This window comes from Ignavibacteriota bacterium (assembly GCA_016708125.1).
In the GTDB taxonomy this organism is placed as follows: Bacteria; Bacteroidota; Ignavibacteria; order Ignavibacteriales; family Melioribacteraceae.
On sequence record JADJGF010000001.1, the window covers coordinates 288,358 to 403,700 of the forward strand.

The window sequence follows — 115,343 nt, forward strand, 5'->3', positions numbered from 1 at the left end:
GCTCTAGATGCACGGGAATTTATTTTGGAAGTTTGATAAGTATAATTTTAATAATCTTTGGATTTGAAAAATCTATTTCGACAAAGCAATTACTTATATTTTCAATCCCATTATTTCTTGATGTAATTTTTACAACATTAAATGCTTATCCTTACATTCATTTGCTTTCTTTAGTTACCGGATTACTTTTAGGTTCAATCGGATTTTCATATATTCATAAACTAATTTTAAATTTACTCATTAAACAGAAAGGTTAATTTTGAAAAAATATTTGCCTGCATTGGTCGCGGGATTTTCAGCCGGAGTTTTACACATTGTGCCAATTGCAAAATCATTAACGTGCTGTTTGATAGTTCCGGTAGCATCTTTTTTTGCGATAACTTTAGCAGCAAAATCAGAAAACATAAATGGAAATTTTAATCTTAAGCGTGGAGCAATTTTAGGATTATTGACCGGTTTATTCGCTGCATTATTCGGAAGTTTCTTTGATCTTTTTATAACATTTTTAACAAGAAACAATGATATTTTAGATTCATTTAACGAACTTAACACAATGGTGGATAGTTTTCCGGTAGCGCAAGAAATAAAAGATGAAGTTTTAAGATTAATGCAAACTGTTGCTGATTCAATAAAAGAAAAAGGATTTTCATCATTATATACAATTTCAATAATTTTTAATAATTTAATTGTTGATTCTATCTTTGGATTAATTGGCGGATTAGTTGGCACTAAATATTATAATTCTAAAAACTCGGGAATAAAATTATGATAATTGTTTTCATTTTTTTATTACATATAATTTTTATTGGATATGTTTTTTTCAAAAAATTAAAGAAGGATTCACTTAGTTCTGCATTAATAAATTTGGCATTTATAATTATTTTCTTCAGTGTGGGTTGGTCGCTTTCCGGTATGCTTGTAAAACTTGTATTTGAGCCGGAAGGTTTAGGAAAATATTTTGATAGAGATACAATTGCATTAACAATTTTAACAATTGCAGAATTTTTCTTTTTTAAAATTTACTATAAAGATATAAATTCTACCTCAGCCTAAAAGGAAATATAATAACCGCAGTTTGTTCAATATTTTTTGCTCTCTCGGGAAGCGGTTCAAATCTCCATTGTCTTAAAGAATTGATTGCCGCTATTTCCAATTTAGAATCAGCTTTAATTAAAGGCATAATTCTTCCTACACTTCCATCCGAAAGAATTGTAAATTTTAATTTTAGATCAATTTCTTTTGAAACTCCTTCAGGATAAGGAGGAAGCGAATAGCTATAAATTTTTCTTTTACCTTTTCCGCCAAAATCTATTTCAAATCCAAAACTTGCATTTCCGTCGCCGGTTTCTTCAGTTCCGTTTCCGGCTTCTTCTTCTTTTGTTTCTATTGGTTCAACAACTTCAGGTTTGGTTTCCTTTTCACTTTGCTTTTTATCTGAGCCAAGGATAACATCGTTTGTTTCATCGGGATGAAGAACTTTTGGCAATTCAACTTCTTTAACAATTTTTTTCTTAACTTCTTTTTGAACTTCTGGTTCTTTTTTCTGAATTTCTTCCGTTGGAGTTTGAGCTAAAACTCCGGCAGAACTTAAATTCCCAATTGATCCAAATCCAATCGTAACAAATTCTTCTTCAACCGGTTCCGAATTAAATTTAATAAAATACAAAATCAACAATAAAATTAAGTGAACTGCAATTGATAATAAATATGGATTTCTTTTGTTTTTCAAAATGATTGTTTCTCTGTTTCGATTGTAAATTTTTCTATTCCAACTGCTTTTGCTGCATCTATAACTTGAATGACTAAATCTATATTAACTGTTTTATCTGCACGAATTACCAAATTGTTTTCTGTTATAGTTTGCATTAAGTCGCCCAATTTTAATGCAACCGAACTTATATCCGTTTTTTCGCTTCCAACATAAACTTCTTTTTCTTCCGTAATAGATACAATAAGTTTGGTCGGCATACTTTGTTCATTCATTTTTGAAGCTGGCAATTTTACTTTAACTCCGGTTTGAATTACAAATTGTGAAGAAAGTAAAAAGAAGATTAAAAGTAAAAAAACTATATCTGTTAAAGATGAAAAGTTAAATGAGCTTAACGGTTTTTCTTTTGTTTCAAATTTCATTTTAGTCCTATAGTTCTATTTCAATATCTTCTTGAATAACTTTATTTCCTCTGCTTGTTTCTTCAATAATATCAAGAACATCATTTGAAACTACTTCCATATCAAGAATTAATTTATTTATTCCGGTTGTTAAATAATTATAAAATGCCAATGCAATAATTCCTATTGCCAAACCAACGGCAGTTGTAATTAGTGCTTCCCAAATTCCGCCGGCTAAATCACTTGGATTAGCAGAACCTTGCAAATCTTGAATTCGCATAAAAGCTTGAATCATTCCGGTTACCGTTCCTAAAAATCCTAAAAGAGGTGCAATACCAGAAATTGTTGCAACGATTGATAATCCTTTTTCTAATTTAGCAACTTCTTGTCTTCCGGCATTTTCAATAGATTCTTTAACTCTTTCGTGACCTAAATGATATTTTTTTAATCCGCTTTTTATAATATTTGCCGCCGGTGATTTTTCTTCGATACAATAACTTATTGCACTGGAAATATCTTCCTTTATCAACATTCCTCTTATCTTAACTAAAAAAGCCGGAACGTTTAATTTTGATTTTTTAATTACAATATATCTTTCAACAATTATAGCCACCGCAATAATTGAACTAATAAACAGCGGAATCATTAACCATCCGCCTTTTGAAAGCATTGATAATATTGACATTTTTATTCCTATGATTCTTTATAATTTTGACTGATTTACTTTTGCTTCATCTATTGTAGAATAAGGACCAATTCTCACTCTGTGCCAAGTCCCATTAAATTTTGGAATGTAAACTTTTGCAACATATGCATCAAATCCTTTATTTTTTAATTTGTTTACTTCTCTTTCGGCAACATTTTTTTGTTTCCATGAAGAAACTTGAACTGAATATTTAGAGCCGGCAAAGTAGATATTATCGGAAACTTCTTTTTCATTGGGATCTGCATCTACAAATTGTGTTTGTGTGGAATTCTTGTTTACTTTTTCTTTATTTACAGATTTAGTTTCTGCTTCTGTAATTTTTTTCTCAATTTTTTGTTCAACTTTTTCCACTGGTTTATTAATGATTTCATCCTTTTTAGCAACTTCTTTAAGAACAGAATCTTGTTTAATTTCTTCCGTATTCATTTTAATAGAATCAACTGGAATTTCCGGGAGTGGTTGTGATTGAGAAATTTTTTCATCAGCATCCAGTTTTGTACTAATTTCTTTCAATTTCTGATTTTGCTCAGATAACGCAACTTCTACTTCATGCTCATCATAAAGCCAAGTTGGATTTGCAAAAAACAAAAAATAAATACCAACTACGGCAATTAACATAAAAAGCGCAATTAAAGAATTAACCAAAGTTTTATTTCTTCTTTTTGGAATTTTTGATCTCATATCTATTTCATTTTTTTCTTCGACATTTATTTTAGTTAAACTTAAATCTTCTTCTTCAAAATTATTTTCAATATTTTCTTCCGATTGAACATCATCTGTAAATTCTTCAATATCATTTACAACTGAATTTTCTAAATTAATGTTTTCATTTTCTATAGGAATTTCCGGTTCACTAATTTCAACTTTAAATTTAGTTTGCGGATTATCTTCAATTATATTTTCTTCAATTGATGGAATTTCTTCCTCTATATTTTCAGTTATATTTTCAAATTCCTCTAAATTAATTTTTGCTGAATTATCTTCAAAAGATTCCTCAATTATTTCTGGTTCAAGATCAGATTTTACATTTAACTCTTTATCTATATCTGAAGTAAGATTATTTAATTCCTCACTGCTCAAATTTCCTTCATTCATAATTTCGTTAAATATCTCATCTTCATTTAGTTCTTCAAAATCATTTTCAAAAAGCTGCTTACTTTTTGAATCTAAATCATCATCAAAATATGAATCTAGTTCATCTTTAATATCTTCATCATCCAAAATACTTTTACTTTCTTTTCCTTCTAAATAATCTTCCCAAATATCATAATTTTGAATTCTTTCAGAAGTTCTAATTAATTCATCAATTTTATTTTCAATTTGGATTGCGCGTTCATCAATTTGTTCATCCGATTGGCTTTCATCCAACTTAATCATTGGTTTGCCGATTCCTAATTGAAAAATTCCTTCGTCAAATTCTACGGCATCGCCAAATTTTTGTTGAATATCTAAAGTAAGAAATAGAGAATCTTCTGAGGAAAGTCCGGCAACCGGCGAAAAAAGAAGTGTTTTTTTTCTAATTTTTGATTTATTTGTTTCTTCACTTAATTGTTCTTTAATTTGAAAAACACCTAAGTTTTTTACTTTAAGAGCTTCGCCAACTAAAAGTTGTTCAACAATTTTTTCTTTAAATTTGTTAAATGCAAAACTGGTTTCGCTTTCATTTATTTTTAATATTTCCGCAAACTTAAGTTCTAATTTTTCTTTATCCATTTTATCCTCTTAGGAATGGTTATTAAAAAGCTACCATCTAAATTCAAAACCTGCAATTAAATCAAAAGGTTTTGCTTTATAATTCCTAAAATAATAATATTTATCATTAAGTAAATTTTGCAACGATAATGTTAAATCAAAATTCTCAAATAATTCGTAGTTAAAATTTGCGTTTAAATTTGCAGCAACGGGAATTTCATTTGTGTTTTCAATATCCGTATATGTTTTCCCGTAATAATTAAGTGTTAAGTTAACTCCAAAATTTGTCCAATTATATGAATAACTTAAATCTAAAATTACAGAAGAATTATACGGCAAATCTTTTGCGTTTGAAGCAGAAATATTTTGAAGAATAAAATTTCCGTAAAACTCGCCTAATGGTCCTTTTCGAAATAAAAAGTTTAAATATGCAAATGCTTTTTCAGTATCATTTTTGTGAATTGTAAAAATTCCATTTAGTGAGTCATCTTCAAAATAAAAATTGTTATCCGAATTTACATAACCAAATCCGCCGCTTATTTCAAAATATTTTTCATATTCATATTTTGCGGCAACTTTAAGATTAAATTTATTTTCGAGAAAAAGATTTACAAAATTGTTTAATTCATAATATCTATTTCCATTTCTAAAATCACTTAGAGTTAAAAATTCTGTAGATGGTGCAAGTTCACCAAAGACAGAAAAATTTTTGTTGAATTTTATACTTGCGTAGGCATTGGGTGCAAAGAAAGTATTTCCTTCACTTTCTGCAAAATAAATTCCGCCTTTAACATATAAGAATGAAAAAGGATTGAAAGCCAAGCTTGCACTTGTGTTAAAGAAAGAGTTATTTCCTTCAGAAAATTCATTAGAATTAATTGACTGATTTTTAAATCCGCCATTAATTAAGAAATCGAAATTTGCTAATTTTAATTTTACATAAGCATTTGTGGAGAAAACATTTTCGCTAATCGCATCATCTTTTTGTTTATAATATTCATTATTAAATGTTAAACCAAATTTTCTATAAGAATCAGTTGCAAAATTAAATGATAAAGAAACAAGTCCATCGTTTGTTATTCTTTCCAAATTTCCATTATCGGAACCATAAAAATTATATGATTCATATAAATATTTTCCGTGCAAATCGATTTCAAGTCCCGGTAAAAAATCTGATTCATGGTCAACAAAATATTTGCTTCCCAAACCAATTCCCGCAAAACTCAATCCCGCATTTTTTACATATTCCAATTCATTCAATCCAAAAAGATGAGCATTATATGATAAATTACCTGACCAATCATTAAAGTAAAATTCACCGGAAGGCCAAGTATGCAAGCCTGCATTAAGTCTGAGCAATGCATTTGTTAATTGCAAATATTTTGGAATGCTAACAATTTGATTTTCAAAATTTGGTAATGCAATACTTGTTTGATCATCACTAATGTTTAACGGCGTGAAAAAATCTTTTGATAATAACGGAATTAAATTTGGCTGAGATTTTTGAATTTTGGGAACTGTAATATTTTCATTTCCGGTTATTACAAAATCCGGCAATTCAATACCTTGCGTATTATCTTCTTGAGCAATTAGTAAAGAAAAACTTAAAATCAAAAGTAATATTATTTTTTTCATAATTGATTTAACTTCTCATTAGCTTCTTGAGCAAATTGATTTTTTCTATGTCGCTTTAAAACTGCTTTATACATTTCTGCTGCATTTGTTTTATCATTATTAATTACATAACAATCACCGAGCAATAACAAGGATTTTGTGTACCACTCGTCATACATTGTGTAAACTGAACGAAGTTTAATGAGTTCTGTGATTGCTTCCGGAATTTTCTTCTGCTGAAAATAATTTAATCCCACATAATACATTGCTTGAGCGGCAATATCATCTTTTCTTCCATCAACAACATCCTTGAATAAACTCAGAGAATATTCATAATTATTTCTTGAAAGCTCTAAAATTCCTAATTCAATTTCTGCCTTGTGATAGAACAAAGATCCGTCTTTGCTATCTACAATTTCCTGCAAAACTTGAAATGCCGAAGGAATTTGCTGATTAGCAATGTAGCTTTGTGCTTTAGCTAATTTAATTTCGGAAATTCTTTTCGAATCACTTATTTTATTTAAAACTTCATCATACAAACTAATTTCATTTCCCAAATTATTTTGAGTTCTATAAATATTCCCAAGTTCTAAAACTGAATTAAATCCTTCTTCAGAATTCAATGAATTATTTTTTACATATTCAAAATATGGAATCGCTTTTTCCGGATCGTTTAACAATCCTGCACTTTTTCCCATCCAGTAATAAGCTTGTGAGACAGATGCACTTTGGGGATAATTATTAACGACTTTTTCATACTCAATAATTGCTAAATCATATTGACTTGAGCTATAAAAAATTTCACCAATTTTCATTTGGATTTTATCAACATAATCAAATCCTTGATGTTCATTAATAAAATTTCTTAAATAGTTTACAGCATCATCTTGTTTATCCTGAACAACATAACAATATTGAATTCCATTTACAGCATCATAAACAAAAGGTGTATTTGGATATTGTGAAATTACTCTATTATAATTAGACACTGCTTGATCATATTCGCCTTTGTTAAAGTAAGCATCGCCAATTGAGTAAAGTGCTATCGGAAGTAAAGTTGATTGCGGATATTTTTCAAACAAAATATTATAATGTTTTATTGCTTCATCAAATTCATTTTGCTGAAAATTAATCCAGCCGATTAAGTATTGCGAATCATCAGCGTAATTTGAAGAAGGAAATTTTAATTGAATTTGATCTAATACTTTTATTGCATTTTGAGAATCACCTGATTTAAATAAACTTTGACCATAATTAAAAAATGCTCTTTCATCATTACTAAATTCAGCTGAGTTAATTAATGCTCTTTGATAATATGTGCTTGCCTTATTAAAATCTTTTTGCGCATAATAACAATCGCCTAATCTTAATTGGCATTCGTTAAATCTTTTATCACTAGAAGCATTTTTAATAAATTCGTTGAAGTAATATGCAGATTTGGAAAAATCTGTTAAATTAAAATACGAATATGCTTTTCCGTAAATAACATCATTTGTAAATTGATCATCCTCAACATTTGTTTTATTGTAATCAGAAATTGATTTTGAAAAATTATCAAGTGTAAAATTTGTTTCGGCTCTATAGAAATACAATTTACTTTTTTCAATTTCAGTATCATTCTCATTTATCGAATTAAAATTCTTAATTGCTTCATTGCTATTTTTAAGATAGAAATTAGAAACTCCCAAACCCAAATGGCATCTATCTTTTAGCTGAACCGGAATTTGTGAAATATTCAATCCATATTGAAAATATTCTTTCGCTTTTGCGTAATCTTTTCTTCTCAAACTAATTTCACCTAAAAGCGTGTAAGATTTTGATCTGGTAAACGGATCGGAATTTTTTAATGATTGAAGTAAAGATTCTTCCGATTCATCAAAACTTTTTTCGCTGAATTTACTTATTCCAATATTTAACTTAACTCTTTGCGCTAAAGGATTATTAGGATATTTTTCCGCAAATTTTTTATGGATTTCAATAGCTTCATTATAATTACCAGCATACCTTTTTGCTTCGCCGCTCCAATAAAAAGATTTTATTGCGATTGAATCGTCTTTACTGTTTGATAACGAATTAAAAAGTTTATATGCACTTTCATAATCGCTCTGCTGAAAATTAATCCATGCTAAACCATATCTTATTTTGTTTAACATATCATCAGAAGGCGTATTATTTAGAATTCTTTTGTATGCATCAGAAGCATTATTATATTCTTTCAATCTGTAAAATGAATTTGCCAAAATATAATCCGAGCTATTTTTATCATCAATATCTAACTCATCAATCAACGGATCTGATAATTCCAAAATTGCATTATCATATTCTTTAAGTTCAAAATAGCAAACTCCTATTCTATATTGAGATTGTGCTGCTAATTCGCTTTTTCGGTGGAATCCCAAAAGTTTATCATAATATTCAACAGCTTTGCGGTATTCACCTTTTTTTTCATAAACATTTGCCAAGGAAAAAATACTATGATCAACAAAGTTATTGTTATATTTAGAATTTACTGCCGAACTAAAAAATTGTTCGGCTTTATTTAAATCATTTTCCTCAATAAATGTTTCACCTATTAAATGATATGCGGATCCGGAATAATCTGATGCTGGATATTTATTAACAAGAATTACCAAATATTCTCTGCTTTTCTCAAATATTTTTTTATCGAAATAAAGATTACCTAATCTGAAAAGTGCTAATTCTCTTAGATTCGATGTAGGATAATTTTCAACAAATTCTTCATATTGCGAAATTGCGCCGTCAAATTGTTCTAATCCTAATAGACTTTCTCCAAGATAAAGTTTTGCACTGGAAAGTAAATTTTCATCAACTTCTGATTGTGAAATAAATTGGTTAAAATTTGAAATAGCTCGCGAAAAATCACCGTTATGAAATTGTTTCATTCCTTCTGAATAAAAAGAAATATCTTTTTGGGCAATTTGGTAATTTGAAAAAATTAATAGTAGGATAAGAATAATGATTGAATTTTTCATAGTTTTTAGAAATCTTAAAATTCTACAATAACTAATTAAACCAAAAATTAAAGAGAAAAGTTTCAGAACTTTTTAATAAATAGATTTCTAAAATATAAGTAATTAGTAGAATAAGTTAAAGATAAATATTATAATATCTTCTTAACTTATTAAATTATTTTATGTTATAAAAAAAACCCAAATAGAAATTTTCTACTTGGGTTTAATAAATAACAATTTGAGATTAGTTCAAATATTTTAATTCGTGATTACAACGGTCTTTGTATTGTTTATCGGCACTTGCAATTTTAAAATTTTCTTTCGCTTTTTCAACTTCATTTAAACCTTTAAAAGCTAAAGCTTTGTAAAAGTATGCGGCACCTTTTGGAACTTCTGATTTTGCTCCTCTATGATTTATTGCATTATCTGCAGCTTTAAGAGCATCATCATATTTTGCAGTTTCGATATATAAGTCAGCTAATTTTAAATAGGCAGCATCATAATTATAATTTGCAACGGCATTTTTCAAATGTTCCGAAGCTTTTTCATAATTTTTATCTTTTAATGCATCCTCGCCTAATTTTGTATAAGCTAAGCCAATGTATTTTGCTGCCTGTTCTTGGTATTTTTTTTCTTTATTCATTTCTTTAAACTTTGAGAAATTTTCTATTGCAAGGTCATATTTTCCCCAAGAATAGTAATTTGTACCCATTGCATTATATGCAGTTGTAAATTTAGAATTTACTCCTAAACATTTTTTTAATGCATCTTCGGCTTTTTCAAAATTTCTTTGTTTTTTGTAAACTGTACTAATTTGATAATAAATTCTATAATCTTTATCAATATCCAAAGCTTTATTATAATTTTCTAAAGCTCCAGCAAAATTACCGGATTTCATTTGTTTGTTGCCTTCATTATAGAGTTTTGCAGCTTCAACATTCATTTCTGCTTCTTGAGCAAAAACTGCTGCAAAAGAGAACAGTAGAGTAATTAGGATTTTAAAAAATTTCTTCATTAATCTCACCTTTCCTTTTTTTAGTTAAACATGTGTGTGCGGAAGACGGGACTTGAACCCGTATGCCCTTACGGGCACTACCCCCTCAAGATAGCGTGTATACCAATTTCACCACTTCCGCAAAATAGGTTTCAAAGATAAAGTTATAATAATAAAAATGCAATATCTTAAATTAACACTATTTTACGAAGTGCGTACGGGTAAACAATCAGTTTTTTTAGTTTGTTCCAATTGAATTGAATAAAATTTTTTCGCTAATTTTCTCTTTCTTTAGAAATTCTTTTTCTGCCTTTATCTAAAAGAATATCTCTTACATCTTTTTTAAACTTTCTATCAAAAAGAATAACTTTTGCTATTTGTTCATCTGTTAAAATATCATCGAGCGATTTTACAAAATTATTTTTCTCTTCAGTAATTTTAATTTCAAAAGTGATACATTTATCTATAAATTCCGAATAATTTTTTTCTTTCTTTTCATTATGTAATATTTTTTCCATTTTATCAAGTTCTGAGTCAAATTCTTTCATTATTTCAAAAACTTTATCTCTGTTTTTGTTTCTTCTTGTGATAAACTTTATTGCTGTATTTTCTTCAAGATTAAGGATTTCCAATAATTTTAATTGTTCAAGTTGTTCAAATTTTTTATGCGGCTGCTCAAACAGAGGTTTATCTATTTCTTGCGCAAAAATATTTCCCACAAAAAATAGTATTGTTAATAAAATAATTGTTGGTTTCATTGTTTTCCTATAGAATTTTTTTATTAATAAGTTCATTATAAACTAAGTTAAATTCATTTTCAGATAATTGATTTACTACACTTTCATTCAATTCAAAAATGTGATTATTTTCTTCAAGATAATTTATTATAATTTTTTCATAATCACTTTCATCATAAAGAACCGAATAAATATTTGATTCATAATTTACATTATTATTTAATTGAATTGATTCTTTCAAAAGTTCATTTGCAATTTCATTGTTTTCGGTAAAATCGGAAATAAAATTGCTAAAATTTATTTCTTTATTTGCGCTGTTTTGGTTATTGATTACCTTAAATATTAATAAGAATGAAATTAAAAAAATCGGAATAAGATACGCAGCATTAGGAATTTTACTAAAATTAAAGAATGAATTTTCTTGTTCAGAAATTCTTTCTCTTACTCTTGGTAAAAGTGTTATAAAATAACTTTCATCAAAATTTAAATCCGGATTTAGACTTTTGTATTTTGATAAAAATTTATTGAACTCTTTTCTTATATTTTCGTTTTCCGAAAGCTCCCTTTCAAATTTTTGCTTTTCTAAAACTGATAATTCATTTTCAACATATTTAGTAAATCGTAATATATTATTCATAATCTTCCAGTTTAGTTAAAATTTTATTTACTGCATGAAAATAATTTGCTTTTAATCCGCCGATACTTTTGCCAGTAATTTCTGAAATTTCCTCATAAGTTAATTCATCAAATTTTCTTAAAACAAAAACTTCTCTCTGTTTAACCGGCAATTTATCCAATGCCGAATTCAGTTTTTCTAATTTTTCCTTATCTTCCAAATTTTTAATAATATCATTTTCACTATTTATATCCATCGACGATTCATTAATGCTAAAAAAATTTTTCACTTTATTTTTTCTAATCAAATTTAAACTTCTAGTAAATGTAATTTTATAAATCCAAGTTTTTAATGATGAATTAAATTTAAACGTTTTTAATTTATTGTAAAGAACAATAATTACCTGCTGAGTAATTTCATCAGCATCGTAATGATTTCCAAGCATTCTTCTGGCGTTCCAATAAATTAATTTTTGATACTCCCTTACAATTTTATTAAAAGATTTTTCATCACCATTAATAAAGTTTGTAACCAGTTCAAATTCTTTTTCATCAACCATAAATTTCCTTTAACAATAATTTAGACAAAAATTTTTAGAGCAAGGTTTAATTTTTTTTTCATTAAACCCGTACTAAAAAACTTGTGTCAAATAAGCAAAACATAAATTCACAAAGGAGGAAAAATGAAAAAGTTATTCATGTTTGTTGTTTTATCGGCATTTGTTTTAATTCAATCACAAAATTTATTTGCACAAAAACAGAAAAATATTAAAGACAATTTTCTGGGAATTAAAAAATTAAATTTGACTGAAGAACAAAAGAAAAAATTTGATCAAATTCAATTTAACCAAGAAGAAAAAATTATTGATCTTCAAGCTAAATTGAAAATGAACAGATTGGAAATTAAAAAACTTTTCAATTCAGAAAATTTTAGCGAAAATGAATTTGTAAGTTTAACTCAAAATGCCGGAAAGTTGAGAAATGATTTATCTGATTTAAGAACAAAAATGTGGCTTGATGTTTACAAAATTCTTGATAAAGCCCAAAAAGAAGATTGGAAAAAACATTTTGCGGAAATGCCGGATGATTTTAGAGAAAAAGCACGAGATTTTAAAAGAATGCATAATTTTGATGGAGAACGCGGGAAAAGAAATTTAATGCCTCCACCTCCACCAATGGAAGAAAATGAAGACGAACCGGAACAAGAAAATTAATTGTAATTTTTAGATAAAAAATAAAAGACCGGAATTTTTTCCGGTTTTTTATTTTTCCTTTGCTTTTAACTTTTCTATATTTCTCATATATCTTTGATAACCTTCCGGAATTTTTGGTCCGGTTAAATTCATTTTTGCCGAAGCTGATTTTTCAACAAACAATGATTCACCGCTTTCCGAAATAAAATAATGAGAAACTATTGAAAAAATTTCGTCGTAACCTTTTACTTTTAAAAGCTGTAATCCGTAAAGTTGATCAAAAAAGTAAATCAAATCTTCTTTAGACCCTTTCCAAACAATTTTTCTTTGTTTCTCTTTCAGTTCTCTAATCGAAGTAGAATTTTCAAATTGATTTAAACTTTCATCCTCAAATCGATTTTGGTTTTCTTCTTCTATTTCATTTTGGCTGTTTTTAATTTCTTCCATTTTTTCTTCTCTTTTATAAAACGAATTTTCCTTCTGATTGTTAAATTTTTCTCTCTGCTCAATCCAGAAATTTATTTCTGCATCAACAAGTTTTTGAAATTTTTTATAATTAATTACTTCTTCGCGAAGATGTCTTTTTAAAATTTCTTCGCTAATAAATCTATTTGAATATAATGGCGAATTATAGTATCCAATTACTGTTTTCAGAAATTCAGTTAATTCACTACATCCGTCATCGGCAAATTTATTTTCAGATACATAATTTCTTAATGGTTGAAATTTAGTTTGAGTAAAACACTGAATAACCTTATTTACTTCAAGTTTAACTCCATAAAGAAAACTTAATTTTTCCTCCGAAGTTTGAAAAGTATCTAATGTAAAAAGGATTTTATGGTAATTAAATCTTCCTGCAACCATTAAACTCTCATAAATAAGCACAATTAGCCTATTATATAATCGTCTTACAAAAATGATTGTTTAGTGATTTAAATCACGTTAAGGATTAGTTGGACGAATTTCCAAATCGCTAATTAGCGCTCTTTGAGGAAGTTTTATTGCGGAATAAGTAATTTCCGCAACATCTTGAGGTTTTAAAAATTGTTTTAAATTTTTGTGAATTGGTGAATTTTGGATCATTTCAGTATCCGTTGAGCCCGGACAAATTGTAATTACTCTAATATTACTTTTTCTTACTTCCAACAATAATGATTTTGAAAATCCCATAACCGCATGTTTTGTAGCTGAATATGTTGTTCCATATTCAAAACCGGTTTTTCCGGCTTGAGAAACAATATTAATTATTGTTCCGTTTTCTTTTTTTATCATATGATGAATAACGGCTTTCGTGAAATTAAAAACTCCAAAAACATTTGTGTTAACCTGAGTCTTAAATTCTTCGAGTGAAATTTCAGCGAATTTTTTAAAAATTGCAATTCCGGCATTGTTTATAAGAACATCAATTTTCTTATATTTTTTTATAATTTGATTTACAGAATCCATAACAAAATTTTCGTCTGCAACATCTCCAATAAAAAAATCACAATTAACTTCAAATTTCAGAATTTCCTTTTTAACGGAAATTAAATTTTTCTCGTCTCTGCCAAAAATAATTACATTAAAATTTTCTTGTGCTAATTTTATTGCAATTGCTTTTCCAATTCCTTTACTAGCACCTGTAACAATTGCGGTTTGACTTTTTTTCAATTACAAATCTCCGGAAATTGGTCTTATTACAATTTCTTCCTGAACTAAACTTTGATCATTTAACAAAAGATTAGAAATTAAATCCGCAAGTTTTTCCGGCTTCATCATTTTTGAAGAGTATTTATTTAAAACATGATTCGGCCAAATATCTGTTGCGGTTGCTCCGGGAAAAACATTAATAATTTTAATATAGTGTTCTCTAACTTCTTCACGTAAAACTTTGGAAAAATAATCTAAGCCTGCTTTGGACGCCGCATAAATGCTGCTTTTTGTAAATACGGTTTTTGCCGCAACAGATAAAATATTAATTATTGTTCCCGATTTGTTTTCAATCATTTCCGGTAAAACTAATTTTGTAGCATATATTGCTCCAAGCAAATTTACATTAATTATTTGCTCAATTTCTTCAATAGAATTTTCAACAAAAGGTTTGAAAGAAGTAATTCCGGCATTATTAATTAAACAATTTATATTATATTTTTTTTTTACTTCGTCCATTTTTTCACTTAAATCTGCAAAATTAGAAATATCATTTTGAAGTGGAATAATTTCAGCGGAAATTTTTTTTTCTGAAATTATATTTTTAATCGGCTCAATTTTTCTTGCAGAAGCAATTATATTAAAATTGGAATCTGATAATTTTTTGGTTAACTCTCTACCAATTCCGGAACTTGCGCCGGTAACCCAAATAGCATTTTTCATTCCCAATATTAAATCCTTTTATGAGAAATCAAATCTAAAAATTCTCCTCGTGTTCTTGCATCATTTTTAAAACCACCAAGCATTGCACTTGTTAATGTGTACGAGTTTTGTTTTTCAACTCCGCGCATCATCATACACATATGATAAGCTTCGGCAACAACACCAACTCCAATTGGTTTAAGATATTCATCAATAGTTTTAGCAATTTCTTGTGTCATTCTTTCTTGAACTTGTAATCTTCGTGCAAATACTTCAACAATTCTCGGAATTTTACTTAACCCGACAATTTTTCCATTTGGAATATAAGCAACGTGAACTTTTCCGTAAAATGGTAATAAATGATGTTCGCACATACTGAAAAAATCTATATCTTTTACAATTACCATTTCATCATATTTTTCTGAAAAAATTGCACCATTTAAAACTTTTTCAATATCTTTTGTATAGCCCGAAGTTAAATACTGGTAAGCCTTTGTAACTCGTTCGGGTGTTCTTTTTAACCCTTCACGTTCCGGATTTTCACCAATTTCCTGCAATAGTGAATATATATTTTTTTCTACTTTTTTCTGATTCAAAATTTTTACTTTCCTTTATATTCTACAAAATTATTTTCTGTTTCATGAAGTTTAATTGAATGCAATTTTCCGGATGGAATTTTATCTACAATTTCATCCCAAATTTTTATTGCAAAATTTTCCGTTGTGGGATTTATTCCTTTCAAAAAATCTACATCATAATTAAGATGTTTGTGATCAACTTTGCTGATTATATTTTCAATAATTATTGTTTTTAGTTTTTTCAAATCAATTACATATCCGGTTTTTTCATCAACTTCCCCGGCAACTACAACTTCTAAAGTGTAATTGTGTCCGTGTCCATTTGGGTTATTACACTTTCCGAATAATTCAAGATTTTCTTTTTCACTTAAATCATTGTTATGTAATCTATGTGATGAACTAAAAACTTCTCTTCTCGTTATGTAAATCATTTTATATTTCTTGTAAATCTTTATAGACTACTTCTACGTGCCCGGGAACTTTTACTTTTTCATAAATTTTTCTAACAATTCCTTTTGCATCAATTAGAAAAGTTGTGCGTTCAACTCCCATATATTTTTTACCGTACATACTTTTTTCTTTCCATACATCATATTTTTCAATAACAGTTTTTTCTTCATCGCTTAAAAGTATGAAAGGTAATTTAAATTCATCAACAAATTTTTTATGACTTTTTACAGAATCCGGGCTAACTCCAATTACAACTGCATCCAAATTTTTATATTCCGAAAATGTATCTCTAAAATCGCAAGCTTCAGTTGTACAACCCGGAGTATTATCTTTTGGATAGAAATATAAAATTATTTTCTTCCCTAAAAATTCCTTTAAAGTTCTTTTGTTACCAAATGAATCTGGTAAAGAAATAGCCGGAGCTTTTTTACCAATTTCAATCATTTTTTCTCCAATCTTTCTATTTTTTTAGATCAATATTTTAATTCAAATTTTTCTTTAACTATTAATTTTTCTTCCAATTTTTAAAGTTACTTGAAATTCAATTTTATCATCACTTGTAACTCTTCCGCGTTGTTCAACAACTTCAAACCAAGAAACTCCGCCGTCACTTTTTGCTTCATTAATTGCAACTTTTACTGCATCGGAAATACTTTCGTTTGATATTCCAACTCTATTTATTATTTCGAATGATTTAGACATTTTTTCCCTTTCTTTATTAGTTTACTACTTATTAAAAATTAGTCAATTTATGAATATAATTAAAGGCAATTTTTATATTTAGTAATATTACAACATTTGATATTAATTATTTATTTTTAAAATAAAATTTTACGGCGAAAAATTGAAAAACGAAACTGCTCACGAAAAATTCACTAAATTCTTAAAAAAAGAACAACACAGAATTACTCCCGAAAGATTTGAAGTATTGGATTATTCCTTAGAATATAAAGGTCATTTTGGTGCCGATGATTTATTTATACAAATGAAAAATAAAAAGTCGAATGTTTCAAGAGCTACGGTTTATAATACTTTAGAACTTTTAGCAAAATGCAATTTGTTGGCAAAAAGAAATTTTGGTGATGGAATTACAAGATATGAATCGAGTTATAATAGAAAGAATCACGATCATCTAATTTGTATAAATTGCGGAAATATTACAGAATTTACATCGCCGAATATTCAAGAAATTGTAAATGATGTCTGCAAAGATTTGGGTTTTGAAAGTGCCGGATATAGTTTTAATATTTTTGGCAAATGTAAAAATGAAAAAAATTGTAAAAATTTAAAGTAATATTCAGAAAGAAATTAATGTCAAAATCATATAAACCAAAATATCCCTTAATTTGGGAAAAGAATAATTTTTATATTAAAATTTATTGCTCCATTCCTAATATTGCAACGGGGATAATTATCACAACAGAAAAAGCAACTTTTATTGTTGATCCGGGAGATGGAATTTTACGAGATTTGAACAAAGATTATTCTGCGAAACAAATTTTAGAAATTTCAGATATATTTATTTCTCACGGGCATCACGATCATGTTGGCGGAGTTTGGTCGTTACTAACTTATCTTTCAGTAATGAAAAAGAAAACACCGCTAAATATTTATTATCCAAAAGGTTGTTTGGAAATAGAAAGTATTTATAAAGCTTTCCATGAAGTTTATTCTCACGAATTGAAATATAAAATTGTTTTAAAACAAATTGATACTAACAAAAGTTTTAGAAGAAAAGATATTTCGATAAAACCATTTAAAGTAAATCATCGTGAACCATCGGAAATAAAAGGTGTTTCAATAGAAGTTCCTTCACTTGGATTCAAATTCAATAATAATGAAAAATCAATTTGTTATGGCGGAGATACGGCTTATTGTGAAACATTAATAAAAATGGCAGCAAATTCCGATTTAGCAATTATTGAAGCCGGCGCAGAAGATGAAAATGATAGTGATTTGCATTTAACAATTGATCAAGCTGTAAAAATTGGGAAAACAGCTAAGGAGTTTTTTCTGGTTCACGTGCCAGAATAATATTTGTATTTATTTCTTTTATTCTATCAATTTTATTTTGAAGACTATCTTTCACAATATTAAACTCTGCTAAATTTTCTTCCATAATTGATTTGGATGAAATAAATTTTTGAGTTAGAAAATTTACAAGCGATCCGTTTTTCCAAAATCTAAAATCTAAATGAGGACCAGTTGATCTTCCGGTGCTTCCAACATAACCAATAATTTGTCCTTGCAAAACTCTTGCACCTTTTCTAATTCCTTTTCCATATTTTGATAAGTGCATATATCCGGATGAATAAATATTGTTATGTTTTATTTTTACATAATTTCCGGCTGCACCATTATACCGAGATTCCAATACAACTCCATCGCCTATTGCTTGAACCGGAGTTCCAACTGATGCGGAATAATCAATTCCTAAATGCGGTTTATAAATTCTTAAAATCGGATGCAATCTATTTCTTGAATAATTTGAACTTATCCTTCTAAATTTTAACGGAGCTTTTAAAAATTCTCTAATTATACTTTTACCATTTTCATCAAAGTATTCATACTTTCCATCTTGATTAAATAAAAATGCATTAAACTCATTTGAATTGTGAATAAATTTTGCGGCTTTAATTTCACCAATATTTATAACTTCATCACCGAGTTTTTCTTCTTCGTAAACAATAAAAAAACTATCATCTTTTTGAATAGTATAAAAATCAATTTGCCATGCAAAAACTTCGGCTAATTTCCCCGCCAGTAACGGCGATAAATTCATATCGATGAAAGTTTGATAAAGTGAATAATTTATTACTCCGGAAATTGTTCTTTCAACTATTTCCGTTTCTCTTTTAACATAATCAACTTTTAACGAATCATTTAGATTTATTATTAAATATTCAATTTGATTTATTTCAAAAACAAATGCAGTTATTGATCCGGATGAATCTTGATTTGTATAAAAACGATATTTGTTTCCGGGTTGGATTTTTCGGAAATCAAAATAAGTTTTTGCCTTATCGTAAATTTCATTAATCTTTTCTAAAGAAATTTTATTTGGGATTAAAATATCAGCAAGGAATTGGTTTCTTTTTACTTCACCTTTTACAACTTTAAATGTATCAACCGGAAAACCGAATCTATCATATTCAATGTTTACATCACTAATATTTTGGGGGGAGTTTTTTTCATCAAGTTCTGAACAGTTTATAAAGAGTATGACTATAAGAAAGTATAATACAGAATTTAATATTTTTACTTTCTTTGTATTGTGCATGAGGTTGAAATTTTAAATTAGCGATTTTCGGTTTAGTAATTTATCAATTATCTCAACTGAAGAAATTCCTTCGGCTTCCGCATTAAAACTTGGAATAATTCTATGGCGCAAAACCGGTAGCAAAGCTCGTTTTACATCGTCAATTTCAGGTGTATATCTTCCATCTAAAATTGAATAAGTTTTTGCAGCTAAAATTAAATATTGAGAAGCTCTTGGTCCGGCACCCCAGCTAATTAATTCTTTCAATTCTTTTTCATTTTCATTCGGTCTGGAGCTTTTCACAACATTAACCGCATATTGAATTACATTATCTGCAACCGGAACTCTTCTAACTAAATTTTGAAAAGCTAAAATTTGTTCGCTATCAATTTTCTTACTTAATTTAATTTCATTGCCGCTTGTAGTTTGCTTAATGATATTTACTTCTTCTTCAAAACTTGGATAATCGAGCCACAAATTAAACATAAATCTATCTAATTGAGCTTCCGGTAAAGGATATGTTCCCTCTTGTTCAATTGGATTTTGTGTTGCCAATACGAAAAACGGATTCGGCAAAATATATTTATGTCCCGCTGCGGTTACACTTTGTTCCTGCATTGCTTCTAATAAAGCAGATTGAGTTTTTGGCGGAGTTCTGTTAATTTCATCTGCAAGAATTATATTTGCAAAAACCGGTCCCTTTATAAATTTAAATTCTCTTTTTTTAGTTGATTGATCTTCTTCGAGAATTTCCGTTCCGGTAATATCACTCGGCATTAAATCCGGAGTAAATTGTATTCGGCTAAATTGAAGATCTAAAACTTGAGCTAAAGTTTTGATAAGTAGTGTTTTTGCTAAACCCGGAACACCAACCAATAAACAATGCCCTTTTGAAAGAAGTGAAGTTAGAAGGTTATCAATTATTTCGTGCTGACCAATAATAACTTTGGATACTTCAGTCTTAATTTCTTTAATTGAGTACTGAAGCTGTTTTACTAATTCAACATCGTCTGAAATTATTTTTGTACTCAAAATTAAATCCTAATTTCCAAATAAACTTTTTCCTTTATTTCATCAATCCATTCTTTATTTAATTTTTCTCTTTTTCTAAACTCAGTAATTTTTTTTATTTCGTTATAATCAGTTTCAAGATTTGGCTTATGTTCAGGAATTCGTTTAATCAATTTAATTATATGAAATCCATATTCATTTCCGCTTACTTCAAGTCTTTTAGGAAAACTAATTTCACCGTCATGAAGTTTGTAAATCTGATCCAATAATGGTTTCTCAAGCTGACCAGCTTCAAAAGTTCCCAAAACTCCGCCAAACTTTGCAGTTTCTTTATCGTTGCTGTATTTAGCAGCATAATAATCAAAATTATTTTTATTGCTTAAAACACTGTCTCTCAAATCAGTAAGTTCTTCAATTGCTTTTAAATCGGCGGCATCATCACTTTTAGGTTTTATTAAAATGTGTCTCGCTCTAATTGATTCGCCTCTTTTTTCAATCAACTCAATAATATGAAATCCAACGGGAGATTCAACAACGTTTGATAGTTCTCCTTCTTTTAACGCAAAAGCTGCCGATTCAAACTCCGGATAAAAAACACCTCTTTTGACAAATCCCAAATCTCCTCCAGCTTTTGCACTTCCGGGATCATCGGAATTTTTCTTAGCAAGTTCTTCGAAATTTGCACCTTTACTAACTGAATCTCTTAATGACTGAGCAAAATCTCTCGCTTTCTTTTTTAGTTTATCGGTTGATTTTGGATTGATAAAAATATGTGCAATTTCAAATTTCTCAGCAATAAAACCTAATGAATCTTGGTAAGTTTGAAAAAATTCTTGTACTTCTCTTCTTGTCACTTCAATTTGAGCAAACTTCTGATTTTTCAGCATTTCTGCCATCAAATTTTTTTTCGTATCATCTTTCATTTCTCTCTTAATTTTTTCAACACTCATTCCGTAAGCTTGTTCAAGTCTTTCTTGAGATCCGTACTGCGAAGTATAATATGCTACAACTTGTTCTAATTGACGATTTACGTCTTCATCCGTAACTTCAATAGAATCCAAAATAGCCTGAGCATATAAAAGTTTGTCTTCCACCAATTTGTTCAATAATGTTTTTTTCAATTCCGGATTTTGCTGATCTATTTTTCTTTGAGCAGCATACATCGCAGTTTGAAATTCCAATTCAGAATTTAAAATAATTTCATCGCCAATTACAGCAATAATTTTATCAACAACTTCTTGCGCGTTAATATTAATCGTTAATAACAAAATGATAATTACAATAAATTTTTTCATTCGAAATCCTTAAAATACTTTTACTTTTCTTTCTAATTTTAAGCTATCCAAGAATTGTTTCAACATTTCTTTTTGGCTGTTAAAAATGTAACTCTCTTTAACTCTGTCTTTCACATAATCGAACTGAGGAATTGTACTTCGATCAACTTTATCAATCATTTGAACAACAACAAAATTGTTTGGTTCCGTTTCTACCACTAAACTTATTTCATCTTGGAACAATTCCATTAAAACCCGTAAAAGTTTGTTTGAATGAATTTGAGAAGAACGATAAACCTTATTTACATAATTATCAATTAATTCTTCACTATTTTCAAAAGCTGTTAAAGCTTCATCCCAATTATTTTCGATTGCATTATTTCTAAAATTTATTGCGTTTTCTTCACTTTTAAATGAAATCAAATTTAGAATAAAAGCATCCGTTCCAAAAATAAAATCTTCTTTATTCGAATTATAAAAATCCACTAAATCATCTTCAGTGTAATTTATTTGATGATTCTCAAGTAAATTATTGATTGCAATAGATGAAGCAAGTTTCTTTTCGGATTCTCTAATAATTCTATAATAATTTTCTTTTGTTACAAGTTTTTCTTCAAATGCTAATTGATAAAGTAATTCGGTCTCAATCCAATCTTTTATATATTCTTCTTTAAATTTTATTGAGCCTTTTTTACTTGCTAAAAAATCATCTAATTCATTTTTAGTAAGTTTACTTTTTCCAACTTGTGCAACAATTTCTTCCTTTTTATTACTTTCTTCTTCGCAGCTTAAAAATGAAAAAATTATTAAAGTTAAACTAATCTTTAAAAGCATTTTGTAATTCATCGTAAAATAATTCTGGTTTATAAGTTGTTCTTAATCTGGAAATATAATCATTTTCAAGCTGTGCACTTTCAATATCTTGATAAGCGCTTGTTACTTCTGCGCGAGCTTCTTCAAAAGATTTAATTTTTGACGGATCTTTTTTTACAAGTTGAAAAATACTTTTTCCTTTTTCATCGCCCAATATTTCAGTGTAATCACCAATGTTCTTTAATTCAAAAACTGCTTTTGCATAATTATTATTTCCCACTTCTTTTAAATCATTTACATAAGCTAAATTTTCTGAGCGACCTTTTAATTTATTTTTAATTAAAAGTGAATCAAAGCTCACTCCGTTTTTCAATTCACTTTGATATACTTTTATAAGCGAATCAGATTTTGAAAATAATTCTTTGAATTGAACTCTATCCGGAAAAATGTAACTATCTTTTGTTTGTTCGTATAAATTTTTAATTGCGGCAGAATCCATTTTCATTTTATTCCAAACTTCATCTTCCTGCAATTTAAATATTATAATACCGTGCTTATAATCTTGCATCAGATTATTAAAATTCTCATCGTTTGCCAATTTTTTAGCGACTTGAATTTCGAAAATTTTATCTTCCTTAAAACTGTTTAAATGATTTTGAATTGATTTTGCATCCAAAATTGTATTAGCATTTTTGGGATCTTGCATTACATAATTTATAACTTTATCAAACTCAAAAGATTGGTTATCAATAATTGAAACTATTTTATCGCCGTAATTTTGATGTAAATTTGAATTCCAATAATCTTCGTTAACCACAGTTGAATCACTGTTTGAAATTATTTCTTTCAGATTGTCTTCATTTGTAACAATTTCTATTTCTTTAGAAAACTGATTTAACATTTTTTGATAATCATCTTTTCTTTTTGATTTTTCATAAATGGTGCGAACATTTTGTTTTTCCAATTCATAACTTGGATATTCTGTTTTACCAAGAACTTTAATAATATGATATCCATATTGAGTTTCAACAATATCAGAAACTTGATTTACATCAAGATTGAAAACAGCTTCATCAAACGGTTGAACCATTTGTCGTCTTTCAAAAAATCCTAATTCGCCGCCTTTTTCTTTTGAACCCGGATCTTCAGAAAATTCTTTTGCTAATGCCGAAAAATCTTCGCCTTTTTTAATTCTTTCAAGAACTTCTTTTGCTTTTGCCAAAGCTGCATTATTTATTGTATCATTATTATTTTGTTTAGCAAATAATATATGACTTGCTCGAATTTGCGGAGTTCTCTTTTTTCTATCCGTTACTTTAATAATATGATAACCATATTGAGTGTGAAGCGGTTCCGGATTTACCGAATCGACTTCAGTAGCATAAGCAATATCTTCCAAAGCCGGCAGAACTGCTCCGGCAGTTATATAATAAATGTCGCCGCCTTTATTTTTTGAAAACTGGTCATCAGAATTTGCCAAAACTTCATCTTCAAATTTTGCACCTTTTTTTATTCTATCTAAAATTTCATAGGCTTTTGCTTTAGCGTCTGCATCAGAAATTTTATCAGATCTAATCAGCAAATGGCTAACTCTGATTTCATCTTTTCTTTTTTCATAAAGATCTTTAATTCCTTTTTCAACAAGTTCTTTTTCAAGGAAATATGAAACACCAATATTTTTTTTGTAAGTATCTAATTCTTCAAGAATCGCCGGATCATTTTCCAAACCTCTTACTTTTGCATCTCGCAATTTCATATTAAAGTTTACGAACAAATCTAAAAATTTATTATAAGCTTCTATTGTATCTTTTTTTGCTTGTTCAATTCCACCAACATTTTTAGCATAAGCATTTTCAAATTCACTCATTTTAATTTCATAATCACCGTATTCCGCAACAATAATTTCAGAATGTTTTGGCGAGCATGAAACAAGAAATAATAAAATCGAACTAATTGTAATAAGAATCAGTTTTTTAAACATTAAAAATCCTCCAAAAAAGTTTTTATTTAATCTTAAATTTTAGTTATTGTATGATATAAATGCAAGGCAACAAAATCTCCATGTTGCATTCAGTTTTTCTTATTTTGTAAACCAAGTGTGTTACGTTCCCAAAAAACTCCATCTTTGTAACCTTGAATTTCTTTGTTTTCATCAGCTACTTCTAAACGTTTCAAAGCTAATGATGCAAATTTTTTATCTATTTCAATTCCACAAAATTTTCTTGATAATTTTTTTGCAACTACAGCTGTAGTTCCGGAACCAAGAAACGGATCAAAAATTAAATCATCTTTTTTACTGCTTGCTAAAATAATTTTCGCAAGTAATTTCTCCGGTTTTTGAGTTGGATGTTCTGTATTCTCCGGCATTGACCAAAACGGAATTGTAATGTCTGTCCAAATATTTGCCGGATGCGTCAATCTAAAATTTCCATTAGAATTATTTTCCCAATCTTTCGGTTTACCATTTTCTTTATATGGAGCAATTACTTTTCTTTTCAGTTTTACATTATCAATGTTAAAATTATAATTATTTGAAAATGTGCAGAACCAAATATCTTCCGAAGAATTTTTCCAATTTGATTTTGCTCCCCTTCCCTTTTCTCTTTCCCAAGTAATTCTGTTTCTTACATTAAAATATTTATTTAGCACCAAATGTATTGATGTTGATGAAAGCCAATCTCCGCATACATATATTGAACTTGAGGGTTTTAATGTATGAATTAATTTTTGAATTAAATTATCTAGCCAATTTGTGTAATCATCAATTGAGAGTTTATTGAATTTATTTGAATTAAATGTTTTGCTTAAATTGTAAGGCGGATCTATAAAAAGTAAATCGACAAATTTTTCCGGTAAAAATTCCGCAACATCAAAAAAATCTTGATTGATAATTTTATTTTCTAAAAGTTCAGCAGAAATTTTTGAATTTATCTTTAAAAATTTTTCAGATAATATTTTTTCTTGATCATCCGAAATTCTTAAAGTTCTATTTTTATCAGAAAACTTTTTTTTATCCATTAAAATTTATTTTACTTCTGTGCCGGATTTAACATTTTCACTTACTTCAATTACATTTAATTTTCCGTCTTTATCTTCAACAGCTAAAATCATTCCTTCAGAAACTTCACCAAAAAGTTTTGTTGGTTTTAAATTATTTACAATTACAACTTTTTTATTTATCAAATCACTTGGTAAATAACTTTGTGCAATTCCGGCAATAATTTGCTTTTTCACTTCACCAACTACTACTTGAAGTTTTAATAATTTATTACTTTTATTAACATTTTCTGCAGTGACAATTTTTGCAATTTTCAATTTTGTTTTTAAAAATTCATCATAAGAAATTTCTAAATCCTTTTTAACCTCAACAGTATTGGGCAATTTATCTATTTGTTTCTGAATTTCTTCATCTTCAATTTTAGTAAATAATATTTCCGATGAATTCAATTTGTGTCCGAATTGTAAATTATTTTTTCCGCAATTCATCCAGTCAGTTGGTTTGGTATTCAGCATTGTAAATATTTTGTCGGATGAAAATGGAATTACCGGAGAAAAAATTTCTGCCAAAGTATAAATTGCTTGCAGACAAATATTAATTGTTGTTCCGCATTCATCTTTATTTGTCTTAACTTTTTTCCACGGCTCTGAATCATTAAAATATTTATTTGCATTTCTTGCCAAATTCATCATTTCAAGAACTGCATCTTTTGCTTTATAATTTTCAAGAAGCTCAGAAATTTTATTCGGATAAGATTCTAATAAATCCAACATATTTTTATCAAGCTCGGATAATTCTTTTCTTTCCGGAACTGAATTTTCAAAATGTTTACTTTCAAAGATGAAAGTTCTATTTATAAAATTTCCTAAAATATCGGCAAGTTCATTATTATTTTTTGCTTGAAATTCTTTCCAATAAAAATCCGTGTCTTTATTTTCCGGTAAATTACTTGCCAAAGTATAACGCAATGGATCAGAAGGAAATAAATTTAAAAATTCATCAACATCAATTCCCCAGCCTCGCGATTTGGAAAACTTCTTTCCTTCAAAATTTAAGAATTCATTTGCCGGAACATTTTGAGGATAAATATATTTCGAATCGTTATTGTCATTCCATGCTTTTAACATTGCGGGAAAAATTATTGTATGAAAAACAACATTATCCTTACCGATAAACGCAACATATTTTGTTTCCTTTCCTTGCCAAAATTCTTTCCAAAGATTTGGATTATTTCTTTCTTCGCCCAATTTTTTTGTTGCGGAAATATAACCCAAAACTGCTTCGAACCAAACGTATATTACTTTTCCTTCCGAATTTTCAAGTGGAACTTTTATTCCCCAATCTAAATCTCGTGTAACAGCTCTATCTTTTAATCCGTCTTTAAACCAGCTTTTACAATATTGAAGAACATTTTCTTTCCAACCATATATATTATTCATTTCTTCAATATATTTTTCCAAAAATGCTTGATAATTTCCAAGCGGAAAATACCAATGCGAAGTTTCCTTAAGTTCCGGAGTATCGCCGCTGATTTTACTTTTTGGATTTAATAATTCGTGCGGTTCATAAAGTGATCCGCAGCTTTCACATTCATCAGATCTTGCTTCTAAAAATCCGCATCGCGGACAAGTTCCTTCAACATATCTATCCGGTAAAAACATTTTCGCTTTGTTATCATAAAACTGCATTGATTTTTTTTCGATCAATAAATTATTATCATGGAAATCTTTGAAAAATTCTTTTCCGGTTTCATGATGAATTGGCAAGCTTGTTCGCGAATATATATCGAAACTCATTCCAAATTTTTCGAATGCAGATTTGTTCAATTCATGATATCTATCAATAATTACATTTGGTTTAACTTTTTCTTTATCAGCAGAAATTGTGATTGGAACGCCATGCTCATCTGATCCGCAAATGTAAATTATATCATCGCCTTTTAGTCTTTTATATCGAACATAAATATCTGCCGGCAAATAAGCGCCGCTTAAATGTCCCAAATGAATTGGTCCATTTGCATAAGGTAACGCAGATGTAACTAAAATTTTTTCTTTGCTCAAATTTGCCTCAAGAATTGAAAAATGAATGCTAAATATACATAAAATTTGGTTTTTGAAGCGGGTTAAAATTTCTTAAAAATTTGGTAGGTAAAAAATTAGGAGGAAATTAAAGAAAATAATTCCCTCCTTGGAATTAAAATTAATTTTGAATTCCTTTATACATATCTTCAATTAAATCTTTGTATCGCTCCTCAATAACTTTTCTTTTCAATTTTAGAGAAGGAGTCATTTCACCGCTTTCTATTGTGAAAGGTGTACTTAGCAAAGTAAACTTTCTAATTTTTTCATAGCTGGCAAGTTGTTTTTGGAATTGAGTAAAATCTTTTTCCATCATTTCTTCAATTTGTTTTAGCTTAATTAAATCCTCATTTGTTTTATACGGAATTCTGTGTGCATCTGCATATTCTCTTAATGCTTCAAAATCCGGAACAACCAATGCACTGATGAACATTCTCTTATCGCCAATAATTATAAACTGATCAATATATTTACTTCCTAAGAAAAGATTTTCAATTGGAGTTGGAGCAACATATTTTCCGCCGGAAGTTTTAAACAAACTTTTTTTACGGTCAGTAATAATTAAAAATCCTTCAGCATCAAAAACTCCAATATCACCGGTATGAAGCCAGCAGTCAATTATCATTTCTTGAGTTTCTCTTTTCTTTTTAAAATATCCTTGCATAATATTTGGACCGTAAGCTAAAATTTCTCCGTCTTTTGCAATTTTAACTTCTACTCCGGGAACAGTTTTTCCAACACTTCCAAATTTGTAATCATTTTCTCTATTCACGGTAATTACGGGAGATGATTCTGTTAATCCGTAACCTTCCAAAACTAAAATTCCAACTGCTTCAAAAAATACTCCTAATTCTCTTGCCAACGCAGCACCTCCGGAAATAAAAAATCTTAAATTTCCGCCGGTTACTTGTTTTAGTTTATTAAAAACTAATTTCTCAGCAAGTTTGTGTTTAATATTTAAAGTAAATGGAACTGGTCTGCTGTTTCTTTTTAATTCTCTAAATTCTTGTCCAACACCAACTGCCCATTCAAATATTTTTTGTTTTTTCTCCGGTTGTTTTTCCAAATTTTTCTTAATCTTGCTGTACATTCTCTCAAACAATCTTGGAACTCCAGTCATTACAGTGGGTTTTATTTCACCCATATTTTGTGCAACTTTTTCAATTCCTTCTGCAAATGCAACTGTTGAACCGCAAGAAAATGCTAAATAATATCCTGCCATTCTTTCAAAAATATGGCTCAGCGGAAGAAATGATAAAAATGTATCTTCGTCGGTTACTCTAATAACTTCGCAAGCGCTTTTTACATTTGATAAAATATTTTTATTTGTGAGCATTACTCCTTTTGGCTCGCCGGTTGTTCCCGAAGTGTAAATAATAGTACATAAATCATTTTCATTTACAAGTTCAATACTATTTAAAAAGTGTGATGAATTTTCCCTTTTATACATTTTACCGCGATCAATTGCTTGATTAAAAGTATAAACTCCAGCTTCGCCTTCAGTATCATCATTACTAATATTGATTATAAAATTTAAATTTCTACATTTTGATTTTATTTTTAAAACTTTATTTAATTGAAATTTTGTTGAAACAATTACGCCTACAGATTCTGAATTATTAATAATATATTCAATTGAGTCTGAAGTAGAATTTGGATAAATTGGAACATCAATTGCACCTAATCCAAGAATTGCAAAATCTGAGTAATACCATTCGGGTCTATTTTCAGAAATGATAGCAACTTTATCGCCGCGTTTAATTCCAAACGAAGCTAAACCTAATGCAAGATTTTCAGTAATATCTCTAACTTCTTGATAATTAATATCAACAAATTTTCCATCAATTTTATGTTTGATGTAAGTTTTATTTACTCCGTAAGTTTTTGTAACTACATCAAACATTTCCGGAATTGTTTTGAAATCTTTAATTGGCGGCATTGTTTCTCCTAAGAAAAATTTGTTAAAAATAGCTTAGAAAGTGTAAAAATGCAAATAGAGAATTTTATGAAAAGTTTTAAATTTTCATTTAAACTTTAATAAAAATTTTCTTCGCGTAAAGTATCCACATTAGTCCAAGCCAAATTAAAACATAAACAATTGCCCAAAGCAGAGATGCATTTATTGGTTCTAACCAAGTTAGAAAATAATTATTGAAAAGAAATTCGCTAATTCCAATTTTGTTGCCGGTTTCGTCTGTAAGTTTTATAAGATATAATAATCTTCCAACAATTCCGGAAAGAAAAAAAACCGTAATTGCATTCATTCCATAAACTTGAAATGGTTTTATCCACCAAGTAATTTTTTTTACATCAATTACATAATAACAAATTGCTAAAAAGTTTAAAGATAATCCGCCGGTAAAAAGTACATAAGAGCTTGTCCATAAACTTTTATTCATCGGAAACCAGCCATCCCAAACATATCCTAAAAACATTAAGATACTTGATGAAAGAAATAAACCTATTATAATTTTTGATTTATCATTATTCTTTTGCAGCCAATGACCAGCTAAAACTCCAATTAAGCTTGTAGATATTGAGGGAATTGTACTTAAAATTCCTTCGGGATCCCAAGTTTTTGTAACAGACCACATATGTCCGGAAAGAATTTGACTATCCAGCCAAGCCGCTAAATTTGTTCCGACTTCATAATTTGCCGGACCAAAATTTGGAACCGGAATAAAAGTCATAAGAATCCAATAAATTACTAGAAAAAAAACAGTGAAAAATATTTGAGTATTAATTTTGGTTTTTAGAAAAATTATTGAAGTAATTAAATAAACTACAGCTATTCTTTGGAGAACTCCGGGAATTCGAATTGAGGAAAAATCAAATTCCGGAAATCCACTTAAAATAATTCCTAACAAAAATAGAATTAAACTTCTTCTTAAAATATTTAAAATAAGTTTTGTTTGATTGTCTCCGCTTTCTTTTCTTTTTGATAAAGATAATGTAATTGCAACCCCAACAATAAAAAGGAAAAACGGAAAAACTAAATCTGTTGGCGTACAGCCATGCCAGATAGCATGTTTTAAAGGAGGATAAATGTTGCTCCAGGTTCCGGAATTATTTACCAAAATCATTCCTGCAATTGTAATTCCTCTAAAAACATCTAAAGAAATAAGCCTTTCTTGTTTTTCCATTTTTACATTTAAAATAAATTAACCTATTAAAATTATTTTAAAATACTTTTTGCTTGATTAACAACATTCTCAACTGTAAAACCATATTTTTCGAAAATAATATTTTGCGGAGCTGAAGCACCATATTTGTTATCAATAGCAATTGTTTTTCCATCTAAACCAACATATTTTTCCCAGCCTTGACTAATTCCCGCTTCAATAGAAATTCTTGCACGAACAGATTTTGGAAGAACAGTTTCTTTATATTCTTCAGATTGCATTTCAAAAATTTCCCAGCTTGGAAAACTTACAACTCTTACATTAATATTTTCTTTCTCTAAAACATCTGCAGATTTTAATGCTAATTCTACTTCAGAACCGCTTGCCATAATTATTATTTGCGGAAGTTTTGTTGAATCTTTTAAAATATATGCACCTTTCTGAAGACCTTCATCTGAGCCGAATTTATTGCGGTCAACTATTTTTAAATTTTGACGAGTTAATGCAAGAGCAACCGGACTTCCCTTATGTTCAATTGCAAATTTCCATGCTTGCGAAGTTTCATTTGCATCAGATGGACGAATTAAAATTAAACCCGGAATTGATCTTAACGAAGTAATTTGCTCAATCGGCTGATGAGTTGGTCCATCTTCACCAACACCAATGCTGTCATGCGTAAAAACGTAAATTGGTTTAATCTTAGAAATTGATGCCAAACGAATTGAAGGTCTTAAATAATCTGCAAAAACCAAAAATGTTCCGCCATAAGGAATTAAACCTCCATACGTTGCAATCCCATTCATTATTCCAGCCATTGCATGTTCACGCACTCCATATCTTACATATCTGCCGTCCGGAGTTTTGTTACTAAAATCTGCGTAGCCTTTTAGATCAGTATTGTTAGATGGAGTTAAATCGGCAGATCCGCCAAAGAGTGAAGGCAATTCAGAAACAATTGAATTTAATACTTTTCCCGAAGCTGAACGAGTTGCCATTGATTCGCCATAATTTTCAAAATTGAGTAACTTTTTCTTCCAAGAATTTCCCAAATTTCCTTTCATCATATCAGCTAACAATTTTGCTTCTTGGGGAAATTTCACTTTATAATTTTTATACAAATTATTCCATTTTTCTTCTTCGGTTTTACCTTTGTCTTTTAGTGTAGAGAAATGTTTTTTTACTTCATCCGGAACAAAAAACTTTTTCGTTTCATCAAATCCTAAATTTTTCTTAGTTAGTATTAATTCATTTTCGCCAAGCGGAGAGCCGTGAACTTCCGAAGTATTGTTTTTATTTGGGCTTCCGAAACCAATTATACTTTTCACAATAATTATTGATGGCCTTTCAGTTTCCCTTTGTGCTGATTTTACAGCTTGTTCAATATCCTTTAAATTTTTAATATCATTAACTTTTTGAACATGCCAATTATATCCTTCAAATCTTTTTTGTACATCATCAGTGTATGATAAAGAAGTTGGTCCATCAATTGAAATTCCATTATCATCGTAGAAAACAATAAGCTTACCTAATTTATTGTGTCCGGCAAAAGATGCAGCTTCATGAGAAATTCCTTCCATCAAATCGCCGTCGCCAACTTCAACATAAATAAAATGATCAAAAAGTTTAAATGCTTTTTTATTAAATCTGCTTGCTAAATGTTTTTGTGCAACAGCCATTCCTACGGAGTTTGTTAAACCTTGTCCCAATGGACCAGTTGTAGTTTCAACTCCGGGAGTTAAGCCAAATTCCGGATGACCGGGAGTGATACTTTTCCATTGTCGAAAATTTTTAAGATCATCGATGGAAATTTTATATCCGCTTAAATGTAAAATACTGTACAATAAAGTACTACCATGTCCGCCGGAAAGAACAAATCTATCTCTGTTCATCCATTTAGGATTTGCGGGATTGTGTTTCATAATTTTTGAATAAAGCAAATATGCAACCGGTGCAAAGCCCATCGGCATTCCGGGATGCCCAGAGTTTGCTTTTTGCACAGTATCGGCAGCTAATAATCTAATGGTATTAATACTTTTCTCTTGAATTTGATTTGATTTTTCAGCCATTTCTATTCTCTTAAAAATTATTGATTAAATTTATTAAACTTTTGAACCGTTCAAAATTACTTAATTTTCGATAATAAAAATTGTATTTTTTTATAAAAAATTCGAAAAGTTTTTAAATAAATTTTAGGATAGTAAAGTTTTTTACTATCCTAAAAATTGTTTAGCTTTTTGGACCAATCATATTTTCTGGTCGAACAAATTGTTTAAATTGTTCTGATGTTAAAAGTCCTAAAGCTATTGCGGCTTCCTCCAAAGTTGTATTTTCGGCATGAGCTTTTTTGGCAATTTTTGCGGCATTATCATATCCAACATGCGGATTTAACGCAGTGACTAACATTAATGAGTTTGTTAAATGTTTTTGAATATTAACACTATTTGCTTCAATTCCAACAACACAGTGATCTGTAAAACTTTCGCAAGCATCTGCAAGAAGGCGAATTGACTGAAGTAAATTAAAAATCATTACAGGCTTAAAAACATTTAATTCAAAATTTCCGCTTGCACCGCTGAAATTTATTGTTGTATCATTTCCCATTACTTGAGCACAAACCATTGTCATTGCTTCTGATTGAGTTGGATTTACTTTTCCCGGCATTATTGAACTTCCGGGTTCATTTTCTGGTAAACTAAGTTCACCGATTCCACAACGCGGACCAGAGCCAAGCCATCTTACATCATTTGCAATTTTCATTAGTGATGCTGCTAAAGTTTTTAGAACGCCACTTGTTTCAACAATTGCATCATGCGCTGCAAGAGCTTCAAATTTATTTGGTGCAGATGTAAATTTATTTCCGGAAATTTCTGAAATTTTTTGTGCTGATAATTCGGCAAATTTTACGTGTGTATTTAATCCGGTTCCAACAGCCGTTCCGCCAAGTGCCAATTCAGATAATCTTGGTAAACATCCATTAATTCTATCTAATCCATAATTTAATTGTTGAACATATCCGGAAAATTCTTGTCCCAATGTTAACGGAACTGCATCCATTAAATGCGTTCTTCCGATTTTGATTATACCTACAAATTCTTCCGATTTAATTTTTAATGCCTCTCGAAGTTTTGTTACCATTGGAATTAATCTTCTATAAATTTCTTCAACAGCGGCAATATGCATTGCGGTTGGAAAAGTATCATTTGAAGATTGAGCTTTGTTTACATCATCATTTGGATGAATTGGTTTTTTGCTTCCAATTACTCCGCCGGCTAATTCAATTGCTCGATTTGAAATAACTTCATTTGCATTCATGTTTGTCTGAGTTCCGCTTCCAGTTTGCCAAACAACTAGCGGAAAATGTTCGTCAAGTTTTCCATCAATAACTTCTTGCGCGGCATCAGAAATTAATTTAGCTTTTTCTTCACTTAACATTCCTAACTCTTGATTTACAATAGCTGCAGCTTTTTTAAGAATTCCTAGTGCGCGAATCATTTCTCTCGGAAATCTTTCTCCGCCAATTTTAAAATTCATTAATGATCTTGCAGTTTGCGCTCCGTAATATTTATCAACTGGAACTTGAACTTCGCCCATGGTATCTGTTTCAATTCTAAAATTCATTGTGTCCTCATTTTAATTATTTTTTATTGTTACTCTATTTGCACCGACAAATCTTTTTAAATAATATTCTTCGTTCAATGATGAAATGATAACCCCACTAGATGTACTTGCGTGAGCAAATAAATCGTCATTTAAATATATTCCAACATGACCCGGAAAATTTTTATTTGATGTATTAAAATAAACTAAATCGCCAAATTTTAACAAAGTTTTATCGTTAAAGATTTCATTTATTTTATATTGATCTCTTGCTGTTCTTGGTAAATCAACATTTAAACTATTATAATAAACCGTTTTTGTAAAACCGGAACAATCAAAACCATCTTGTGTTGTTCCTCCCCGCCGATATGGAGTATCCAAGAACTTAATAATTTCATCTAAAAATTTTTCTTTTTTATTATTTGATTCAATCGATTCGTAAATTTTATCAACTAATGATTTTTGTTCAACTTCAACATTTTCTATGGGAATGTGCGGAATTGCTTCTTCCTCAACTTCTTGGTTTACTCTCGGAAGGTTTGTCGGTTTATTAATTTTTACAACTTTTGTGTTTTTTTGAATGTAATTTGACGACGAACATGAAGTAATAAATATTGCAATAATTATTATTAGAAATAATTTTAATTTTTCTAAAAGTTTATGCATTATTAATTACCCAAGATATGCTCTCAAATTCTTGCTTCTTGAAGTATGTCTTAGTCTTCTAATTGCTTTTTCTTTTATTTGTCTTACTCTTTCTCTTGTAAGATTAAACTGTTCGCCAATTTCTTCAAGAGTTAGAGAATGCTCGCCATCAAAACCAAAATATAAACGAATAACTTCAGATTCTCTTTCAGTCAATGTAGAAAGCGCTCTTTCAATTTCACTTTTTAATGAATCGGACATCAACGAATTATCCGGTAAAGGATTTTCATCACTTTCTAAAACATCTAACAAACTATTTTCTTCACCTTGCGTAAAAGGAGCATCCATAGAAATATGTCTATTTGACATTTTCAAAGTTTCTGAAACTTCTTCCAAATCCATTTCCAATTCATTTGCAATCTCTGATGCGGTTGGCTCGCGTTCATATTCTTGTTCAAGACTACTATAAGCTTTTCCAATTTTATTTAATGCACCAACTCTATTTAATGGAAGTCTAACAATTCTTGATTGCTCAGCTAATGCCTGTAAAATAGATTGTCTAATCCACCAGACTGCATAAGAAATAAATTTAAATCCTCTCGTTTCATCAAATCTTTTTGCGGCTTTTATTAATCCTAAATTACCTTCATTTATTAAATCACCAAGAGATAAACCTTGATTCTGATATTGTTTAGCAACGCTTACAACAAATCTTAAATTTGCTTTTACTAATTTTTCTAATGCAACTTGATCGCCATGTTTTATACGAATTGAAAAATCAATTTCTTGATCCGCATTAAGTAATTCAACTTTGCCAATTTCTTGTAAATATTTATCAAGCGAGTGACTATCACGATTTGTAAATTGTTTAGAGATCTTCAAAAGATTCTCCTATTTAAATTCTGAATTAATCGAATCAACAATGCCAACTATAGATGCATCTACGGGAGCCATTTTTACATCCAAAGGAATTACAGCTTCTGTAGATGTGATATAAAAAATAACTTCACCTGGTCCGGCACCAATTGTATCTAAAGCAATAATTGGAGCTCCAATTTTTTCCAATATAGAATTCATTGGTTGAACAAGCTGCATTTTATAACTTTTTAAAGTTTCGTATTTTCTTGTAGCCCAAATTGTTCCTATTACTTTTCCCAATAACATAAATATATTTGCCTATTCTTTTACAGATACATCAAGTTTATCAACAATTGCCATAATAACAGCATCAACCGGTTTGTCTTTAGTCTGCAAAGTTAATCTTGCCGAGCTTCCGCTTGCGTATAAAACAACTTCTCCAACTCCGGCACCGACAGAATCAATTGCAACAACGAAATTATTTTTCTGTTTGTATTCCAAATCAAGTTCCCTTACAATTAAAAATTTTGATCCAATTAATTTTTCATCTTTTCTTGTTGACCAAACAGTACCGATAACTTTGCCTAATACCACTTTTAATTCCTGTAATTTATGAATACTTGATTCTAATATTAACTTCTTTATTTTAATTTTTCAAGGTCGATAAATAAATCAAAAATTTATCTATATTAATTTAGAAAACTTTTTCCGGAAAAATTATTTTCGATTTGATAAAAATCTGCAATAGTTTTTGCGATATCTGCAAATGTTTTTCTGATTCCTAAATTTTTAGATTTATTAACTTTGGCATAATAAATTAACGGAACATATTCTCTGCTGTGATCCGTACTGATTGTTGTAGGATCATTCCCATGATCTGCAGTAATAATTAATCTATCTGAAGGATCAAGCAATTCTAAAATTTGCGGCAGAAAATCGTCAAACTCAATTAGAGCTTTGTGAAATCCTTCCGGATCATTTCGGTGTCCGTAATAAACATCAAAATCAACTAAATTTATAAAGATTAAACTTTCCTTTTCAGATTTTAAACTTTCAATAATTTTCTGCATTCCTTCTTTATTTGATTTAGATTTTACTTGTTTATTTATTCCGCAATAATTAAAAAGATCATTTACTTTTCCAATTGCAACTGTGTTAATATTATTGTTTTTAAGCAAATCAAGAATTGTATCAGAAGGCGGATTTAGTGAAAAATCTTTTCTGTTTGTTGTTCTTTTAAAATTTCCGATTTCACCAAGAAAAGGCCGAGCAATAATTCTTCCAACCGCATGTTCGTTAACACAAATTTTATTTCTTGTAATTTCACAAATTTCGTATAATTTTTCACAAGGAATAATTTCTTCATGAGCGGCAATTTGAAAAACCGAATCAGCAGAAGTATAAACAATCGGGAAGCCGGTTGCTAAATGTTCTGCACCAAATTCTTCAATAATTTCCGTACCCGAAGCGGGTTTGTTTCCTAAAAATCCATTTAAATTATTTTCATCAAGAAATTTTTGCATTATAGATTTTGGAAATCCATTTGGATATGTTGGAAAATCGAAATCAATATTTAATCCGCCTATTTCCCAATGCCCTGTTGTGGAATCTTTTCCGGTGGAAACTTCATTCATTTTACCGTATGATGCAATTGGATTTTCAATTGAAGGGTAATTGTAAATTGAAGCAATATTTGCCAATCCCATTTTTTGCAAATTAGGAAGTTTTAATCCGCCAACAAATTTGGAAATATTTCCAAGTGTATTACTTCCTTTATCACCAAACTTTTCTGCATCTGGTAATTCTCCAATTCCAACACCGTCTAAAATTACCAATAAAAAATTTTTCAATTCTATTCCGTTCAGTTTATACTTTTTACGGTATTCCCGCCTTTTTGAATTGCTTTGTTTAATGCAAGTTCAGCATTTTTTAATATTTCTTCAACTTCGGTTTTTTTATGTGCTGCAGCAACACCAATTGAAACCGTAAAAGTAGTTTGTTTGGATACTACGGATATTGGCTTTCGCGCAATTTTAATTCTTAATTTTTCAGCCCAGAGAAAAACATCTTTCGTTGTTGCATTAAAGAAAAATACGCCAAATAATTTTTCATTTAATCTGCCGACTAAATTTAATGGACTAATTTCGGATCTTATTGCTTCATTTATTGATGCTAAAACTTTAGGAAAAGGATCCGTTTCAAAAAGAGAACGTTCTTCTAAAAATTCATCAATCTGTATTAAAGCCAATGAACTTGGGGCATCAAACTCTCTTGCTTTAATTAAATCGGATTCTATATGTTTCAAAAAAGAATCATAAGTTAATGATCTTGTTTCAACATCCACACTTAATAATTTTTTAAGAATTGTATGTGTTGAATAAGTATAAACAAAAAAAGAAAATATTTTTACAGCATTTCTCATAAACTTGATATCAGAATTTGAATAAATCTTTTTCTTCAAGCTTTCAAAACATAATACTCCAAAATTTTGATTATCATAAACTAATGGCAATGCTAAGAATGAACCGCCCAAACCTACATCTTCATTTTTTATAAATCTTGTAAATTGATTAGTTGCCGTATCCTCAATATTTACGGGCATTCCGCTTAATACGGCTTTACCGACTAACGTTCCCTCAAGTTCAATTTCTAAATTTTCGCCAATATATTTGAGTGATGTTTTATTATCAACTTTCGTAATAATAAATTTTTGTTTCGTTGGTTCAAAATAAACAAAGCTGAATGCATCATAATGAAGTAAATTTTTAATTGTAGTATCAATTGTTTCAATTATGTCTTTATCGTTATCAAATTTCTTTTCAGTTTTAAGAATACTTAAAAGTGTTTCCAACCTATTTTCCGCAGTTGATCCGGAAAATTTTTCATCAAACAGCGAAATTATAATTGCAATAATTCTAACAAATCTTCCCAAGGAATAAACGGTTTCAATTCCAAATGCATCCGGAGCCTTTGAATCAACAACCAAAACACCGGTTAAAGTTTTGGCAAAAAACAAAGGAACACCAACCAAACTTTTAATTCCCTGTGCATTATCATAATATCTTATTACATCCATTTCAGCATTTGTAGAAATTTCTGTTAGATGAACTGGTTCTTCGTTGTGAACAATTTTGCTAATTATATCATCTTCAAGCGGAAAATTTTTCTTTGTTATTGCTTCAGGAGAATTGCTAAAATATTTCTGAAGCGTTAGTTCCTGCCGTGTTTCATTATACCAAAAGAAAATTACGGTATTTGCTAAATAAGCATCCTTAATTACATTAAGAATTTTTTCCAACACAAATAAAAATTGCTCATCACTATTTATATCAGCCGGAAGTTCTTCGGTAATTATTTTTCCGAATTGCTCTTTTAGTTCATCCGGACTAACTAAATGTTTTAATCCGGTATTTAAAACCGGTTTATAATTATGCTCAGTAATTATTGAATTTGAAGATTTTTTGCTGATGATTTTTACATCTTCACCAAGATCAGTATCATATGAAGGATTTTGGTATTCTTCTTCGTCATCATTGTGTGAAGAGCTGTCATCATCAGAAAGTATATCGCGCATTCTAACTGAATCTCGAAGAAAAATTATGAAAGCAACATAAATAACAAGTATTCCCGCAGAAATAGATTTTATTATGATATCCTCAGATAATATGGGAATAATTGCCAAAAGCGGAATGATTGAAAAAATTAGTATTCTTTTCTTATTTCTTGAACTAAACATTGGATTAAATTTAGTTAAAAGTCAAAATTAATTTAATTTTTTTTATTCAATAATAATAATAAAAGTTTTGATAAATAGCATTAAAGGAATAATTTAGATAATCTTATTTCAACTTCTTTCTTACCTATTTTTTTCAATGATGAATATAAAAAGAGATTGTCTCCCAAATTTAGTTCCGGGAAAATATCTTTTGTTATTTTAATTGATTTTGACTTTTCAGCTTGAGAAAGTTTATCAACTTTTGAAAGTAAAACAACGTAAGGAATTTCACTTTCGTTTAGCAATCTATTTAATAAAATATCCAAATCGGTTGGTTTATGTCTGCTATCAATTAAATGAAATGCCAAAGAAATATTTTTACTTCTTGTCAAATATTCATGAATTAATTTCTGCCATTTAACTTTTTCCGATACCGAAATTTTTGCATATCCGTAACCGGGCAAATCAACAAAGTGAAATTTATTCTCTGTTAAATAGTAATTTACTGATCTTGTTTTTCCGGGAGTTGAACTTGTTTTTGCAACATTTTTTTGTTTTGATAAAGAATTAATAAATGTGGATTTCCCAACATTTGAACGACCGCATAAAACCACTTCCGGAATTGGTTCATTTGGCAAATTTTTAATTTCAAAAATTGATTTGGTAAATTTTATATCAAGCATAAATAAAAAGAGCAGCTTGAAGCTGCTCAACTAAATTAAAGCTTTATTAAAAATTATTTGGCTTTTCCGCCGATTAATTCATCTTGCAATTTTTTTAATTCATCCCATCTTCCATCGGCAGCTAGTTGAGATTGTGTCGGCCATGTTTCAGGATCATGTGATTTAAATTTACTTCCAGCATCATATAATATTTCTCTAAGTTTTACAACTTCTGTTTCTGCAAGTTTAGCAAAAGTTGTAATTCCAGCATCAACAAGCAATTCAGATATTTTTGGTCCAATTCCTTCAATTTTAGTTAAATCATCAGCATCACTTGATTTTTCCTCAACTTTATCTTCAATTACTTCTTCTGTAACTTTTTCAATATTTGCAGGAACTTGTTTTGTTTCTACCTTTGTTTTTGCTTTTGGTTCAGCTTTCTTTTTACTTGTTTTTGATTTATTTGAATTAATATCATTATAATCTACTAATTCAATAATTGCCATTTCGGCTGCATCACCTAATCTATTTCCCAATTTAACAATTCTTGTATAACCGCCGGGTCTATCACCAATTTTTTTAACTACTTCAGTGAATAACTCTTTAATTATATCTTTATCATTTATATGACGTGCAACAAGCCTTCTTGCATGAACAGAATCATCTTTTGCTTTAGTTATTAAAGGTTCAACAAATAATCTCATTTGTTTTGCTTTTGCAACTGTGGTAGTTATTTTTTTATGTTTTATTAACGCAGTTGCTAAAGAACGCAAAGTTGCTGTTCTGTGTGAAGCTGTCCTTCCTAATTTTCTTCCTTTAACTCTATGTCTCATTATTTCAACCTTTTACAGAAATTAATTATTATCAGATTTATCGTTAATGTATTTGTCTACATCCATTCCAAATTCTAAATTATACTGATCAACAATTTCCATCAACTCAGCAAGAGACTTTCTTCCAAAGTTTCGGAATTTTAACATTTCACTTTCATCTTTGCGAACCAAATCGCCCATAGTTTTAATATTTGCAGCTTTTAAGCAGTTATGTGATCTAACACTTAATTCCAAATCATCAACATTTGTTATAAGAATTTTTCTAATTCTTTCAAATTCAAGATCTTTTTCGTTATCAACTTTATCTTCTTCTTGCTCAACATCAAAATTGATAAACATATTAATATGATCTCTTAAAATTACGCCAGCGCCGGACATTGCTTCTTCAGGAGTAACTGATCCATCTGTCATAACTTCTAAAACTAATTTTTCGTATTCGTTACTTTCGCCAATTCTAACGTTTTCAATTTCGTATTTAACATTTTCTATTGGTGAAAAAATGGAATCTATTGGAATTATTCCAATTGTTTGATCTGGAATTGTTTGTTTTGAAGCCGGAACATATCCTTTTCCAAATCCAAATCTAATTTCCATATTTAATTTTGCACCGGCACTTAATGTTGCAATATGCTCATCTGGATTCATAACTTCAATATCGGGGCAACTTTTTAACAAATCGCCAGCTTTAAATTCACAAGCACCGTTTAACGAAATATCAAGTTTGTTTGTCTGCTTATTTGTAATGTTGATTCTAACTTTTTTTAGATTAAGAATAATTTCAGCAACATCTTCAACAACGCCCGGAATAGTTGTAAATTCATGCAAAACGCCATCAACTTTAATTGCTGTAATTGCAGCACCAGTTAAAGAAGAAAGTAAAACTCTTCTAAAAGCTGTTCCCAAGGTAACACCAAAACCTCGTTCCAATGGTTGAATTGTGAATTTGCCATATTTTTGATTTGATGAGGCTTCATCTAAAATAACACCATCTGGCATTTTAATAAAGGGATAACTCATTTAATATCCTCTAATTTGAATTTCTATTTAATTACAATTATTTTGAGTATAACTCAACAATCAATTGCTCGTTTACATTTATTGGAATTTCACTTCTTTCCGGAAGTTTAAGCAATTTCCCCGAAAGATTAGCTTTTTCAACTTCAATCCATTCATAAGGATTTGATTTTCTGATTCTCAAAGCATTATGAAAAACATCCATTTTTTTACTTTGTTCTTTTACGCTTATAACATCACCAACTTTCAACAAGTATGATGGTATATTTACTAAACTTCCATTTACATTGAAATGTCTGTGTAATACTAATTGGCGAGCTTGTGCTCTTGAATTAGCAAACCCAAGTCTAAAAACAGTATTATCAAGTCTTCTTTCTAATAATTGCAAAAGGTTTTCACCGGTAATACCACGCATTCTTTCAGCTTTTTTAAATAAATTTCTAAATTGTCTTTCAAAAAGCCCATACATTATTTTCAGTTTTTGTTTTTCTTTTAACTGTAAACCATAATCAGAAACTCTTTTTCTTCCAGCTCCATGTTGACCTGGACCATATGGTTTATTACCTAAAATTTTATCAAATTTGGGATTACCAAAAATATTTTCGCCAAACTTTCTAACCAATTTTGCTTTAGGGCCGGTATATCTTGCCATCTATATTATTTCCTTTTAATTATACTCTTCTACGTTTTGGTGGTCTACATCCATTATGCGGAATTGGAGTTATGTCTTTAATTGACATTATATGTAATCCGGCAGTATTTAATGCTCTAATTGCTGCATCTCTGCCAGAGCCTGGTCCTTTTATAAAAACATCAACTCTTTTTAATCCAAGATCATGAGCTTCTTTTGCTGCAACTTCAGATGTAACTTGGGCTGCAAAAGGAGTATTTTTTCTTGATCCTTTAAATCCGTTTTTACCAGCAGATGACCAAGAAATTGTATTTCCGTAAACATCCGTAATTGTTACAATAACATTGTTAAATGTTGCCTTAACATGCGCTACACCTACCGCATCAACATGAATTTTCTTTTTAGATTTTCTTGTAACTTTAGCCAAGATAAAACTCCTTAAAAATTAAATTTATATTACTTGAGACCTGGTTTTTTCTTACCTGCAACTGTTCTTTTCTTACCTTTTCTTGTTCTTGAATTGGTTTTCGTTCTTTGTCCTCTTACCGGCAATCCTCTTCGGTGTCTAATGCCTCTGTAGGTTCCAATATCCATAAGTCTCTTAATATTTTGCTGAACTTCACTTCTTAAAGCACCTTCAACCTTAATTTCGGCTGTCATTATTGCTCTAATTTTAGCAACTTCTTCTTCTGTTAAATCAGCAATCCTTTTGTGTGGATCAACTTTAGCTTTTTCTAGAATGTACATCGAAGTATGCTGTCCAATTCCATAAATATAAGTTAACCCTATAAAAGTTTTTTTCTGTTTTGGTAAATCAATTCCTGCGATTCGAGCCAAACTATTTATCTCCTAAATTTGGTTTAACCTTGACGTTGTTTATGTTTTGGATTCTTGCAGATTACTCTTACAGATCCGTTTCTTTTAATAATTTTACAATTATCGCACATTTTCTTTACAGACGCTCGAACTTTCATTATAGCTCCGTTATTTATACCTATATGTTATTCTACCCTTGTTCAAATCATACGGTGATAATTCAATTGCAACCTTATCACCAACTAAAATTTTAATAAAATGCATTCTCATTTTACCAGAAATATGTGCTAAGATTTCATGTCCATTTTCTAACTTAACATTAAAATGAGCATTTGGAAGTGTTTCTGTTATAATTCCATCTACTTTAATTGAATCTTGCTTTGCCATTAACACACTGATAAAATTTCTGGAAATCCATTTATTATAGCAATTGTATGCTCAAAATGAGCAGATGCTTTACCATCTTTTGTTACAACTGTCCAACCATCCGGCTTTACCCTTACTTCAAAAGTTCCAATATTAATCATTGGTTCAATCGCAAAAGTCATTCCGTTTTTTATTTTTGCACCACTATTAACTCTTCCAAAATTTGGTATTTGCGGATCTTCATGCAAATATTTTCCAACACCATGTCCGCAAAGATCTTTAACTACTGAAAATCCATGTCTTTCGACATATTCTTGAATTGCAAAAGAAATATCACCTACTTTATTATTTTCTCTTGCTTGTTCAATTCCCATATAAAGGGATTTTTCAGTAATTTCCAGCAAAGATTTTTTTTCTTCTGAAACTTTACCTATTGCAACAGATAAAGCTGCATCTCCAAAATATCCATTCTTTTTAACACCAACATCTATCGAAAGTAAATCACCTTCAATTAAAACTCTGCTACTTGGTATTCCGTGAACAACTTCCTCATTTAATGAAGAACAAATAGTACCCGGAAAATCCATTGAACCGGCTTGAGAATATCCTTTGAAAGCCGGAATAGCATTATTACTTAAAATATAATCTTCAGCTATTTTATCTAATTCTAAAGTTGTTTTACCAACTTTTGCATAACTTTTTACTAATTGTAAAGTTTCAGCAACTAATCTTGAACTTTCCCTAATAAAATCAATTTCTTTTTGACTTTTTATTAAAATCACAAAGAGTAATTACCTTCTGCCTTTTATTTTACCGGATTTCATAAAGCCATCATAATGACGCATTAGCAAATGAGATTCAATTTGCTGTAAAGTATCTAAAGCAACTCCAACTAAAATCAGTAAACTTGTACCACCGAAGAAAGATGCAAAAGATCCGGAAACGCCAAGTTTGGAAATGAACGCTGGTAAAATTGCAATTATTGCTAAAAATATTGATCCAGGCAATGTAATTTTTGTTAAAATATTATCAATGAATTCTGAAGTTTGCTTCCCAGGACGAATACCGGGTACAAACCCACCTTGCTTTTTCATAGTTTCTGCAACTTCCTGCGGATTAAAAGCTATTGCTGTATAAAAGTAAGTAAAGAACACAATAATAATTGCATATATAAAAGAATATGTAAAAGATGTATAATTAAAATAACCAACTATACTCTGTATAAATTCATTATCTGGAAAGAAAGATAATACTGTACTAGGAATAAACATAATTGCCTGAGCAAAAATAATTGGCATAACTCCAGCAGTGTTAACTCGTAAAGGAATATATTGAGTTACTCCGCCGTAAACTTTTCTTCCAACAACTCTTTTTGCATATTGCACAGGAATTCTTCTTGTTCCTTGAGTAACAAGTACAATTCCAGCAATTATAAAAACCATAACTACTAATATTGCTATTTCAACAATTATATTTCTTGTTCCAGCACTTATCAATCTTGCTTCATCTAATAGAGCAAATGGTAATCTGTTAATAATATTGATAAAAATAATTAATGATATTCCGTTGCCAATTCCCTTTTCAGTAATTTGTTCACCCATCCACATCATAAAAATCGTTCCGGCAACAAGTATAATTACAGATGAAAGAACAAATCCAAATCCTCTTACTTCTTCCGGGACAACCGGAACTCCGTTAAATGATAAATTCATTATAACGCCGGTTACAATTCCAAGAGATTGAAACAAAGAAATAAAAACTGTTCCATATCTTGTTAATTGAGTAATTTTCTTTCTTCCTTCTTCACCTTCTTTTTGCAGCTTTTGGAAATAAGGAATTACCGCACCACCTAATTGAATTATAATAGATGCAGAAATATATGGCATAATTCCCAATGCAAAAATTGCTGCATTTGAAAATGCACCGCCCGCAAACATATCATATAAACCAAGCAAATTATCAGCAGTTTTATTTGCCATTGCTTCAGCAAGTAAATATGAATCAATACCTGGTAACGTAATATGCGCGCCAACTCTAACAATAATTAATAATCCTAAAGTATAGAGAATTCTATCTCTAAGCTCATGAATTTTAAATATGTTTCTGAAAGTATCCTGAATTCTGCCCATTAATCTTTAATCTCGTTTAATTTTCCACCAGCAGCTTCAATTTTTTCTTTTGCTGATTTGCTAAAATATTTAGCATCAACATTTAATTTTGCTGAAATTTGACCATTTCCTAAAATTTTAAATGGTTCATTAATATTTTTAATTAATCCATTTTTGTGAAGAATTTCTGCATTTACGGAATCTACTATTTTTTTAGAATCAAATAATTTCTGCAAAACTTCAACATTTATTGGCTGATAATAAACTTTGAAAATATTGGTAAACCCTCTTTTAGGTACGCGTCTTTGTAGAGGCATTTGTCCGCCTTCAAACCAAGCTCTAAACTTATGACCGGAACGTGATTTTTGACCGTTCATTCCTTTTGTTGCCGTACCGCCATGTCCGCTGCCCTCACCACGACCAATTCTTTTTCTTTTTTTAATTGATCCTTCAGCATATTTAAGATTACTTAAAATATCCATTTTAAATCCTTAGTCTACTATTTCTTCAAATTTTACTAAATGATGAACTTTATTTATCATTCCTCTAATTTGAGGAGTGTCATTATGAATTTTGCTATAATTAGGTCTGCCTAATCCAAGCGCTTTTATTGTTAATTTTTGATCTTTTGGACGATCAATAACGCTTTTTGTCTGTGTAATCTTTAATTTCATTAATGTAGTTCCCTATTAAACAGCAAATAACTGATTAATTTCCATATTTCTTTTTGCTGCCATTGTTCTTGCATCAATAAGATTTAATAATCCTTGCAAAGTTGCTTTAACTTGATTATGAGGATTGCTTGAGCCTAAAGATTTAGTTAATATATCTTGAGCACCAGCCATTTCCAAAACTGCTCTAACTCCACCGCCCGCAATAAGTCCTGTACCGGGAGAAGCAGGTTTTAATAATACTTTTCCAGCACCATATTTTCCAATAATTGTATGTGGAATAGTTCCTTTATTTAGCGAAATTCTATAGACATTTTTCTTTGCATCATCAATACCTTTTGAAATTGCATCTGTAACTTCATTTGCTTTACCAAGACCAATACCAACATGACCATCGCCATCACCAACAACAACTATAGCATTAAAGCTAAATCTTCTACCGCCTTTTACAACTTTAGCGACACGATTTATGTGAACTACTTTTTCTTTTAATCCTTCTAATCCACTAACTTTTCTATGCTTCAATTTTATACTCCTTAATTACAATATTTTGTTGCCGGAAGAGGACTCGAACCTCTACAGACGGCGTCAAAGACCGTTGTCCTACCATTAGACGATCCGGCACTAATTAAAATTTTAAACCGCCTTCTCTTGCTCCTTCGGCAATTGCTTGAACTCTACCATGATATCTATAACCAGATCTATCAAATACAACCGAACTTATTCCTTTTTCTATGGCTTTCTGTGCTAATAATTTACCAACTAATTTACTTTTAGCAATTTTAGTTTTTGTATCTTTTATTTCAACTTGTATATCCTTTGATAAGGATGATGCAGCTACTAAAGTTGTTCTATTCACATCATCAATTACTTGCGCATAAATTTGATTCAAACTTCTAAAAACAGCAATTCTTGGTCTTTCAGAAGTTCCAGAAATTTTTTTGCTAACTCTAATTTTATTTTTTAATCTTTTTTCTTTCATTTTAAATTCCCAAACCCTATTTACCAGCTGTCTTGCCAGCTTTACGAATAATTGTTTCGTTAGAATATTTTATACCTTTACCTTTATATGGTTCAGGTTTTCTGATTGATCTAATTTTTGCTGCAATTTGTCCAACTAATTCTTTATCACAACCGGAAATTTTAATTTGAGTTGGAGTTACTACTTCCAATTTAATTCCATCCGGAGGCATAAAAAATATTGGATGTGAATAACCAATCGTAAAAAGAATATTACTTTCTTTCTGTTCAGCTTTATATCCAACACCAACAATATCAAGTGTTTTTGAAAAACCTTGAGAAACGCCTTCCACCATATTATTAATTAGAGCTCTTGTTAAACCATGTAAAGCTCTATTTTCCCTTAAATCATTTGGTCTGGTTACAAGAACTTCAGAACCTTCTACATTTATTTTAATATTTGGATGAAAAGATTTTTCAAGCTCGCCTAATTTACCTTTAATTTTAATTGAATTTCCTTTTTGTGAAAATTCAATATCTGCAATATTTATTGGTTTTTTACCAATTCTTGACACTTTTATTCTCCGTAACTTAAATTACCAAATATGACAAATTATTTCGCCGCCAATAGATTCTTTTTTTGCTTGTTTATCTGACAACAATCCCTTTGAAGTTGAAATAATTGCTAAACCCAATCCATTTAAAACTCTTGGAATACTATCTTGATCACAATAAGATCTCAAGCCAGGTGTACTAATTTTTTTAAGACCAGTAATTGATGATTGTCCATTGCTATATTTTAAGTGAATTCTCAAAACATTTTGTTTGTTATCTTCAACAACATTATAATCTTTTATAAAGTTTGCATCTTTAAGGATTTCACTCATTCTGACTTTCATTTTAGAAGAAGGAATATCTACAAATTTCTTTTTAGCACTAATTGCGTTTCTAACTCTTGTCAAAAAATCTGAAATCGGATCTGTAACTGCCATTAAATTTATCTCCTCCTTTTACCAGCTTGCTTTTTTAATTCCGGGAATTTCACCTTTGAGAGCCATCTCTCTAAAAACTAATCTTGATACACCAAATTTTCTTGAATATGCTCTTGGTCTACCAGTTATAACGCATCTGTTACGCAATCTAATTTTCGAAGAATTTCTTGGAAGTTTTTGAAGTTCATCCCATTCTCCCTTTTCCTTCAATTCTTTACGTAAAGCTGCATATTTTTCAACTAATTTTTTGCGTTTTTCTTCTCTGGCTAACAAACCTTTTCTTGCCATAAAAATTCCCTAATTATTAATTTCTTTTTTCTTAAATGGAAAACCAAATGCTTTTAACAATTCAAACGATTCCTGATCTTTACCGGTTGATTTCATAACAAAAGTTATGTCCATTCCTAAAACTCTTGTAACTTTATCAATATTTATTTCAGGAAATATAATCTGCTCTTTAACACCAAGCGTATAATTTCCTCTTCCGTCAAACGATTTATCGGAAACACCTCTAAAATCTCTAATTCTCGGCATTGCTATTGTTATTAAACGATCTAAAAATTCATACATTCTATCTCTGCGCAAAGTAACTTTAGCACCGATTTTCATTCCCTCTCTTAATTTGAAGTTAGAAATAGCTTTTTTTGCAGTTCTAATACTAACTTTTTGTCCGGTTATAGTTTCTAAATCTTTGACTGCTTCATCTAATACTTTAGAATCTTGAACCGCTGCTCCAAGTCCCATATTTACAACAATCTTATCAAGTTTAGGAACTTGCATAACATTTTTATATGAAAACTGTTTCATAAGCGCAGGAACAATTTCACTTTTATATTTCTCATACAAACGAGGAGAAACTTTTACTTGTGGTGTTTGCTCTTTAACTGCTTCTTTTTTTGATACTTTTTTAGTTTTTTCTGCCATTTTTTTCTCAATAGTCATTTATGTTTATGACAACATTTCTCCACTGGATTTACTTACTCTTACAGATTTCTTTTTTCCAGTTTTATCATCAATTATAATTTTTTTTCCAATTCTTGATGGTTTATTAGTTTTGGGATCCAATAACATTACATTTGAAGAATGAATTGGAGCTTCTTTTTCAATTATTCCTCCTTGCGGGTTTTTCTGATTTGCCTTAGTATGTCTTTTTCTTAAGTTCACACCTTCAACAATAACTCTGTCTTTTTTAGGAAATACTTTTAAAATTTTGCCGGTTTTTCCTTTAAAGTTACCCGAAATTACAATTACATTATCTTCTTTTTTAACTCTCATTAAAATCCTCTTTATAATACTTCAGGTGCTAATGAAATAATTTTCATAAATTTTTTATCTCTTAATTCTCTTGCAACTGGACCAAAAATTCTTGTTCCTCTTGGTTCATCTTGTGCATTTAATAAAACCGCAGCATTTTCATCAAATCTAATATATGATCCATCTTGACGTTTAACTTCTTTTTTTGTTCTCACAATTACTGCTTTTGAAACTTCGCCTTTTTTAACTCCCGCATTTGGCAACGCAGTTTTGACTGAAACTACAATTAAATCACCAACGCTTGCGTATCTTCTGTTACTTCCGCCTAACACTCTAATACATCTTACTTTTTTCGCACCGGAGTTATCAGCTACCACTAAATTTGTCTCTTCTTGTACCATTTGAAATAAAATCCCCTATAAAACCTTATTTAGCTTTTTCTAAAATTTCGACTAATCGCCATTTTTTTAATTTACTTAATGGTCTCGTTTCCATTATTTTAACTGTATCACCAACTCCGCATTCGTTTTTTTCATCGTGAGCCATAAATTTTGTAGTTTTTTTATAGTATTTTCTATAAAGAGGATGTGCAACTTTTCTTTCCATAGAAACAATAATGCTTTTATCCATTTTTGTTCCGACAACTATTGCAACTCTTGTTTTTCTTAGGTTACGATTTTCCATTTATTAAAAATTACTCCCGAATTATTTTACTTTTGTGCTGATGTTTTAAGTTGTCTTTCTCTTAAAAGAGTCTTCATTTTAGCTATATCTTTTTTAACTGTTTTTAACTTTGAAGTATTAGTTAAATTTTTTAATTCATGCTGAAATCTTAAATCAACTAAATTGAGTTCTTCTTCATTAATTCTTTTTACAATTTCTTCATCAGACATTTCAACAATTTCGTACATTTTCATTGTGTTCTACCTCAAAATTATTCGAAATCTGGTCTTGCAACCACTTTAGTTTTAATTGGTAATTTATGTGATGCAACACTTAAAGCTTCAATAGCTAATTCTTTTGTAACACCACCAACTTCAAACATAATTCTTCCTGGTTCAACAGGTGCAACCCAAAATTCCGGAGCTGCTTTTCCTTTACCCATTCTTGTTTCTAATGGTTTTTTAGAAACTGGTTTTGTAGGAAATATTTTTATCCAAACTTTTCCATCTCTTTTCATTTTTCTTGTAATTGCAATTCTACAAGCTTCAATTTGCCTGCTGTTTATCCAAGCCGGCTCAAGTGCTTTTAGACCCATATCCCCAAAAGCTACACGCGCGCCTCTTGTAGCTTTACCTTTCATTTTGCCGCGTTGGGCTTTTCTAAATTTTACTCTTTTTGGCATTAACATAAAAAAAACTCCTCGTTATCTTATTCGGTTACTCTTTTGCCTAAAATTTCGCCGCGACAAATCCAAACTTTTACTCCAATTGCTCCGTAAATTGTATGAGCTGTTGTTGTTGCATAATCTATATCAGCTCTTATTGTATGTAATGGAATTCTTCCTTCTTTATATTGTTCGGTACGAGCCATTTCTGCTCCTCCTAATCTTCCAGCACACATAACTCTTATTCCTTCAGCACCCATTCTCATTGAAGAAGTAATTGCTTGTTTCATTGCTCTTCTAAAAGAAACTCTTCCTTTTAATTGTGTAGCAATATTTTCTCCAACCAAAAATGCATCAAGTTCTGGTCTTTTAATTTCATTTATCTGTACTTTAACTTCTTTATTTATAACTTTCTTTAATTCTTGCTCTAATTGAGAAATTTCTTTTCCACTTTTTCCAATAACAACGCCAGGTCTTGATGTATGAATTGTTAAAATTACATTTTTTGAAGTTCTATTAATAATAATTCTTGATACACCAGCTTTTGTTAATCTTTGTCTAATATAAGACCTAATTTCCTTATCTTCTTTTAATTTTGAAGCATAACTTTTACTTTCATACCAATTTGATTCCCAACCACGAATTTTTCCTACTCTAAGACCTATTGGATTAGTTTTTTGACCCAATTAACCCTCCTGCAAAGTTTTTTTTAACGCTACCACAATTGTTACATGATTTGATCTTTTTATTATTTTATAAGCTCTTCCCATTGGTGCCGGCAGAATTCTTTTGATTGAAGGACCAGCATTAACATAAGCTTCTTTAACAAATAAATCCGAAGGTTCATGCTTTGACTGTTCATCCTTATTAAAAAGATTAGATATTGCTGATCTTAAAACTTTTTCCGCATCTTTTGAAGGATGTTTTGGATTAAAGTGAAGAAGTTCAATTGCTTTATCAACTGATTTTCCTCTTATTAGATCAATAACTAATCTCATTTTCCTTGGTGATGTACCAATGTATCTGTGAGTAGCTTGTGCTTCCATTAAAATTTTCCTCAAACCTATTTTTTCATTTTTGAAGCTTTTTCAGCTTTAGTACCTGGATGACCTCTAAATATTCTTGTAGGCGAAAATTCACCTAATTTATGTCCAACCATATTTTCAGAAATATAAACTGGAATCATTTTATTGCCATTGTGTACCGCAATTGTATGTCCAACAAATTCTGGTGAAATTGTACTAGATCTTGACCATGTTTTAATAATTTTTTTCTGTCCAGATTGATTCATTGTTTGAACTTTTGCAAGTAATTTTAAGTCAATAAATGGACCTTTTTTAACCGATCTTGGCATAATTTACTCTAGCTTTTTCTTCTTTTTATGATATATTTATTTGATTCGTTAACAACTTTTCTAGTTTTCAAACCTTTAGCTTTTTGTCCCCATGGTGATACAGGATGGCCGCCACCTGAAGTTTTACCTTCACCACCACCCATTGGGTGATCAACTGGGTTCATCGCAACACCTCTAACTTTTGATCTTCTTCCTAACCATCTTGTTCTACCAGCTTTTCCTAAACTAATATTCTCATGCGATGAATTTCCGACAGTTCCGTAAGTTGCTTTACATTCAACACTTACTAATCTTACTTCACCGGAAGGCATTTTCAGTTGTGCATATTTTCCTTCGCGAGCAGTTAATTGAATTTCAGCTCCGGCAGATCTTCCAATTTGTCCGCCTTTACCAGGTTTTAACTCTACATTATGAATAACACTTCCTAAAGGTAAATCTTTTAATTTTAATGCATTTCCAATTCGAATTTCACTGCCTTCTCCGGATTGAACAATACTTCCAACAACCAATCCATTTGGAGCTAAAATATATCTTTTTTCACCATCAATGTAATGTAATAAAGCTATTCTTGCTGATCTGTTTGGATCATATTCTATTGAAAATACTTTTGCCGGAATTCCATCTTTATCACGTTTAAAATCTATAATTCTATATTTTCTTTTATGTCCGCCGCCAATATGACGTGATGTAACTCTTCCAAGATTATTTCTTCCACCAGATTTATTCAATGATGAAGTTAATGATTTTTCTGGTTCAGATTTTGTAATTTCCGCAAAATTGGAAACCGACATAAATCTTGTTCCGGGTGTATTTGGTTTAAATTTTCTTATTGCCATTATTAAATTACTCCAGTACTAAACTAAGCTTCACCAAACAAATCTATAGTTTGACCTTCTTTTAAGGTTATAATTGCTTTTTTAAAGGAAGCGGTTCTACCTTCAAATCTACCTTTTTTAGTAAATTGTGATTTTCTCTTCCCTTTATATTTTATTGTATTTACATAAACAACATCTACATTAAATTTCGTTTTAATTGCTTTTGCTATTTCAATTTTATTGGAGTTTACATTAACAACAAATCCATATTGCTTTTTTTCTTCGGATAAAGCATTCATCTTTTCTGTAATTAAAGGTCTAATTAATATGTTTCTCATTTTCTACCAACAATTTAATTTAGAATTTTTTCAATTTTTTCTATTGCACCTTTTTGAACTAGTAAAATTTGATTGTTCAAAAGATCATAAGTAGATGCATTAGTTGCTTCTAAAATGTTTATTCTATCAACATTTCTTCCGGATTTATAAACATTTACCAAATTATCAGCTGTTAGAAGTAATGTTTTTTTGCCATCAAGTTTTAGTGATTTCAAAATTGATATAAAATCTTTTGTTTTTGGTGAATCAAAATTGAAATCTTCAACAACAACAATTTGTTCAGCTTTTGCTTTATATGATAAAGCTGATTTTCTTGCAAGTTTATTCACTTTTTTATTTATGGTTAGTGAATAATTTCTTGGCTTTGGACCGAAAATAGTTCCACCGCCAACCCACAAAGGAGATCTTGAAGAACCAGCTCTTGCTCCGCCTCTTCCTTTTTGCTTCCACGGTTTTTTACCACCGCCGCTAACTTCATTTCTTTCTTTTGCTTTATGTGTGCCTTGTCTTTTATTTGCTAAGTGAGCCTTAACAGATAAATAAATCACATGATCGTTTGGTTCAATTCCAAATATACTCTCATTAAGAGTAATTTGATTACCAGTTTTCGAACCATCTATTTTATAAACATCTAAATTCATCTATGTACCAAAAATTACTTATTGATTTCAATTATAGAATTAATAGCTCCAGGAACAGGTCCCTTTACTAATATTAAATTTTTATCCGGAATAATTTTAACAATCTTAACACTCTTTATTGTTTTTCTATCATTTCCAGTTCTACCAGCCATTCTCTGACCTTTGAAAACTCTTGATGGGAATGAGCTTGCTCCAATTGATCCGGGAGCTCTTAAACGATCGCTCTGCCCATGAGTTGTTCCACCAACTCCGCCAAAACCATGTCTTCTCATTACACCTTGAAAGCCTTTTCCTTTTGTAGTTCCGGTAACAGTAACTTTATCACCTTCATTAAAAAGACTTGTATTTAAATCTTCGCCAATATTAAGCTCGTCAACATTTGAGTAATTTTTAAATTCACGCAAAATATGTGCAGCTTCGGAATTCATTTTAGCGAAAAATACTTTTTGTGAATTATTAAGATTTTTTTGTTTTCTACGTCCAAATCCCAATTGAATTGCTTTATAACCATCTTTTTCAATTGTCTTTTTTGCAAAAATTTTGCAAGGACCAACCTCAAGAATGGTAACTGGTAAAAAGTTCCCTTCTTGATTGAAAACATTTGTCATTCCTAATTTTTTTCCTAACAACCCTGGCATTTTAAATTCCTATTATAACTTAATCTCTATATCAACACCCGCCGGTATATCCAATTTACTTAAGGAATCGACGGTTTTGTTATTTGAATTATGAATATCAATTATTCTTTTATGAGATCTAATTTCAAATTGATCTCTTGATTTTTTATCAACGTGCGGTGATCTTAAAACTGTATATAATGTTCTGTCTGTCGGCAATGGAATAGGTCCAGATACAACAGCTCCAGTACTTTTAACAGTTTTAATAATTTTATCTGTAGATTTATCAATCAAAATATGATCATATGATTTTAATCTAATTCTTATTTTTTGACCAGCCACTTTTTCTCCAACATTTAATTTAGCTTGAGTTAATTAGCTCAAGCTAAATATTATATAATTTTATTGATAAATTTTTGTAACGAGTCCAGCACCAACTGTTCTACCGCCTTCACGAATAGCAAATCTTAAACCTTCATCCATTGCTATTTCAGTAATCAATTCAACTTTCATATTTACTTTATCTCCGGGCATAACCATTTCTGTACCTTCTGGTAAAGTTGCAACACCAGTTACGTCGGTTGTTCTAAAATAGAATTGTGGGCGATATCCGTTAAAGAATGGTGTATGTCTTCCACCTTCTTCTTTTGATAAAATATAAACTTCCCCTTCAAAAATTTTGTGAGGTGTAATAGACCCGGTTTTTGCAAGAACCATTCCTCTCTGAATTTCATTTTTATCAACGCCTCTCATCAAAATACCAGCATTATCACCAGCCATAGCTGCATCTAATTCTTTTCTAAACATTTCAATACCGGTTACAACTGTTTTCTTATGAACTCCAAGACCAATCAATTCAACTTCTTCACCTAATTTAACTTGTCCTCTTTCTACTCTACCTGTAGCAACTGTTCCACGACCAGTAATTGAGAAAACGTCTTCAACTGGCATAATAAACGGCTTATCTACACTTCTTTCGGGTATTGGAACATACGAATCAACTGCATCCATAAGTTCCCATATGCAATTCATTCTTTCATCAGTTGCTGGAATTGAATCATCACTTGATGCTTCAAGAGCTTTAAGTGCAGAACCTTTAACAATTGGAATTTCATCACCAGGGAATTCATATTGAGTCAGCAATTCTCTTAATTCCATTTCAACTAAATCAATAAGCTCAGGATCATCAACCATATCAACTTTATTCATAAATACAACCATTTTAGGAACACCAACTTGACGAGCTAAAAGTATATGTTCACGAGTTTGAGGCATAGGTCCGTCAGTAGCGGCAACAACAAGGATTGCACCGTCCATCTGAGCAGCACCGGTAATCATGTTTTTAACATAGTCAGCATGGCCAGGACAATCAACATGAGCATAATGTCTGTTAGCAGTTGAATATTCTACATGTGCTGTAGCAATAGTAATACCTCTTTCTCTTTCTTCAGGTGCGTTATCAATACTATCAAAAGTTCGTTTTACAGAAAGTCCTTTTTTAGATAATGACATTGTAATTGCAGCTGTTAGAGTAGTTTTACCATGATCAACATGTCCAATAGTACCAATATTAACGTGAGGCTTACTCCTATCAAATTTTTCTTTTGCCATTGATTCTCTCCTTGTTGTTTTCTCTTTTCTAAATTTATATTAACTTGCAGTAATTTTATTTGATTGTGTTTTTTCAATAATTTCTTGAGCTACGGATTTTGGTACCTCTGAATATCTTAAAAATTGCATTGAATAAATTGCTCTTCCTTGTGTCATAGATCTTACAGTAGTTGCGTAACCAAACATTTCTGCTAATGGAGCTGTAGCTTTAATAACTTGTGCATCCTTTCTTGAAGTAAATCCTTCTATTTTCCCTCTTCGTGAGTTTAAATCTCCCATTACATCTCCCAAATATTCTTCTGGAGTTGTAACTTCTACACTCATCAAAGGTTCAAGAATAATCGGATTAGCCTTTTTTGCGCCTGCTTTGAATCCCATTGAACCGGCAACCTTAAAGGAAATTTCATCAGAATCCACATCATGATACGAACCGTCAAAAATCCTAACTTTTACATCAACAACTGGATAACCGGCAAGCACTCCATTTTTCATTGCTTCTTGAACACCATTTGAAACTGGTGTAATATATTCTTTTGGAACAACTCCACCAACAATACCATTTTCAAACTCAAAACCTTTTCCAGGAGTATTGGGAGAAATTTCCAACCAAACGTGACCGTATTTTCCTCTACCGCCGCTTTGCTTAACAAATTTACCTTCAGCTTGTACTGTTTGAGTAATTGTTTCTCTATAAGCTACTTGCGGTTTTCCAACATTTGCATCAACCTTAAATTCTCTTTTCATTCTATCTACAAGTATTTCCAAATGCAATTCACCCATACCGCTAATCAAAGTTTGGTTTGTTTCATCATCAACCATAACCTTAAATGTTGGATCCTCATCTGATAATTTTTGTAATGCTTCCGACAATTTATCTTGATCAGCTTTTGTTTTAGGTTCAATTGCAATTTGAATAACAGGTTGAGGGAATGCCATTTTTTCAAGAATAATTGCATCTTCTTCGGTACAAAGTGTATCACCAGTTCTTGTATTTTTCAATCCAACAAACGCAACAATATCTCCCGCTCTAATTTCTTCTACATCTGCTCTATGATTTGCATGCATTTCTAAAATTCTTCCAACTCTTTCTTTTTTATCAGAAACAGAATTATAAACATACGAACCGGCTTTTAAACTTCCCGTATAAACTCTAACAAATGTCAATTTTCCCACGTAGGGATCCGTCATAATTTTAAATGCAAGACCAGTAAATTTTTCTTTCTCATCAACTTTTCTTATAACTTTATCATCCTTAAATATATGATGAGCTTGTATTTCTGGTGTATCAACTGGTGACGGCAAAACATCAATAACAGTATCTAATAATTTTTGAACACCTTTATTCTTAAATGATGAACCACAAAGTACTGGAATAATTTTTAATTCAATTGTTGCTTTTCTTAAAACACTTTTAATTTCTGCTTCTGTGATTTCTTTACCTTCTAAATATTTTTCAAGCAAAGAATCATCCACATCCGAAACAGCTTCCAACATAAGTGTTCTGTACTTGTTTGTAACTCCCATCAAGTCTGTTGGGATTTCAATATCTTCAAAAATTGAACCCAAAGTATCTTCATTATACATTCTTGCTTTCATTGACATTAAATCAATAACGCCTGCAAACATATCACCTTCGCCAATCGGTAAGGTTATCGGAACAGCATTAGCGCCTAATCTTTCTTTCATCATATCAACAGCATGATAAAAATCTGCGCCTACTCTATCCATTTTGTTTACAAATGCAATTCTTGGAACTTTATATTTGTCTGCTTGTCTCCAAACTGTTTCTGATTGTGGCTCAACACCACCAACAGCGCAAAATAATGCAATCGCTCCATCAAGTACTCTTAAAGATCTTTCAACCTCTACAGTAAAATCAACGTGTCCGGGAGTATCAATTATATTTATTTGATGACCTTTCCATTCAGCAGTTGTAGCAGCACTTGTAATTGTAATTCCTCTTTCTTTTTCCTGTTCCATCCAATCCATCGTAGCCGCGCCATCATGAACTTCACCTAATTTATGTACTCTGCCAGTATAGTACAGAATTCTCTCTGTCGTCGTCGTTTTACCAGCATCTATATGAGCCATAATGCCGATATTTCTTACTTTTGATATGTCAACTCTTTTTACAGCCATTTACTCTATCTACTTTCCTTTACCATTTGAAATGAGCAAACGCTTTGTTTGCTTCAGCCATTCTATGAACATCTTCTTTTTTCTTAACTGCAGAACCTTCACCATTTGAAGCAGCTAATAATTCAGCAGCTAATTTTGCAGTCATAGTTTTATCTTTTCTATCTCTTGAATAATTCTTTAACCATCTAAATGCTAATGCAACTCTTCTTTCTGGTCTAACTTCCATCGGAACTTGATATGTTGCACCGCCAACTCTTCGACTTCTAACTTCGACATATGGTTGAACATTTCCAACTGCTTTCTTAAAGACGTCAAGAGCAGGTTTCTTTGTTTTCTCTTCTAAAAGTTCAAAACTACCGTAAACAACTTTTCTTGCAACGGTTTTTTTACCATCCCACATAATATAATTGATAAATTTTGCTACTAATAAATCATTATACTTTGGATCTGGTTTAATGTATCTTTTTTCTGCTCGTCTTTTTCTCATAATTTTTTATTTTGATTTTGGTTTTTTAGTGCCGTATTTAGATCTACCTTTTTTTCTTTCATCAACACCGCTTGTATCTAAGGCGCCTCTGATAATGTGATATCTAACTCCTGGTAAATCTTTAATTCTTCCACCTCTAATTAGAACAATTGAATGCTCTTGTAAATTATGTCCTTCTCCAGGAATATATGCTGTTACTTCATTACCATTTGTTAAACGAACTCTTGCAACTTTTCTTAATGCAGAATTTGGTTTTTTAGGGGTTGTTGTATAAACCCTGGTACAAACTCCGCGTTTTTGTGGACAAGCATTTAATGCCGGTGCCTTGTTTTTTGCAAGAATTTGTGTTCTACCTTTTCTAACCAACTGACTTATTGTTGGCACTGATTTCCTCCGTTTACTTTAGCACTTATAAAAAATTCAGACTCAAAATATAAAAATATCCCTTGGGATTAGCAAGGGACATCAAATAATTTTTACATTATTTTTAATAATTTTTACGCTTCAACTTGTTCAGATACTTCAGTTACTTCACCTTCTTTATTTTCTTCGTCAACGGTTAAGATTATATTTTCATATTTTTTTAGCCCGGTACCTGCAGGAATAATATGACCCATAATTACGTTCTCTTTTAAGCCACCCAATATATCAACTTTTGCAGAAATAGCTGCATTTGTGAGTACTTTAGTTGTTTCTTGGAAGGAAGCCGCTGATAAGAAACTTTCGGTTGAAAGAGCTGCCTGCGTAATTCCTAACAAAATATTTCCAAATGTTGCAGGTTCAGAATCCCTAATCTCAACTTTTTCTTTATCTTTTCTCGTAAGCTCAGTGTTTAATTCTCTGTGTTTACTTCTTGTAATTAAATCTCCAGCCATCAAATTAGAACCACCCGGATTTTCAACTACAACCATAGATTTAACTTTTTCGTTTTCTTCAATAAATTTGATTCTATTTACCAAATCTTCTTCAATAAATAAAGAATCTCCCGATGAAATTACTTGTAATTTTTGCAGCATTTGTTTAACAATAACTTCTATATGTTTATCATTAATTTTTACACCTTGAAGTCTGTAAACATCCTGTATTTCATTTACAAGATATTCTTGAACCGCATTTGTTCCTTTAATTTTCAAAATATCATGCGGATCAATTGGTCCGTCGGTTATTTTTTCACCAGCAGGAATTTCATCATTCTCCTGAACTAAAATGTGTTTTCCGTAAGAGACATTGTATACTTTTTGTATCGATCCATCAAATGATTCAATTATTATCTCGCGAGAACCTTTTTTTCTTGCTCCAAATTTTACAATTCCTTCAATTTCAGATACAACTGCAGGATCATGCGGACTACGAGCTTCAAATAATTCAGTAACTCTTGGTAAGCCGCCAGTGATGTCACGAGATTTTGAAGTTGATTTTGAAATTTTTGCTAAAATTGTTCCGGCATCAACTTTTTCACCTTCGTCTATAGCTAAATAAGCGCTTGTTGGAAGGTTGAATACTTTTTCACTTCCATCTTCTCCATAGATTTTAATACTCGGAGTTAAATTTTTATCTTTGGATTCTATAACAACTTTTTGAACGTGTCCAGTTTGTTCATCAGCAACTTGTTGAATTGTTACATTATCAACAAAATCTACAAAAGAAACTCGGCCAGCCAAATCTGTTAAAATTACGGCATTATAAGGATCGTGATTATATAAAGCAAATTTCTTCTTTACTGATTGACCATCATTAACTAAAAGTTCTGAACCATATGGAATATCATATTTTTTAATTTGACGATTATCATCATCATAAATTCCAATTGAACCACGACGTCCTGTTACAACTTTTACCATTCCTCTAAAATCTTGCTTTTCTACATATGAAATTCTATCAAATTGGACTTTACCTTCAACACTTGATTCTACTTGAGATTGACTTGCTATACGTGATGAAGTTCCGCCAAGATGGAAAGTTCTAAGTGTTAACTGTGTACCGGGTTCACCAATTGATTGAGCAGCTACAATTCCCACTGCTTCACCAATATCTGCAATATTTCCCGTAGTTAAATTTCTACCGTAACATTTTGCACAAACACCGCGTTTTGATTCACATGTTAAAACTGTTCTAATATAAACTGAATCAATATTTGCTTCATCAATTCTTTCGGCAATTTCTTCCGAAATCAATTCACCGGCTTCAATAATTAACTCATCAGTCTTAGGATCATAAACATCTTCTTGGGTTGTTCTTCCAATAATTCTTTCTGCTAATGGTTCTCTTTCTAATTCAACATCTTTAAGAGCGGAAATATAAACCCCTCTAATTGTTCCACAATCAACTTCAGAGATAATAACGTCTTGAGCAACATCGCAAAGCCTTCTCGTTAAATAACCGGCATCAGCAGTTTTTAAGGCAGTATCTGCAAGACCTTTTCTCGCACCGTGAGTTGAAATAAAATACTCAAGAACTGAAAGACCTTCTTTAAAATTTGCAACAATCGGATTTTCAATAATTTCACCAGATTGGCCAGTTAAACTTTTTTGAGGTTTCATCATCAATCCTCTCATTCCGGCTAACTGACGAACTTGCTCTTGAGAACCTCTCGCACCGGAATCAACCATCATATGAAGTGAATTAAATCCGTGCTGATCTACTTTAATTTTTTCCATCAAGGATTTAGAAACATCATTTGTGGTATGTGTCCAAACGTCAATAATTTTGTTGTAACGTTCAGCATCGGTTATCAGACCTTGTTCATGTTCATCTAAAATTGATGATACTTTTTTGTTAGAATCATTAATCAAAGTTTTCTTTTCTTCTGGAACAATCATGTCGCTGAAACTAATTGAAATTCCAGCCTTTGTTGCATATTTGAAACCGAGGTCTTTCAAATTATCCAAAAACTTTGAAGTTACTTCATTACCTAATTTTATAAACATTTTATAGATAAAACCGCTGAAAACTTTTTTGATTAAAAGTTCATTGAAAAATTGCATTTCTTTTGGAACTATTTGATTAAATATTACTCTGCCAGTGGTTGTTTCAATAAATTTGCCATCAAATTTATATTTAATTTTTGCATGCAAATCTAATTCATTTGCATTGTAAGCAATTATAACTTCTTTTTCACCGCTGTACATTGAGCCTTCACCTTTTGCTCCGGCTCTAACTTTTGTCAAATAATAACATCCCAAAACAATATCTTGAGTCGGAACAACAATTGGACTTCCGTTTTGCGGTGATAAAATATTATGACTTGAAAGCATTAGTACCGATGCTTCTAATTGAGCTTCAAATGATAATGGAACGTGCACAGCCATTTGATCACCGTCAAAATCCGCATTGAACGCTGTACAAACCATTGGGTGAAGCTGAATTGCTTTTCCATCAATTAATTTTGGTTGAAATGCTTGAATACCTAATCTGTGCAATGTTGGTGCGCGGTTTAACAATACCGGATGACCAACTATTAATTTTTCAAGAATATCCCAAACAATAGCTTCTTTTCTATCCACAGCTTTTCTTGCACTTTTTACAGTTTTATAATATCCGCGATCTAATAATTTTCTAATGATAAATGGTTTAAAAAGTTCAACAGCCATATCTTTGGGAAGACCGCATTCGTGAAGCTTTAATTCCGGACCAACAACAATTACAGATCTTCCGGAATAATCAACTCTTTTTCCTAATAAGTTTTGTCTAAATCTTCCTTGTTTACCTTTAAGCATATCACTCAAAGATTTTAGAGGACGATTTCCATCACTTCTTACTGCGCTTGAACGTCTTGAATTATCAAATAATGCGTCAACTGATTCTTGAAGCATTCGTTTCTCATTTCGCAAAATTACTTCAGGAGCTTTAATATCAATTAATCTTTTCAAACGATTATTTCTAATAATTACTCTTCTATACAAATCATTTAGATCACTTGTTGCAAAGCGTCCGCCTTCCAAAGGAACTAATGGTCTTAATTCTGGTGGAATAACAGGAACAACACTTAATACCATCCATTCTGGTCTATTCGGAACTTTTCCTTCATATTCTCTAAATGCCTCTAATACTCTTAATCTTTTAAGAAGATCAGCGCTTTTTTGTTGTGAAGTTTCTTTTTTTAATTCAGCTTTCAATTCTCTAAATGTCTTTTCAACATCTACACCTTTAAGAAGATAACGAACACCATCACCACCAATTTTGGCAACGAATTTTTTTGGATTATCATCATCTAAAGCATCATTATCATGCGGAAGTGAATTTAGGATTTCAAAATATTGGTCTTCGGAAATTAAATCTTTATGATTTAAACCCGTAACTCCCGGATTGATAACTGCATAAGATTCATAATAAATGATTTTTTCTAAATCTTTTGTTTTCATTCCAATAATATTTCCAATTTTGGAAGGCAAAGATTTGAAAAACCAAATATGTACAACCGGAACTGCAAGGTTAATATGTCCCATTCGTTCGCGTCTTACACTTTTAAGAATTACTTCAACACCGCAACGATCGCAAACAATTCCTTTATATCTGATACCTTTATACTTACCGCAAGCACATTCCCAATCTTTTACAGGTCCAAATATTTTTTCACAAAAAAGTCCATCTTTTTCCGGTCTAAATGATCTATAATTAATTGTCTCCGGTTTTGTTACTTCTCCATGCGAACGCGAGAGAATATCATCCGGACTTGCTAAACTTACTGTTAGTTTATCAATATGCTTAACTTTAGCTTCTTGATTTCTAAATCTCATTAAACTTTCTCCTTAAAACAAAAAATAATTTAGTTTTAATTAGTTCACTTTAATATCAAGGCCTAAACCTTGAAGCTCTTTAATTAACACATTAAATGATTCAGGCACATTTGGTTTGCCTAAATTTTCACCTTTTACAATAGCTTCATAAGTTTTAGCTCTACCTGTAACATCATCACTTTTTACTGTTAAAATTTCTTGCAATATGTGTGCAGCTCCATAGCCTTCAAGCGCCCAAACTTCCATTTCACCAAATCTTTGACCGCCAAATTGTGCTTTACCACCCAATGGCTGTTGAGTAATTAATGAATATGGTCCTATTGATCTTGCATGAAGTTTATCTTCAACCATATGACCTAACTTTAACATATAGATATATCCGCATGTAACTTTTTGGTCAAATTTTTCACCAGTTCTTCCATCATAAAGAGTTGCTTTACTTCCAGCAGGAAGCCCAGCCTTTTCCAAAAATTCATCAACATTTGTGTAGCTTGCACCGTCAAAAATTGGAGTTTCAAATTTTACTCCTAATTTCTTTCCAACCCATCCTAACGCTGTTTCATAAAGTTGACCAAGGTTCATACGAGATGGTACACCTAATGGATTTAATACTATATCAACCGGAGTTCCATCTTCGTGATACGGCATATCTTCCACAGGAACTATCTTTGCTACAACGCCTTTGTTTCCGTGTCTACCAGCCATTTTATCGCCTACGGAAAGTTTTCTCTTCTTGGCAACATAAACTTTTGCTAATTGAACAATTCCCGGAGGTAATTCATCTCCACTTTGTATATTGGTTTTTTCTCTTTTAAATTCTTCATTTATATCAGACAGAACATTAAAATAATTAACAAAAACTTTTTTAACTATTTTATTATCACCTGCATCTTTATACCAATCTTGTGTATAATCTAATTTTGCAACATCAGCAATTCCGGGGAAAGTGGAATCCTTAATCACTGTTCCACTTCTAAGAACTACAGAACCATCTAAATCTCTTACACCAACTGTAGTTTTACCTTCACCAATTTTGGTGAGTTTTGCAACCAATTTTTTATAATGATTTTCAGTTGAATCTTGATTTTTCTTTTCAAGAAAGTCGATTTCTTTTTTCTCCATCTTTTTAGATTCTGGATCTTTTTTCTTTCTGCTAAAAAGTCTGGTTTTGATTACAATTCCTTTTAATCCGGGAGGTGCTTTCATAGATGCATCTTTAACATCACCAGCTTTATCTCCAAAAATCGCTTTTAGTAATTTTTCTTCAGGGGTAGGATCAGATTCACCCTTAGGTGTAATTTTTCCAATTAGAATTTCACCTTCTTGAACAATAGCTCCTTCACGGATTATTCCATTTTCATCAAGATTTTTTGTAGCTTCTTCGCTAACATTTGGAATATCTCTAGTTAATTCTTCTTCACCGCGTTTAGTTTCTCTAACTTGAAGTTCAAATTCTTCAATATGAATTGAAGTAAATGCATCATCCGCTACCATTTTTTCACTAATTACAATAGCATCTTCAAAATTGTAACCATTCCAAGGCATGAATGCAACGGAAACGTTTCTTCCAAGAGCGAGTTCTCCGCCTTCAATTGCCGGTCCATCTGCAAGAACATCACTTTTCTTAACTCTCTGTCCAATTTTTACAACCGGAATTTGATTAAAACAAGTTTCTTGGTTAGTTCCGGTAAATTTGGTTAATTTATATTCAATTCTTCTTTCATCATCAAAATTTGTAATTGCGGCTTCACTATCTGAATCAATATCATACTTCACAATAATTGTTTTTGCATCAACATATTCAACAACTCCCAAATCTTCAGCCACAATAACCGAACGAGAATCATGAGCTACAATTTGTTCCATTCCGGTTCCTACAATTGGAGCTTGAGGTTTTAAAAGAGGAACAGCTTGACGCTGCATGTTTGAACCCATAAGTGCACGGTTAGCATCATCATGTTCTAAGAATGGAATTAAAGCGGCTCCAGCACTTACTATTTGAGATGGTGCAACGTCCATAAAATGAACTTGGTCCGGGACAACTACAGGAAACTCACCTTTATAACGGCATTTTACTCTTGGATTTATATACTCGCCTTTTTCCGTAATTGGTGCATTAGCCTGAGCAATTGTAAATGCATCTTCTTCATCTGCATTTAAGTAATGAACTTCTTTTGTTACTTTTCCGTCTTTAACTTTCCGATAAGGAGTTTCTAAAAATCCATAACTATTAACTCTTGAGTAAATTGTTAAAGAAGAAATAAGACCAATATTCGGTCCTTCAGGAGTTTCAATTGGACATAGCCTCCCGTAATGAGAATGGTGAACGTCACGAACTTCAAAACCAGCTCTTTCTCTTGTTAATCCGCCGGGTCCTAATGCAGAAACTCTTCTCTTGTGTGTTAATTCAGATAATGGATTTGTTTGATCCATAAATTGAGAAAGTTGGTTAGTTCCAAAAAAAGCATTAATTACACTGCTCATTGTTCGCGCATTTACTAAATCTTGAGGCTGCATATTTTCCGTATCGCGCATGTTCATTCGTTCTTTTATTGTGCGAGCCATTCTTGCCAAACCAACATTATATTGCTGCATTAACTGCTCACCAACCGTTCTTACACGTCTGTTTCCTAAATGATCAATATCATCAACATTTACGTTTCCAACTTTCAGTTTAATAATACTTGCCATAATTGCAACTATATCTTCCGGAGTTAGAACAGTTTTATTCAAGGGAATATTTAATCCCAATTTATCATTCATTCTAAATCTGCCAACTTCACCAAGATCATATCTTTTTTCGTTAAAAAATAATTTATCAATTAACGATTCGGCAGTTTCAATATCCGGGGCTTCACCCGATCTAAGCTGTCTATAAATTGCAAAAAGTGCTTCTTCTTTTGTTTTTGAAGAGTCTTTTCTTATTGTATTCAAAATTAAATTTTGATCTTGGTTTGAATCGGAATTTATCAATTTAATTGTTTTCAAACCGGAATCTTTTAAATTATCTATAATTTCTTCGGTTAGTTCATCATCTTTTGCAACAAATATTTCACCCGTTGAAGTATCAATTAAATCTTCAGCTGATAATCTTCCCACAAATGTTTCATCTAAATTGCTAATTTTCTCTTCAACAACTAAATTAAATAATTTTAAGATTTCCTCATCAGTTGTATAATTTATTGCTCTAAGCAATGTTGATGCTGGAAATTTCTTTCTTCTATCGATATAAACATACATAACATGATTTATATCAGTTGCAAATTCAACCCATGAACCTCTAAATGGAATAATTCTAGCTGAATAAATTGGGGTTCCATTTGGGTGAACTGATTGCGAAAATGCTACGCCGGGAGATCTGTGTAATTGACTTACAATTACTCTTTCTGCACCATTTATTATAAATGTTCCGCTATTTGTTAAAAACGGAAGATTTCCTAAATAAACATCTTGTTCAACTGAGTTTACGTATTCTTCGGTTTCATCATCTTTTGTTGATAATCTTAATTTTGCTTTTAGAGGTGCAGCATATGTTAATCCTCTTTCTTCGCATTCGTTCAAAGAATATCTTGGTTTTTCGATATTATAACTAATAAAATCAAGCCGATAAAACTCTTTGTTATCAAAAATTGGAAAATTTGAAATAAATGTTGCTTGTAAACCTTTGTTCTCCCTTTTTTCCGGAGGCACACCTAACTGCAAGAATTCTTCAAAAGAATCTAACTGAACATTTAATAAATCCGGAATATCAACCGTAGGCATAATGGAGGCAAATGTGATACGATTATTTTTCTTGTTAATTTTATGTTTCTCCAAGCCGATACCTCTCAAAAGAATTAAACTAAAAATTTGTTTTTAAATGCACGAAAGTGGTAATGCGTTTTTTCACATTACCACTTCGAATATTTTGGAATAAATAGTTAAGAAATACTATTTAAGTTCAACAGATGCACCTGATTCTTCAAGTTCTTTCTTAATTTTTTCAGCTTCATCTTTTGAAACACCTTCTTTAACTACACTAGGAGCACCATCTACTAAATCTTTAGCTTCTTTTAATCCTAATCCAGTATGAGCTCTAACAACTTTAATTACGTTGATTTTCTTATCACCGAAAGCTGTTAAAACAACATTAAATTCTGTTTTTTCTTCAACTACAGCAGCAGCTTCGCCAGCAACAGCAGCACCTGCCATCATCATTGGCGCAGCAGCAGTAACACCAAATTCATCTTCTAAAGCTTTTTTTAATTCAGAAGCTTCAACTAATGTTAATGCTTTAATTTTTTCAACAATTTCAGTTATTTTCTCAGACATTTTTTATCTCCTATCGATTACTTTAATTTCTATAATTATGCAGCTTTTTGTTTGCTAATTTCGTCAACAACGCTGACTAAATCTCTTAAAACTGCGTTAATTGCTCCAACAATTCCTGAAGCAGGAGCAGCAATACTACCAATAATTGATGCAATCATTTCTTCTTTTGTCGGCATCGATGCTAAACTATCTAACTGATCAGCACCGTAAAATTGTGATTCAATGTAGCTTCCTTTAAATGTAAATTTATTTTTATCCTTACTAAATTTTTTAATAACTTTAGCGGGAGCAATAAAATTATCACTTGTAAAAGCAACACCGGTCATACCTATTAAAAGTGGTTCGAATTTTTCATAACCACCAATTTCTTTAAGAACTCTTTTAAGAAAAGTGTTTTTAAATACTTTGTAGTTAACATTTTCTTTACGAAATTCTCTTCTAAGAAAGTTAAGATCTTCAACATTAACTCCAGAATAATCAACAAGATACATTCCGGTTGATTTTTCAACAAGTTTTCGTATTTCGGACATACTTTCTAATTTTTCATTCTTATTCATCTTTTACCCGATTCAATAATTCAAAAATAAACAATGAAGCGATTGTTTATATTTATTGTGAGTGCGTAATTTTTATTTAAAGTTAGCTAAAACATCATCTTTTGATATTGGTAAACCAGGACCCATTGTGCTGCTTAAAAATAAACTTTTAACATAAGTTCCTTTTGCAGCTGATGGTTTTAGCTTAATAATAGTTTTTAGAAATTCCTTTACATTATCAACTAATTGATTTTCCGTAAAAGATAATTTACCTAAAGAAGCATGAACGATACCGGTCTTATCAACTCTGAAATCAATTTTACCAGCTTTAACTTCTTTTACAGCTTTTGCTACATCTGGGGTAACTGTTCCGGTTTTGGGGTTAGGCATTAAACCGCGCGGGCCTAAAATTCTTCCTAATTTTCCTAATTCAGCCATCGAATCCGGTGATGCAATTATTACATCAACATCTGTCCAGCCTTCTTTAATTTTTTCTAAATATTCTTCAAAGCCAGCGTATTCAGCTCCGGCATCCAAAGCTTCTTTAGCTTTGGGTTCTTTAGTAATAACAAGAACTCTAACTTTTTTGCCAGTTCCATGTGGAAGAGAAACAGTTCCTCGAACCATTTGGTCTGCATGTTTTGGATCTACTCCAAGTCTAATTGCACAATCTAAAGATTCGGTAAATTTAACATTGCTAACTTCTTTTAAAGTTTTAATAGCATCTTCTAAAGAATATTCTTTAGCTACTTTTACGTTTTCTTTTATTTTTTTAACTCTTTTAGATACTTTCATTTTATCCAACTTTTTTTATTTAACGGTTATTCCCATACTTCTTGCTGTACCAGCAATCATGCTTTTTGCATGTTCAATATCATTTGCATTAAGATCTGGCAATTTTGTTTCTGCAATTTCTTGAATTTGTGCATCGGTTACGGCAGCAACTTTTGTTTTATTAGGTTCAGCTGAACCTCTTTCAACTTTTGCAGCTTTTTTTAATAATACAGCAGCTGGCGGAGTTTTGGTAATAAATGTAAAACTTTTATCAGCAAAAACCGTAATAACAACAGGAATTATTAGTCCTGCTTTTTCAGCAGTTCTTGCATTAAACTGCTTACAAAATTCCATAATATTAACACCTTTTTGACCTAGTGCGGGACCAACCGGAGGTGAGGGATTTGCCGCACCAGCAGGAATTTGTAACTTAATATAACTATCAATTTTTTTAGCCATTTTCGAACCTAAATTTATTTTTCTAATTCTGCTTGAACAAAATCAATTTCAACAGGAGTTTTTCTGCCGAAAATTGAAACAAGTACTTTTATTTTTAATCTATCTTCATTTACTTCTTCAATAACACCCGAGAAATTATTAAATGGACCATCAATAATTTTTACATAATCGCCATATCTAAAAATTGTATCTGTTCTTTCAGTTTCTTCATCTTTAGAAATTCTTCCAACTATTCTTTTAACTTCATCCGGTTGAAGTGGGTTTGGTTTTTTCTGTCCACCAAGAAATCCCATAACTGAAGGTGTATTTGATATAAAATCCAATACTTTATTATCTAATTCAGCTTTTATTAAAACATAACCTGGAAAAAAGTTCTTAGTTTTTGTTCTTTTTTTGCCGTCTTTTACTTCAAAAACTTTTTCTACAGGTACAAGTATTTCTTCTATTCTTGATTTTAACTCAACATTATCAGCTAATTCTAAATCAATAATAGATTTCACTTTGTTCTCGTGCCCAGAAAAAGTTCTAACAACATACCATTTGAAATTTGAATTTTCCAAATCTAAAATATTCCTTGAAATAACTGAGTAACACCCATATCAACGACATAAGTAAAAACAGCAATAATTAAGCAAACAACAATTACAATTGTAGTTGACTCTTTCAACTCTTCTTGAGTCGGCCAAGTAACCTTTTTCATTTCTTTTACAACACCGTTAAAAAACTCTATTATTTTCTCTTTCATAATTCCAATAATTTTAAGTGGCACGTCAGGAGGGACTCGAACCCCCAACCTGCGGTTTTGGAGACCGCTGCTCTACCAATTGAGCCACTGACGTATTTATTTAGTTTCCTTAAAAATTACGTGTTTTCTAACAATTGGATCATATTTTTTAAATTCAACACGTGCTGGATGATTTCTTTTGTTTTTTGAAGTTGTGTATCTGTATCCAGTTTTTGCAGAACTTTCTAATATGATATTTTGTCTAGCATTTTTAGCTTTTGCCATTTTTTCCTCAAATTACTACTTATACAAAATTTTAGCTTGTAGAGCTGACGACCGGGATTGAACCGGTGACCTCATCCTTACCAAGGATGTGCTCTACCAACTGAGCTACGTCAGCTTGAAAAAGTAGAGAAAATTTAAAAAAACAAAATCCCCAGTTTGAATGAGCGGGGGACGAGGTTCGAACTCGCAACCAACAGCTTGGAAGGCTGTGACTCTGCCAATTGAGTTACCCCCGCTTAAAATTATGGGGAAAAGTGGGCGGCGAGGGATTCGAACCCCCAAAGGCGTTCGCCAACGGATTTACAGTCCGCCCCGGCTCTCCAACTCCGGCGTCCGCCCAAATCCATCAATATAATTTTTTTCAAGTTTATAAACTTATGATTCCTTTTTTTAAAAAGCAAGAATTCTGCCAAAAGAAAATATTATTTTTTCCGAATTTTTGAGGTAAATTTAACAAAATTAATCTTTTATTCCAGTTTTTTTAGGAATTTTATGAGTGAATATTCTAATGGTTCCACAATTCTCTATCTAAACTTCTATATTGAATTGCTTCACTTATATGATTAGGTTGGATATTTTCTGAGTTTTCCAAATCTGCAATTGTTCTGCTCACTTTTAATATTCTATCATACGCTCTTGCGGAAAGTCCTAATTTTGTCATTGCAATTTTCAATAAATTTGCTCCAATTTCATCTAAATTACAATATTTTCTCACTTCTTTTGATCCCATATCTGCATTATTGAAAATCATTTTATTGTTTTCAAATCGAATTTGCTGTTTTTTTCTAGCATTTATAACCCGCTCTCTAATTACCGAAGACTTTTCACCATTTTCTGAAGATGATAAATCTTTATATTTCACTGCCGGGACTTCAATATGAATATCAATTCTATCTAAAAGCGGACCCGAAATTTTTGACATATATTTTTGAATCATTCCGGTGTTGCAAGTACATTCTTTGTTTGGATCCGTATAAAATCCGCATGGACAAGGATTCATTGCCGCAACTAACGTAACATTCGCCGGAAATTCTAAGGACATTTTTGATCTGCTAATTGTAACTTTTGAATCTTCCAACGGTTGTCTCAAAACTTCCAAAACATTTTTCTTGAATTCGGGTAATTCATCTAAAAACAATACTCCGTGATGAGCAAATGAAACTTCACCCGGTTTGGGAAATGAACCTCCGCCAATTAAAGCTGCATCTGAAACAGTGTGGTGCGGATTTCTAAAAGGTCTTTCAGTAACCAATGCTTTTTCTTTTGGTAAAATTCCGGCAATAGAATGAACTTTTGTAGTTTCAAGAGCTTCTTCAAAAGTTAGAGGAGGAAGAATTGACGGAAATCTTTTTGCAAGCATTGTTTTTCCCGATCCGGGAGGCCCAATCATTAGTATATTATGTCCACCGGCTGCAGCAATTTCTAAAGCACGTTTTACATTTTCTTGTCCCTTAACATCAGAAAAATCCAAATGATAAAAATTTATTTCTGAAAAAATTTCATCTAAATTAGATTTATGCGGTTCGAAAATTTCTTCGGAGTTTAGAAATGAAATTACTTGTTTTAGATTTTCAAATCCAAATACATTCAGATTATCAACTATTGAAGATTCTCTTACTGAATCTATTGGAACAATTAAATTTTGGAAACCCCTTTTTTTTGCTTCAACCGCAATCGAAAGTCCGCCTTTTATTCTTCTCAAAGTTCCATCAAGTGCTAATTCGCCTAAAATTAAAGTTGAGCTTAATTTTTCTTCATCATTAATTTGACAACTTGAAGCTAATAATCCAACTGCGATTGGAAGATCAAACGAACTTCCTTCTTTTTTAATATCAGCCGGAGCGAGATTTATTGTTATCTTTTTTAATGGAAATTCGAAACCGCTATTTTTTATTGCCGCTGAAACTCTTTCCCGACTTTCTTTTACTGCATTATCCGGCAAACCGACAATTGTAAACGATGGAATTTGTTTTTCACAATGAGTTTCAACTTCAATTATAAAAGCGTCAATTCCGTAGGTTGCGCTTGAAAATACTTTTGAAAGCATTTTATAAGTTTGATATTATTAAAACTTAAATCTATATAATTTAGATTTATTTTGCTAATATCATTTTTTTGACAGCGTGTGTTTGCGGTGAAATAACTTCATAAAAGTAAATTCCAGAAGGTAAATTTTCTGCTTTAAACTCGAATGAATGTAATCCTTCGGTTAAATATCCTTTATGTAAATGTGAAACTCTATTCCCGACTAAATCAAAAACATTAATTTCAAATTCAGATGGAATAATTACATCCACAAAAATATTTGTAATGGGATTAAAAGGGTTGGGATAATTTTGTTTGAGTTTAAATTCCTCAATGTTTTTATTACCAATTTTAACTTCGCCGGAATAAACTTCCGTATCGTCTTTATTTATTTGCTTCAACCGATAAAACGCAACATCTTTTTCTGCTAAAAGATCATCCGTGAAGTAATAAATTTTTAACGGATCATCATCTGCAATTGATTTATAAATACTTTTGAACGAACTATTATTAGTTGATTTTTCTAAAATAAATTCTTTTGCTGCATAAAATTCTTGAACATACCATATTATTGAATTATACGATGACCCAATAGTTACGTTTAGTTTGGGTGCTCTAGAAAAAATTGGTGCATCGGATTTTTTGAATTCAATATTTTTTGTATTGATAAAAAGCTTCTCATTTCTTTCAAAATTTGCAACTTCGGATTTTTCATCAAAATTAAATTTTGCAATGTGAGTTGTACTATCAGCATCAAAATTTAGATAATGTTTATTGTCAAAAGCTAACTTAAGATTGCTGCCGAACTTGGTTAATCTAATTCTTTCTATTTCAAAATTTTTATCTGAATTCTGGTTTTCTAAAATAAACTTCAGAATTGTTTTTACTGATTTATTAGAAATAAATTTTGTACTCATCAATTTTGAATTCAAAAAAGCAACTAATTTTATTCCGTTATTTTCTTTTTTTATATGAATTGAAAAATAATTCCAAGTTGAATTTGAAATGTAAACATCATTTTTTATAACATCATTTTTATTAAAAGGGGTTGAAGCAAAACCTAAATCATTTCTTGATAAAGCAAATAGAGTGTCATCTGAATTTGCTTCCAAAATTTTAAATATATTTTTTAACTTTGAAAAAGTCTTGAACCAAAATTCAAATAAAATCGGAACTCTTTCATCATCATTTGTAAAATTAATTTCGAACGAAGATTCTTTATTTAAAACAAGACAATTGCCCGCTGTTTCTTGAGTTTTATAGAAAGAAATAAAATTTCCGCTATTATTTTTCTTGCTAAATGAATTACTGCTTTTTATTACGTTGCCTTTGTAACTTAAGAATTTTTCATAACTGGAATTTGAACCAAAAATTTTGCAAATAAAAATTATTTGATACGGAACATTTTCTTCAATTTGAATTTTTGCGGCATTAATATTTATTGAAAAATTTTCAGCATCATTTTTAGAATAATTTATTCTTAACTGATTTTTGTTTTCGCCAATATTTATATATGCAGAATTTATATTTGCGTTATTACTTTTTCTAAAATTCAGATTAAAAGAATTTTGTGGTTTTTCATTAAACTTAAATACTGCAGAAACTTCAAATGAATTTTCTGTTTCAACAAATTCCGGATAATCAATCCTTACCATTGCCGGTTCTGATTGAGCTGAAATTTGCATTGCAACAATATTTAATAAAATAAAAATTTGTAAAAGTTTTGTCATTCGCAGAATCTAAATAACTTTGTTAAAAATTAACTATTTGTAATTTATTTTTCTATCTCAATATTATGAAAGTAAATTTTTATTTGATATAAGTACCGAAGATAAATTTTCCGGATTAAGCAAAGTTTGCGCATAATTTAAAATATCATTTTTTGTAACCGCATCAATTTCAGCCATCGATTCTTCTTCTGATTTAATTTTATCAAAATACAAAAGTGAATTTCCCATACGCATCATTCTGTTTGAAGTGCTTTCCAAACTCATTTGTACATGACCTTTAATATATTCTTTTGCACTTTGCAATTCTTTTTCGCCAACTCCTTTTTCACGAAATTTCTCAAATTCAAAATCAACAATTTTCTTAGCTTTTTTAAACGAACTTTCATTTGTAGAAAAATAGACTCCGAATGAAGAAATATCATAAAAAGAATTCATGAATGAATTTATTTGATATGCAATTCCGTTTCGTTCCCGCAAGCTTTGAAACAAACGCGAACTGCTTCCCTCACCTAGCATATTTGTAATTAAATTACTTATCGCTCTATCTTTATGATTATAACCGTGTGTTAATCCGCCGACAATTAAATGAGTTTGATTAATATCTTTTTGAACAAAAATATTTTCAACTTTTTGCGATGTACATAATTTTCTTTTTTTAGAATTCACAACTTTTAAATTTGTAAGATATTTTTCGGTAAGATGAATTAACTTATTGTGATCAACATTTCCCGAAGCAATTATATACAAATTATTAATTGAATAATGTTTGTTCACATAATCCAATAAATCTTGCTGAGAAAAATTTGCAATATTTTTTTCCGTTCCGATAATTGCGTATTCAAGTGAATTTCCTTTGAATAAATTTGATTCGAATTTATCAAAAATTAATTCTTCCGGCGAATCTTCAATATCATACAATTCATCGATAACAACTTTAGATTCTTTAGCTAAATCCTTTGGTGCAAAAAGAGAATTTTGAATCATATCAGATAAAACCTCAAAAGTTTTTTCAATATGATTGCTTATTCCTCTTCCGTAAAAACAAGTATGTTCTTTAGATGTAAATGCATTTAAGTAACCGCCAAGCGATTCAATATCGAGAGAAATTTTTCTTGCACTTCTATTTTTTGTACCTTTAAAAAACATGTGTTCAATTAAATGAGAAATTCCATTTAAATTTTTATTTTCATCGCGCGAGCCAACATTAAACCAAAATCCCAACGAAAATGAATTTACGTAATCCAATTTTTCGCTTGCGATTCTAATTCCATTTTCCAGTTTAGTAATATTATATTTACTCAAAAATTCTCCTTAAAAAATACAGATGCCGGAATTCCTCAAATCAGAAACCGGCATTAAATTTTCAATAAAATTCTAAAAATTATTTCTCAAATTTTTCGATGTATTTTTGATAGAAATCGCCAATTTTATTATAAGCTTTTTGTAAGATTTCTTCATTCGGTAAAAATACTAATCTGAAATGATTTGTTCCGGGTACTTGTCCAAATCCGGTTCCGGGCACAACTACAACTCCGGTTTCTTTAATTAATTCCGCAACAAAGTGATTATCCGAATTTTTAATTTCTAATTTTGGAAAAGCATAAAATGCTCCTTCCGGTTTTACGCAAGAAATTCCGTGAATTGAATTCAACATTTCAACTGTTAAATTTCTTCTCGAAGTTAATTTTTGCATTGCAAGTTGAAGATGATCTTGCGGACCTTCCAAAGCTCCAACAATTGAATATTGTTCGGGATGATTTGCAGAAAGACGCGAGCGCAAAATTTTATTTATTGCTTCAATATAATTTGATAAACGATTTCTGTTTCCGCTTATAATTCCCCAGCCGATTCTAAATCCCGGGACCATATAATTTTTTGATAATCCGCCGAAAGTAATTACCGGAACTTCCGAATTTAAAGATGCAATTGAAGTGTGAGTTACTCCATCCATTAAAAGTTTATCATAAATTTCATCTGCAAAAATTATAAGATTATGCTCAAGAGCTAAATCAATAATTTGTTTAAGCGCATCCAAACTATAATTTGATCCGGTTGGATTATTAGGATTTATCAAAACTATTGCGCGGGTTTTATCATTAATTTTTCGTTTGATATCTTCAACATCTGGCTGCCAATTATTTTTTTCATCAAGAAAATATGGATTTTCAAACATCTGCAATTTGCTTTGAATGGCTGTGTACAAAGGATATCCGGGAGTTGGAGTTAAAATATTCTCACCTTGATTTACTAAAGAAGTTAGACAAATATCAATTGCCTCGCTTGCGCCGGTTGTAATAAATAAATCTTGAATATTTTTAATTCCTTTTTTTTCCGCGTTTCTTGCAATTGCATCAAGCGCCGGTTTAATTCCAGAGGAAGGAGAATATCCATTATAATTTGCAAGCATTGCTTTATAAGTATCTTCAATCATATGTCGCGGCGGTTCAAAATCATAAATATTCGGATCGCCAATATTTAAGTACAACATTTCTTTTCCGGTTTTTGCAACTTCATTTGCAACTAACAAAATATCTCTTACGGCATAAGTTATATTGTTTGTTCTAATTGCCGCATTAATTTGACTATTCATTAAATTCCTCAAAAATAAAATTAACTATGTTAAATTACTCTATTAAGTTGTTTTTAGCAATTGATGAAACTCAACAAAAAATCCCACCGAATTGATGGGATTTGAATTTAATTATTTGCCACGAATGCACGAATTTATTTTTTTCGTTTTACGTTTCTGCGTCTCAACGTTTTTACGTCTTTACTTCATCAACATCATCTTTTTTCTTTGCATTTCCGTTTTATTTCCGTTTTTCATACTTATTTGATAAATATACATTCCGCTAGCAAGATTTTTTGCATTCCATTCTGTTTTATAATAGCCCGGTCTTTGTTCTTCATTTACTATTATTTCTACTTCTCTTCCTAAAATATCATAAATAATCAAATTTACGTTTGACGTTTCTCTTCTTTCGTTTTTCGGAATTAAATAACTTATTGTTGTCACCGGATTAAACGGATTTGGATAATTCTGATTCAACTCAAATTTATCTGGAGGGAGTATTGTTATTTTTATTTCCTTTTCCCAGTTTTGATTATTTCCACTTATTTGAAATTTAAGTGTTTGTTCTTCCATTAGTTTTGCCTGTTGTTCTACATCAAATTTGAAAGTAGCAATTCCTTCAGTTTGTGAATTTAGTGAACTAATTTCAGTTACTTCATTTTCAAATTTTATCCAATCTGGTATTTCGATTGCTGATACTTTTACATCATTTAAATTTAATTGTGAATCATTAAGTACTGATAATTCTATTTCATTCCCTTTTGATGCAAAGGGAATTTCATATACTGTTTGTGCTAAAATCTGACTTACAAACAAAATTAAAGTTATAATTATTTTCATTTTTATTTCTCCTTTTTTCTCTGTGTCTTCTTTGTGCTCTCTGTGGTTAGGTTTTTCTTTTTACCACTAAGAACACAAAGTTGATTTTCACAAAGTGCTCAAAGTTTAATAAACAAATTCTACAACGTTATTATTTGTTATATCTTGTTGCTTTTCTTTATTTACTCCATTGCTGTTTACTCTAAAACTGTAATTTTTCGGGAGTAATTCTTTTTTTAACTTCACCATTAATTGTATTTCCTATTGTCTTCCATCCGCTTGCATAATATGAAGCTGCTGCATTATTTATCGGCTGATTTGATCCATCAACAACTCTAATTATACAATTTACTGTAGAAAATTCCAATTGAAGATTATTGCTTATATTTTGACTTTTATCTAAACTTGCACCACCGTAATTCATTCTAAAACTATATTCTTTTGGAAGTAATTCTTTTGCAGCTTCTCCATTTGTAGCAGTTCCAAATTCTTTCCAACCCGAAGCATAATATTGTATAGTACCACCACTTAACAAATTTCCTTGTGAATCTTTTAGTTGAACTTTAGCATTTACAGTTTGGAAAATTACAGTTGCGTCTGTTCCAATATTCTGACTTTTATCCAAACTTGCACCACCGTAATTCATTCTGAAACTATATTCTTTTGGAAGTAGTTCTTTTGTAACTTCTCCGTTTGCTGCTGTTCCAAAATCTTTCCAGCCGGATGCGTAATATTGAACAAATCCGTCCACTGACGGACCACCATTTAATAAATTTCCTTGTGAATCTTTTAGCTGAACTTTTGCATTTACAGTTTGGAAAATAACTGTTGCGTCGGTTCCAATATTTTGACTTTTATCCAAACTTGCTCCACCGTAATTCATTCTGAAACTATATTCTTTTGGAAGTAGTTCTTTAGTTACTTCTCCATTTGCTGCAGCTCCAAAGTCTTTCCAACCGGAGGCATAATATTGAACTGTTCCGCCATTTAACAAATTACTTTGCGAATCTTTTAACTGAACTATTGCGTTTACAGTTTGGAAAATTACTGTTGCGTCAGTTCCAATATTTTGACTTTTATCCAAACTTGCACCGCCGTAATTCATTCTAAAACTATATTCTTTTGGAAGTAGTTCTTTTGCTGCCTCACCATTAGTGGCAATTCCAAAATCTTTCCAGCCCGATGCATAGTACTGAACGCTGTAATCATTTATCATTTCATTTTGACTATTTAGCAATTTGACAATTGTTTTAACTGTACTAAAAGTTACGGTGTTTTTTGCAACTGTTATATTGTCCAATTGTTGGTTTCCGCCTTCATAAGTCATGCGTAAACTTACTTTTTCTTTTTGTGTTTCAACATTAAATGTACCATCTCCATTATTTACAGCATCTTTCCAGCCCGCATCATAGTATTGCAATGAACCATTAAGTATAAAATTACCTTCGCTATCCTTAAAATTTACTTTTAGGTATGGGTAGGTTTGAACTTCCGGCAATCTATCTAAAATATATTGTGCATAATGGTATAAAAATTTATAACCTTCTTTGCTTACATATTTTGGATAGCTGCCTGCTGAGTCTTGGTAAACTTGGTTAACACTATTTTGAAAAGCTTCCACTTTAATTCTGCAATTTATTGAGTCACCGGTACTTAAATAATTTTTTGCACTTGTTAGTTTTGTTAGTAACTCGTCTTTGTATGTTTCATCTTTTACCCACTCATAATTGTAACATTGGTTTGTGTATGAGGTGAGGGTGTCCAGCATATCTAATGTTGGAACAGTTGTAGCAGGCTTCGGTGGATAAAAAATATCAATTCCTGTTTTTATCCAACCCCTCTTTTCAGTGTCTTTTTCATGTTGTAAATAATCATTTACATATTTATAATCACCAATCGTACCATATCTAACCAATAAAGTATCTGCATGATAAACTCTATAAAGAGACTCAGGTTCAGAATAAAGCCTATCTTTTGTAAAATTATGAATATCTTTATAATGTAATTTAACTAATTCTTCATATGCTGTATACCTATTTGAGCTAACTACATCTGTAATTGCAATCCCTATTAATAGGGGAATCATCTCATCCCCAAATATGTCACTTAATGTAGTAATTGCAGTATATCTCACTCCAACATTTTTAGAGTGTTGTGCATAATAAATTAAATCACTTTTTGCTTTTTCTGCTTCTTCAGGAACATTTCTAATTATTTCCGGTAGGGCATGTAAAAAACCCACACAAGTTTCATATTTACCTTCCTTAAATTCATCTAGCCAATCCCAATAATAGTGTATGGTAGTAAAATTACCTGCTAAAAAAAGTACACGCGTTGCATCTACTTTTTTAATAAGTGGAGGACGCGACGAATCATTATCTGCAGAATCTATATACGCAAGTGCAAAAGATTCCAAATTGGGAGATCCTAATTCTAAAAGCAAGTGAAGATAAAGTGATTGTGTAATATCACCTTTTTGCCAAAACCTCTCTTCAATTGCTGGTAAAGCTTCGGTTATGTGATAATATCGGATTGCACGAATACCTGGGCTATCATCCAAACTATCTAAATATGATATATACATTTCCTTATCTATTTGAGTTGGGTATTCTTGCCCAAAATCATTTTGATAACTGATAAAAAAATAGAATAAAATAAACTTTAATAGAATTTTCATTTATGTCTCCAATTTAATTTTTCAAAAAATACCATACTGTCTTTTGAAATTTGAAAGAGCTTTTTCAAAATTAGCTATTTCCATTTGTACTTTGGGTTGCCTTTGAACAAAGTCTTCATAATCTCTTTCTGAACTAAAATTATAATATTTACCAGAGCTATTTTTAATAACATCTTCAATAAATTCTCGCACTATTCTTGAAAAATTAATATCAGCTACTTCTTGAGCTTCATTATAAGGCTTTTTATAATCTTCACAAGTTATTTGATAATCTTTGATTTTCTGATCAAATAATCTTTCTTTATTTGCAACTAATGCGCTGTCGTAATCTTCTTTATGTCTATTTTCATGTGCAAAGGTTACTGGCTCTAACTTATATTTAATTATTTTTGGTTCATATATTTTTGAAACCTTAATATCATGTTCAAAATTTTTAATTTCAGCTTTTGTATTTGCTGTAATTTTTCCATCCACTAATGTGTTATTCAATATATTAATCATATGTGATGTGTTTGTAATTAGAGTCCAGCCAGCAGCAGCTATGTTATTAACACAGAATTCTAAAATATATTCTGGTTTTAATGTATTTACAACTTTATCATTTTCTTTTATTTCCATATTAAATTGAATCATTCCATTATCATTCTTACACGGAGAAGCAGAAATATTTTGTCGTTTCATCCAATAAAGTGGAGCAAAACCGCCAGTTTGAATTGGAAATTTTATATTACCAGATGCGTCTCTTTGAATTGGTTCACATGCATCAGGATTAGCTCCGCCTGCTATAACCTTTTTTAATTGAAAATTGGGTACAGATAAAGGACTATCACAAATATCTAAATCATCACACCCACCTTTTTTAATATCAATACCAGCTACACCAGCAATTAGTGTTAATTCACTTGACGTATTTACGCTTGAAATAATTCCTAAACTATTAATGTTATTTTTTTCATTTGTTTTAGATTTTCCATTAGCAATTCTTCTACTTTTCAAATTGTAAGTTTTCTTGCTTAGACCAGAATTAAAACTCATACTTACATTATTCATTTGAAGTGTATCAGTATTATTAACCTTGGTAATTGCTGGGTCTGAACTTTCTATTTCTGTATCTACATAAAGCATTACTCTAACCGAATCTAGGTCTATTTCATTAATAGCTTTTATTTTAAATGGTTGTTTGCCCGGATAAAACATGTCGCTGCTTATTGTATCTTCGTTTGTATAAATATCTGCATATTCCATATTTTTATAAATGGAGATATAAAATTCTTGATCCACTCCATTTGGGAATGCTAATTTTTCACCTTCGGGTCCTTTCATATATAAATAAATATTGGCTTCTTCTCCCGGTGATAGTTTCTCCTTATCAAATTCAATTATTATTTTAGACTGAAATATATTCATTCTAACTTCTGTATATGGGATGCTTGGATTTGTAGTAGTTACCAATAGGTTTATTATATCACCTTCTAATGGCGGTTCCAACTGATTTGTAATAAATTCTAAATACAACTGTCCGTTTACATGGCTGAGGTTATTTAATACAGTTCCTTTTTCTCCGGTTTGAGGATTTATTAAATACCCATAATCCGCACCTTCCAATATTGCAACATTGAATTTAATATCTTCTGGCAATGTTTTTAACATACATTCGTCAGAATATGTTGAATTTATATATATTCCATTAACGTCATTATTGTAAACATATGGATATTCTACACTTGCTTCGATACTACTTCCTGTTATGCATATTGCTTTAACTAAAATCGTATCAAATGCTACTTCTCCATTTACTTCTGCTTTTAAAATTGCGTTAATATTATTTTCACTATATAAAGGTTTATCATATATTAACTTTATTGGAAAGCCATTATCTAAATAATCTCCGCTGTAAAATGAGTCGCCTATTGTATCTTCTGTTGCTACATTGAAAAATGTCAAGTATTCTTCACCTTCGATTAATGAAATTGTTGGCCAATCTTCGTTTACCTTCCCTATAATAGGTAAACATTCGTTGCTTGTATAAAAATTAAAGTATTTTCCTAAATCGTTAAATTCTATTTCACTTCCATTAATATCAATTCCCAGATAACCATACCATGGTTCTATATATCCTTCCATTCTAAACCTTTTATAATGGCTGCCATCAACATATACATCAAAATAATCTCCAAGCATTCCATAATATTCATACTCCCCTCTTAATGAATTCCAATGGACATATTCCAAAGTAAAATCATATGTTGTGCCTAACGGATTGTTAATTTCATAAACAAAATTTCCATCAAACTCATATTCCGGAGATCTATTATCGCTGCAGAATGGTGTATTTGTTCGTATTCTATATCCAAATCTCGGTTTTGTGCCTTGGTATGAAGGTATCCACGAATATTCTAATCTTATACTATGTGGCTCAGTCAAAATATTATTTCTGATAATTGAAGAACCCTTTGTAATAAGTGGCTTAATTTCAACTTTCTCTTTTATTTTTACTTGTCCGTAAGATGTCGTGAATCCGCCAAAGGCGGACAAGAAGGCAAAGGTGAAAAGAAAAAACGTTAAAAACGTTGAGACGTGTAAACGAAAGAAGTTAGTAAAGCTAAATCTTAAATGATTGATTTGGGTAATTGCAAGATCGCAATATTCTAAAATTAAAAGATTTGTCTGCCGTTTTTGTGGCAGATTACAAGAATGCAAGATTGGTATTGATTTTGGGGATTTTAACATCATTTTTCCTCCGGTTACTTAATTTATTTTCCTTTCTTCATACTCCCCCATTTTGTATGAATTAACTTTTTAAAGCTCAATTAATTTTAGTTAAATATCAAATTATTTTTTCATTAAATTATCATAAAATGAGATAATCAGTATTAAAAAAAATCCCACCGAATTGATGGGATTGAATTTAATTATTTTGCCACGAATGCACGAATTTATTTTTACGTTTTACGTCTCTGCGTCTCAACGTTTTTACGTTTATCGTTTCACTTTTAACTTTTCGGCTTATAAATTACACCTTTATTTTTCTGTCCGCTAATTTTTGTAATGAGCGGAATATCAAATCTCAAATGTCTTGTAAAAGTATATTCTTCAATAGATTCTTGTTGTGCCAGCCAATCCCAATCTATAAAACATTCTCCGGGAGTTTCTGCAATTGTAAAATATCCAACTCCAAAAGAAGTAATATTATGAAAAAAATGTGAGCCTTGAGATGGCGTTACACTAAAATCTTTAAATCCCGCTTCAATAATTACTGAAGCTCCCGAAATTTGATCCCAAGTAACCGGAATTCCAAGCCAAGGATCAGTACTTCCCCATCTGCCAACGCCGATTAAAATATATGGTCGTTTTGCATTTACAAGTTTTTCATTAATTTTTGCAATTTCATAAGCAATATCTTTACTTTTACTTCTCTCAAATTTTTCTCTATCAACTACAACTAAATCGCGAATATTATCATAAATTCCATCACCCAAAACTTGTTTTGTTGAGCAAAGCATTTCATCTCTATTTACTTCTTGAAATTCAATATTGCTTGCTTCGCGCGTCATAACCATTGGGCGCATTTGCAGAATTGCAAATTCTTTAAGTACACCTTTTGGCACCGACATATTTAGTGCAAATTCAATTTCAACTTGAGTTCCCATTACGTAAGTACCAAAGTTCAAAATCAATTCTAAAATTTGCGGAAGAGGAAAAATATTTTGTTTTAAGATTGGAGCAAAAGTTACAACTCTTGTTCCCGATCTTGAAATTCCATCATAAACAGCATCATTTTCCGGGGAGTATGTTGATCCGGTATAAAAAAGTGTATTATCTTTTTCGGCAATTTCAAGTTTATATTGTTGAACTAAATTGTTGGGAATTTCATTAGAGCCGGTGTAAAGTCTTCCTTCAATATTTAATGCATAAAAATTCTGCTGAGCATTTTTCATTGTTTCTTTTGTTGTGAAAAACTGCATTAAATGTTTGGGATAACGAGGACAAAATCTTACTGTATTTCCACCTTCTACAACGGTTTTGCCCAATCCCAGAGCCACTAAAGCAATTCCATCTTGAGATTTTTGCGGAGCAATCGGATAAAAATTATATGATTTTGCAACTCCGGCAATATCCGGATAAAATCTTTCGTTATGCTGAGTTCCGACAAGTTTCTGAATAATAACAGCCATTTTTTCTTCTTCTAATCTATAAGAAGTAGCTTTTAAATAATCCTTTGATCTTTGCAAGAAAGTTGAAGCATAAACTAATTTTATTGTTTGTAAAAGTTCATCTAAACGTGTATCAAGATCAGTATCATTATTAGGAATCATGTACGTTTGATAAACACCGGCAAACGGCTGGAATTGAGAATCTTCCAATAAACTTGATGAACGAACAGCAAGCGGAGTTTTTATCAAACTTAAAACTTCAATCAATTTTAGAATTACTTCGCTTGGAAATTTTTCCGCTTCCAAAAATTTTGTAATTATTTTTTTATCTTCTTTTTCATTAATTGCAAAACTCAATAAATCATTTTCTTCAAGAAAGCTATCAAAAACATCCGTTGCTAAAACAACCGCGCTGGGAACGTAAATTTCTACGCCCTCAAATTTATTTTCTATATCATAATTAACAATTAAGGAATTTATAAATCCCAAACCTCTTGCTTTTCCGCCAAGCGAACCGCCGCCAATTCTTGCAAAACTATTTTTTGGATCGAAAGTTTCTCTATCAAATTCCGTTACGGTTCCGCGCTGACGCAATTCTTGATAACTTTTTATATTGGATATTAAATCATTACGCAATTCAGTTACAGATTTAAAATCTGATATTTTTTTTGGTCTAAAATGTTGAGCAAGCCAAAACTCCGTTCTCGCTTTAAGCCAATTTGAGAAATGATTTCGTTCGGAATGATAAGCTACACATTCATCGGGAACAACTGTTAATTGTTCTTCGAGATTTTTTAAATTTTTTGCGCGACTAACTTCTGTTCCATCAGGCATTTTGAAAATAAAATCGCCAAATCCAAAATTTGCCATCAAAAATTTTTTAAGATCAGCTAATAATGTTGGAGATGTTTTCTGCAAAAATGAAGCTTGAATTTCTTGAGCCATTGATGCATGATCTGCTTGACTTGATTGAAGCAGAATCGGAATATCATCTTGAAGTTCTTTTACTTTTTTAGCAAACTTCAAACCGGCTTCCGGATCTTTAACTCCTTTATGAGGAAAATTTACATCCGAAATTATTCCCAAAATATATTTTTGATATTTTTCAAAATATTCCCAAGCTTCTTCGTAACTGGTACACAAAAGAATTTTGGGTCGTGCGCGCATTCTTAAAAATCTGTGAGAAGTATTTACACCTTCGGAAATTAATCTTTGTGATTGCTTAAAAACTTGTGTATAAATAAGAGGTAAATATTGTGAGTAAAATTTTACATCATCTTCAACTAAAATTATTGCTTGAACTCCAACAACGGAAGTATCATTTTCAATATTTTTTTTATCTTCAATATATTTTATAATTCCCATCAGTAAACGATAATCACCTTGCCAGATAAAAAATCTATCAAAAATATGTGAGTTTGGAGTATGTTTAATTTCCTTTCGCTCTTGATTATCATACGCCAAAAGTACAATTGGTAAATCCGGATTTATTTTTTTTACGCGTTTTGCAAAATCAATAACGTGCATATCTTCAATATGCATAGTGGTGATAACCAAATCGAAACTATTTTTATTTGTTACTAATTCAATTCCTTCAACACCGGTTGTAACGTGAACAATTTCCGGAGTGTGGCTTAAATTTAAGGTATGATATTCTTCACGAATTAATTCGTAAAGTCTGCCGTCTTCTTCAAATAAATAATTATCATACAAACTAGAGACAAGTAAAATGTCTCTAATTTTATATTTCATTAATTTTTGAAATTTTTTTAGACGGCTTCCAAAAACGTCTTTAACTTCAATATCTGTTAATTCTCTTTTTATCATTTTAATTTTTTACACAAGTCCTTGGTCCAACATTGCATCGGCAACTTTTAAGAATCCGGCAATATTTGCACCGTTTACGTAATTTCCCGGAGTTCCGAATCTATCTGCCGTTGTAATACATGTATTATGAATACGAATCATAATTTCGTGCAAGCGTTTATCAACTTCATCCTTTGACCACGGAAGGCGCATGCTATTTTGCGACATTTCCAAACCGGAAGTTGCAACCCCACCGGCATTTGAAGCTTTTCCGGGTGCATATAAAATTCCGGCCTCACTAAAAATTTTGTATCCTCCGATTGTTGTTGGCATATTCGCACCTTCGCAAACACACATACATCCATTATCAACTAAATTTTTTGCATCTTTTTCTTCAATTTCATTTTGGGTTGCACAAGGCAAAGCAACATCGACTTTAATTTCCCAAGGTCTTTTTCCGGCAAAAAATTCTGCCCCAAATTCTTTTGCATAATCTTCTACAATATCTTTATTGCTTGATCTAAGTTTTAACATGTAGTCAACTTTTTCACCGGAAACTCCGTTTTTATCATAAATGAATCCGTCCGGTCCACTTAGAGTTACAACCTTTCCTCCAAGTTCATTTACTTTTTGAACTGCACCCCAAGCAACATTTCCAAATCCGGAAACAGCAACAGTTTTTCCATCAAATGTAGTATTTTTTGTTTTCAACATTTCTTGAGCAAAATACACAACACCAAATCCGGTTGCTTCTGGTCGGACTAATGAACCTCCCCAATTTAAACCTTTACCGGTTAACACTCCGGTAAATTCATTTTTTAGTCTTTTGTATTGGCCAAAAAGATAACCGATTTCTCTTGTTCCAACACCAATATCACCGGCTGGAACATCTGTATCAGCTCCAATATGTCTGAATAATTCAGTCATAAAACTTTGGCAGAAACGCATAATTTCGTTATCACTTTTTCCTTTGGGATTAAAATCAGATCCGCCTTTTCCGCCGCCCATTGGCAAAGTTGTTAAACTATTTTTAAACACTTGTTCAAATGCTAAAAATTTTAGAATTCCCAAAGTTACAGAAGGGTGAAACCGCAAGCCGCCTTTATACGGACCAATTGCGCTATTCATTTCAATTCTAAATCCGCGGTTAACATGAATTTCTCCTTGGTCATCCATCCATGGAACTCTAAACATTATTACTCTTTCCGGCTCAACCATTCTCTCTAAAATTTTTGCGGATTGGTATTCTGGATGTCTTTCTAAAACTAAATCCAAAGATTCTGTTACTTCTTCAATTGCTTGATGAAATTCCGGCTCACTTGGGTTTTTTGCTTTTACATCGGCGATAATTTTTTTTACGTAATCAGACATAAAATTCTCTCTAAATTTTTTTTATAAATTCTTAATTATTAATATAGATAGCTTCAGAACCTTTCGATTTGTAAAATTATTTTTGATGAAAATTTTCGAAATAATTTGTGCAGTATTTTGATCAATAATAGACATTTTATCCAAAAAGAATTCGATGCTGAAATTACCTATATCGGATATCTTTGTATGCTAAACTTAAATTCATTAAATATGATTCGCAAGTACTTTTTTCTTTTACAAATTAACAAGTTACTTTAGCAAAATCATTTTTTTAGTTTGTTCAAAACTTCCAAAATTAATTTTATAAAAATAAATTCCGCTCATCAAATCACTTCCGTTAAATTCAATTTCATAAATTCCAGATAGTTTATTTTCATTAACCAAAGTTTTTACAACTTGTCCTAAAACATTATAAATTTTTAAAACAACTTTTTGTTGAAGATTAGAATTATCCGGAATGGAATATTTTATTTTCGTAGTTGGGTTGAAAGGATTAGGATAATTTTGGTGCAATTCAAAAGTATTTTCCAAAGCAAATTTTTCTTCCGAAATTTCCGTAGGAATTTGAGTTAAAGTATAATCTATTTTTGTTGAATTAATCCAATCATTCAAATTTAAATTCCAACTTTGATATAATTCACTCATCAAAATATTTTGTTCATTAAAATTAAAAAAAGCTCTTTCATAATTTATCCAAACTAAATTTTGATTGTCCCAATCTTCAGAAACATATCCGGTTTGATTTTCATTTTCATCATAAGAATATAAATCACGATACCAAATAATCCAATCTTGAATATCCAAATCCCAATAAAAATAATAATAATCCATATTCAAATTATTTACATAACTATAATTATGTTTTGATTCATTTTCCCATATAGAACTTTCCAAATTCCAAGTTTGAACTATTTTTTCTGTTTCATTAAAAGATTCATCATATGTATAAAGATTTAGAACAACATTTTCCCAAACATTTGAGCTGTTCCATTCTTGATATAAATCTTTAGCTAACAAATTATTGTTATCAAAAGTGCCAAGATGCAGCCAAATATTTATCCATTGGGAAGTTGAATTGTTCCAATCTTGTCTTAAATAAGAAACATTATTTTCATTTGAATCATATTCATATTTATAAATTATATAGTTCTCCCATTTTGCCGATGTCGAATTCCAAACTTGTAAGAGGTCTTCAATCATTAAGTTTTGCAGATTAAAGGAAGTTATATATTGGAAATAATTTTCCCATTTATCAACATTCCAATTTTCTCTAAAAAAGTTTATCCAGTTTCCATTAACATCATATTCACTTGTAAACTTACTTACGTTTACCCAATCCCCGCTTGCTTCATCCCAAATTTGATTTATACTTTCTAATTCCTTAAAACCATCATTATAGAGATTTAAAAACTTTTCGGAATTTTCCCACGCTGAAGTTTCATCATTCCAAATTTGAATTATGTAATTATATTGATATTGATTTAAGTCAAGTGATTTTTGTAAAGTTATTTTTCGATTTTCAAAATTATTTTTTTTCAAATGCGGATGCGATTTAATAAAATTATTGGAATTTCGAATACTGCTATGAGAAAATTTATGATCTGATTTTTTAGGAATTATTTTTTCTGAATTTACAATTAAATCGGTTTGGCAAACCGTAACTGAATAAAATAAAATGAGAAATGTAAAAATGATTTTCACCTTTGCCCCCAATTATTTGTTAACCAGAATTGTTGAATTAACATTTTACAAAGTAAGCAAAACAAAAATTTTATCCAAAAAAAAGCCCGATAAACGGGCTAAATATTTTTGGATTTTATAAATTTTATTTTGTTAAAACCATTTTCCGCATTTGTATAAAATTACCGACTTCCAATTTATAAAAATAAATTCCACTCATTAAATCGTTACCGTTAAATTCAATTTCATAAATCCCCGGATGTTTATTTTCGTTAACCAAAGTCTTTACAACTTGTCCTAAAACATTATAAATTTTTAAAACAACTTTTTGTTGAAGATTAGAATTATCCGGAATTGAATATTTTATTTTTGTAATTGGGTTGAAAGGATTTGGATAATTTTGCTCTAATTCAAAATTCTGGGGAGTTCCAAATATTATAACAACTTCATCGGAGTATTCAAAGTTTCCATCGATATCAATTTGTTTCAATCGGTAAAAATATTTTTGAGAAATGTTAATTGTTTGATCAATATAGTTGTAAAATTTTGTAGAATTGCTATTTCCGCTACCTTGAACAAATCCAACTTTATTCCAATTTCCAAATTCAGATTTTCTTTCAATATCAAAACCATAATTATTAACTTCAGTTGCAGTTTCCCAATTTAATTTCACATTTTTATCAACCACTGAAGCTGAGAAAGTAGTGAGTTCGACGGGGAGAGGTTCATTTAATTCTGAAATAACAGAGATGTTGTCAATACGAAATGTGCCTTGCGATGAAATATCTCCATCGCCATCTGCTTGTACATTTGATGTGCATAAGATTTTCAAATTTAGATTTGATGTATTGTTACATTCATTTGGTAAACTAAAGTTAAACATTGGAGTGGATGAAAAGCTTAATGGTGATCGGAAAACATTGTTAGTTATATCATAAAAATCAATTGCATTTGTGCTAAACTGAATTTTAAAATCTCTTGGACCAGTAGATGAACTGTAGCAATCAAAACTTAGATATATATCTGAATAATTTATTGTATTAACAGTAATTAAATAATATTCATTTTCACTCCAACTTCTCGTTAACAAACATTGGCCTGTCAATGGATTTCCATCAGTATAATTAATTGTTGCGCCTTCATTTGTTATAATGATCTGATTCGTATTGTAGGGTGTCAACCCTGTTCCATCTGTTCCTTCATCCGATAAAACATTTTGATCGTCAAAATTCCAATTTACAAGAACTGTTTGCCCAAACATAAAACTACTTAATAACAATAAAAATGTGATTGTCCTCTTCATTACACCTCCGTTTATTTAAATAAACTCCTTTCAATTATTCAACTATATATTTATCAATATAATTATTTTTCAATTGTTTGAATTGAGACTATTAATATTAATAAATTATTTTCATTAAAATCAAATTAATATTTTTAAATTTTTCAATTAATTTATTTTAATTTGAATATTATCATCAATTGAGTGTAAATACGATTTTATTTGTTTAAAGTAAGAGGTGAGTTATTAATTTTTTTACTTTTTTCTACTGTAGTTTTTTTTCAATTTGAAATATATTTTTATCCTTTTTTTCTTGTTTTGCATTTTTGTAACTATCACTTACATACCACCAATCAGAGGGTATTTCAATAGTATATTTACCTTCAGTTTTTTCAACTTTTTCCAAAATAAATTTTGCAATACCTTCGGGCATATTAAGAATTACTTTTAAATTTGAAGAGTTATCAACAAAAGTTTCAACTCTCATTCCGTTAATTCTTGGAGTAAAAAATATTGAATCCGAATTTTTTGCTTGTAACACAACCGTTGAAGTGTACAAAATTAATTTTAAATCCAAAATTGGTGTTGCAACTTTTTCGTAAAGTGATTCCAGTGCCAACATGCTGATTAATCCTTCATTACGGTTGCCGAATAATTGCCATAAGCCGGAAATACCGGGTTTGTTTTTTATTTTTTCTCTTCTGTTATAAAATTCCGGTGAAGCTTTCTGAATTGTTTTTAAATCTTCTAACATTAATGGTCGCGGACCAATTAAATTCATTTCACCTTTTATCACATTTATAAGTTGGGGTAATTCATCAAGTCCGGTTTTTCTAAGCCATTTTGCAAAAGGTGTTATATTTGTTCTTAAAACATTTTTGAAAAAAATATCCTCTTCACAATTGTGCGTAATTGATTTTATTGATTTTTTAAGAGTTCTAATTTTATAAATTTTAAATCTATTTTTCTCTAAAGTTAAACCTCTTTCTTGCACAAAAAACGGAAAACTTTTCAATTCGAAAAAAATAATTATTGCTGAAATAATTAAAAATGGAATTGAGATTATTAAGAAAACAAATGAGAAAATTATATTGAAAATTCTTCTTAACATTTTTATACTAAAAAACTAATGACCATAATGCATAATCCAGAATTAAAATAACTGCTGATGAAACAACAAAAGATCTAATCGTAGATTTTCCAACACCCTCTGCACCACCTTCAGTACGGAATCCAATGTGACATCCCAACAATGCAGTAACTCCGCCAAAAATCATTCCCTTAAACATTCCGAATAAAAAATCTCCCATAGTAAAAAATCTTTTTACTGAATCAAAAAAAACTGCATACGAAACATTTAAGAAAAAATTTGAAACTAAATATGCGCCAAGAACCGCTATTGCATTTGCAAAAACTATAAGAATTGGTAACATTACAATAGCAGCAAAAAATCGCGGCATTGCCAAATATCTAATTTGACTAATTCCCATTGTTTCCAATGCATCTAATTGCTCGGTTACTTTCATTGAACCTAATTCTGCCGCAATAGATGCTCCAACTCTTCCGGCAATAATAATTCCAGTTAAAACCGGACCAAGTTCAGTAATAATTGCTCTGCTGGTTGCTGTACCTAAAAATGAAATTGGTGCTAATCCTTTTAATTGATATGCAGCTTGCCACGCCGCAACAGCGCCGGTAAATATTGCAATAATTACAACAAGCGGAAGTGAACCAACTCCAATATGCTCCATTTGAGCTAAAACTAATTTTCTATTTTTAAATATTTTAGGAAAAAATCCGATAACTTTAAGGAAAAGAATTGAGACTTGTCCAAACTCTTGAAAAAAATTAAGAGTTTTTTTACCGAAGAAAGAAAAAATATTTTCAAACAAATTTAAACTCTAATTTTATTTAAAATGAAAATACAAAAATATTAAAACAAATGTAACTACACATAGTAGTAGTAAAAAACTTAATTAATTTTGAAAAGTTATTGACAATAAAAAATAGGTTTTTCCTATTCAATTAAAATGATATTGTCCAGTTGCCTCAAAATAAAAGGTAACTATGGTAAAGAAAAAATGTTGAAAAAAGAGTTCATAAAAATTCCAAATAGATAATAAAAAGTAATAATAATTGTTTCTTTCTTTTTTTGCTACTTTTTTCTTTCTTTGTTAATATGTTGATAACGTCAAATCAACTTCAAGATTTCATTTATTTTACGAGAGATTGAGTTTTGTAGCAAAAAGGGATTTAATTTTGTGTGTTTATTTGTCAAGAGGATTTTAGTTTTCTTAGAGACAACCGTAGAGTCTAAAATTCTTTGAAAAGGGGTTTTAGGCTGATCGTGTTTTTTGATAACTTGAGAGCCATCGCGAACTTTGGAAATAATTTTAGAAGAAGGAATAAAGAAGTTAAAAAACAAAGACCATTCATTAGTAAAAATATCATTCATCAGCTCAACAATTTTAATATTATCGAAGCGATGATAACCAAAATATTGCCTGATGTGAGTCCAATTTTACCTTCAATATGTGCATTATCGTTTTTCATATAAGCTCGTGAACGAGTATAGTCAACCGGTTGTTTACGTTTCGTGAAGTAAGCCAATAGATGCCAGTTAAGAAATTCACCACCGTTATCAGAATCAAAACCAAGAACTTTGAAAGGGAGAGAATTCTCAATAGATTCAATAGCCTTAAAAGTTCCTTGTTGTCCTTTGCCCCATATAGCACGTGCTTCAGTCCATCCGGAGGCAATATCAACAGTGTTAACTGTATAGACAAAACTACCAGTAATCGAGTCTCCACAATGAGCTACGGTATCTGCTTCAATAAATCCCGGGGAACTCTCATCCCACTGGTTTGTTTTTATTGGAATTTGTTTTTTGATTAAAGAACCCGGTTTGGTTGTTGATAATCCTTTTTCTTAAATTTATTCCTAATCGGTTTTAAGAGTCGGTCTATTGTTGCTGGTGAAATTCTGAGAAGAAGTTTTCTATTTTCTTCTGTTAGTTCTCCCTCATAAAATGGAAGCCATAGTGGTATTGCATATTTTAATCTTTTTGAGCAAATAAGATTAGTTGATTTCCAAATATTCTTTAATGCTGCTATTATCTCATTGTGAGCAAATTTTTTCTTTCTGCCGGCTTTTTTCTTTGGGGTTCCTTTTATTTCTTTTTTATTCAATACCCTTATTATATATTTTCTATTATATCCACAAGTAGTGCATATTTCATAAAGAAGTTTCTGTTTTTCTGCCTTATTTGAACTTAAATATCTTGCTCGTATAGCTGCAATATACTCTTGTTTCGACTTTTTGCTCATAATATTTCCGCTTTTTTCGGTTACTTATATTATGAGGCAACGTATTGTTTTCCTAATTAACTTCGGTTACTTTAATTGTGAGTCAATTCGTTGTTAAAAGTTGTATAACTTTTTGTATTGATATAAAAATTATTTCTTATATATTATCGTTAAAATTATAAAACTTCTACAAATTTTAGATTAGGTGAAAATTATGTCAGAAATCAATTACTTAGAAATTGAACAAACAACAGATGTAAAAATTCCGGATAATTTAGTTTTCGGTAAAAATTTTAGTACTCATTATTTTGAAATGGATTACGAAACCGGAAAAGGTTGGTATAATCCAACAATTAAAAAATTTGGAAATTTTCAAATATCCCCCGCAGCTTTAGTTTTTCATTATGGACAAGCAATTTTTGAAGGCTTGAAAGCATATAAACATGCAGATGGAAAAATTGCACTTTTTAGACCAGATGAAAATGTGAAAAGAATGAACCGCTCAGCCACAAGATTATGCATGCCGGAATTGGATATGGATTTGGCATTAACTGCTTTGAAAGAACTCGTAAAATTAGAACACGAGTGGATTCCTACAAAACCCGGACATTCATTATATATTCGTCCTTTAATGTTTGCTTGCGATCCATATATTGGTGTCAAAGCTGGCGATCAATTTAAATTTATGATTATGTTAAGCCCAGTTGGCCCATATTATCCCGAAGGTTTTAAACCGGTTCCAATTTTAACAACGGATAAATATGTTAGAGCTGTTCGTAAAGGAATTGGCGATTGCAAAACTGCCGGAAATTATGCGGCAAGTTTATTAGCTCAACGTGAAGCAAAGAAAGAAGGATATTCCCAAGTATTATGGCTTGATGGAATTCATCAAAAATTTATTGAAGAAGTTGGAACAATGAACATTTTTATTCAATTTAAAGATGAAGTTGTAACACCAAATTTAAGCGGATCAATTTTACCCGGAATTACTAGAATGTCAGTAGTTGATATTTTGAAAGATTGGGGCTACAATATGAACGAAAGACAAATTTCTATTGATGAAGTTGTTGATGGTTACAAAAATGGAAATTTAGTTGAATTATTCGGAACCGGAACAGCTGCAATTATTTCATCTATCAGTAAACTAAAATACAACGAAAACATATTGCAATTCAGCGATGAAAATGCCGGTGTACTTGGAACGAAATTGTACGAAGAAATTTTAGGAATTCAATACGGCGAAAGAGAAGATAAATTTGGCTGGCTGGATTATATAGATTAAGCTTAACATCACTCTTAGATAAATTATTTTTTTAGTCATGCCGAACTCGTTTCGGCATCTTTTTTTATTAGATATCAGAATTTATTTTCGGAATAACAACTTTGTAAATTAATTACTAAACAATTTTTAAATACAAATATTTTGCATCATCCGGCGCGTAAAAATCTTTAAGAACAGCTTCTTCATTATAATCACAAGATAAATAAAATTTACGAGTAGAAATATATTGTTCCCTTCCCGAGGTTTCTACATAAATTCTGTTTCCGCCTAAATTTGAAATAGCATTTTCACTTTCTGTTAAAAGAATTTTACCTAATCCAAAATTTTGATAATCTTTATGAACCGCAATCCAATAAAGATCAAAACTAAATTTTGTTGCCGGTATTGGTCCAAAACACGAATAGCCAACTGTCTTTTCATCAATTTCTAAAAATAAAAAATGATAACCGCTTTCAATTCCTTTTTGCAATCTTTCTTCTATTAATTCAACTGCAATATTTACTTCATCATCAGAAAAAAAACCGGTTGATGAAACAATTTCTCTAATGTTAGCTGGATCTTCTTTTTTTACAAAATCTCTAATTAAATAACTTATTTTAACTTTTTCTGTTTTCATAAATTTTTCTTTTTAATTTATCATTCCTACGAAATTGGGTTCCATTTTAATCTAAATAGATTCCCGATAAAAGCATTCGGGAATGATGTTTTATAATAAAATATGTTTTATTGTTGAGTGTAAAATAACTTCAACCATTTTTGTATAATCCCAACCAAGTTTTTCACAAGCTGCATAAAATCCGCTATCGGGAGAAATGCACGGATTTACATTTATTTCCAAAACATAAACATTATTATTTTTATCAACTCTGTAATCAACGCGCGCATAACCATTTAGCTGAAATTTTTCCCAACATTGAATTGTTACTTTTCTAAGTTTCTCAAAGAGATTTTTATCATCTTCGTTATTTTCAAAATTTCTTACTGAATGAGAATATTCGAAAGATTCTTCATTCCACTTTGCATCATAATTTACAATTTTTGGTTTATCTTTTGGATAGTCTTCAAATTTAATTTCTGCAATTGGCAAAACTTGCGGTCCATTTTCCGTTTCCAGAATTGAAATATTAAATTCTCTTCCATCAATAAATTCTTCGACAAAACATTCGCCATATTTTTTTATTCGATTTGATAATTCTTCATCTAACTTTTTATTATCAAAAATTACTGAAGTATCATCAAGTCCTACCGAAGCATCTTCAAAAATTGGTTTAATTATGCAAGGAGTATGAAAATTTATTTTTTCAAAATTATTATTTGATGCAAACCATTTTGGAGTTGGAATTTCGTACAAATCGAATAACTTTTTTGTGAAAACTTTATTTGTTGTTACATAAAGCGATTCTGAATTTCCGCCGGTGAAAGGGATTTTCAATTTTTCTAAAATTACGGGAATAAAATGTAAATATTTTTCAACACCATTAATTGCTTCAACTAAATTAAAAACCAAGTCTGGTTTATATTGATGTAGAAAGTTTTCAAACATTTCAAGATTTAAATCAACACCAAATTTTTCCGTTGAATGACCTAATTCTATTAAGGATTTTTCAACTGCATTAACTTGATCAAGAACATCTAAATCATCTGCGGCATTTTTTTCTGATGGAAGATTATAAACAATTAAAACTTTCATTTGGGGGAAATTTATTTTGCAGAAATATTTTTTATTTTAATTCTTTCAGATGCGCTTTCAACAATCCAATTAAGTAAAGTTTTATATTCAATTTTTTTCATATTACAAATAATTGGTAAATCAGAATGTGTCGGATGAATTCCAGCAAGCGGATTTAATTCAATAATATTTGGAATTCCATTTCTATCAATTCTAACATCAACTCGACCCGCATCTCTGCACCCTAAACCTTTCCAAGCATCAAGAACAAATTTCTCAGCTTTCTTCACAACTTTATCATTCACTATTTTATAATTAATTTTTCCTTGCCAATCTTCTTTATTAGCATAAGAATACGCATCCGGTTCTGCAGAATCTAAAAGTATAACTTCCATCGATCCAATAACCTTTGCATTTTCACCGGTTCCAACAACACCAGTTGTAAATTCTCTTCCCGGTAAAAATTCTTCAACTAAAACCGGTTGTTTGAAAGTTGTGAGTAAATTTTCGCAAACTTCAAAAAGTTCTTTTTTATTTCTGATTTTAGATTTTGAGGAAATTCCTTTTCCGGTACCTTCCGCGTTGGGTTTTGCAAATAACGGATATTTTAATTTTACTTTTTTAACATCATCAATTTTGTGAACTTCAAAAAAATTTGGAGTTGGTATTCCTAAATCACGCAAAACTCTTTTTGTCATTCCCTTGTGAAGTGTAAGAGATAAAACTAACGGATCAGAAAAAGTATATGGGATGTTGTAAGCATCAAGAATGGCAGGGACTTGTGCTTCCCTGCCAATTCCTCTTAAGCCTTCTGCAATATTAAAAACTAAATCCCAAGTTTTACCTTTATTTAGTTTTTTTGTAAGATCCCAAATATTACCAATTCTTTCAGTTGTATGACCCAATTCTTTTAAAGTATTATCAATTGCCGAAATTGTACTCTCTTTATCAAATTCAGCAGTTTCTTCTTCACCAAAACCAAGTTTTAAATATTGATCGCGAAGATCAAAAGTAATTCCAATATTCATTTATTCGCAATTTACCTTTTAGTTATTGATGAATTTCTGATTCTTCATCATAATATTTAAAGATTTTCCCTTCATAATTTTTAAGTAAAATATAATTCCCTTCTCTACCTTGAAAATATTCAGGTAATAAAGGAATTTTTCCGCCTCCGCCAGGAGCATCTACAATATATTGAGGAACGGCATAACCGGAAGTATGACCACGTAATCCTTGTATCATTTCCAATCCTTTTGAAATTGGAGTTCTGAAATGTGCTGTACCCTGTACCGGATCGCACTGATATAAATAATAAGGTTTTACTCTTATTTTTAATAATCCTTGGTAGAGAGGTTTTAGAATATCAACTGAATCATTGACACCTTTCAATAATACAGTTTGACTTCCTAACGGAATTCCGGCATCAGCCAATCTTGAACAAGCTTCTTGAACTTCCGGAGTTAATTCATCCGGATGTGTAAAATGTATTGACATCCAAAGCGGATGATATTTCTTCAATATTTTTGTCAAAGCTGGAGTTATTCTTTGCGGAAGAACTACCGGAACTTTTGTTCCCATTCTAATAAATTCAACATGAGGAATTTTTCTTAAACGAGAAAGAAGCCATTCAATTTTATCATCAGCTAAAGTTAGTGGATCACCGCCGGAAATTAAAACATCTCTAATTTCTGGATGCGACTTTATATATTCAATTGCATTTTCCCATTGTTTGAGATCATGCTTGTATTCTCCGCCGGGATTTCCAACCATTCTTGATCGAGTACAATATCTACAATAAACTGAACAAAAACCAGTTGCTAAAAATAAAACTCGGTCTGGATATCTATGTACTATGCCTTTCACCGGTGAATCGCCTTCTTCATTTAATGGATCGGCAGCTTCTCCGGGTGAAAGAATTTCTTCATCTTTAACCATAATTACAGTTCGTCTTAATGGCTGATTTTCATCCATTCCATCAATTAAACTTGCGTAATATGGAGTAATTGCAAAAGGTAAAGGACCTCTATGAGCAAGAATTCCTTCTTTTTCATCATTAGAAAGAGTAATTATTCTTTCTAATTTTTCAATTGTTCTAATTCTGTTGCTAACTTGCCAATGCCAGTCATTCCATTGTTCATTTGTAATAGTCGGATAAAATTTTTTACGAAATGATTGACTTTTTTTACTTATAGGAAAAAGTAATCTACTGACAACACTTAGGGTTGTCTCTTCGTTTTTGGTTTTTTGTTTCTGGGTTAATTTGCTGTTAAGCTTTTCCGATAAGGTGCTGGTATTAGTTATTGAGGTTTTTGTTTGAATATTTATTGGTGAAACTTCCACTGAAGTCTCGAGAGAATAAGCCGAACTCGGAGGCTCGTCTTTCTCCCCAAAAAGTTGCAATTCTTCCATTGACTGTATCTTTCCTCTCTGAGAAATTTGTTGTAAAATAATTGTTATTTAAAGAATAATAAATCATCGAAAATTTTAATTATTTATAAAAAATTGCTGCGATACATAACATAAAAAAAATGTAATTGTCAATATAAATCTTCGAAAATTTAAATATTTTTTTTACTTGACAAGTGCTCGTTTGTTCACTATTTTTGTAGTGTACAAAATAACACTAGAGGTTTAGTTGACTGAACGACAAAATAATATTCTCAACTTCATAAAAGATTTTGTTGATACAAATGGATTTCCACCTTCTTATAGAGAAATTGGAAGTCATTTTAATATCAGCAGCACATTCGGCGTTAAACGTCATCTTGATGCTTTAGTGAAAAAGGGATATTTAAATGTATTTACAAATTCCAATAGATCAATTAATTTAACTGAAAAATCGGAAATCCTTTTTAATAAAAAAAAGGAAAATAATTCGGTTGAAATTCCAATGCTGGGAAAAGTTGCTGCTGGTTATCCGGTTCTATCAGATCAAAATATAGATGGAACTTTGCTTATTGATGCAAGTCTAATTAAGAAAGGTTTTAAGTATTTTGGGTTAAAAGTCCGCGGTGAAAGTATGATTGATGATGGAATTTTAGAAGGTGATACCGTAATTGTAAAAGAACAAAATGATGCAATAAATAATGATATTGTTATCGCAATGCTCGATAATGATACTACGGTAAAAAGATATTATAAAAAGAATGATCGAATTGAATTAATTCCGGCAAATAAAGATTTTAATCCAATAGTTGTTAAAAGAAAAAATGATTTTTCAATTTTGGGTAAAGTTGTTGCTGTATTTAGAACTTATAATTAAGGGGAAAAATGAAAACAGAAATTTTTAACTCAGCTATAAACCAAAGAAGAAGATTGAAATTCCTATATAACTTAAATCAAGTTGAAGTTGAACCATATTATTTATCAAAAAATAAAAATGGAAATAAAGTTATTTACGGAAGAGTTAACACTTCAAACGAAATTAAAATGTTTGAGTTTAATAAAATTTTCAATATTAAAATTTTGGGCAAATCAAAATTTTCTCCCATAATTCCAATCTTAAATTAGTTTGGAGATTTGATATGAAAGAAAGTTTACGACAAAGAAAAGTAGATGATTTGGTAAATCATTTTTGGCGGAATGGATATTTAACATTAAGCAGAAAATATGGGAAGTATTTACCCGAGCCAAATAATATTGGAAATTATGAAATTGACGCAATCGGCAAACTAAAGAAAAAGTATGCAATTGGGGTTACTTTATCCGAAGAAGAATTAAATGAACCAAAAATTTATTCTAAACTTGAATTTTTAGCAACAAGACACACAAAATTTTCTAATAGCAAAGTTACTTTGTTCGTTGGTGTTCCAAAAGAACTTTTCAATAAAGTGAAAATTTGCTTAACAAATCTTACAATTGAAGCGCAGAAAAATATTAAAGTTGTTGCAATAAGCGATGCAAATCAATCGAAAAATCTTTAATTTGAATTTACTTTCCTCTTCTAAACTTTTAACCTAAAAAGTAACAACTTAATTTTTGACCTAAAAATATTAATAATTTTTGAGAACTTATTCACAATCAAATTGTACAAATCAATTGAATTGAGTAATTGATTACTAATTAATGAACCTTGACATTTAGTTTTAGGTCGGTTATTTTGGAAATTCGGATTTAAAACAAGTTGAGAGAATCTTTTGTCCAAATCACTTAGTTCAAAAGACTTAGAGTTAATTGAAACTGTAAAGAAAAATGGAAATATTCCAAAACACATTGCTATCATTATGGATGGCAATGGCAGATGGGCGGAAAATAAAAGATTACCAAGAGCTGCTGGTCATAAAAAAGGTGTTGAAACTGTAAGAACTATGGTGCAATCTTGCATCAATTTGGGTGTAAAATATCTTACTTTATATACTTTTTCAACGGAAAATTGGAATAGACCTCAGCAAGAAATTTCTACATTAATGAGATTAATGGTTAGAAGTTTAAAAAATGAAACTAATGAACTAAACAAGAATAATGTAAAAATTATTGCAATTGGTGACTCGAAAAGTTTACCGAATATAGTTCAAAACGAATTAGCGCAAGCTAAATTAAAAACTGAGAAAAATGATGCGCTTGTTTTGAATTTAGCTTTAAGTTATAGCGGTCGTTGGGAAATTGTTGAAGCAACAAAAAGAATTGCTAAAAATTTTGCTGAAGGAAAGGTTGGGTTTGAAGATATCAACGAAGAACTTATTTCACAAAATTTAACTACTGCCGGAATTCCTGATCCTGATTTAATGATAAGAAGCGGCGGAGAACACAGAATTAGTAATTTTTTAATTTGGCAAATTGCGTATTCTGAACTTTATGTTTCAAAAGTACTATGGCCAGATTTTACGTGTAAAAATTTAATTGAAGCAATTGAAGATTATCAAAATAGAGAGAGAAGATTTGGACTCATCAGTAAACAGGTTTCTGATACCCGCAAAAAAATTCAGACATAAGAAACACATACCAAACAACCTGTTTATTCATCTGTTTGTTACATTTTTATTTTTTAACTCACTTGCTTTTGCACAATTCAATAGAGTAAATTATAAAATTTTAGGCATTGCGGTTGAAGGAAACAAAACTGCCGATGCAAATACAATTATTGCAAATAGCGGTTTGAAAGAAGGCGGTGAAATTGAAATTCCCGGAGATGCAACAAATAATGCAATTAAAAGACTTTGGGGATTGGGAATTTTTGAGGATGTTCAAGTTTTAATTGATAAAAAAATTGATACCGGCGTTTTTCTTCTTATAAAGGTTAAAGAATTTCAAAGAATGGAAAAAGTTATTTTTCGCGGCAATGATGAAATTGACGAAGAAGATATTAATAAAGAAATTTCCTTTATAAGCGGACAAACTTTAAAACCTCAAGAAGTAAAGAGAATTATAACAAAAGCTAAAGAACTTTATATTGATGACGGATATTTAAACTCAGTAATAACTCCGCAAAAATTTTCATTTCTTAAGGCAGATACTTCTGATGATGAAATTACGGCAACTTGGGTAAATAATGATAATCCTAATGATTTAGAAGAAACAATTTATGAATACAGTCCCGAAAGAAGATCTAATATAATTACAAGAATTAAAGAAAGATTGCTTCTTGTTTTAGATGTTGAAGAAGGTGATGAAGTAATAATTCAAAATATTTCATTTAGCGGAAATAATGCTTTTGAAGACGATGATTTAAGATCAGAGCTTGATGAAACCGTTCAAGATGCTTGGTGGAGATTTTGGAGTTCTGCAAATTTCAAAAAAGAAGATTTTGTTGAAGATAAAAAATTATTAACAACTTTTTATCAAAAAAACGGATACAGAGATTTTGAAATTTTATCGGATTCTGTAAAACTTTCCGATGATAAAAAGTTTATGGATATCAATCTTAATGTATTTGAAGGTCCGCAATATAAATTAAGAAATATTGAATGGATTGGTAACACTGTTTATCCAAGTGCAATTTTAACAGAACGTCTTGGTTTTCAAAAAGGTGATATTTATAATTTAGAATTATTCAATCAAAATTTATCCGGAAATCAAGCTCAGACTGATGTTGCGTCTCTTTATTTAGATAATGGCTATTTAACTTACCGACAAGAAGCTACAGAAAATAAAATTGGTGAAGATTCAATTGATATTTCAATAAAAGTTTCTGAGAATAATCAATTTAGAATTGGCAAAGTTGAAATTAATGGAAATGACAGAACAAAAGATAAAGTTATTAGAAGAGAACTTTATACAATTCCCGGTGATTATTTTAGAAGAAGCAATATTTTTAGAAGTATTCAGCAATTAGCAAATTTAAACTATTTCAATGTTGAACAGCTTTACCAAAAAGGCGTTGATTACAGACCAGCAACTGATAGTATCGTAAATTTACTTTACAATGTTGAAGAAAAATCGAGTGATTTTATAAATGCTTCAGTTGGATATAGTGAATCTTATGGATTCAGCGGTTCTGTTGGTGTTACTTTAACAAACTTTTCAATTACGGAACCATTTCAACTTGGCGGCGGACAAATTGTTAATTTCAGCTGGCAATTTGGTGTAGGAAATTATTACAGAACTTTTACTTTAGGTTTTACGGAACCTTGGTTTATGGATACACCAACTTCTTTGGGTTTTGATTTGTTTGATACAAGACAGCAATATATTTATTACCTTAGACAAAGCGGAATTTCTTTACGTGCCGGAAGAAGATTAACTTGGCCGGATGATAGATTTTATTTGCAAGGACTTTTAAGATTTCAATATAATGATGTTATTGACGGAAGAAGTTATTATGCAGAAGGAATTTCACGTCAATATACTGCTGGTCTAAATATTTCAAGAAATGATATTGATAATCCTATTTTTCCTTCAACCGGTTCAAAATTTTTGCTAAGCGGAGAATTGTCCGGCGGCCCTGTTCTTCCTGGTGATGTTGATTATTATAAAATTGAATTCACCGCTGATTGGTATAGAAGATTATTTAATTCAAATCGATTAACATTTTATTCTAATCTTGATATTGGTTACATTCACGAAATTGTTAATGGAACTACAATTCAACCATTTGAATTTTTCTATATGGGCGGAAACGGATTAGTAATTGCAACAACTCCATTAAGAGGTTATGCAGATAGATCTGTTGGACCTGTGAGCAGCACTGGTTTAACAATTGGCGGAAGAGTTAAAACAAAATATACCGCAGAAATTAGAGCGGCATTAACGTTAGAACCAATGCCGATTTATCTTTTAGCATTTGCCGAAGCCGGAAACACATTTGAAGATCTTCCGACTGCAGATTTGTTTAACTTAAGAAAATCAGCCGGTATTGGAGCAAGAATTTTAATAAATCCTATTGGTTTAATAGGATTTGATTACGGATACGGATTTGACAGAAAAGCTGTAGATGGCGAAGATCCAAAATGGGAATTTCATTTCCAATTTGGAAAAGGCTTTTAATAAATAAATCAAACAAACAAAGAGGTTAAATTGAGAACAACAACTCTATTACTATTATTTTTTATAACATCAGTTTCGTTATTTGCACAAAATACACAAAAAATTGGATGGGTAGATTCCGAAATTATTTTACAACAATTTCCACCGGCAATTAAAGCTCAAAGCGATTTAGATGCATTGACTTCAAAATGGTCAAAATCAATTGATAGTATGACAACAGATTTGCAATCAGCATATACTGAAGCTCAAAAACAATTTACAAATATGACTCCGGATAAACAAAAAGAAGTTCAGCAAGATTTAGTAAGAAAAGAACAAGCAATTCAACAATTTCGTCAGCAAAAATTTGCTCAGCCAAATGGTGAACTTTTCTTAAAACAAGATGAACTTTTGAAACCAATTAAAGCAAAAATTCTTGATGCAATTGATAAAGTTAGACAGCAAGAAGGAATGTCATTCGTTTTTGATAAAACCGGCGATGTACTTTTACTTTTTGCAGATCCGCAATATGATCTTACCAATATTGTACTCGATAAGCTAAAAAGAGGTTAATTTTTATTCACATTTTTTTCGTAGAGGTTTGAGCTTTGCATAAATAAAATTAGCAAGTTTCAAACCTCTATGTTATTTTAAACAGCATATTTAGGAGAGATTAGTTATGAAACATAGTAAGCTTTTAATTTTGTCTCTTTTTATTTTCACCTCAACAAGTTTGTTTGCTCAATTAAAAATTGGTTATGTAGATTCAGAAACTGTCATTAGTCAACTTCCAGATGCACAAGATGCACAAAAGAAAATAGATACCCAAATTGGAGAGTGGCAAAAAGAATTAGATGTACTAAAAAAAGAATGGCAAGATAAATTTGATGATTATGAAAAAAGAAAGTTGATTATGGGTAATCAAAAAAAGGCAGAAACTGAAAAAGAACTTGTTGCAATGGAAGAAAAAGTTGAATCATTCAGACAAGGAAAATTTGGTGTAAATGGCGAACTTTATAAAAAACAAGAAGAATTAATGAAGCCGATTCAAAATAAAGTTTTTGCTATAATTGAAGAAGTTGCTATTGAGAAAGAATTAGATTTTGTATTTGATAGAAGCGGTGATTTAATATTTCTTTACGCAAAAGAAGAATATGATATTACTCCGGATGTTTTAAGAAAATTGCAATAGTTTTTTGAAATTAATTTTGTTGAACAAAAATCTCTTAAACTAAGAAAATGAAACTAAAACTTGCAGAACTTGCAGAACTAGTAAATGGCAGAATAATTGGCAATTCAAATTTAGAAATATCAAGATTATCAAATATTCAAGATGCTGAAAATGGTGATTTAACTTTTTTGTATATGGCAAGTTATAATCATTTTTTAAATTCTACAAAGGCATCTGCAATTTTGGTTAGTAAAGATATAGAGCAATCCAATAAAAATTTGACTTACATAATTGTAGATAAACCAAATCTGGCATTTCAAAAAATTATTATAAAATATTTTAGTCCGGAATTTAGTTTGCAAGGAATTCATTCTTCTGCAATTTTAGATAAAAATACAAAACTTGAAGAAAATGTTTCGGTTGGTGCAAACGTATTTATCGGAAAAAATTCTATAGTCGGTACAAATTCTAAAATTTATCATAATACAGTAATTTTGGAAAATTGTAAAATTGGAAATAACGTAATGATTTTTCCAAATGTTACAATCAGAGAAAATACAATAATTGGAAATAATGTAATTATACATTCCGGAACTGTTATTGGATCGGATGGATTTGGTTACACTCCGGATGCGCATGGAGTTTATCACAAAATTCCACAAATTGGAAATGTTATAATTGAAGATGATGTAGAAATTGGTTCAAACGTTTCTATTGATAGAGCTGCGGTCGGTTCAACAGTAATTTCAAAAGGAGTTAAGTTAGATAATTTAATTCAAATTGCACACAATGTTAAAATCGGTAAAAATACTGTAATGTCGGCGCAGAGCGGAATTTCGGGAAGTACAAAAGTTGGAGACAATTGTGTTTTCGGCGGACAAGTAGGCGCAACCGGTCACATAGAAATTGCCGATAAAGTTATGGTTGGCGCACAAAGTGGAATTTCAAAATCATTAACTAAATCCGGAACTTATTTTGGCTCACCGGCAATGGAATTAAGATCAACTTTAAAATTAGAAGCACACATTAGAGCACTCCCAAATTATTTAGAAAGAATAAAAAAATTAGAAGAAAGAATTAATCAACTTGAAAATGAATCGCTAAAATTAAAGGAAAATATTTAATGCTTGATCTCCAAACCACTATAGCAAACCCAATTTCAATTTCTGGAGATGGACTTCACACCGGTACATCTTGTACTTTAACATTTAAACCAGCTCCGGATAATTTTGGAATAAAATTTATTAGAACTGATTTGGCAGATCATTTGGAAATTCCGGCATTAGCAGAATACGTTGTTGATATTTCTCGCGGAACTACAATTGGAATTGGCGATATAAAAGTTCATACAGTTGAACATGTTTTAGCAGCAGTTGCTGGATTACAAATTGACAATATTATAATAGAAATTAATGGAATTGAACCGCCAATTGCAGATGGAAGTTCAAAACCTTTTGTTGATAAACTTTTGGAAGCGGGAATAGTTAAACTAACTCAACCAAAAAATTATTTAATAATTGATGAAACTATTACATTCCATAATGAAGAAGAACAAGTAGATATTGTTGCGTTACCGCTTGATGGATTTAGAATGACAGTAATGGTTGATTATCACAATCCGGCATTGGGAAGTCAGCATACCGGCTTATTTGATTTGAAAAAGAATTTGTTTCTGAATTTGCTCCAACACGAACATTTTGTTTTTTAAGCGAAGTTGAAACTCTTGCAAATCAAGGTTTGATTAAAGGCGGAAATTTAGAAAATGCAGTTGTAATTGTTGATAAACAAGTTTCGGAAAATTATTTAGATGATTTAACAATAAAATTAGGATTAGAAGAAAAAATAACTGTCGGGAAGAATGGGTTTTTAAATGAAAATAGTCTGCGATTTAAAAATGAACCTGTACGACATAAACTTCTTGATATGATTGGAGACTTAGCTTTAATTGGCGTTCCAATAAAAGCCCAAATTCTTGCCGCAAGACCAGGGCATAAATCAAATGTTGAATTTGCAAAAAAGATAAGAAAATTATATCAACAAAAACAACTTGAGAAAAAATATCAGCATGTTAAAAAAGAAGGAATTGTATTTGATACAATTGCTATTCAGAAAATTTTACCACACAGATATCCATTTTTATTAGTTGACAAAATTATTCATCTTGAATTAGACAAAAAAGTTGTTGGAATTAAATCTGTTACAGCAAACGAACCATTTTTTACTGGACATTTTCCCGGAAGACCGGTTATGCCTGGCGTTTTAATTATTGAAGCAATGGCACAAACCGGTGGAATTTTAATGCTAAATTCAATTCCAAATCCGGAAGAAAAATTAGTTTTATTTATGGGAATTGATAAAGCTAAATTCAGAAAACAAGTTGTACCGGGAGATCAATTAATTTTAGAAGTAACTTTGTTAAATAAAAGAAATAGCATAATTGTAATTGGAGCTAAAGCATTCGTAAATAATAATTTAGTTGCTGAAGCAGAATTGAAAGCAGCAATTGTTGATAGAGTTGAACAAGAGTAAATATGGAAATTAAAATTCATCAAACAGCACTTATAGGTAAAAATGCCCAAATTGGAAATGGAACAATTATTGGTCCATATTCTATTGTAGAAGACGATGTTATAATTGGAGAAAACTGTATTATTGGTCCTAATGTTGGGATTTATGAAGGAGCAAGAATTGGAAACAGAGTAAAAATTTATCAAGGCGCATCTGTTTCTAATCATCCGCAAGATTTAAAATTTGCAAACGAAGAATCAGTTTTTGAAATTGGCGACGATACAGTAATTAGAGAATTTGTAACTCTTCACAGAGGAACAAAAGAATCTAAAATTTCCAAAGTGGGAAATAATTGTTTGCTGATGGCTTACGCTCATGTTGCTCATGACTGCATTGTTGGAAATAATTGCATATTAGCAAACAGTGTTCAGTTAGGCGGTCATGTAGAATTAGGAGATTGGGTAATTTTAGGCGGCGGTTCGCTCGTACATCAATTTGGAAAAATTGGACAGCATGCAATGCTTGGCGGAGGATACAGAGCTGTTGTTGATGTTCCGCCTTATGTTTTAGCTGCTGGTGATCCTCTTAAATTTGAAGGCTTAAATACAATTGGATTGAGAAGAAGAGGTTTTACAAACGATGAAATATCGAAACTGAAAAATCTTTACAGTATAATTTTTATGCAGGAATTGAATCTCACTCAAGCAAAAGAAAAAATTATAAGTGATTTTCCTAATGATAAACTTGCGGAATCTATTTTAACATTCCTTGCAAAAAGTAAAAGAGGAATTATTAAAAAGTGAAGTGGAATCTTATTGAATATCAAACTTTTACCGGAAAATTCAATATGGATTTTGATTTGCAATTAGTAAAAAATTGTTCTTCTCAAGAATCATTTCTGAGATTTTATGGATGGAATCCGCACTGCGTTTCTATTGGCGCAAATCAATCCTACGAAGATATAAATAAATCTTTAGCAGAAATAAATAATATTGATATCGTTAAACGTCCAACTGGCGGAAGAGCAATTCTCCATTCAGAAGAATTAACGTATTCTGTTATTATTCCAAATAATAAAAATGTTAGCGGAAGATTTATTTATGAACAAATTTCGGAAGCAATAGTTTTGGGATTACAAAATTTCGATTCCGGATTATCACAAGTTATGCTGGAAAATATTCAGCCAAATTTTTCTGATTTACTGAATGAACCATCCGGTTCGTTATGTTTTGCAAGTACCGCAAAAAGTGAAATTAAATTTAATGGAAAAAAACTTGTTGGTAGCGCTCAAAGAAAAATTGGCAATAAAATTCTTCAGCACGGCTCAATTCTTATCGGAAGTAATCATAAAAATATTGTTGATTATTTAAATATTGCAGAACAAAATAAATCCAAATTAAAAAATGAAATGAAAGATAAAACAACAGAAATTTCAACAATATTAAATAGAGATATTGATATCATTGAACTTCAGCAGAATATAATTTTGGGATTTGAAAATATTTTTAAAACTGAATTTGCAAAAACTGAACCTATTCTTCTTCCAATCTAAATTAAAATTTTTATGAACAAATTAACCAACGTGAATAAATTAAATAAAATTGTTCATTTAATTTTCTTAATCGCTATTCTAATAAATAGCAGTTCTTTGTCCCAGCAAGATTCGCTTGAGAATTTTCTTGATGGAAGAATAATTACTGATATTAAAAGTGACGGAATTGATCTTTGGGTTGCAACAGAGGGAAACGGAATTTATAAATACAATAAATTTAAAAAACAGTGGGCAAATTTTTCATCTGATAATGGAAAAATTAAGCAAGACTTTTTTTACTGCATCGAAGTTAGTCCAAGATTTATTTGGGCTGGCTCTGCAGATGGTCTATATATTTATGATAAAAGAAGAAATAGATGGGATAAGAGAAAATTTTCTCTCGGCGGGCAATTTGGAAATTGGATTAGAAGTTTAGAGTTTGACCGATCTGAAAATATTTTATGGATTGGAAGATTTAAATATTTGACTGAGTATAATTTAACAAATCAAAAATATACAGATATTGATTTAACAGTTAATAAAAATGACCAAACAAATACTGTGAAATATTTATCATTAGATGGCGATAGCCTTTTGTGGATTGGTGTTGAAGCTGGGCTTCACAAAATGTTAAAGTATTCCAAAGATGCAAATGGAAATAACAAAATTATTTATTTTGATAATAAAGATGATTATTTTTTAGGTGAAGGTAAGCAAGTTTCTGTCTCAAAAATATTGCCGGATAATGAATTAATTTGGTTTGGAACTGATGAATTTGTTACCGAAGACAATCCTGAATTTAATGTTGGCGGACTTTATTTATTTGATCGAAAAATAAATTGGATAAAGTTTAGTGAACTTAATAAGCTTGATGCAAATGGAATATTTTCTTTAGAAAGATCCGGTAAATACATTTGGACTTCAATTTATAGTTTTAATTCTAAATCAAAGGAACTAATTGGAAAAGGTATTTATCTTATCAATAGAAAAAAATTGAGTATAAGGAAAATTAATTCGGATTTTATTCCCGAAACAATTTTATCAATCCATTTTGATGGAAACAATATTTGGCTTGGTTCAAATGATGGTTTATATAAAATAAATTTAGAAACAGAATTTTTACCAGATTTTTCAACAGAGAAAAAATGATTTCTTTAACACGACTTGAACAAATAGAAGAAAATTTAGGCAATCATAAAATTGCAATTATTGGCGATATGATGCTTGACGGATATTTTTGGGGTGATGTATCAAGAGTTTCTCCTGAAGCGCCGGTTCCCGTTGTTGAAATTGAAAATGAGTTTTTCAGATTTGGCGGCGCAGCTAATGTTGCAATAAATATTAATAAGCTTGGAGGAATTTCATTACCAATTGGAATTATTGGAGATGACTCTGATGGCGAAACCTTTCTTAAGTTAATGGAAAAGGAAAAAATTAATAATTCCGGAATATTTAAAGATAGCGAAAGACCAACAACAACAAAAACAAGAGTTATTGCCGGTAAGCAGCATGTTGTGAGAATAGACAGAGAAAGTAAAAATTATTTAAGCAAAATTTTTGAACAAAAAATATTAGATTTTTTAGATCAAAATATTAATTCAATTTCAGCTATAATTCTACAAGATTATAACAAAGGTGTTCTAAGCGAAGTGTTAATCGAACAAATTATTAAGCTTGCAAATGAGAAAAATAAAATAATTACAGTTGATCCGAAATTTATTAATTTCAGCAAATTTAAAAATGTTACGTTGTTTAAACCAAATAGAAAAGAAACAGAAGATGTTTTGGGAATTAGAATAAATTCGGATAAAGATATTTCTTCTGCTGGAAAAAAATTACTAGAAATACTAAATGCAAAATATATATTGATAACATTAGGTGAAAAAGGTATTGCACTTTTTGAAGAAGGTAAAGATGAAATTAGAATTTCAACGAAAGCAAAAAAAGTAGCCGATGTTTCCGGTGCTGGGGATACGGTTATTTCAACATTAACATTAGCATTGGCAAGTGGTGCTTCAATTAATGAAGCCGCATATATTGCAAATTTTGCTGCGGGAATTGTTTGTGAAGAGGTTGGCATTGTTCCAATAGAAAAGGAAAAACTTTTTAATATTATCCGGGAATCACTAAAATGAAAAATGCATTAATTAGCTTAGATGAACTTTTAGACATCAGAAGAATATTGAAACAAAATAATAAGAAAGTTGTATTTACAAATGGATGTTTTGATATTTTGCATGCCGGTCACGTTGACTATTTAACAAAAGCTAGAGAATGCGGCGATGTTTTAATTATTGGTTTAAACAGTGATAAATCGGTTAGAGAAATTAAAGGTGAAAAAAGACCAATTGTAACGCAGGAAGAACGAGCATATATTTTAAATAGTTTAAAATGCGTTGATTATGTAGTTTTATTTGAAGAACCAACTCCTAAAGAATTAATTGATAAAATTGTTCCCGACGTTTTAATTAAAGGAGGCGATTGGGCAATTGAAAATATTGTTGGACGAGATATTGTTGAAGCAAATGGCGGTGAAGTAAAAAATATTCAATTTGTTACTTCTCAATCAACTACAAATATTATTAAAAAGGTTTTAGATTCTTACAATGAGTGATGAGAAAAAAGAAAAAATTTTATTTAAGAGATCTCTATTACATAAAGTAGTAAATGTATTTATTGGTTTCTTTGCCGTTTTTCTTTTTTTGTTAATTGCATTTTTTGGTTTTTCGCAAACAAAAACTTTTAGAAATTTTTTACGCAGTCAAATTATAACTCAAGTTACACCTCTAATAAATGGCAAACTATATATAAAAGAAATTGATGGTTCAATATTTTCGTCAATTATTTTGCATAAAATAGTTTTATCTTCGGGCACTGATACATTAATAAATGCCGATGAAATTACAATTAAAACAAGCCCAATACATTTATTACTTAAAAGAATTTTAGTTAGAGAAATTTCTGTAAAAAACACATCGATTAATTTACTTCAAGATAAAGACGGAGTTTGGAATATTTCAAAAATGTTTATTCCGGATAATGAACCGGAAGACACTTCTAAATCTACATTCCCTTTTACTATTCAAGTAAACAATTTGAATTTTCAAAATTTAGCATTCACACGACAAACATTTTCAAACTTAAACTCAAATAAATTTTATGATCACATTAATACAGATGATCTAAAACTAAATGAAATATTTTTGGATGCTAAAATTTTTGCAAATATTAATTCATCGCTTGTAAGGTTGTATTTAAATAATTTTTCGGTAAATCCAAATTTCAACTCATTTAATTTGAATAAATTTTCCGGTGAATTTGAGTTGAATGAAAATTTTGCTCAAGTTAGAAACCTAAAATTTAAAACCGATAGTTCTAATGTTTCTTTAAATGCGAAAATTGACAAACTCAATATTTTAGGAAATGTTGAGCTGCAAGAATTCAATGATTATCCTTTGGAAGTTGAGCTAAATGCAAATCCATTTAACTTTGATGACCTTTCCACATTCATTCAAGCTACTGATTTTATTAAGGGAAGTATCGATGTAAATATGAAAGCGAAAGGTTTTTTTGGAGATTTTGATATTAGTAAACTCAATATAAATTATCAAAATACAAACTTAAATCTTAAAGGAAATGTTAAGAATTTGCACACACCTGAAAAATTATTTTTTGATGCGGAAATTTTTAATTCAACAGTAGTTGAATCTGAAATTTACTATTTAATAAAAGGCTTAGAAATTCCGAAGTATGATAATTTAGTTGTGACGAATCTAAATCTTAAATACAAAGGTGAACCAACAAAATTTAATGCGGAATTAAACGGAAATGTTAACGATGGTAAAATTTATCTTAAAACATTTTTAAATTTGAAAAAAACAAGAATGGAATATGACATCGATTTCACATCTGAAAATATTGACCTATTTCCGATTTTTGGCGTTACGTCATCAATAAATAGTTCGGGAAAAATAAAAGGCGTTGGTACAAATCCAAATAACATGAATGCAAATTTTTATGCGAATGTAAATTCTTCAACATTTAACAATATCAGTTTTGATTCGCTGAATCTTGTTAGCGAAATAAATTCTAAAATTTTTAATTTAAATTTAAATTCCCTTATCAATAATGCAAAAACTTCGGTTAATGGAGTTTTAGATTTAACAAATTCGGAAAGTCCGGCTTATGATTTATTTGGAACAATAAAGAATTTTAATTTGCAAACTTTCACAAATGAGAGAAAAGATTCTTCCAATTTGAATTTATCTTTTACAGCAAAAGGTAATAATCTTGAACTGGATAATTTAATCGGTAATTTTAATGTAAAACTTGAACCTTCATTTTTAAGAGATATTATTCTGGAAGAAACAAATATCAATATTGCGTTAACTAAAAATGAGCTGGAAAGAAATATTAATTTAGTTTCGGATTTTGTTGATTTCAATATCAATGGAAATTTTTCTCTGGAAAAGGCTGTAAATCTTATAATTTATGAAGCTGAAACAATTACCAATTTAATCTCACAGAAAATTGATGAATTAAATCCGATTGAAAATGATAAACAAAAAACTCCGCTTAAGGATTTAATCAAAATAGATCCAATTATTTATGAAAATGTCGAATTTAATTATGATTTTAAATTTAAAGATTTTAAACTTATTGCTTTATTTTTAAAGAATGATGAATTAGATATTTCCGGAACCGGCGAAGGTTTGGTAAAAAATGATTCGCTTCATTTTACCATTACAACAGATATAAATATTGATAATCTGCTAAATAAAAGAGACAGTTTGCTTTTATATTTTTCAAACACAACTGCAAATTTAAATTTTAACAGAGATAATCAAGAAACTTCTTTCAATAAAATTTTTGGAACTATTTCTGTTGAAAGCGAGAAAATGTATGCCGGAGCGGAACTAAATAATATTGAGGCAGATTTTATTTTCAATCAAAATGAATTATTCTTTAATTCATCACTTGGAATTGGAAACGATTTAACTGCCGAATTTGAAGGAACAATTGAAACTTATTTAACAAATCAAACAATTGATTTTTACAACATAAATCTGAATTACAAAAATATACCATGGACGAGTTTTGATACAAGTTCTATAAGTTTTGCAGAAAGTGGAATTCAGCTTTCTAATTTAATTTTGGAAAATACGAATGCTGCAATAAATATAAACGGACAAATCAATAACGATCAGAGTCATAATTTTTTTGTTGATGTTGAAAATCTTCCTGCCGCAGTTTTATCAACATATTTTGTAAATGAAAATGATAAACCGATTGATGGTGACGTTAATATGAAATTTTCATCTTCCGGATTTTTATCAGAACCGGATTTGGATATGGAAATTTCAATAAATGATATTTCATACAATAATTCAAAATTCGGATCTTTAATCGGTTCGCTCAATCATTATAAAAATTTATCACGCGTTGCAATATTTTTCAATAATTCTGATTTAAATTCCGTTGATCCAATTTTAACATTAACTGCGCGGTTACCAATTTATTTAAATTACATTGGCG

At 30.4% G+C, this 115,343-nt stretch carries 116 protein-coding genes, 6 tRNA genes and 2 pseudogenes (2 of these 124 only partly in view); 22 read left to right on the forward strand and 102 right to left on the reverse strand.

Annotation, left to right across the window (positions count from 1 at the left end):
• The 3 genes in view from IPH62_01365 to IPH62_01375 are tightly spaced (at most 2 nt apart) and all read left to right on the forward strand, a layout consistent with a single transcriptional unit that may run on beyond the window.
• Positions 1 to 257, forward strand: the 3' portion of a protein-coding gene (locus tag IPH62_01365) for a DUF2085 domain-containing protein (protein MBK7103919.1). 205 nt of this gene lie to the left of the window's left edge; only the last 257 of its 462 coding nucleotides appear in the window; the start codon falls outside the window, past its left edge; its stop codon occupies positions 255 to 257.
• 2 nt (positions 258 to 259) lie between these two features.
• Complete coding sequence (locus IPH62_01370) at positions 260 to 769, forward strand: DUF4199 family protein (GenBank protein MBK7103920.1); 510 nt, start codon at positions 260 to 262, stop codon at positions 767 to 769.
• On the forward strand, positions 766 to 1,053 hold the full coding sequence (locus IPH62_01375; protein ID MBK7103921.1) for a hypothetical protein: 288 nt from the start codon (positions 766 to 768) through the stop codon (positions 1,051 to 1,053). Before IPH62_01370 ends, IPH62_01375 begins: the two co-directional genes overlap by 4 nt.
• On the opposite strand, the gene IPH62_01380 is transcribed toward IPH62_01375, so the two are convergent.
• From IPH62_01380 to IPH62_01430, 11 genes are all read right to left on the reverse strand, one after another.
• Positions 1,040 to 1,729 (reverse strand): hypothetical protein, encoded by a 690-nt coding sequence (locus IPH62_01380; GenBank protein ID MBK7103922.1) that lies wholly within the window; start codon positions 1,727 to 1,729, stop codon positions 1,040 to 1,042. The two genes, IPH62_01375 and IPH62_01380, sit on opposite strands and share 14 nt — an antisense overlap.
• Complete coding sequence (locus tag IPH62_01385; GenBank protein ID MBK7103923.1) at positions 1,726 to 2,130, reverse strand: biopolymer transporter ExbD; 405 nt, start codon at positions 2,128 to 2,130, stop codon at positions 1,726 to 1,728. The genes IPH62_01380 and IPH62_01385 overlap by 4 nt, the downstream gene beginning before the upstream one ends.
• Before the next feature lie 7 nt (positions 2,131 to 2,137).
• Positions 2,138 to 2,794, reverse strand: a complete 657-nt coding sequence (locus tag IPH62_01390; GenBank protein ID MBK7103924.1) for a MotA/TolQ/ExbB proton channel family protein — start codon at positions 2,792 to 2,794, stop codon at positions 2,138 to 2,140.
• Positions 2,795 to 2,812: 18 nt separating this feature from the next.
• A complete protein-coding gene (locus tag IPH62_01395; GenBank protein MBK7103925.1) occupies positions 2,813 to 4,528 on the reverse strand; it encodes an SPOR domain-containing protein in 1,716 nt (571 codons plus the stop codon).
• Between the two features lie 30 nt (positions 4,529 to 4,558).
• Complete coding sequence (locus IPH62_01400; protein ID MBK7103926.1) at positions 4,559 to 6,142, reverse strand: hypothetical protein; 1,584 nt, start codon at positions 6,140 to 6,142, stop codon at positions 4,559 to 4,561.
• A complete protein-coding gene (locus IPH62_01405; GenBank protein ID MBK7103927.1) occupies positions 6,139 to 9,114 on the reverse strand; it encodes a tetratricopeptide repeat protein in 2,976 nt (991 codons plus the stop codon). Before IPH62_01405 ends, IPH62_01400 begins: the two co-directional genes overlap by 4 nt.
• A 223-nt stretch (positions 9,115 to 9,337) precedes the next feature.
• On the reverse strand, positions 9,338 to 10,108 hold the full coding sequence (locus IPH62_01410; protein MBK7103928.1) for a tetratricopeptide repeat protein: 771 nt from the start codon (positions 10,106 to 10,108) through the stop codon (positions 9,338 to 9,340).
• A 37-nt stretch (positions 10,109 to 10,145) separates the two neighbouring features.
• Positions 10,146 to 10,229 (reverse strand) — tRNA-Leu (locus IPH62_01415).
• A gap of 133 nt (positions 10,230 to 10,362) precedes the next feature.
• A complete protein-coding gene (locus IPH62_01420) occupies positions 10,363 to 10,845 on the reverse strand; it encodes a hypothetical protein (GenBank protein ID MBK7103929.1) in 483 nt (160 codons plus the stop codon).
• A gap of 7 nt (positions 10,846 to 10,852) precedes the next feature.
• Positions 10,853 to 11,461 (reverse strand): hypothetical protein, encoded by a 609-nt coding sequence (locus tag IPH62_01425; protein MBK7103930.1) that lies wholly within the window; start codon positions 11,459 to 11,461, stop codon positions 10,853 to 10,855.
• Positions 11,454 to 11,999 carry an RNA polymerase sigma factor gene (locus tag IPH62_01430; GenBank protein MBK7103931.1) on the reverse strand — a complete coding sequence of 182 codons (546 nt, stop codon included), beginning with the start codon at positions 11,997 to 11,999 and terminating at the stop codon, positions 11,454 to 11,456. The genes IPH62_01425 and IPH62_01430 overlap by 8 nt, the downstream gene beginning before the upstream one ends.
• A gap of 123 nt (positions 12,000 to 12,122) precedes the next feature.
• Here IPH62_01430 and IPH62_01435 point away from each other — a divergent pair, with 123 nt between their 5' ends.
• Positions 12,123 to 12,653, forward strand: a complete 531-nt coding sequence (locus tag IPH62_01435; GenBank protein ID MBK7103932.1) for a Spy/CpxP family protein refolding chaperone — start codon at positions 12,123 to 12,125, stop codon at positions 12,651 to 12,653.
• 48 nt (positions 12,654 to 12,701) lie between these two features.
• Here IPH62_01435 and IPH62_01440 read toward each other — a convergent pair whose 3' ends face one another.
• The 7 genes from IPH62_01440 to IPH62_01470 form a co-directional block, all read right to left on the reverse strand.
• Positions 12,702 to 13,496: a hypothetical protein gene (locus IPH62_01440; protein MBK7103933.1), complete on the reverse strand. Its 795-nt coding sequence runs from the start codon at positions 13,494 to 13,496 to the stop codon at positions 12,702 to 12,704.
• Positions 13,497 to 13,574: 78 nt separating this feature from the next.
• Positions 13,575 to 14,282: an SDR family NAD(P)-dependent oxidoreductase gene (locus IPH62_01445; protein ID MBK7103934.1), complete on the reverse strand. Its 708-nt coding sequence runs from the start codon at positions 14,280 to 14,282 to the stop codon at positions 13,575 to 13,577.
• Positions 14,283 to 14,984 (reverse strand): SDR family NAD(P)-dependent oxidoreductase, encoded by a 702-nt coding sequence (locus IPH62_01450; protein MBK7103935.1) that lies wholly within the window; start codon positions 14,982 to 14,984, stop codon positions 14,283 to 14,285.
• Positions 14,985 to 14,992: 8 nt separating this feature from the next.
• On the reverse strand, positions 14,993 to 15,559 hold the full coding sequence (folE, locus tag IPH62_01455; protein MBK7103936.1) for a GTP cyclohydrolase I FolE: 567 nt from the start codon (positions 15,557 to 15,559) through the stop codon (positions 14,993 to 14,995).
• 5 nt (positions 15,560 to 15,564) lie between these two features.
• On the reverse strand, positions 15,565 to 15,972 hold the full coding sequence (locus IPH62_01460; protein ID MBK7103937.1) for a 6-carboxytetrahydropterin synthase: 408 nt from the start codon (positions 15,970 to 15,972) through the stop codon (positions 15,565 to 15,567).
• Position 15,973: 1 nt separating this feature from the next.
• On the reverse strand, positions 15,974 to 16,435 hold the full coding sequence (gene bcp / locus IPH62_01465; GenBank protein MBK7103938.1) for a thioredoxin-dependent thiol peroxidase: 462 nt from the start codon (positions 16,433 to 16,435) through the stop codon (positions 15,974 to 15,976).
• 54 nt (positions 16,436 to 16,489) lie between these two features.
• Positions 16,490 to 16,693, reverse strand: coding sequence for a dodecin domain-containing protein (locus IPH62_01470; GenBank protein MBK7103939.1), 204 nt, complete (start codon positions 16,691 to 16,693; stop codon positions 16,490 to 16,492).
• Between the two features lie 142 nt (positions 16,694 to 16,835).
• Between IPH62_01470 and IPH62_01475 the strand changes: the two genes are divergently transcribed.
• Positions 16,836 to 17,285, forward strand: coding sequence for a transcriptional repressor (locus tag IPH62_01475; protein ID MBK7103940.1), 450 nt, complete (start codon positions 16,836 to 16,838; stop codon positions 17,283 to 17,285).
• A 17-nt stretch (positions 17,286 to 17,302) separates the two neighbouring features.
• On the forward strand, positions 17,303 to 18,025 hold the full coding sequence (locus tag IPH62_01480) for a ribonuclease Z (protein MBK7103941.1): 723 nt from the start codon (positions 17,303 to 17,305) through the stop codon (positions 18,023 to 18,025).
• Here IPH62_01480 and IPH62_01485 read toward each other — a convergent pair.
• From IPH62_01485 to IPH62_01880, 80 genes and pseudogenes are all read right to left on the reverse strand, one after another.
• On the reverse strand, positions 17,991 to 19,271 hold the full coding sequence (locus tag IPH62_01485; protein MBK7103942.1) for a peptidoglycan DD-metalloendopeptidase family protein: 1,281 nt from the start codon (positions 19,269 to 19,271) through the stop codon (positions 17,991 to 17,993). The two genes, IPH62_01480 and IPH62_01485, sit on opposite strands and share 35 nt — an antisense overlap.
• Positions 19,272 to 19,283: 12 nt before the next feature.
• On the reverse strand, positions 19,284 to 20,282 hold the full coding sequence (locus IPH62_01490) for a MoxR family ATPase (protein MBK7103943.1): 999 nt from the start codon (positions 20,280 to 20,282) through the stop codon (positions 19,284 to 19,286).
• A 2-nt stretch (positions 20,283 to 20,284) separates the two neighbouring features.
• Positions 20,285 to 21,556 (reverse strand): peptidylprolyl isomerase, encoded by a 1,272-nt coding sequence (locus IPH62_01495; protein ID MBK7103944.1) that lies wholly within the window; start codon positions 21,554 to 21,556, stop codon positions 20,285 to 20,287.
• A gap of 9 nt (positions 21,557 to 21,565) precedes the next feature.
• Positions 21,566 to 22,369, reverse strand: a complete 804-nt coding sequence (locus IPH62_01500; protein MBK7103945.1) for a peptidyl-prolyl cis-trans isomerase — start codon at positions 22,367 to 22,369, stop codon at positions 21,566 to 21,568.
• Positions 22,353 to 24,329 carry a peptidylprolyl isomerase gene (locus tag IPH62_01505; protein MBK7103946.1) on the reverse strand — a complete coding sequence of 659 codons (1,977 nt, stop codon included), beginning with the start codon at positions 24,327 to 24,329 and terminating at the stop codon, positions 22,353 to 22,355. Before IPH62_01505 ends, IPH62_01500 begins: the two co-directional genes overlap by 17 nt.
• Positions 24,330 to 24,418: 89 nt before the next feature.
• Complete coding sequence (locus tag IPH62_01510; GenBank protein MBK7103947.1) at positions 24,419 to 25,366, reverse strand: DNA adenine methylase; 948 nt, start codon at positions 25,364 to 25,366, stop codon at positions 24,419 to 24,421.
• 6 nt (positions 25,367 to 25,372) lie between these two features.
• Positions 25,373 to 27,406: a methionine--tRNA ligase gene (metG, locus tag IPH62_01515; protein ID MBK7103948.1), complete on the reverse strand. Its 2,034-nt coding sequence runs from the start codon at positions 27,404 to 27,406 to the stop codon at positions 25,373 to 25,375.
• A 139-nt stretch (positions 27,407 to 27,545) separates the two neighbouring features.
• Positions 27,546 to 29,363 carry a long-chain fatty acid--CoA ligase gene (locus IPH62_01520; protein ID MBK7103949.1) on the reverse strand — a complete coding sequence of 606 codons (1,818 nt, stop codon included), beginning with the start codon at positions 29,361 to 29,363 and terminating at the stop codon, positions 27,546 to 27,548.
• 88 nt (positions 29,364 to 29,451) lie between these two features.
• Positions 29,452 to 30,567: a DUF5009 domain-containing protein gene (locus tag IPH62_01525; GenBank protein MBK7103950.1), complete on the reverse strand. Its 1,116-nt coding sequence runs from the start codon at positions 30,565 to 30,567 to the stop codon at positions 29,452 to 29,454.
• A gap of 32 nt (positions 30,568 to 30,599) precedes the next feature.
• On the reverse strand, positions 30,600 to 32,612 hold the full coding sequence (gene tkt, locus IPH62_01530) for a transketolase (GenBank protein ID MBK7103951.1): 2,013 nt from the start codon (positions 32,610 to 32,612) through the stop codon (positions 30,600 to 30,602).
• A 160-nt stretch (positions 32,613 to 32,772) separates the two neighbouring features.
• Positions 32,773 to 34,164, reverse strand: a complete 1,392-nt coding sequence (gene fumC / locus IPH62_01535) for a class II fumarate hydratase (GenBank protein ID MBK7103952.1) — start codon at positions 34,162 to 34,164, stop codon at positions 32,773 to 32,775.
• A 12-nt stretch (positions 34,165 to 34,176) separates the two neighbouring features.
• Complete coding sequence (locus IPH62_01540; protein MBK7103953.1) at positions 34,177 to 34,809, reverse strand: C40 family peptidase; 633 nt, start codon at positions 34,807 to 34,809, stop codon at positions 34,177 to 34,179.
• A gap of 6 nt (positions 34,810 to 34,815) precedes the next feature.
• Entirely contained in the window at positions 34,816 to 35,670 is an 855-nt protein-coding gene (locus tag IPH62_01545; protein MBK7103954.1) for an RNA polymerase sigma factor RpoD/SigA, read from the reverse strand.
• A gap of 9 nt (positions 35,671 to 35,679) precedes the next feature.
• Positions 35,680 to 35,952: a EutN/CcmL family microcompartment protein gene (locus IPH62_01550; protein MBK7103955.1), complete on the reverse strand. Its 273-nt coding sequence runs from the start codon at positions 35,950 to 35,952 to the stop codon at positions 35,680 to 35,682.
• A 12-nt stretch (positions 35,953 to 35,964) separates the two neighbouring features.
• Complete coding sequence (locus IPH62_01555; GenBank protein ID MBK7103956.1) at positions 35,965 to 36,240, reverse strand: EutN/CcmL family microcompartment protein; 276 nt, start codon at positions 36,238 to 36,240, stop codon at positions 35,965 to 35,967.
• Positions 36,241 to 36,335: 95 nt separating this feature from the next.
• The gene (locus IPH62_01560) at positions 36,336 to 37,496 is read right to left on the reverse strand and encodes a phosphopentomutase (GenBank protein MBK7103957.1); all 1,161 of its coding nucleotides are present in this window, start codon (positions 37,494 to 37,496) and stop codon (positions 36,336 to 36,338) included.
• An 11-nt stretch (positions 37,497 to 37,507) separates the two neighbouring features.
• A complete protein-coding gene (locus tag IPH62_01565) occupies positions 37,508 to 39,382 on the reverse strand; it encodes a GAF domain-containing protein (GenBank protein MBK7103958.1) in 1,875 nt (624 codons plus the stop codon).
• A gap of 80 nt (positions 39,383 to 39,462) precedes the next feature.
• The gene (locus tag IPH62_01570; GenBank protein MBK7103959.1) at positions 39,463 to 40,044 is read right to left on the reverse strand and encodes a YihA family ribosome biogenesis GTP-binding protein; all 582 of its coding nucleotides are present in this window, start codon (positions 40,042 to 40,044) and stop codon (positions 39,463 to 39,465) included.
• 53 nt (positions 40,045 to 40,097) lie between these two features.
• Positions 40,098 to 40,856, reverse strand: coding sequence for a 50S ribosomal protein L17 (gene rplQ / locus IPH62_01575; GenBank protein MBK7103960.1), 759 nt, complete (start codon positions 40,854 to 40,856; stop codon positions 40,098 to 40,100).
• A 21-nt stretch (positions 40,857 to 40,877) separates the two neighbouring features.
• Positions 40,878 to 41,873 (reverse strand): DNA-directed RNA polymerase subunit alpha, encoded by a 996-nt coding sequence (locus IPH62_01580; protein MBK7103961.1) that lies wholly within the window; start codon positions 41,871 to 41,873, stop codon positions 40,878 to 40,880.
• A gap of 37 nt (positions 41,874 to 41,910) precedes the next feature.
• Positions 41,911 to 42,522: a 30S ribosomal protein S4 gene (gene rpsD / locus IPH62_01585; GenBank protein ID MBK7103962.1), complete on the reverse strand. Its 612-nt coding sequence runs from the start codon at positions 42,520 to 42,522 to the stop codon at positions 41,911 to 41,913.
• Between the two features lie 19 nt (positions 42,523 to 42,541).
• Complete coding sequence (gene rpsK, locus IPH62_01590; GenBank protein ID MBK7103963.1) at positions 42,542 to 42,928, reverse strand: 30S ribosomal protein S11; 387 nt, start codon at positions 42,926 to 42,928, stop codon at positions 42,542 to 42,544.
• A gap of 29 nt (positions 42,929 to 42,957) precedes the next feature.
• The gene (gene rpsM, locus IPH62_01595; GenBank protein MBK7103964.1) at positions 42,958 to 43,338 is read right to left on the reverse strand and encodes a 30S ribosomal protein S13; all 381 of its coding nucleotides are present in this window, start codon (positions 43,336 to 43,338) and stop codon (positions 42,958 to 42,960) included.
• 23 nt (positions 43,339 to 43,361) lie between these two features.
• The gene (gene rpmJ / locus IPH62_01600) at positions 43,362 to 43,475 is read right to left on the reverse strand and encodes a 50S ribosomal protein L36 (protein MBK7103965.1); all 114 of its coding nucleotides are present in this window, start codon (positions 43,473 to 43,475) and stop codon (positions 43,362 to 43,364) included.
• A gap of 10 nt (positions 43,476 to 43,485) precedes the next feature.
• Positions 43,486 to 43,704 carry a translation initiation factor IF-1 gene (gene infA, locus IPH62_01605; protein ID MBK7103966.1) on the reverse strand — a complete coding sequence of 73 codons (219 nt, stop codon included), beginning with the start codon at positions 43,702 to 43,704 and terminating at the stop codon, positions 43,486 to 43,488.
• The gene (map, locus tag IPH62_01610) at positions 43,704 to 44,465 is read right to left on the reverse strand and encodes a type I methionyl aminopeptidase (GenBank protein ID MBK7103967.1); all 762 of its coding nucleotides are present in this window, start codon (positions 44,463 to 44,465) and stop codon (positions 43,704 to 43,706) included. The genes infA and map overlap by 1 nt, the downstream gene beginning before the upstream one ends.
• A 9-nt stretch (positions 44,466 to 44,474) precedes the next feature.
• Positions 44,475 to 45,812, reverse strand: coding sequence for a preprotein translocase subunit SecY (gene secY, locus IPH62_01615; protein ID MBK7103968.1), 1,338 nt, complete (start codon positions 45,810 to 45,812; stop codon positions 44,475 to 44,477).
• Positions 45,812 to 46,273, reverse strand: a complete 462-nt coding sequence (gene rplO, locus IPH62_01620) for a 50S ribosomal protein L15 (GenBank protein MBK7103969.1) — start codon at positions 46,271 to 46,273, stop codon at positions 45,812 to 45,814. The genes secY and rplO overlap by 1 nt, the downstream gene beginning before the upstream one ends.
• A gap of 9 nt (positions 46,274 to 46,282) precedes the next feature.
• On the reverse strand, positions 46,283 to 46,465 hold the full coding sequence (rpmD, locus tag IPH62_01625; protein ID MBK7103970.1) for a 50S ribosomal protein L30: 183 nt from the start codon (positions 46,463 to 46,465) through the stop codon (positions 46,283 to 46,285).
• A gap of 15 nt (positions 46,466 to 46,480) precedes the next feature.
• On the reverse strand, positions 46,481 to 46,993 hold the full coding sequence (gene rpsE, locus IPH62_01630; GenBank protein MBK7103971.1) for a 30S ribosomal protein S5: 513 nt from the start codon (positions 46,991 to 46,993) through the stop codon (positions 46,481 to 46,483).
• A gap of 22 nt (positions 46,994 to 47,015) precedes the next feature.
• Positions 47,016 to 47,086: transfer RNA gene (locus IPH62_01635), tRNA-Gln, on the reverse strand.
• Between the two features lie 4 nt (positions 47,087 to 47,090).
• Positions 47,091 to 47,444, reverse strand: a complete 354-nt coding sequence (locus IPH62_01640) for a 50S ribosomal protein L18 (protein MBK7103972.1) — start codon at positions 47,442 to 47,444, stop codon at positions 47,091 to 47,093.
• A gap of 16 nt (positions 47,445 to 47,460) precedes the next feature.
• Positions 47,461 to 47,997: a 50S ribosomal protein L6 gene (rplF, locus tag IPH62_01645; protein ID MBK7103973.1), complete on the reverse strand. Its 537-nt coding sequence runs from the start codon at positions 47,995 to 47,997 to the stop codon at positions 47,461 to 47,463.
• A gap of 21 nt (positions 47,998 to 48,018) precedes the next feature.
• The gene (rpsH, locus tag IPH62_01650) at positions 48,019 to 48,414 is read right to left on the reverse strand and encodes a 30S ribosomal protein S8 (GenBank protein ID MBK7103974.1); all 396 of its coding nucleotides are present in this window, start codon (positions 48,412 to 48,414) and stop codon (positions 48,019 to 48,021) included.
• A gap of 18 nt (positions 48,415 to 48,432) precedes the next feature.
• Positions 48,433 to 48,702, reverse strand: a complete 270-nt coding sequence (gene rpsN, locus IPH62_01655) for a 30S ribosomal protein S14 (protein ID MBK7103975.1) — start codon at positions 48,700 to 48,702, stop codon at positions 48,433 to 48,435.
• 9 nt (positions 48,703 to 48,711) lie between these two features.
• Positions 48,712 to 49,338: a 50S ribosomal protein L5 gene (gene rplE, locus IPH62_01660; protein ID MBK7103976.1), complete on the reverse strand. Its 627-nt coding sequence runs from the start codon at positions 49,336 to 49,338 to the stop codon at positions 48,712 to 48,714.
• 24 nt (positions 49,339 to 49,362) lie between these two features.
• Positions 49,363 to 49,689, reverse strand: a complete 327-nt coding sequence (rplX, locus tag IPH62_01665; GenBank protein ID MBK7103977.1) for a 50S ribosomal protein L24 — start codon at positions 49,687 to 49,689, stop codon at positions 49,363 to 49,365.
• An 11-nt stretch (positions 49,690 to 49,700) separates the two neighbouring features.
• Positions 49,701 to 50,069, reverse strand: coding sequence for a 50S ribosomal protein L14 (gene rplN / locus IPH62_01670; GenBank protein MBK7103978.1), 369 nt, complete (start codon positions 50,067 to 50,069; stop codon positions 49,701 to 49,703).
• Between the two features lie 25 nt (positions 50,070 to 50,094).
• Positions 50,095 to 50,352 carry a 30S ribosomal protein S17 gene (gene rpsQ / locus IPH62_01675; protein MBK7103979.1) on the reverse strand — a complete coding sequence of 86 codons (258 nt, stop codon included), beginning with the start codon at positions 50,350 to 50,352 and terminating at the stop codon, positions 50,095 to 50,097.
• A 26-nt stretch (positions 50,353 to 50,378) separates the two neighbouring features.
• A complete protein-coding gene (gene rpmC, locus IPH62_01680) occupies positions 50,379 to 50,585 on the reverse strand; it encodes a 50S ribosomal protein L29 (GenBank protein MBK7103980.1) in 207 nt (68 codons plus the stop codon).
• A gap of 17 nt (positions 50,586 to 50,602) precedes the next feature.
• On the reverse strand, positions 50,603 to 51,019 hold the full coding sequence (gene rplP / locus IPH62_01685; protein MBK7103981.1) for a 50S ribosomal protein L16: 417 nt from the start codon (positions 51,017 to 51,019) through the stop codon (positions 50,603 to 50,605).
• A gap of 20 nt (positions 51,020 to 51,039) precedes the next feature.
• Complete coding sequence (gene rpsC, locus IPH62_01690; protein ID MBK7103982.1) at positions 51,040 to 51,681, reverse strand: 30S ribosomal protein S3; 642 nt, start codon at positions 51,679 to 51,681, stop codon at positions 51,040 to 51,042.
• Positions 51,682 to 52,041: a 50S ribosomal protein L22 gene (rplV, locus tag IPH62_01695; protein MBK7103983.1), complete on the reverse strand. Its 360-nt coding sequence runs from the start codon at positions 52,039 to 52,041 to the stop codon at positions 51,682 to 51,684. It abuts the gene before it with no gap.
• A 17-nt stretch (positions 52,042 to 52,058) separates the two neighbouring features.
• Positions 52,059 to 52,349, reverse strand: coding sequence for a 30S ribosomal protein S19 (gene rpsS / locus IPH62_01700; protein MBK7103984.1), 291 nt, complete (start codon positions 52,347 to 52,349; stop codon positions 52,059 to 52,061).
• Positions 52,350 to 52,357: 8 nt separating this feature from the next.
• Entirely contained in the window at positions 52,358 to 53,185 is an 828-nt protein-coding gene (gene rplB / locus IPH62_01705; protein MBK7103985.1) for a 50S ribosomal protein L2, read from the reverse strand.
• A gap of 23 nt (positions 53,186 to 53,208) precedes the next feature.
• Complete coding sequence (gene rplW / locus IPH62_01710; protein ID MBK7103986.1) at positions 53,209 to 53,502, reverse strand: 50S ribosomal protein L23; 294 nt, start codon at positions 53,500 to 53,502, stop codon at positions 53,209 to 53,211.
• Positions 53,503 to 53,516: 14 nt separating this feature from the next.
• Positions 53,517 to 54,143, reverse strand: a complete 627-nt coding sequence (gene rplD, locus IPH62_01715; GenBank protein ID MBK7103987.1) for a 50S ribosomal protein L4 — start codon at positions 54,141 to 54,143, stop codon at positions 53,517 to 53,519.
• Between the two features lie 14 nt (positions 54,144 to 54,157).
• The gene (gene rplC / locus IPH62_01720) at positions 54,158 to 54,781 is read right to left on the reverse strand and encodes a 50S ribosomal protein L3 (GenBank protein MBK7103988.1); all 624 of its coding nucleotides are present in this window, start codon (positions 54,779 to 54,781) and stop codon (positions 54,158 to 54,160) included.
• Between the two features lie 12 nt (positions 54,782 to 54,793).
• Positions 54,794 to 55,102, reverse strand: coding sequence for a 30S ribosomal protein S10 (gene rpsJ, locus IPH62_01725; protein ID MBK7103989.1), 309 nt, complete (start codon positions 55,100 to 55,102; stop codon positions 54,794 to 54,796).
• A 60-nt stretch (positions 55,103 to 55,162) separates the two neighbouring features.
• Positions 55,163 to 56,371 carry an elongation factor Tu gene (gene tuf / locus IPH62_01730; GenBank protein MBK7103990.1) on the reverse strand — a complete coding sequence of 403 codons (1,209 nt, stop codon included), beginning with the start codon at positions 56,369 to 56,371 and terminating at the stop codon, positions 55,163 to 55,165.
• Positions 56,372 to 56,410: 39 nt separating this feature from the next.
• Positions 56,411 to 58,510 (reverse strand): elongation factor G, encoded by a 2,100-nt coding sequence (gene fusA, locus IPH62_01735; GenBank protein MBK7103991.1) that lies wholly within the window; start codon positions 58,508 to 58,510, stop codon positions 56,411 to 56,413.
• A gap of 19 nt (positions 58,511 to 58,529) precedes the next feature.
• Positions 58,530 to 58,997, reverse strand: coding sequence for a 30S ribosomal protein S7 (gene rpsG / locus IPH62_01740; protein MBK7103992.1), 468 nt, complete (start codon positions 58,995 to 58,997; stop codon positions 58,530 to 58,532).
• Between the two features lie 6 nt (positions 58,998 to 59,003).
• Entirely contained in the window at positions 59,004 to 59,381 is a 378-nt protein-coding gene (locus IPH62_01745; protein ID MBK7103993.1) for a 30S ribosomal protein S12, read from the reverse strand.
• 113 nt (positions 59,382 to 59,494) lie between these two features.
• Complete coding sequence (rpoC, locus tag IPH62_01750) at positions 59,495 to 63,733, reverse strand: DNA-directed RNA polymerase subunit beta' (GenBank protein MBK7103994.1); 4,239 nt, start codon at positions 63,731 to 63,733, stop codon at positions 59,495 to 59,497.
• Positions 63,734 to 63,772: 39 nt separating this feature from the next.
• A complete protein-coding gene (rpoB, locus tag IPH62_01755; GenBank protein ID MBK7103995.1) occupies positions 63,773 to 67,549 on the reverse strand; it encodes a DNA-directed RNA polymerase subunit beta in 3,777 nt (1,258 codons plus the stop codon).
• A gap of 114 nt (positions 67,550 to 67,663) precedes the next feature.
• Positions 67,664 to 68,044: a 50S ribosomal protein L7/L12 gene (gene rplL, locus IPH62_01760; protein MBK7103996.1), complete on the reverse strand. Its 381-nt coding sequence runs from the start codon at positions 68,042 to 68,044 to the stop codon at positions 67,664 to 67,666.
• Positions 68,045 to 68,079: 35 nt separating this feature from the next.
• Complete coding sequence (locus tag IPH62_01765) at positions 68,080 to 68,601, reverse strand: 50S ribosomal protein L10 (GenBank protein MBK7103997.1); 522 nt, start codon at positions 68,599 to 68,601, stop codon at positions 68,080 to 68,082.
• Between the two features lie 72 nt (positions 68,602 to 68,673).
• Positions 68,674 to 69,375 carry a 50S ribosomal protein L1 gene (locus tag IPH62_01770; protein MBK7103998.1) on the reverse strand — a complete coding sequence of 234 codons (702 nt, stop codon included), beginning with the start codon at positions 69,373 to 69,375 and terminating at the stop codon, positions 68,674 to 68,676.
• Positions 69,376 to 69,390: 15 nt separating this feature from the next.
• Positions 69,391 to 69,813: a 50S ribosomal protein L11 gene (gene rplK / locus IPH62_01775; protein ID MBK7103999.1), complete on the reverse strand. Its 423-nt coding sequence runs from the start codon at positions 69,811 to 69,813 to the stop codon at positions 69,391 to 69,393.
• A 14-nt stretch (positions 69,814 to 69,827) separates the two neighbouring features.
• Positions 69,828 to 70,373 carry a transcription termination/antitermination factor NusG gene (nusG, locus tag IPH62_01780; GenBank protein ID MBK7104000.1) on the reverse strand — a complete coding sequence of 182 codons (546 nt, stop codon included), beginning with the start codon at positions 70,371 to 70,373 and terminating at the stop codon, positions 69,828 to 69,830.
• A 2-nt stretch (positions 70,374 to 70,375) separates the two neighbouring features.
• The gene (gene secE, locus IPH62_01785) at positions 70,376 to 70,558 is read right to left on the reverse strand and encodes a preprotein translocase subunit SecE (protein MBK7104001.1); all 183 of its coding nucleotides are present in this window, start codon (positions 70,556 to 70,558) and stop codon (positions 70,376 to 70,378) included.
• A gap of 18 nt (positions 70,559 to 70,576) precedes the next feature.
• A tRNA-Trp gene (locus IPH62_01790) sits at positions 70,577 to 70,652 on the reverse strand.
• Positions 70,653 to 70,654: 2 nt separating this feature from the next.
• Entirely contained in the window at positions 70,655 to 70,822 is a 168-nt protein-coding gene (gene rpmG, locus IPH62_01795; GenBank protein ID MBK7104002.1) for a 50S ribosomal protein L33, read from the reverse strand.
• A 42-nt stretch (positions 70,823 to 70,864) separates the two neighbouring features.
• Positions 70,865 to 70,937: transfer RNA gene (locus IPH62_01800), tRNA-Thr, on the reverse strand.
• 48 nt (positions 70,938 to 70,985) lie between these two features.
• Positions 70,986 to 71,058 (reverse strand) — tRNA-Gly (locus IPH62_01805).
• A gap of 19 nt (positions 71,059 to 71,077) precedes the next feature.
• Positions 71,078 to 71,161: transfer RNA gene (locus IPH62_01810), tRNA-Tyr, on the reverse strand.
• A 166-nt stretch (positions 71,162 to 71,327) separates the two neighbouring features.
• Complete coding sequence (locus tag IPH62_01815; protein ID MBK7104003.1) at positions 71,328 to 72,869, reverse strand: YifB family Mg chelatase-like AAA ATPase; 1,542 nt, start codon at positions 72,867 to 72,869, stop codon at positions 71,328 to 71,330.
• A gap of 46 nt (positions 72,870 to 72,915) precedes the next feature.
• Complete coding sequence (locus tag IPH62_01820) at positions 72,916 to 74,577, reverse strand: T9SS type A sorting domain-containing protein (protein ID MBK7104004.1); 1,662 nt, start codon at positions 74,575 to 74,577, stop codon at positions 72,916 to 72,918.
• A 63-nt stretch (positions 74,578 to 74,640) separates the two neighbouring features.
• A complete protein-coding gene (locus IPH62_01825) occupies positions 74,641 to 75,879 on the reverse strand; it encodes an insulinase family protein (GenBank protein ID MBK7104005.1) in 1,239 nt (412 codons plus the stop codon).
• Between the two features lie 79 nt (positions 75,880 to 75,958).
• A complete protein-coding gene (locus tag IPH62_01830) occupies positions 75,959 to 77,167 on the reverse strand; it encodes an aminotransferase class I/II-fold pyridoxal phosphate-dependent enzyme (protein ID MBK7104006.1) in 1,209 nt (402 codons plus the stop codon).
• A gap of 180 nt (positions 77,168 to 77,347) precedes the next feature.
• Positions 77,348 to 77,989 carry a T9SS type A sorting domain-containing protein gene (locus tag IPH62_01835; protein ID MBK7104007.1) on the reverse strand — a complete coding sequence of 214 codons (642 nt, stop codon included), beginning with the start codon at positions 77,987 to 77,989 and terminating at the stop codon, positions 77,348 to 77,350.
• 181 nt (positions 77,990 to 78,170) lie between these two features.
• On the reverse strand, positions 78,171 to 80,645 hold the full coding sequence (locus IPH62_01840; GenBank protein MBK7104008.1) for a hypothetical protein: 2,475 nt from the start codon (positions 80,643 to 80,645) through the stop codon (positions 78,171 to 78,173).
• Between the two features lie 21 nt (positions 80,646 to 80,666).
• Positions 80,667 to 83,378: a hypothetical protein gene (locus IPH62_01845; GenBank protein ID MBK7104009.1), complete on the reverse strand. Its 2,712-nt coding sequence runs from the start codon at positions 83,376 to 83,378 to the stop codon at positions 80,667 to 80,669.
• Between the two features lie 260 nt (positions 83,379 to 83,638).
• The gene (locus IPH62_01850; protein ID MBK7104010.1) at positions 83,639 to 86,551 is read right to left on the reverse strand and encodes a histidine kinase; all 2,913 of its coding nucleotides are present in this window, start codon (positions 86,549 to 86,551) and stop codon (positions 83,639 to 83,641) included.
• Positions 86,552 to 86,635: 84 nt separating this feature from the next.
• A complete protein-coding gene (gene gdhA, locus IPH62_01855) occupies positions 86,636 to 87,976 on the reverse strand; it encodes an NADP-specific glutamate dehydrogenase (protein ID MBK7104011.1) in 1,341 nt (446 codons plus the stop codon).
• Between the two features lie 249 nt (positions 87,977 to 88,225).
• Entirely contained in the window at positions 88,226 to 89,176 is a 951-nt protein-coding gene (locus IPH62_01860) for a T9SS type A sorting domain-containing protein (GenBank protein MBK7104012.1), read from the reverse strand.
• Between the two features lie 625 nt (positions 89,177 to 89,801).
• Entirely contained in the window at positions 89,802 to 90,959 is a 1,158-nt protein-coding gene (locus IPH62_01865; GenBank protein MBK7104013.1) for a T9SS type A sorting domain-containing protein, read from the reverse strand.
• Between the two features lie 244 nt (positions 90,960 to 91,203).
• Positions 91,204 to 92,049: a sugar transferase gene (locus IPH62_01870; protein MBK7104014.1), complete on the reverse strand. Its 846-nt coding sequence runs from the start codon at positions 92,047 to 92,049 to the stop codon at positions 91,204 to 91,206.
• Between the two features lie 7 nt (positions 92,050 to 92,056).
• The gene (locus tag IPH62_01875) at positions 92,057 to 92,818 is read right to left on the reverse strand and encodes an ABC transporter permease (GenBank protein ID MBK7104015.1); all 762 of its coding nucleotides are present in this window, start codon (positions 92,816 to 92,818) and stop codon (positions 92,057 to 92,059) included.
• A 311-nt stretch (positions 92,819 to 93,129) separates the two neighbouring features.
• Positions 93,130 to 94,264: pseudogene (locus IPH62_01880) on the reverse strand (integrase).
• A gap of 193 nt (positions 94,265 to 94,457) precedes the next feature.
• Between IPH62_01880 and IPH62_01885 the strand changes: the two are divergent.
• Complete coding sequence (locus tag IPH62_01885) at positions 94,458 to 95,525, forward strand: branched-chain amino acid aminotransferase (protein MBK7104016.1); 1,068 nt, start codon at positions 94,458 to 94,460, stop codon at positions 95,523 to 95,525.
• A gap of 115 nt (positions 95,526 to 95,640) precedes the next feature.
• Here the strand turns inward: IPH62_01885 and IPH62_01890 are convergent, their stop codons facing one another.
• From IPH62_01890 to IPH62_01905, 4 genes are all read right to left on the reverse strand, one after another.
• A complete protein-coding gene (locus IPH62_01890) occupies positions 95,641 to 96,141 on the reverse strand; it encodes a GNAT family N-acetyltransferase (GenBank protein ID MBK7104017.1) in 501 nt (166 codons plus the stop codon).
• Between the two features lie 90 nt (positions 96,142 to 96,231).
• The gene (locus IPH62_01895) at positions 96,232 to 97,215 is read right to left on the reverse strand and encodes an ATP-grasp domain-containing protein (GenBank protein MBK7104018.1); all 984 of its coding nucleotides are present in this window, start codon (positions 97,213 to 97,215) and stop codon (positions 96,232 to 96,234) included.
• Positions 97,216 to 97,226: 11 nt separating this feature from the next.
• The gene (locus IPH62_01900; GenBank protein MBK7104019.1) at positions 97,227 to 98,222 is read right to left on the reverse strand and encodes an ATP-grasp domain-containing protein; all 996 of its coding nucleotides are present in this window, start codon (positions 98,220 to 98,222) and stop codon (positions 97,227 to 97,229) included.
• A gap of 22 nt (positions 98,223 to 98,244) precedes the next feature.
• Entirely contained in the window at positions 98,245 to 99,606 is a 1,362-nt protein-coding gene (locus IPH62_01905) for a KamA family radical SAM protein (GenBank protein ID MBK7104020.1), read from the reverse strand.
• Between the two features lie 226 nt (positions 99,607 to 99,832).
• On the opposite strand from IPH62_01905, the gene lexA reads away from it, so the two are divergent.
• The 15 genes and pseudogenes from lexA to IPH62_01980 all read left to right on the forward strand — a co-directional run.
• Positions 99,833 to 100,459 (forward strand): transcriptional repressor LexA, encoded by a 627-nt coding sequence (gene lexA / locus IPH62_01910; protein ID MBK7104021.1) that lies wholly within the window; start codon positions 99,833 to 99,835, stop codon positions 100,457 to 100,459.
• Positions 100,460 to 100,467: 8 nt separating this feature from the next.
• A complete protein-coding gene (locus tag IPH62_01915; protein ID MBK7104022.1) occupies positions 100,468 to 100,707 on the forward strand; it encodes a hypothetical protein in 240 nt (79 codons plus the stop codon).
• Between the two features lie 14 nt (positions 100,708 to 100,721).
• Positions 100,722 to 101,120, forward strand: a complete 399-nt coding sequence (locus IPH62_01920; protein ID MBK7104023.1) for a hypothetical protein — start codon at positions 100,722 to 100,724, stop codon at positions 101,118 to 101,120.
• Positions 101,121 to 101,333: 213 nt separating this feature from the next.
• Positions 101,334 to 102,128 (forward strand): isoprenyl transferase, encoded by a 795-nt coding sequence (locus IPH62_01925; protein ID MBK7104024.1) that lies wholly within the window; start codon positions 101,334 to 101,336, stop codon positions 102,126 to 102,128.
• A gap of 97 nt (positions 102,129 to 102,225) precedes the next feature.
• Complete coding sequence (bamA, locus tag IPH62_01930; protein MBK7104025.1) at positions 102,226 to 104,619, forward strand: outer membrane protein assembly factor BamA; 2,394 nt, start codon at positions 102,226 to 102,228, stop codon at positions 104,617 to 104,619.
• 30 nt (positions 104,620 to 104,649) lie between these two features.
• Positions 104,650 to 105,171 carry an OmpH family outer membrane protein gene (locus IPH62_01935; protein ID MBK7104026.1) on the forward strand — a complete coding sequence of 174 codons (522 nt, stop codon included), beginning with the start codon at positions 104,650 to 104,652 and terminating at the stop codon, positions 105,169 to 105,171.
• 106 nt (positions 105,172 to 105,277) lie between these two features.
• Complete coding sequence (locus tag IPH62_01940) at positions 105,278 to 105,790, forward strand: OmpH family outer membrane protein (GenBank protein MBK7104027.1); 513 nt, start codon at positions 105,278 to 105,280, stop codon at positions 105,788 to 105,790.
• A gap of 47 nt (positions 105,791 to 105,837) precedes the next feature.
• Positions 105,838 to 106,893: a UDP-3-O-(3-hydroxymyristoyl)glucosamine N-acyltransferase gene (lpxD, locus tag IPH62_01945; GenBank protein ID MBK7104028.1), complete on the forward strand. Its 1,056-nt coding sequence runs from the start codon at positions 105,838 to 105,840 to the stop codon at positions 106,891 to 106,893.
• A pseudogene (locus tag IPH62_01950) lies at positions 106,893 to 108,298 on the forward strand (bifunctional UDP-3-O-[3-hydroxymyristoyl] N-acetylglucosamine deacetylase/3-hydroxyacyl-ACP dehydratase). Before lpxD ends, IPH62_01950 begins: the two are co-directional and overlap by 1 nt.
• A 2-nt stretch (positions 108,299 to 108,300) precedes the next feature.
• Positions 108,301 to 109,080 carry an acyl-ACP--UDP-N-acetylglucosamine O-acyltransferase gene (lpxA, locus tag IPH62_01955; protein MBK7104029.1) on the forward strand — a complete coding sequence of 260 codons (780 nt, stop codon included), beginning with the start codon at positions 108,301 to 108,303 and terminating at the stop codon, positions 109,078 to 109,080.
• On the forward strand, positions 109,077 to 109,829 hold the full coding sequence (locus IPH62_01960) for a lipoate--protein ligase family protein (GenBank protein ID MBK7104030.1): 753 nt from the start codon (positions 109,077 to 109,079) through the stop codon (positions 109,827 to 109,829). Before lpxA ends, IPH62_01960 begins: the two co-directional genes overlap by 4 nt.
• Before the next feature lie 12 nt (positions 109,830 to 109,841).
• On the forward strand, positions 109,842 to 110,957 hold the full coding sequence (locus tag IPH62_01965; protein MBK7104031.1) for a hypothetical protein: 1,116 nt from the start codon (positions 109,842 to 109,844) through the stop codon (positions 110,955 to 110,957).
• Positions 110,954 to 111,943 (forward strand): D-glycero-beta-D-manno-heptose-7-phosphate kinase, encoded by a 990-nt coding sequence (gene rfaE1 / locus IPH62_01970; GenBank protein MBK7104032.1) that lies wholly within the window; start codon positions 110,954 to 110,956, stop codon positions 111,941 to 111,943. Before IPH62_01965 ends, rfaE1 begins: the two co-directional genes overlap by 4 nt.
• Positions 111,940 to 112,422: a D-glycero-beta-D-manno-heptose 1-phosphate adenylyltransferase gene (gene rfaE2 / locus IPH62_01975; GenBank protein ID MBK7104033.1), complete on the forward strand. Its 483-nt coding sequence runs from the start codon at positions 111,940 to 111,942 to the stop codon at positions 112,420 to 112,422. Before rfaE1 ends, rfaE2 begins: the two co-directional genes overlap by 4 nt.
• A protein-coding gene (locus tag IPH62_01980; protein MBK7104034.1) for a hypothetical protein crosses the window boundary here: on the forward strand, positions 112,415 to 115,343 show its 5' portion. 1,544 nt of this gene lie beyond the right edge of the window; the window shows 2,929 of its 4,473 coding nt (coding positions 1-2,929); it begins with the start codon at positions 112,415 to 112,417; the stop codon falls past the right edge of the window. The genes rfaE2 and IPH62_01980 overlap by 8 nt, the downstream gene beginning before the upstream one ends.

What these genes read in the sequence shown, in the direction of transcription:
- IPH62_01375 (MBK7103921.1), top strand. Translation starts at nt 766, where the DNA reads ATGATAATTGTTTTCATTTTTTTATTACATATAATTTTTATTGGATAT.
- IPH62_01385 (MBK7103923.1), bottom strand. Translation starts at nt 2,130, where the DNA reads ATGAAATTTGAAACAAAAGAAAAACCGTTAAGCTCATTTAACTTTTCA.
- IPH62_01390 (MBK7103924.1), bottom strand. Translation starts at nt 2,794, where the DNA reads ATGTCAATATTATCAATGCTTTCAAAAGGCGGATGGTTAATGATTCCG.
- IPH62_01395 (MBK7103925.1), bottom strand. Translation starts at nt 4,528, where the DNA reads ATGGATAAAGAAAAATTAGAACTTAAGTTTGCGGAAATATTAAAAATA.
- IPH62_01400 (MBK7103926.1), bottom strand. Translation starts at nt 6,142, where the DNA reads ATGAAAAAAATAATATTACTTTTGATTTTAAGTTTTTCTTTACTAATT.
- IPH62_01405 (MBK7103927.1), bottom strand. Translation starts at nt 9,114, where the DNA reads ATGAAAAATTCAATCATTATTCTTATCCTACTATTAATTTTTTCAAAT.
- IPH62_01410 (MBK7103928.1), bottom strand. Translation starts at nt 10,108, where the DNA reads ATGAAGAAATTTTTTAAAATCCTAATTACTCTACTGTTCTCTTTTGCA.
- IPH62_01420 (MBK7103929.1), bottom strand. Translation starts at nt 10,845, where the DNA reads ATGAAACCAACAATTATTTTATTAACAATACTATTTTTTGTGGGAAAT.
- IPH62_01425 (MBK7103930.1), bottom strand. Translation starts at nt 11,461, where the DNA reads ATGAATAATATATTACGATTTACTAAATATGTTGAAAATGAATTATCA.
- IPH62_01430 (MBK7103931.1), bottom strand. Translation starts at nt 11,999, where the DNA reads ATGGTTGATGAAAAAGAATTTGAACTGGTTACAAACTTTATTAATGGT.
- IPH62_01435 (MBK7103932.1), top strand. Translation starts at nt 12,123, where the DNA reads ATGAAAAAGTTATTCATGTTTGTTGTTTTATCGGCATTTGTTTTAATT.
- IPH62_01440 (MBK7103933.1), bottom strand. Translation starts at nt 13,496, where the DNA reads ATGGTTGCAGGAAGATTTAATTACCATAAAATCCTTTTTACATTAGAT.
- IPH62_01450 (MBK7103935.1), bottom strand. Translation starts at nt 14,984, where the DNA reads ATGAAAAATGCTATTTGGGTTACCGGCGCAAGTTCCGGAATTGGTAGA.
- IPH62_01460 (MBK7103937.1), bottom strand. Translation starts at nt 15,972, where the DNA reads ATGATTTACATAACGAGAAGAGAAGTTTTTAGTTCATCACATAGATTA.
- bcp (MBK7103938.1), bottom strand. Translation starts at nt 16,435, where the DNA reads ATGATTGAAATTGGTAAAAAAGCTCCGGCTATTTCTTTACCAGATTCA.
- IPH62_01470 (MBK7103939.1), bottom strand. Translation starts at nt 16,693, where the DNA reads ATGTCTAAATCATTCGAAATAATAAATAGAGTTGGAATATCAAACGAA.
- IPH62_01480 (MBK7103941.1), top strand. Translation starts at nt 17,303, where the DNA reads ATGTCAAAATCATATAAACCAAAATATCCCTTAATTTGGGAAAAGAAT.
- IPH62_01485 (MBK7103942.1), bottom strand. Translation starts at nt 19,271, where the DNA reads ATGCACAATACAAAGAAAGTAAAAATATTAAATTCTGTATTATACTTT.
- IPH62_01495 (MBK7103944.1), bottom strand. Translation starts at nt 21,556, where the DNA reads ATGAAAAAATTTATTGTAATTATCATTTTGTTATTAACGATTAATATT.
- IPH62_01500 (MBK7103945.1), bottom strand. Translation starts at nt 22,369, where the DNA reads ATGCTTTTAAAGATTAGTTTAACTTTAATAATTTTTTCATTTTTAAGC.
- IPH62_01505 (MBK7103946.1), bottom strand. Translation starts at nt 24,329, where the DNA reads ATGTTTAAAAAACTGATTCTTATTACAATTAGTTCGATTTTATTATTT.
- IPH62_01510 (MBK7103947.1), bottom strand. Translation starts at nt 25,366, where the DNA reads ATGGATAAAAAAAAGTTTTCTGATAAAAATAGAACTTTAAGAATTTCG.
- IPH62_01520 (MBK7103949.1), bottom strand. Translation starts at nt 29,363, where the DNA reads ATGCCGCCAATTAAAGATTTCAAAACAATTCCGGAAATGTTTGATGTA.
- IPH62_01525 (MBK7103950.1), bottom strand. Translation starts at nt 30,567, where the DNA reads ATGGAAAAACAAGAAAGGCTTATTTCTTTAGATGTTTTTAGAGGAATT.
- tkt (MBK7103951.1), bottom strand. Translation starts at nt 32,612, where the DNA reads ATGGCTGAAAAATCAAATCAAATTCAAGAGAAAAGTATTAATACCATT.
- fumC (MBK7103952.1), bottom strand. Translation starts at nt 34,164, where the DNA reads ATGAATTTTAGAATTGAAACAGATACCATGGGCGAAGTTCAAGTTCCA.
- IPH62_01540 (MBK7103953.1), bottom strand. Translation starts at nt 34,809, where the DNA reads ATGCATAAACTTTTAGAAAAATTAAAATTATTTCTAATAATAATTATT.
- IPH62_01550 (MBK7103955.1), bottom strand. Translation starts at nt 35,952, where the DNA reads ATGTTATTGGGAAAAGTAATAGGAACAATTTGGGCTACAAGAAAATAC.
- IPH62_01565 (MBK7103958.1), bottom strand. Translation starts at nt 39,382, where the DNA reads ATGTTTAGTTCAAGAAATAAGAAAAGAATACTAATTTTTTCAATCATT.
- IPH62_01570 (MBK7103959.1), bottom strand. Translation starts at nt 40,044, where the DNA reads ATGCTTGATATAAAATTTACCAAATCAATTTTTGAAATTAAAAATTTG.
- rplQ (MBK7103960.1), bottom strand. Translation starts at nt 40,856, where the DNA reads ATGAGACATAGAGTTAAAGGAAGAAAATTAGGAAGGACAGCTTCACAC.
- IPH62_01580 (MBK7103961.1), bottom strand. Translation starts at nt 41,873, where the DNA reads ATGAGTTATCCCTTTATTAAAATGCCAGATGGTGTTATTTTAGATGAA.
- rpsD (MBK7103962.1), bottom strand. Translation starts at nt 42,522, where the DNA reads ATGGCAAGATATACCGGCCCTAAAGCAAAATTGGTTAGAAAGTTTGGC.
- rpmJ (MBK7103965.1), bottom strand. Translation starts at nt 43,475, where the DNA reads ATGAAAGTTCGAGCGTCTGTAAAGAAAATGTGCGATAATTGTAAAATT.
- infA (MBK7103966.1), bottom strand. Translation starts at nt 43,704, where the DNA reads ATGGCAAAGCAAGATTCAATTAAAGTAGATGGAATTATAACAGAAACA.
- secY (MBK7103968.1), bottom strand. Translation starts at nt 45,812, where the DNA reads ATGGGCAGAATTCAGGATACTTTCAGAAACATATTTAAAATTCATGAG.
- rplO (MBK7103969.1), bottom strand. Translation starts at nt 46,273, where the DNA reads ATGGATATTTTAAGTAATCTTAAATATGCTGAAGGATCAATTAAAAAA.
- rpmD (MBK7103970.1), bottom strand. Translation starts at nt 46,465, where the DNA reads ATGAAATTAAAGATTACACAGACAAAAAGCGTTATTGATCGTCCAAAA.
- IPH62_01640 (MBK7103972.1), bottom strand. Translation starts at nt 47,444, where the DNA reads ATGAAAGAAAAAAGATTAAAAAATAAAATTAGAGTTAGCAAAAAAATT.
- rpsH (MBK7103974.1), bottom strand. Translation starts at nt 48,414, where the DNA reads ATGGCAGTTACAGATCCGATTTCAGATTTTTTGACAAGAGTTAGAAAC.
- rpsN (MBK7103975.1), bottom strand. Translation starts at nt 48,702, where the DNA reads ATGGCAAGAAAAGGTTTGTTAGCCAGAGAAGAAAAACGCAAAAAATTA.
- rplE (MBK7103976.1), bottom strand. Translation starts at nt 49,338, where the DNA reads ATGGCAGAAAAAACTAAAAAAGTATCAAAAAAAGAAGCAGTTAAAGAG.
- rplX (MBK7103977.1), bottom strand. Translation starts at nt 49,689, where the DNA reads ATGAGAGTTAAAAAAGAAGATAATGTAATTGTAATTTCGGGTAACTTT.
- rplN (MBK7103978.1), bottom strand. Translation starts at nt 50,069, where the DNA reads ATGGTACAAGAAGAGACAAATTTAGTGGTAGCTGATAACTCCGGTGCG.
- rpsQ (MBK7103979.1), bottom strand. Translation starts at nt 50,352, where the DNA reads ATGGAAAATCGTAACCTAAGAAAAACAAGAGTTGCAATAGTTGTCGGA.
- rpmC (MBK7103980.1), bottom strand. Translation starts at nt 50,585, where the DNA reads ATGAAAATGTACGAAATTGTTGAAATGTCTGATGAAGAAATTGTAAAA.
- rplP (MBK7103981.1), bottom strand. Translation starts at nt 51,019, where the DNA reads ATGTTAATGCCAAAAAGAGTAAAATTTAGAAAAGCCCAACGCGGCAAA.
- rplV (MBK7103983.1), bottom strand. Translation starts at nt 52,041, where the DNA reads ATGGAAGCACAAGCTACTCACAGATACATTGGTACATCACCAAGGAAA.
- rpsS (MBK7103984.1), bottom strand. Translation starts at nt 52,349, where the DNA reads ATGCCAAGATCGGTTAAAAAAGGTCCATTTATTGACTTAAAATTACTT.
- rplB (MBK7103985.1), bottom strand. Translation starts at nt 53,185, where the DNA reads ATGGCAATAAGAAAATTTAAACCAAATACACCCGGAACAAGATTTATG.
- rplW (MBK7103986.1), bottom strand. Translation starts at nt 53,502, where the DNA reads ATGAGAAACATATTAATTAGACCTTTAATTACAGAAAAGATGAATGCT.
- rplD (MBK7103987.1), bottom strand. Translation starts at nt 54,143, where the DNA reads ATGAATTTAGATGTTTATAAAATAGATGGTTCGAAAACTGGTAATCAA.
- rplC (MBK7103988.1), bottom strand. Translation starts at nt 54,781, where the DNA reads ATGCCAGGGTTGTTAGGAAAAAAATTAGGAATGACAAATGTTTTCAAT.
- tuf (MBK7103990.1), bottom strand. Translation starts at nt 56,371, where the DNA reads ATGGCAAAAGAAAAATTTGATAGGAGTAAGCCTCACGTTAATATTGGT.
- fusA (MBK7103991.1), bottom strand. Translation starts at nt 58,510, where the DNA reads ATGGCTGTAAAAAGAGTTGACATATCAAAAGTAAGAAATATCGGCATT.
- rpsG (MBK7103992.1), bottom strand. Translation starts at nt 58,997, where the DNA reads ATGAGAAAAAGACGAGCAGAAAAAAGATACATTAAACCAGATCCAAAG.
- rpoC (MBK7103994.1), bottom strand. Translation starts at nt 63,733, where the DNA reads ATGAGATTTAGAAATCAAGAAGCTAAAGTTAAGCATATTGATAAACTA.
- rplL (MBK7103996.1), bottom strand. Translation starts at nt 68,044, where the DNA reads ATGTCTGAGAAAATAACTGAAATTGTTGAAAAAATTAAAGCATTAACA.
- IPH62_01765 (MBK7103997.1), bottom strand. Translation starts at nt 68,601, where the DNA reads ATGAATAAGAATGAAAAATTAGAAAGTATGTCCGAAATACGAAAACTT.
- IPH62_01770 (MBK7103998.1), bottom strand. Translation starts at nt 69,375, where the DNA reads ATGAAAGTATCTAAAAGAGTTAAAAAAATAAAAGAAAACGTAAAAGTA.
- rplK (MBK7103999.1), bottom strand. Translation starts at nt 69,813, where the DNA reads ATGGCTAAAAAAATTGATAGTTATATTAAGTTACAAATTCCTGCTGGT.
- secE (MBK7104001.1), bottom strand. Translation starts at nt 70,558, where the DNA reads ATGAAAGAGAAAATAATAGAGTTTTTTAACGGTGTTGTAAAAGAAATG.
- rpmG (MBK7104002.1), bottom strand. Translation starts at nt 70,822, where the DNA reads ATGGCAAAAGCTAAAAATGCTAGACAAAATATCATATTAGAAAGTTCT.
- IPH62_01815 (MBK7104003.1), bottom strand. Translation starts at nt 72,869, where the DNA reads ATGCTTTCAAAAGTATTTTCAAGCGCAACCTACGGAATTGACGCTTTT.
- IPH62_01820 (MBK7104004.1), bottom strand. Translation starts at nt 74,577, where the DNA reads ATGACAAAACTTTTACAAATTTTTATTTTATTAAATATTGTTGCAATG.
- IPH62_01830 (MBK7104006.1), bottom strand. Translation starts at nt 77,167, where the DNA reads ATGAATAGTCAAATTAATGCGGCAATTAGAACAAACAATATAACTTAT.
- IPH62_01835 (MBK7104007.1), bottom strand. Translation starts at nt 77,989, where the DNA reads ATGAAAATAATTATAACTTTAATTTTGTTTGTAAGTCAGATTTTAGCA.
- IPH62_01840 (MBK7104008.1), bottom strand. Translation starts at nt 80,645, where the DNA reads ATGAAAATTCTATTAAAGTTTATTTTATTCTATTTTTTTATCAGTTAT.
- IPH62_01845 (MBK7104009.1), bottom strand. Translation starts at nt 83,378, where the DNA reads ATGATGTTAAAATCCCCAAAATCAATACCAATCTTGCATTCTTGTAAT.
- IPH62_01850 (MBK7104010.1), bottom strand. Translation starts at nt 86,551, where the DNA reads ATGAAATATAAAATTAGAGACATTTTACTTGTCTCTAGTTTGTATGAT.
- gdhA (MBK7104011.1), bottom strand. Translation starts at nt 87,976, where the DNA reads ATGTCTGATTACGTAAAAAAAATTATCGCCGATGTAAAAGCAAAAAAC.
- IPH62_01860 (MBK7104012.1), bottom strand. Translation starts at nt 89,176, where the DNA reads ATGATTGAAGACCTCTTACAAGTTTGGAATTCGACATCGGCAAAATGG.
- IPH62_01865 (MBK7104013.1), bottom strand. Translation starts at nt 90,959, where the DNA reads ATGAAGAGGACAATCACATTTTTATTGTTATTAAGTAGTTTTATGTTT.
- IPH62_01870 (MBK7104014.1), bottom strand. Translation starts at nt 92,049, where the DNA reads ATGTTAAGAAGAATTTTCAATATAATTTTCTCATTTGTTTTCTTAATA.
- IPH62_01885 (MBK7104016.1), top strand. Translation starts at nt 94,458, where the DNA reads ATGTCAGAAATCAATTACTTAGAAATTGAACAAACAACAGATGTAAAA.
- IPH62_01890 (MBK7104017.1), bottom strand. Translation starts at nt 96,141, where the DNA reads ATGAAAACAGAAAAAGTTAAAATAAGTTATTTAATTAGAGATTTTGTA.
- IPH62_01895 (MBK7104018.1), bottom strand. Translation starts at nt 97,215, where the DNA reads ATGAAAGTTTTAATTGTTTATAATCTTCCATCAGAAAAAAATGCCGCA.
- IPH62_01900 (MBK7104019.1), bottom strand. Translation starts at nt 98,222, where the DNA reads ATGAATATTGGAATTACTTTTGATCTTCGCGATCAATATTTAAAACTT.
- IPH62_01905 (MBK7104020.1), bottom strand. Translation starts at nt 99,606, where the DNA reads ATGGAAGAATTGCAACTTTTTGGGGAGAAAGACGAGCCTCCGAGTTCG.
- IPH62_01915 (MBK7104022.1), top strand. Translation starts at nt 100,468, where the DNA reads ATGAAAACAGAAATTTTTAACTCAGCTATAAACCAAAGAAGAAGATTG.
- IPH62_01920 (MBK7104023.1), top strand. Translation starts at nt 100,722, where the DNA reads ATGAAAGAAAGTTTACGACAAAGAAAAGTAGATGATTTGGTAAATCAT.
- IPH62_01940 (MBK7104027.1), top strand. Translation starts at nt 105,278, where the DNA reads ATGAAACATAGTAAGCTTTTAATTTTGTCTCTTTTTATTTTCACCTCA.
- lpxD (MBK7104028.1), top strand. Translation starts at nt 105,838, where the DNA reads ATGAAACTAAAACTTGCAGAACTTGCAGAACTAGTAAATGGCAGAATA.
- lpxA (MBK7104029.1), top strand. Translation starts at nt 108,301, where the DNA reads ATGGAAATTAAAATTCATCAAACAGCACTTATAGGTAAAAATGCCCAA.
- IPH62_01965 (MBK7104031.1), top strand. Translation starts at nt 109,842, where the DNA reads ATGAACAAATTAACCAACGTGAATAAATTAAATAAAATTGTTCATTTA.
- rfaE1 (MBK7104032.1), top strand. Translation starts at nt 110,954, where the DNA reads ATGATTTCTTTAACACGACTTGAACAAATAGAAGAAAATTTAGGCAAT.
- rfaE2 (MBK7104033.1), top strand. Translation starts at nt 111,940, where the DNA reads ATGAAAAATGCATTAATTAGCTTAGATGAACTTTTAGACATCAGAAGA.